Origin of the sequence: Pseudomonas sp. CF161 (assembly GCF_000416215.1) — a bacterium.
Classification (GTDB): Bacteria; Pseudomonadota; Gammaproteobacteria; order Pseudomonadales; family Pseudomonadaceae; genus Aquipseudomonas.
The window spans coordinates 1-115,152 of the sequence record NZ_ATLP01000034.1; the positions used below are offsets into that span (position 1 = coordinate 1).

Genomic DNA, 115,152 nt, shown 5'->3' on the forward strand with positions numbered 1-115,152 from the left:
GGCCAGCGTGGTCCTGACCGGTGCCGACACGGTGCTGGCCGACGGCGCACGGCTGACCGTGCGCGCCGCCGAGCTGGGGCTGGACCCGGAGCAGACGGCCCTGGCCATGAGTCGCCCACCGCTGCGGGTATTGATCGATGGCCGCCTGCGGGTGCCGCTGGATGCGCCGTTCTTCAAGGCCGGCCCGGCGCTGGTCGCCACCTGTGTCGCCGTGGAAGAACAGTACGCCAACGGTCCGGAATGCCTGATCGTGCCCGGCGTCGACGGCCAGGTCGACCTGCACCAGTTGCTGCGCCAGCTGGCCGCCCGCGGCGTCAACGAGGTGCTGGTGGAAGCCGGTCCGAGCCTGGCCGGCGCCTTTGCCCAGCAGGGCCTGGTGGATGAGTACCAGATCTTCGTCGCCGGCAAGTTTCTCGGCTCCACGGCCCGGCCGCTGCTCGACTGGCCCCTGGCGCAGATGAGCGAGGCGCCGTTGCTGCAGATCATTGACATGCGCGCTGTCGGCGATGACTGGCGAGTCACTGCCATTCCTCGGCCGGCGACGAGCGTATAATCGCCGGCTTTCGCCGAGCGGCGGACCCGTTCTCGAGGAGGACTCCATGTTTACAGGCATCATCGAATCCATCGGCAGCATCCGTGCATTGACCCCAAAAGGCGGAGATGTGCGGGTCTACGTAGAAACCGGCAAGCTTGATCTGGCCGACGTCAAACTGGGCGACAGCATCGCGGTGAACGGCGTCTGCCTGACCGCCGTGGAATTGCCCGGCAATGGGTTCCTGGCCGATGTCAGCCGCGAAACCCTCGACTGCACCGCCATGAACGACCTCAAGACCGGCAGCCCGGTCAACCTGGAAAAAGCCCTGACCCCGACCACCCGTCTCGGCGGGCACCTGGTCAGCGGCCACGTCGACGGTGTCGGCGAAGTGGTTGCCCGGACTGAAAACGCCCGGGCCGTGGAGTTTCGCATCCGCGCTCCCAAGGAGCTGGCCAAGTACATCGCGCACAAGGGCTCGATCACCGTCGACGGCACCAGCCTGACCGTGAACGCCGTGGACGGCGCCGAGTTCCTGCTGACAATCATCCCCCACACCCTGAGCGAGACCATCATGGCTTCGTACCAGCCTGGGCGTCGGGTGAACCTGGAAGTCGACCTGCTGGCCCGTTACCTGGAGCGTCTGCTGCTGGGCGACAAGGCCGCGGAGTCGAGCCTTGCTCAAGGCCAGGGCAACATTACCGAAAGCTTTCTGGCCGCCAACGGCTACCTCAAATCCTGACCCAAGGGGGTGCCGCGTGGCGCTCAACAGCATCGAAGAACTGGTTGAAGACATCCGCCAAGGCAAGATGGTCATCCTCATGGATGACGAAGACCGCGAGAACGAAGGCGACCTGATCATGGCCGCCGAGTGCTGCAAGGCCGAACACATCAACTTCATGGCCAAGCACGCCCGTGGCCTGATCTGCATGCCCATGAGCCGCGAGCGCTGCGAACTGCTCAAGCTGCCATTGATGGCGCCGCGCAACGGCTCCGGGTTCGGCACCAAGTTCACCGTCTCCATCGAGGCCACTGAAGGCGTGACCACCGGGATCTCCGCCGCCGACCGCGCGCGTACCGTGCAGGCCGCCGCCGCCAAGGATGCCAAGGCTGAAGACATCGTCAGCCCCGGCCACATCTTCCCGCTGATGGCCCAGCCCGGCGGCACCCTGGCCCGCGCCGGCCACACCGAAGCTGCCTGCGACCTGGCGCGCATGGCCGGTTTCGAGCCAAGCGGGGTGATCTGCGAAGTGATGAACGACGACGGCACCATGTCCCGTCGCACCGAACTGGAAGCCTTCGCCGCCGAGCACAACATCAAGATCGGCACCATCGCCGACCTGATTCACTACCGGATGATCCATGAACGTACCGTTCAGCGGATTGCCGAGCAGCCGCTGGACAGCGAACTGGGCCAGTTCAACCTGGTGACCTATCGTGATTCAGTGGAAGGCGACGTGCACATGGCACTGACCCTGGGCGAGATCTGCGCCGAACAACCGACCCTGGTCCGGGTGCACAACATGGACCCGCTGCGCGACCTGCTGATGGTCAAGCAGCCCGGCCGCTGGAGCCTGCGCGCGGCCATGGCCACGGTGGCCGAGGCCGGCAGCGGCGTCGTGCTGTTGCTGGGTCACCCGCTGGATGGCGACGTACTGCTGGCGCATATCCGCGAAACCGCCGAGCACATCCCGGCGAAAAAACCGACCACCTACAGCATCGTTGGTGCCGGTTCGCAGATCCTGCGGGACCTGGGCGTACGCAAAATGCGCCTGATGAGTGCACCCATGAAGTTTAATGCGATATCCGGTTTCGACCTGGAAGTTGTAGAATACGTGCCCTCCGAATAAAGGCTGGTCGTTTCCGGCTTGAAATTCGCGGTTCAAATATCACTGAAGGGCGCGCACCGAGCGCGCTCTGGCTCTTTAAGAGATTTGTCGAATGACCCTGAAGACCATCGAAGGTACCTTCATCGCCCCTAAAGGCCGCTACGCCCTGGTGGTCGGCCGCTTCAACAGCTTCGTCGTTGAAAGCCTGGTCAGCGGTGCCGTTGACGCCCTGGTTCGCCACGGTGTGAGCGAAAGCGACATCACCCTCATCCGCGCACCTGGCGCCTTCGAGATTCCACTGGTTGCGCAGAAAGTCGCGCAGCAAAGCGAATACGCGGCAATCATCGCCCTGGGCGCGGTCATTCGTGGCGGCACCCCGCACTTCGAATACGTGGCTGGCGAATGCACCAAGGGCCTGGCCCAGGTGTCCATGGAGTTCGGCGTACCGGTTGCGTTCGGCGTGCTGACCGTTGACTCCATCGAGCAAGCCATCGAGCGTTCCGGCACCAAGGCCGGCAACAAAGGTGCTGAAGCTGCCCTGTCCGCCCTGGAAATGGTCAGCCTGCTGGCGCAGTTGGAGGCCAAGTGATTAGCGACGAAAGCGATCGTTTCAACCCGCGCGATCCGAAGCCTGCGGACGCTGGCAAGCCATCCAAGAGCGCCAAGCGCCGCGAAGCCCGTCAGCTCGCGACTCAGGCGCTGTACCAATGGCACATGGCCAAGCACTCGCTGAACGAGATCGAAGCGCAGTTTCGGGTCGACAACGATTTCACCGACATCGACGGTGCCTACTTCCGCGAGATCCTTCACGGAGTTCCAGCCCACAAGGGTGAGATCGACAGCGCTCTCGTGCCTTGCCTGGACATCACCATCGACGAGTTGGACCCGGTCGAGCTGGCGGTCCTGCGCCTCTCCACCTGGGAACTGCTCAAGCGCGTCGACGTGCCATACCGCGTGGTGATCAACGAAGGTATCGAGCTGGCCAAGGTTTTCGGTTCCACCGACGGCCACAAGTTCGTCAACGGCGTGCTCGACAAACTGGCCCCACGCTTGCGTGAAGCTGAAGTGAAGGCGTTCAAGCGCTGATTCGCGCTTGCAGCTGCCATGGGCGAGTTTGAGCTGATCCGTAACTTCTTCGCTGCCGCGCCTTGTGCGCAGGGCGGCGAGGGCGTTGCACTGGGGATCGGCGACGACTGCGCCTTGCTGGCCGTGCCGTTTGGCGAGCAACTGGCAGTGTCCACCGATACCCTGGTGGCCGGCGTGCATTTTGCCGACCCCTGTGACCCCTTTCTGCTCGGCCAGCGTTCGCTGGCGGTGGCAGTCAGCGACCTGGCAGCCATGGGCGCCAGTCCCCTTGCCTTTACCCTTGCCCTGACACTGCCGACGGTCGACGCCGATTGGCTGCAACGCTATGCCCGTGGCTTGAATGCCATGGCGCAGAGCTGTGGGGTGCGCTTGGTGGGCGGCGACACCACCCGTGGTCCGCTGGCGCTGACCCTGACCGTCTTCGGCCGGGTTCCGGTCGGCCAGGCCCTGACCCGCAGCGGCGCGCAACCTGGCGACCTGCTGTGCGTCGGCGGCGAGTTGGGCAATGCCGCCGGGGCCTTGCCCCTGGTGCTGGGCCAGCGCAGCGCCGAACCGGCCATCGCCGAGGCGCTGCTGGCTCACTACTGGTCGCCGCAACCGCAGTTGGCCCTGGGCCAGGCACTGCGGGGCAAGGCCAGCGCGGCGTTGGATATTTCCGATGGGCTGCTGGCCGATTGCGGGCACATTGCCCTGGCTTCAGCTGTCGGCTTGCTGATCGAAAGTGAAAAGCTGCCGATGTCCCGGGCATTGCTGGGCTTTCTCGGTGAGAATGCCGCCCGGGTTGCCGCCCTCAGTGGCGGTGACGATTATGTGCTGGCGTTCACTCTGCCCCCCGCCGAGCTGCCGCCGTTGCTGGCTGACGGCTGGCCGGTGCACGCGGTCGGCCGGGTTGTGGCCGGGCAGGGCGTGACCCTGCTGGATGCCGCCGGCCAAGACATCACCCCGGGCGTCCGGGGTTATCAACATTTTCGGGAGACACCGTGACAGATCATCCCAAGCAGGTTCCGGCCGAGTTCGTGCCGCCATCGGTATGGCGCAACCCTTGGCACTTCCTGGCTTTCGGCTTTGGTTCGGGGACCTTGCCCAAGGCTCCCGGCACCTGGGGCTCGCTGGTTGCGCTACCGTTTATCCCGTTGTGGCAGATGCTGCCGGACTGGGGCTACTGGCTGATGCTCGGCATCACCATGCTGTTCGGCTTCTGGCTGTGTGGCAAAGTGGCCGACGATCTGCGGGTACACGACCACGAAGGCATCGTCTGGGACGAAATGGTCGGCATGTGGATCACCCTGTGGCTGGTGCCCGAAGGCTGGTACTGGCTGCTGGTGGGGTTCCTGATGTTCCGTTTCTTTGACATCCTCAAGCCCTGGCCGATTCGCTGGATCGACCGGCATGTGCACGGCGGCGTCGGCATCATGCTCGATGACGTGTTGGCAGGGGTCTTCGCCTGGCTGGCGATGCAAGGACTGGTGTGGTGCTTCACCTGAGGGATTAAGGCATGGCTTCTAGCCGCTGGCTGGTGGTTTTACTCTGTCTCTGGACCTGCGGGGTTCGGGCCGTGGAGCCGTCGCCGGTTCTCACCGAGATCCATCTGGCCAGCGAAGAGTGGAACGATTACACCGAAGCCGATGGCCGGGGCATGGCCTGGGATATCCTGCGGGAAGTGTTCCAGGCCGAAGGGGTCAAGCTCGAGATCCACAGCGTGCCGTACATGCGCTCGGTGGGGCTGGTGCAGCGGGCCGAGGTGGATGCCCAGGTCGGCTCCTACAAGGGCGAGGCGCCGGGGGTGATCTACCCCCGCTGGAATTACGACACCGATCACATCTATGCCCTGGGGCTGGCCTCCAATCCGGCACCGACCCTGGCGACCCTGGGCAGCTATCGGCTGGTCTGGGTACGTGGCTACAAGTACCAGGAGTACTTGCCGAATGTGCAGCGTTTCAACGAGATTCGCCGCCGTATCGGCATCCTGCCCATGCTCAGTTACAACCGCGCCGACTACTATATCGATGCCCTGACCGAGGTCGATTATGTCCTCAGCCAGGCCAAGGACCCGTCGTTGTTCAAGCGTTCGCACCTGGCGGAACTGCCGTTGTACCTGGGGTTCGCCAAAAGCGAGCGGGGCCGAGCCTTGAGCGAGATGTTCGATCGGCGCATGGAAGAGTTGGTCAAGAATGGCCGCCTGCGGGCGATTTTCGAGCGCTGGCAACAACCGTATCCGTTCGACGCGAACCTCGACGCTGTTGCCCGCTGATCAAACTTCTTGATCTTTATCACCGATAATTCAGCCTAAGCGTCTGCCGAACGCTGCTGTTACAATGCCGCCTCTGCGAATCTCCAGTCCCCATCCAGATCAGGAGCACAACGGTGCCCGTCGTTTTTGTCGCCGCTTCCAAGCTGCCAACCCCGTTTGCGCAATTCACCATGCACGGTTTTCTCGATGAAGCCACCGGTCGCGAGCACGTCGTGCTCAGCCTGGGCGACATTGCCGATGGCGCCCCGGTCCTCGGACGCCTGCACTCCGAATGCCTGACCGGTGATGCCCTGTTCAGCCAGCGCTGTGACTGCGGCTCGCAATTGGAAGCCGCGTTGCAGGCGATCGCTCGCGAAGGCCGTGGCGTTCTGTTGTACCTGCGTCAGGAAGGCCGCGGCATTGGCTTGCTGAACAAGATCCGTGCCTACGAGCTGCAAGACGGCGGCGCCGACACCGTTGAAGCCAACGAGCGCCTGGGTTTTGCCGCCGACCAGCGTGACTACGCCATTTGCCTGCCGATGCTCGAGCACCTGGGGGTCAAGTCCCTGCGCCTGATGACCAACAACCCCCGCAAGGTCAAAGCCTTGACCGAGATGGGCATCCAGGTGGCCGAGCGCGTACCGCTGCATACCGGGCACAACCCGCACAACAAACTGTACCTGGCGACCAAGGCCAGCAAGCTCGACCACATGATGGGCAACGAGCACCAGAGCGAGGCGGATCCGGCGTGACCCGGGGCCAAGTTCGGCGGCGCCTGGCAGTCAGTTGGTGGCAATACCTGGCCCTGGCCCTGTTGCCGTTGTTTGTGATCAACGCGGTGTTTGGCCAGAGCGAGGCGATTTTGCCGGTGCTGGCGATGCCGTTCTTTATCGCCGGCGTGGCCTCGATGTTTGTCAGCCTGCGCTTTTTCAATGGCTACAAGCATGCCTTGATCGCCACTCAGAAAGCCCTCGATACCCCTGAAGAACCGGCTGCCTGGATCACCCTGGCGGCCCGCCGCCGCGTGGCTTTCCTGGTGGCGGCGTTGCCGGCCTGGATCGGTGCCCTGGCGGTCTTTGTCGGTTTGGAGGCCGTGCCGCTGATGCTGCTGGCCCTGTCCACCGCGGTGCTGTTCTACCTCTACCGTATTCCTCGCCAGCTCGGCTGATGCGTTGCTGGCTGGCTGTCCTGTGGCTGCTGGCCAGCGGCTCGACGCTGGCGGTGGAGCGGGTCGTCAGCCTGGCGCCATCGCTCTCGGAAATTGTTGTCGAACTGGGCGCCGCCGATTTGCTGGTGGGGGTGCTGGATGCCGGCGAGCGTCCACCGGCGTTGCAGCACCTGCCGTCGGTGGGCCGTTATGGCCAGCTCGACATGGAGCGCCTGCTCAGCCTCAAGCCGGATTTGCTGCTGCTCTGGCCCGGCAGTGTCGGTCCGGCGCAGCGCGACCAGTTGGCGCGCCTGGGCATCCCCACTTATGTCGCCGAACCCCATGATTTCCAACAGCTGATTGCGCAGATCGCCGAGATCGGCGAACGCCTCGGCCGGCCCCTGGCCGGGCGCGAGCGGGCAGCACAGTTGAGTGCGCAGCTGGCCGGGTTGCGTCGGCGCTATCACCGGGAGCCGCCGCTGCCGGTGTTCTATCAGGTCTGGGACCAACCGCTGTACACCGTGGGCGGGCAGCAGATCATCAGCGACGCCCTGAGTGTGTGCGGGGCGCGCAATGTGTTTGCCGACCTGTCGCTGCCAGCGCCGCAGGTCAGCATCGAATCGGTGTTGCAACGCAATCCGCAGGCGATCCTGGCCACCACGCAGAGTCAGCTGGACAGCTGGAAGGCCTGGCCACAGATCGCCGCCGTGGCCCAGGGCCGTCTGTTGTTGGTGCTGGACAAGGGCCTGGAGCGACCCAGTGGGCAGATGCTGGCGGCGACTGGCAGGTTGTGCGAGCTGATCGCTCCGCAGCGTTGAGGGCTTTTTGTGGTGAGGGAGCTTGCTCCCGCTGGGCCGGGCTGGTGTTCCGGCGCACGGCAACCCCAAAACCTGGCCCGGTGATGTGTCCGATTTGGGAGTGCTGCGCACTCCAGCGGGAGCAAGCTCCCTCACCACAACGGCCTGCTGTGCAAGGGGTCGCTTGAGTTGTTCTAGAGCTCGGGGGTCCAGGTCACGCCAAACATCCAGGTCCGGCCTTCTTCGCGGTAGCCGTATTGGCTGCCTGAATAGCTGTAGAGCGAGCGGCTGTAGGTCTTGTCCAGCAGGTTGTCGAGTTTCAGGTCGAGCTTGATCTCGCGGCTCAGGGCCCAGCTGCTGCGCAGGCCGAGCAGGGCGTAGCCTGGGATCGGATCGTTGTTCGCCATGTCGTTGTAGCTGCCGCTGACGGCTTGCCAACTGGCGCCGAGCCCCAGGCGGTCGAATTGTCGATCCAGGTCCAGGCTCAAGGTGCGCCGGGCGCGGCGGTTCAGGGTGTGGCCGCTGTCACGGTCCCGAGGGTCGATCACCGCCAGCCCGAGGTTGCCCTGCCAGCCGAACAGTTCCTGCCTGAAGGCGGCCTCGAACCCGTTGATCCGCGCGGCGCCGATATTCTGCGGGCGATATTGGCTGTCAGGGGTGATCGCGTCCCGGATATCGGTGCGGTACAGCGAGGCTTCCAGGCTGCTGCTGTCGCTCAGTTGGCTGCGCCATTGCAGCTCATAAGTTTTCGAATGTTCGGGCTTGAGCTCGGGGTTGTCGTAGCCCGGGTAGTAGAGGTCGCTGAAGTTCGGCGCGCGAAAGCCTTCGCTGTAGGACAGCAGCAGCTCGTTGTCCGGGTTCAGCGGCAGGGTCACGCTGGCGCTCCAGGTGTTCTGGCTGCCGTACTGCTGGTTCTGGTCCCGGCGCAGGCCCAGCTCCGTCGAGAAACCCTCGCCCTGAAAGCGGTGCTGGATAAAGGCCGCGCGGTTCCAGCGGCTGTCCTCGGCGAAGGCGGTGCTGGTGTTGAGATGATCCTCGTACCAGTCCGCGCCCAGGATCAGGCTGTTCTGCTGGTCCAGGCGCAGGTCGTTCTGCCAGTTGAGCGAGTTGCGGTAGGTGTTGAACGTGCTGCGTTCGTCACTCAGCTTGTCGCCTTTGAAATCACGGTTTTCGACATGCCCAAACTCGACCCGCGAGTGCCAGTTTTCAGTAACGGCGCTGTCGAGGTAGCTGCCGAGGCTGCTGAGGTTGAAGTCGGTGTAGGGCTGCTGTTGCGGGCCGAAGGGGTTGTCGTACGCACTTTTGCCGCGGCTATCCAGAAGGTTCAGGCCCACTTCAGTCGCATCGCTCAAGGCGTGGCTGAGGGTCAGGCTCAGGGATTTGTTGCGGTAGGTATCGTGGTCGGCGTCGGCCGGGAACGAGGGGCCGGTCGAGTCGATGCCGGCAGTCTCATCCAGGCTGGCACCGAGGCTGAAGCGCGTCTGCTGGTCGCCGCCGGACAGCCCCAGGCTGCGCTCCCAGCTTTGATTGCTGCCAAACCCCAGGTGCAGGCGCGGTTGCAGCCCCGCCTCGGTGCCGCGCCGGGTAAAAATCTGGATCACCCCGCCAATCGCGTCGCTGCCATAGATCACCGAACGTGAGCCGCGCAGCACTTCCACCCGTTCGATCTGCTCGACGTTGAGAAATTGCAGGTTGCTGTCGCCGGAGCTGGAGCTGCTGATGCGCTGGCCGTCGACCAGCACCAGGCTCTGCGCGGAATTGGTGCCGCGAATCAGGATATTGGGCAGGCTGGCCCGACCGCCGCCGGGCGCCACCTGGACCCCGGGCACGCGCTGCAGCAAGTCGGTCAGGCTGGTGGGTTGCAGGCGCTCGATGTCGTCGCGGGTAAACACCGTATTGGCGGCGCTGCTGTCGTTGCGCGCCTGGACCTGGCGGTTGGCGCTGATCAGCATGTCCGGCAGTTTCAGGGCCTGGTCACGATCGGGGGTGGCGGCCAGCATGTCGGCGCCGGGCAGTAGCAGCAGGGGCAGGGCGAGGGGCGAGAGTTTCATGGCGTTGCGCCGATGGCTCCTTGAACAGAGGGTGGGGCAGCCTGCTCTCGTGACGGGGGAGCAAGCTCCCCGCCACGAGAGCGGAGCTTGATCAGTGCCGAATCACAGCCCCATCAACTGCAGGCGCTGGCGCACCGAAGCTTCGATGCCGGCTTGATCCAGGCCACATTCGGCCAGCATCTGCGCCGGTTTGGCGTGTTCGACATAGGCGTCGGGCAGGCCCAGGTGCAGCATCGACTTGAGGATGTTTTCCCGGGCCAGGAATTCACTGACCGCACCACCGGCGCCGCCCATGATGGCGTTCTCCTCGATGGTCACCAGCAGCTCGTGGCTGCCGGCGATCTCGCGGACCAGGGCTTCATCCAGGGGTTTGACGAAACGCATGTCGACCACGGTGGCGTCCAGGGTTTCGGCAACTTGCAAGGCTTCGGCCAATTGCACGCCGAACACCAGCAAGGCCACCTTGCTGCCCTGGCGGCGAATCACGCCCTTGCCGATCTCGATCGGCTCCAGGTCTTTGTCGATCGGTGCATTCGGGCCGGTGCCCCGTGGGTAGCGCACAGCCGCCGGGCCGTTGTACAGGTGGCCGGTGCTGAGCATCTTGCGCAGTTCGTTTTCGTCGCTCGGGGTCATCACCAGCATGCCGGGGATGCAGCGCAGGAACGACAGGTCGAAGCTGCCGGCGTGGGTCGGCCCGTCTTCGCCCACCAAGCCGGCGCGGTCGATGGCGAACAGCACATCGAGGTTCTGCACCGCCACATCGTGGATCAACTGGTCATAGCCGCGCTGGAGGAAGGTCGAATAAATCGCCACCACCGGCTTCGCGCCTTCGCAGGCCATGCCCGCTGCCAGGGTCACCGCGTGTTGCTCGGCAATCGCCACGTCGAAGTAGCGCAGCGGGAAACGTTCGCTGAAGGCCACCAGGTCGGAGCCTTCCTTCATCGCCGGGGTAATGCCCACCAGGCGCGGGTCGGCGGCCGCCATGTCGCATAGCCATTCGCCGAATACGCCGGAATATTTCGGGCCGGTGGATTTCTTCGGCGTAGCGGCCGGGGCATCCAGGGGTTCGAGCTTGGTGATGGCGTGGTAGCCGATCGGGTCGACTTCCGCCGGGGCGAAGCCCTTGCCCTTCTTGGTCACCACGTGCAGGAACTGCGGGCCCTTGAGATCGCGCATGTTGCGCAGGGTGGCAATCAAGGTCGGCAGGTCATGGCCGTCGATGGGGCCGATGTAGTTCCAGCCCAGTTCTTCGAACAGGGTCCCGGGAACCAGCATGCCCTTGGCATATTCTTCGGTGCGACGGGCGATTTCCCAGGCCCCGGGCAGGCGCGACAGGACCTTCTTGCTGCCCTCGCGCATGCTGGCGTAGGTGCGGCTGGAGAGGATCTTGGCCAGGTAATTGGACAGGCCGCCGACATTGCGCGAGATCGACATGTCGTTGTCGTTGAGGATTACCAGCATGTTGGCGTCGACTTCCGGCGCGTGGTTCAGCGCCTCGAAAGCCATGCCCGCAGTCAGGGCGCCGTCGCCGATCACCGCGATGGCCTTGCGATCGCTGTTCTGCAGGCGGGCGGCGATGGCCATGCCCAGCGCGGCGCTGATCGACGTGCTGGAGTGACCGACGCCAAAGGTGTCGTACTCGCTCTCGGAGCGCCGCGGGAAGGCGGCCAGGCCGTCTTTCTGGCGCAGGCTGGCCATGCGCTCGCGACGACCGGTCAGGATCTTGTGCGGATAAGCCTGGTGACCCACGTCCCACACCAGCCGGTCGTCCGGGGTGTCGAACACGTAATGCAGCGCGATGGTCAGTTCGATCACGCCCAGGCCGGCGCCGAAGTGCCCACCGGTCTGGCCGACCGTGTAGAGCAATTCCAGGCGCAACTCATCGGCCAGGGTTTCCAGCTCGGCTTCGCCTAACCGACGAAGGCCCGCCGGCGTGTCGGCACGGTCGAGCAAAGGCGTGGTCGGGCGTTTGCGGGGAATCTCATGAAACGTCGTGGGCATCAGGCGAATCGTTATAGGTATAGAAGAGGCGGCAGTTTACCTGATGCATCGCATGCTGCCCACGCAGAGCGCGGAACTTGGCTGATATGCACTCGGAACTGTCTGAGCGCCTGCTCACGATTTAGCCACTGACGCTCAGGCAGGGTAAATGCCTGGGAACACGCTATTCAGTGCCCTAAATGAGCGTTTCGACGCCATTTTTAGCGCCGCCTGGGCTCAGTGCAGCAGATCGTGAGCAGGTTCCGAGGTCGATCAGCTGCGCCGTTCGACGATGTACCGGGCCAACTCCCGCAGGGGCTCGGCTGCCGCGTCAAAGGGTCGCAGCGCATGCAGCGCCTGGTCGCGCAGTTCCAGGGCGTACTCCTTGGCCGCCTCCAACCCCAGCAGCGACGGGTAAGTCGGCTTGTCGCGGGCAATATCGGCGCCCTGGCGTTTGCCCAGGGTGGCGGTATCGCTTTCGACGTCGAGGATGTCGTCCTGCACCTGGAACGCCAGGCCGATGGCCTGGGCGTAGTTCTGCAGGGACTTGAGTTCGTCTTTCTCGGCCTTGCCGCTGGCCAGGGCGCCGAGCTTGACGCTGGCTTCGATCAGGGCGCCGGTCTTGTGCCGGTGCATGTATTCCAGGGCTTTCTGGTCCAGCTTGAGGCCGACCGAACCGAGGTCGATCGCCTGCCCGCCGACCATGCCTGCCGGGCCTGCCGCCAGGGCCAGGGCGCTGACCATCTGCAGGCGGATCTCGGCGCTCGAATCGCTCAGGCGCGGGTCGAGCAGGGCGCTGAAGGCCAGGCTCTGCAAGCCGTCGCCGGCAAGAATTGCGCAGGCTTCGTCGAAGGCCTTATGGGTGGTGGGCTGGCCGCGACGCAGGTCGTCGTCGTCCATCGCCGGCAAATCGTCGTGCACCAGGGAATAAGCGTGAATCAGTTCCACCGCACAGGCCGCGCCGTTGGCTTGCCCAGGCTGGCCGCCGAGGGCTTCACAGGCCGCGTAGGCCAGCAGCGGGCGCACGCGTTTGCCGCCATTCATCACGCTGTAGCGCATGGCTTCGTAGAGCCGCGACAACTCAGGGCTTGGTGCGACGAACAGGGTTTGCAGGGCTTCATTGACCCGGGCCTGACTGCTGGCCTGATAGGCGGCAATCATTCGGGTTGTTCCGCATCGAAAGGTTGTTCCGCCAGTTCGCCATCGCGCTCCAGCAGGATCTGGACTTTTTGTTCGGCCTGGGCCAGGGCGGCCTGGCAATCACGGGTCAGGCCGATGCCTTGTTCAAAGGCGGTCAACGAGTCTTCCAGCGACAGCTCGCCGTTCTCCAGCCGCTCGACCAGCGTTTGCAGGTCAGCGAGGGATTGTTCGAAATCTAGGGCAGCTTTTTTGCGGGCCATGGCGGCTATCTCGGTTGACGTTAAACCGGCGCGACACTAGCAGACAGAGGGGTTTCGGGCAAATCGACAGGCCCCGCCGCGACAGGTTCCAGGCCGCCGCCGGGCGGTGTAGTGCCGGCTCGATTGCTGGGAGCCGGCTGAAGGGGGCGGGGGGATCAGAAGTCGTATTTGAGGCTGGTCATGATATTGCGCGGTGCACCGTACACGCTCCAGTTGTCGGCGTAGGTGTAATAGGTGCGGTCGAACAGGTTGTTGACGTTAAGCGAGCGCCTGTACCGCGGTGAAATCCTCATCAGCGCCGTGGGCCAAATCGGCGGCATCGCTGCTGTTGCCGAGCTTTTTATTCAGCCAGGCACGGATCCAGCCGTGATGCGCCTGATAAAGCCAGCCGACATCGAGCTGAGAAGGGGGCCGGGGTATGGCATGACAACCCATGGGCGAGCGGGCAAATGCCAGAATAGGCGTGAGGTAGTGCGACTGCCGGCTGAATCGGTGATATCACCTTGAAGTCATTGCTCCGGCTCATTGACGATTACCTCGCAAAAAGCCTTTTCCCCAATTGTGTAACCGCCTGTGAGTCGATAATCTGCGGGCCTTTCCGGCGCCCTTTTTAAAGGGCCCTCTCTGACGATTCTTTGCTGCGCCGCGGATCTGGCGCCAGGGTTTTCCCATGCATGGCAGGAAGCACAACATGCGCCGGTTCTGGTCACTGCTGAGCGTCCTGCTCTGGGCGTCATGCGCGTGGTCCGAACCCTCCGCCGAACTCCAGGAACCGCTCGCCGGCTGGCGTTATTCCGGCTTGCTCGACCGCAGCGAAAACCCTCAGGTCGCTTACCCCACGCCCCCCATCGATCGCGGCATCCAGCGCAATCGGACGATGATCGAGGGCCAGATCAAGGCCATGGGGCATCTGCGTCAGCCCCACAGCCTGTCGGTCAACGGCAACCCACTGAACCTGTACACCGACGAGCAGGGCCGTTTCGGCCGGCCCTATGCCTTTGGCGCGGGCTCCAACAGCGTCGAGGTGCGCAGCTCCGAGGGCAAATCCCTCAAGCGCGTGCAGTTCTACGAGGCTAATACCAGCAAGACGCCGGCGCGGATCCGCGTGGTGCTGGGGTGGGACGACCCCAAGGCCGAGCTGGACATGCACATCGTCACCCCCGACGGCCAGCATGCGTTCTTCGGCCACCCGGGCCTGACCAATGGCGGCGGCCTCGACCCGGATGGCGTCGACGGCCCGGGCCCGGAAATGTTCACCATGACCGCGCCGCTGCATGGCACTTATCTGATTTACGTCAACTACTGGGGCAACTTCGGCAGTGGCGGCTATAACTTCGACGCGGGCAGCAATCAGAACGAAGTGATCACCTCGCAGATCAACCTGGTGCTCAACGAAAACACCGTCAACGAGAAACGCGAAACCTTTATCGTGCCCATGCGCGCGATTGGCGACCTGTTGCTGGTCAAGACTTTCAACTACTGAACATCCCGTTCCACGGATGAATTGGGCTTTGCGAATCATGAGCGAAAACACTGCTTCCCCGGCTGCTGGCGTGCCAGGCACGCAACAACCCTCCAGCAAACGGCGTTGGCCGGCCCTGGCGCTTGGCCTGTGCCTGGTGGCCGCCGCAGCCGGTGGCATGGGCTGGTTTTTCCATAAGTCCAAAGCCCCGGTGGCGGAACTGGCCGGGGAAAAGCTCGGCCTCAGCCGGCCCGATGGCCTGCTCGAAACCCACTCCCTGAGCCAACTGCCCAAGGACTTGCTGGCGGTGCCGTTCCTGCGCGAAACCCTGACCGAGGATTTCGTCTTCTATTACGAGTCCCACGCCGATCGTCTCGGCCTGATCGGCAGCCTGCGGCGAATCGTCTACGAACATGACTTGAAGCTGCAGGACAGCCTGATCGAGGAACTCTTCGACCAGCCGGCGGATGTGGCCCTGTGGCGCACCCCCGATGGCCGGCTCAAGGACTTCCTGCTGGTGATGGACCGGGGTGGCCTGGCCAAGCTGCTGGAACCCCTGGCCAAGGTGGCGCTGGATGACACGCAACTGAGCAAGATCGGCGACCTGAAAGTGGCCGGCGACGACGTGGCGCTCTATCAACTGACGTTCAATGCCGGCAGGTCCCTGGTGTTCGCCTCCCATGGCGACAAGCTGGTGGTGCTGTCCAACCCCAGCAAACTCTACGACCCGGGCAGCGGCCCGAGCGACGAGCCGGGGCATGTCTCGAGCACCTCCCTGGAAGCCCTGCTCAAGGGTGACAAGCTGTTCCCCGAAGCCTTCGGCCTGCAAGCGCGCGCGCCGGAGATCAAGCAGCGGCTGACGGTCAATGCCAGCGTGCTGGCCATGGGTTACCAGCGGTTTATTCCGAACTTCGCCGGCCTGCGCTTTGATATGGACGAGCAGGGCTGGCACAGCTTCCTGGCCATGGAAGAGCAGGAAAACCAGCCGGACTTCGACTTCAAGCCGATCTGGCAAGCCATGCCCATGGGCGCCAGTGCCTGCGTGGCCTTGCCGCTGGCAGCCGAGCAGCAGCAACCGTTGCTGGTGAAACTGGGCGCCGAGGCCTCGGTGGCCAAGGCCCTGACCGAGCACATGGCCGGTGCGGCCGGGTTGTGCTGGTATGCCGATTCGCGGTTGTACACGCCGCTGCTGGTGGCCAGCCTCAAGGACCAGGACAGCGCCAAGCTCGACGCGGAACTGGGTACGCTGTTCGGCTCGATGGTTGGCGCCAACGAGCCCAATGTGCCGGAGCGGATTTTCCCGGTGACCGAGCAGCAGAAGGGCGACAGCCACCAGTGGCTGCGCCAGGTCAGTTCCAACTTCGGGCAGTACTCGGCCCGGGACGCCAAGGACCCCCAGGCCATTTCCGGCAGGGCCTTCCTCCAGGTCAGCCTGGCGCGGCACGGTTCGACCCTGCTGTTCTCCCTTGACGACAAGCTGGTGGACAAGGCCCTGGGCACCCTCGACAAACGCTTCCCGCCCCTGGCCGATGTCGTGCCCAAGGACGTGCTGGTGCCGGTCTACCTCGGCCCGGATTCCCTGGCGCAACTGATGCAACAGGAAACCTTCGACAGCCTGCCGCAAGACATGGAGCCGGTGTTCAACAACGCCGCGCAAACCTACCTGGTGCCCAAGCTGCGCAAACTCGGCAGCTACGGCAAGTACGCCCTGACCCTGCCCGAGGGCACTGAGCCGGATGGCCATTGGCAATGGCTGCCCCTGCAATGGCGTGCGCTGTGATCGCGTTGCGCAGAAGCCTGGGCGGTTGCTGGCTGGCGCTGTGGCTGCTGGGCAGCGCGGCCCAGGCGGCCTCGGCACCGGCGCCGGCCCTGGACGCCCAGCAGTCCCAGGTGTTTCGCGCCTGGTTCGTGCGCATCGCCCAGGAACAGCTGACCCAGGGCCCGAGCCCGCGCTGGTATCAACAGGACTGTGCCGGGCTGGTGCGTTTTGCCGCCAACGAAGCGCTCAAAGTGCATGACGGCAAATGGCTGCGCAGCAATGGCATCTCCAACCGCTACCTGCCGCCCGAGCTGGAATTGAGCGAGGCGCAACGCAGCCTGGCCCAGCAATGGCAGCAGGGCGGCGGCAAGGTCGGCCCTTACGTCAATGCGATCAAGCTGATCCAGTTCAACAGCCATTTGGTTGGCCGTGACCTGGCCCAGGCGCGCCCCGGCGACCTGATGTTTTTCGATCAGGGCGACGACCAGCACCTGATGATCTGGATGGGCCGCAACATCGCCTATCACACCGGCACCACCACCCCCACCGACAACGGCATGCGCTCGGCTAGCGTGCAGCAACTGATGACATGGAAGGACACCCGATGGATACCCGACTCAGCCAACCCCAACTTCATCGGCGTCTATCGACTGAACTTCCTCACCCAATGAGCGAATCGCGTATGCCCCGTTTCCTGTTTCGCCTGAGCCTGTTGCTGGCCCTTTGCGTGCCGGTGTCCCTGGCCAATGCTGAAGACACGGTGTTGTCCAGCAACTACACGCCGGTGTCCGGCGAGAGCTTCTTCCTGCTGGCCGACAGCAGCTTTGCCAGCGACGAGCAGGCCATGGTGCGCCTCGAAGCGCCGGGCCGCGATTACCGGCGCTACCGCATGGAACCCTACGGCGGCGCGGACATCCGGGTGTACCGGATCAACCAGCCGCTGGACTTTCTCAAGCGCCAGAAAAACCTGCACCGGGTGGTCAGCGATGGCCAGTTCAAGGGCGAGGGCCTGTCCAACACCACCGCCTACCTGTGGGACAACTGGTACCGCAAGTCGCGCCGGGTGATGCAGCGCGCGTTCTCCTACGAGTCGCGCAAGCAGGTGATCGACGAAGTGCCGGAACTGCGCATGGGCAACTCGATGCTGGTGCCGACCAAGTTTGATGCGCCGCCGCAATTCGCGTTGATCAAGGGCCTGCCGCTGGTGACGCAGTTCCGCTACCCGCTGTGGGAAGCCAAGCCGATCCAGCCACCGGCCGGGGTCAACCTGGCGGGTTCCTCCAGCGAGTTCGTCAGCGTCGCGCCGGGTAACGTCTATATCCCGCTGGGCAACCTCAAGCCGGGCCTGTACCTGGTGGAAGCGCTGGTGGGCAAGTACCGGGCGACCACCATGGTCTTTGTCTCCAACACCGTGGCCGTGAGCAAGATCGCCGGCGATGAGCTGCTGGTCTGGGCCGCGCGCAAGCATGAAGGCAGCTCGGTGCCCAAGGTCAATGTGCTGTGGACCGACGGCCTGGGCGTGATGAGCAGCGGCGCCACCGATGCCGATGGCCTGCTGCGCCTGAAGCACGTCAGCCCGGAACGCTCCTACGTGATTGGCGAGGACGAAGAGGGCGGGGTGTTTGTCTCGGAAAACTTCTACTACGACAGCGAAATCTACGACACCAAGCTCTACGCCTTTACCGATCGGCCGCTGTACCGGCCGGGGGATTGGGTGTCGCTGAAAATCGTCGGCCGTGAATTCAAGAACGCCCGTGACTCGGTGCAGCCCGGTGCCTCGCCAGTCAATGTCACGGTGCTCGATGCCACAGGCACCGCCCTGCAGTCCCTGAGTTTGAACCTGGACTCCAAGGCCGGCACCCAAGGCCGCTTCCAGCTGCCGGACAATGCCGTAGCCGGCGGTTATGAACTGCGTTTCAGCTACAAGGACCAGGTCTACAGCAGCGCCTTCCGCGTGGCTGAATACATCAAGCCGCACTTTGAAATCTCCCTGGCCCTGGCCAAGCAGGACTTCAAGACCAACGAACCGATCAAGGGCAGCCTGGTGCTGCTGTACCCGGACGGCAAGCCGGTGGCCAACGCCAAGGTGCAGCTGGGCCTGCGCTCCCAGCAGCTGTCGATGGTGGACAACGAATTGCAGTACATGGGCCAGTTCCCGATCGAGCTGACCAGCACCGAACTGACCACTGACGCCAAAGGCACCGCGACCCTCGACCTGCCGGCCGCCGACAAGCCGAGTCGCTACATGCTGACCGTGTTTGCCAGCGATGGCGCGGCGTACCGGGTCAAGACCACCAAGGAAATCCTCATCGAGCGCGGCGCGGCCAGCTTCAGCCTGAGCGCGCCCCAGCGTTTCAGCGCGGTGGGCGAGAAGGTGCAATTCAGCTACGCCAGCGAAAGCAGCACCGAACAAGGCAAGAGCCTCAAGCCCAACCGCTACAGCTGGGTGCGCCTGGAAGACCAGAGCACCGGCGAAGGCAAGCTGGCCGCGGCGGACAAGGGCTTTGCCCTGAGTTTCGAGCGTCCGGGCACCTACAACCTGACCCTGAAAGACGAGCACGATCGCGTGCTGGGCGGCACCGGCCATGCGGTCACCGGCGACGGCGTCAAATCGGTGCCGGGCACCGTGGAAATCGTCCTCGACAAGCCGGAGTACAAGGCCGGCGATGAAGCGCTGGCGCTGATCACCTTCCCCGAGCCGGTCAACGATGCGTTGCTGTCCCTGGAGCGGGACAAGGTCGAGTCCACCGCGCTACTGTCCAAGGGCGGCGACTGGCTCAAGGTGGAAAAACTCAGCGCGACCCAGTACCGCGCGCGGGTCCCGGTCAAAGGCAACTTTGCGCCGAACCTGACCTTTTCCGTGCTCTACACCAAGGGTGGCGAATACAGCTTCCAGAACGCCGGGATCAAGGTCATCACGCCGCAGATCGACGTGGCAGTGGCGACGGACAAAGACAGCTACCAGCCCGGCGAAACCGTGACCGTGGACCTCAGCACCCAGTTCGCCGGCAAGCCGATTCCGGCGCACCTGACGGTCAGCGTGGTCGACGAAATGGTCTACGCGCTGCAACCGGAAGTGGCCCCGACCATCGACCAGTTCTTCTACCACCCGCGCCGCAACAACGTGCGCACCAGCGCCAGCCTGTCGTTTATCAGTTATGACGTGGCGTTGCCGGGCACCCCGGCGGCACCGGGCAAGGCCAACCGCAGCGAACGTGGGGTCAAGGTGCTGGAGCGGCCGCGCCGCGAAGATGTCGACACCGCCGCCTGGCAGCCGGAGCTGCTGACCGATGCCAGCGGCAAGGTCCGTTTCACCTTCCGCATGCCGGATTCCCTGACCCGCTGGCGGATCACCGCGCGCGCCATTGCCGATGACGGCCAGGTCGGGCAGAAGAAGCAGTTCGTGCGTTCCGACAAGGCGCTGTACCTGAAGTGGAGCGGGCCGACCCGTTTCCGCAGCGGCGACCACCCGGACCTCGGGGTCTTTGCCTTCAGCCAGGCCGAACAACCGGTCAAGGCCGAACTGGTGATCCATTACGCCGGGGAAACCCAGCGCCTGCCCCTGACCCTGAACAAGGGCATCAACTACGTGGCCCTGCCGGCCATCGCCGTGGGCAATGGCGATTGGACCGCCGAGCTGGTGCAGGGCGGCAAAGCCGTGGACACGCTGGCGGTGCGCCTGAGCAGTGACGCTGCCGGCTGGCAAGTGGCGCAGACCCAGAGCCTGGACGTGGCCAATGGCGATACCGCGCTGAACCTGCCGGCTGACGCCAGCAACCTGCGCCTGCACCTGGACGACAGCCCGCAAGCCTTGTTCCGCTCGGTGCTGGACGACCTGCTGGGCTACCCCTACGGCGGTGTCGAGCAGACCGCCAGCCAGTTGTTGCCCCTGAGCGTGGCGTACCCGGCGTTGTCCGCCAACCCGCAGGTCCGCGATCGCTTGCGCCTGATGCTGCAAAACAGCCGCTTGCGCCTGGTGCAGATGGCCGGTCCCGAAGCCACCTTCACCTGGTGGGGGGGCGACGCCGATGCCGACGCCTTCCTCACCGCCTACGCCTATTACGCCGACTGGCACGCGAGCAAGGTGCTGCAACTGAACCTGCCGCCGGAGCATTGGCAGCGGGTGCTGGAGGTCTACTCGAAAGAGGCCGGCAACACCCCGTTGCTGCAACGGGCGCTGATCCTGTCGTTCGCCCGGCAGATGCAGTTGCCGGTCAACACCCTGGTCAGCGGCCTGATGGATGACCTGGCCAAGGCCGGTGCCGGTTATGCCGACGACGAGCGCGACGGCGACGACAGCCTGGTGATGAATGATCCGGACTCGGCCCTTGGCCTGGCCGCCGCCCGGGTGCTGGCCGCCGGTCTGGCCCGTGACCTCAAGGTCACGCCACCGCCGGCGTTCGCCGCGCAGCTTGAGGAGGCGCGGCAACGCCTGGACGTCAGCTCGGCGCCATTCACCGAAGCCCTGAACCTGTCGCTGCAACCCTTCGATGCCGCTCGCGCCCAGGCCTTGCTACAACGCCTGCGCTTGCCGCAATCGACCCTGGAACGCGCCCTGGCCCTGACCTGGCTGCAACGCAGCGTCGAGCAGGCCGCTCCGGCAGTGGCGCTGAAACCTGGGCCGGGCTGGCAACAGCAGCAGGGCGCCAGCGGTGAAACCTTCTGGCAGTGGCAAGGCCCGCAAGTGCCTGGCGTGCTGTCGCTGACCGGGGCCGAGGAGCGTCCGCTGCGGGCCTCCCTGAGTTACCTGAGCAAGCAGCCGGCCGCCGCCGCACTGCCGGTGACCATCAGCCGCCGTCTGCTGCGCCTGGTGCCGGGTGACGAAAGCTTCACCTTCAAGCTGGAAGCGGTGGGCAACAAGCCGATTGCCAGTGATGGCCTGTACCTGGACGAAGTGATCATCGCCAACCAGGGCGGCAAGCCGCTGCCTTACGGCATGCTCGAAGTGCCGCTGCCACCGGGCGCCGATGTCGAGCGCACCACCTGGGGCATCAAGCTGGCAGGGCTGGCCGGTGCCGAGGCGTCGTCCCTGGAGAAGGCCCGTTTCGAACCGGGGCAGATGGCCTATGCCGTGCCCCTGGAAGTGCTGGGCGAAAAAAGCGAAGTGCGCCTGCGGCACCTGATCCGCTTCTCGCAAAAGGGTCAGTTCAATCTGCCGGCGGCGCGTTACTTCCAGGTCTATGCCCCCGAGCATCAGGCGGCGGAGCAGAAGCCGGCGCTGGGTCAGGTCACGGTCAAATAACATGACACGGCGTTTGGCCTGGCTGTGGTTGTGCTTGATCCCGGTGCTGGCAACAGCCCAGGACGAGCCGCTGCGCCTGGCCTGGAAAACCGCCCAGGGCGATGAGCTGCTGCACCTGAGCCAGGCTCAGGTGCTGTCGCGCGAGCCTTTGCCGACCAGCCTGCAGGCCCCGTTGGGCAGCCTGTGGAAGCTGTTCGTCTATGCCTGGCTGGCGGACACCGGTGCCCAGGAACCGGCTTATGCCTGCCAGGGCCAGTCCAAGGAAGAAGTTTATTGCTGCACCGCCGGCGGCGGCATTGGCCGCGACCAGGCGCTGGTGCGTTCCTGCGGTTTGTATTTCGAACCCCAGCGCTTGCAGGTGCAGGCCGATACCTGGCGCAGCTACTGGCAGGCGCGCCAGGCGCCGCCCTGGTTGCTGGACCTGAACCAGCTGCAGCCGCAGACCCGGGTGCCGGTGGCCGAGCTGTTGCAGGTGCTGGCCGTGCTGCCGGCTCAGGACCAGGCGCGGCGGGTATTGCTCGATGTGGTGCTGCACGCGGGTGACGGCCTGGTGGTCGGCGCCCTCGGCGGGCGCTTGCGGGTCAAGACCTGGAGCTGGCTCGGCGAGCAGGACACGCAATCGCGCCAGGGTGGTTTTGCCGGTTGGCTGGCAGATGGCACGCCGCTGTGGGTCGCGGGCCGTGGCACCAGCCAGCGGGTGCTCAAGGACTACGCCGAGGCCCTGGCCACTTTGTTGCCGGTCAACGAGCCGCTGGATAAGGGCCGCTGCGTGGCGGTCAATTTGTTTTCCCGCTACCCGATACACCGGCTCAGCCAGAACGGCCAGGCGATCAAGACTGGAGCCTTGCAGGGCGATTACCGGGTCGAGTTCGTCAACGGCAATCAATTGGACATCCACAGCTCCGGCGAATTGTTCTTGCAGCAGGACGCCGGCCAACCGCGCCTGGTGGCCCGCCTGGACCGTGAGGAATACGTCGCGCGGGTGCTGCAGCGCGAAGCCAGCGCGCAACCGGTCGAGGCGGCCAAGGCCCTGGCGGTGGCGATCCGCACCTACCTGCTGCAAAACGCCGACCGCAGCGGCGAGTGCCTGAGCATCGACGACAGCAGCGACCGCCAGCGCGTGGCGCCGCGTCCGGCCACCCAAGAGGCGCGGGCCGTTGCCGCCTGGACCAGCGACCTGATCCTGGCCGGGACTCAGGTCACCTACCATTCGGATCAGGCCGGCGAAGACAAACTGTCCTGGCAACAGGCGATGCAGCAGGCCCGGTCCGGCCAGCGCTACGACGCCATCCTGCTGCATGCCTACCCCAGGGCCAGCTTGAGCCGCTGGGACAACCCGGTGGCCTCCTGCGAACCCTTGCCGGCGGCCCAGGACTGGCTGCAAAACCAGCGCCGCCGCTGGCGCCAGCCCCTGGATCGGGAGATTGGCTACAACGAAGTCGAGCATTTTGCGGTGTGCCGCCTGGCCTTTGGCCGGCCGTATGTCGATCGCGAGCGCCAGCGCATTTACGTGCGCGGCGTGCTGTCGCTCCAGGACCGCCTGGACCTGACCCATGAATACCTGCACCTGGCCTTTGAAGCTCATCCCAATGGCCAGGATGAAACCTACATCGAAGGGCTTGCCCGCCACCTTTTACTGGAATAGGCCATGAAACTTCCTTATCCCCCGGTCATTCTGCTGCTCTGTGGGCTGTTCACCCTGGCGCCGGCCCTGGCCGACAGCAGCGTTCACCTCGACACCCCACGCGGCGGCTGGCGCACCGGCGCGGCCGATGGCGAACTGTTCGAGCAGACCGTCAACTACCCGGCCTCGTCGGTCAACACCCCGGCTGGCCAGTCCGACACCGCGCGCATCAGCGGCCAGATCAAGGGCGCGCCCAAGGCCAGCGGCGAGCCGGGCAAACTGATCGTCAACGGCGTTGCCATGCCCCTCAAGCTGGATGGCGAAGGGCGCTTCGATCGGCCGTTTTCCTTTACCAACGGCAGCAACAGTGTGGAAGTGCGCAGCGCCGATGGCCAACAACGCAAACGCGTGCAGTTTCTCAACAGCGGCGGCGGTGCCACGCCACCGAAGTTGCGGGTGCTGCTGTCCTGGGACAGCGACAACACCGACCTCGACCTGCACCTGATCACCCCCGACGGCGCCCATGTCTGGTACGGCGACCGCGTGGCGCCCAACGGTGCGGCCCTGGATGTGGACGTCACCACCGGCTACGGCCCGGAAATCTTCGCCATGCCGGCGCCGCTCAAAGGCCAGTACCTGGTGTACGTGAACTACTACGGCGGCGGTTATCGCAGCACCGACGATGACGACGAAAGCCCGTCCGACGCGGTGCAGCCGCTGACCACCGCCCAGGTCACGCTGATCACCGAGGAAGGCACGCCGAATGAAAAGACCGAGTCGTTTATCGTGCCCATGCGCGCTCCGGGTGAGTTGACGCTGGTCAAGCGCTTCAGCTACCCGTGATGGCGCCGCGCAAGGCCCGCGGCTGGTGCGCAGCCCTGGTTCTGGGGTGTGTGCCGGCCATGGCGGCGACGGTGGAGGTGGGCAATCAGAACGGCTGGTCTGCCTCGGCTTCGGGGCCTGCGCTGGCCTTGATGCACCTGGACGGCTGCCAATTCAGCCTGCCGCTGGCCGAGCAGCAGTCACTGACCTTTGTCACGCCCCATGCCCTGTTCATCGAGGCAAAGCGCGGCGATCAGGCGCGCAACCGGCCCTATCTGTGGCAGGCACCCACCCACTCCGGCTATGCCTGGAGCTTCAGGAAACCCGGTGCACGCCAGGACAAATGGTTCGGCCTGATGTGCGACAGCCCGGAGTATTTCAGCTTCCAGGGGCCGTACACGCCGGACCCGACGCAAGAATACAACCCGGCCATCGAGTCCCTGCGCCAGGACAGCGAACGCAAATGCCCGGCCACCCTCACCGGGCACGGCTGGGTCCCGAGTCCCCAGGCCGGTCCGGCCAGCAGCTATGTGTTCAAACCCCTGCAAGGAACCAACTGGAGTGGCTTTATCTTCGGTTTTCGCAACCCGGGCCGGGACAGCTTCGGCCGTGTCAGCTTCTGCCTGGTGCACGGCGATAACGTGCTGCTGGGCGCAGCGGAAAACGATCCACAGCCCCTGGAACTGAGCCCGCGCACCTTGGCCGAGATCACCGCCATCGTGTCCTCGATCACCTTTCCCTGAATCAGTGCGCGCGCGGGCAGGCCGCCGGCGTGATTTATTGCCGCAAGACAATACGACTCGCCCGGGCTTGCTTTGCAATGAACCACCGTTCATTGGCAAGGAGATGCACATGGGGGCTTTTCAGTCGTGGTTGAAAGTGTGTGTGGTGGCCTGCGGTTGTGCTGCCACCTCGGTGCTGGCTGGCGGCGCCGACGGGTTGCAACGGGTCAAGGTGGAGTTGGTGACACCGCCCCAGGTGCATCCCCACGAACAGGTGGTCAGCGGGCCGCCGAAAGTCATGCAGTTTCACATGCGTGTCGAAGAGAAAAAAATGGTCATCGATGACCAGGGCACCACGCTGCAAGCCATGACCTTCAACGGGTCCATGCCCGGTCCGACCCTGGTGGTGCATGAGGGCGACTACGTCGAACTGACCCTGAGCAACCCGGCCACCAACACCATGCCGCACAACATCGACTTTCATGCCGCCACCGGGGCCCTGGGCGGCGCGGCGCTGACCCAGGTGCTGCCGGGCCAGGAAGTGGTCCTGCGCTTCAAGGCCGACCGCAGCGGCACCTTTGTCTACCACTGCGCACCGGCGGGCATGGTCCCTTGGCATGTGGTCTCGGGCATGAGCGGGACCCTGATGGTGCTGCCCCGTGACGGTTTGAAAGACCCAGGCGGCAAGCCCTTGCACTATGACCGCGCCTACACCATCGGTGAGTTCGACCTGTATATCCCCAAGGATAAGGACGGGCACTACAAGGACTACCCGGACCTGGCTTCAAGCTATCAGGACACCCGCGAAGTGATGCGCACACTGACCCCGAGCCATATCGTGTTCAACGGTCGGGTCGGCGCGCTGACCGGCGCCAACGCCCTGACCGCCAAAGTCGGTGAAAGCGTGCTGTTCATCCATTCCCAGGCCAATCGTGACAGCCGTCCGCACCTGATCGGCGGCCATGGCGACTGGGTCTGGACCACCGGCAAATTCGCCAATGCCCCGCAGCGCAACCTGGAGACCTGGTTCCTTCCCGGCGGTTCGGCCCTGGCCGCGCTCTACACCTTCAAGCAACCGGGCACTTACGTGTACCTCAACCACAACCTGATCGAAGCCATGGAGCTCGGCGCCCTGGCCCAGGTCAAGGTCGAAGGGCAGTGGGACGATGACCTGATGACCCAGGTAAAAGCCCCGGGGCCGATAGCTCCGGTCAAACCGTAGAGTGAGGGGTAGGTCGCGCGGGTGATGCCCGCGCAGAGTTTGGCGCGCAGGTCGGTCGTTTCGACGACCTGCGCGCCAGCCGCAATCGGCGCTGTTGTTGGCGGGGGACGGTCAGTCAGTCGCTCTGATCGGCGGTGGACAGTACTTCGTCGATCTTCCAGCAGCCCTTGTCCTTGATCATCTGTACATCAAGGATCTGGGTGGTGTCCGGGGTGTTGCCCAGGGTGACCTGCTCCTTGGCGCTGGAGCCCTGGATCTGCGGCTCGCTGACCTTGATCTGGGTCAGCCATTCATCCATGTAGTCCTGGGCCTTGAGGAAGTAGTCTTCTTCCAGGCCGTCGGGGCTGGCCATCTGCTTCTTGATCTTGGCGATCAGCGCGTCCGAGACATACTTCTTCATCTCCGGGACGCTGTCGGTCAGCGGATCCTTGTCCTGGCTATAAGTCTGCAGATACCAGTTGTAAAACGCCTGGGTGACCGGCTTGGGCGAACTGGCGCAATCCGCCAGGGCCAGTGGCTGATGCAAGGCGACGGCAGCCAGCAGCGAGCAGAAAAGCATTCTCATGGATGACCCCTTATGGATGGCGATAGATTTTGTAGTCGGGCTTCTGCACCCGATAGGAATGCCCCGGGTAGAAACCATGCAACTGCTTGAAGTCCGACACCCAGAGTTTGCCGTTGAACATCGCCATATGCCCATGGGGATGGCCGGGAATGGGCTGGATAATCACCACGTCGCCTGCATCAGGGGCCTGGCCGGCCGGCTGCTCGACAAAACCGGCGGAGATCAGGGACGAGCCAAAGTCCTTGGCCGAGTGCTTTCGGTGCAATATCACGCCACCGCCGCCGGCCTCGATCGCCTGGCGCGTATAGGCCGCACAGCGCCCCGTACTGCCAGCGTGAGCATGCGAGTTCAAGTGATTGATAGCGGCTTGTTTATTCCACATTCCTTGTCATCCGAAAGTCCTTGAGAGCGGGGAGTTTATGCGGGCGATGGCACTGCCGGAAATACTGGCTAAGTGCCTTTTTATGGGGCTTTGGGGGATGGGTCACAGTTCATTCAAGCGCAACCCGCAAGATCAGGCACGTCGCGGCCTCAGGGGGACGGGCGCAACGGTCATCTGACTCAGCCTGAATGGGCCTCCGCTACCTCCCGCGACACCGCCTGCACCCGATTGCGCCCCAGCCCCTTGGCGCCATACAGCGCCTGATCCGCCTGCGAGAGCAGGTGCGGCAGCTCGTACCCGGCCTCCTCGCTGGTCACCACGCCGATGCTGACGCTGAGCAAGCCGGGTTCGAGCATTGTCAGCTGTGCGAAGCCGTTGCGAATGCCTTCGGCCACCTGAAGGGCGCTGGCTTGATCGGTATCTGCCAGCAGACAGGCGAATTCTTCGCCGCCAATACGGGCAAACACATCATGGGTACGCAGTTGCTGCGCCAGCACCTGGCTGAAGGCAATCAGGGCCAGGTCGCCGGTCTGGTGGCCAAAGTTGTCGTTCAAGCGCTTGAAGTGGTCCAGGTCGCACAGCAACAACGCCACCGGCACCTGACGCTGCTGACAGTCGAGCAGGGCGCGCTCGGCACCGAGCATAAACGCGCGGCGGTTGCCGATGCCGGTCAGGGCATCGCACAGGGCAGCGGCCTTGAACTTGAGTTCGACCCGCTCCTTGACCATGGCCAGGGTCACGTAGGCAATGCCGATCACATACAGCATCGACTCGAACAGCATGAACGAGAAAAACGGCACCCCTTCGCCATCGCCCGTAAGCGCCTGATCCAGTGGCAATGCCTGATCGACAACGCTGCGTACGCAATAGAAGGCGGTGTGCAGCAAGGTCAGGGTCAGCGCGGGGAGGTAAGCCACTTCCAGTTGCCGGCGGTTGCGCCAGAACTCCAGCGCGGTCAGCACGCCGTACGTCGCGGTCATGAGCGAGTAGAGGGAAACCCGCAGCTCCAGCGAGTGGTAGAAGGCCGGGATCAGGCACAGCAGAAACCAGGTGCCCGCGCCGGCGAGAATCCCCGGGACCGAGGCTTGGCGCCCGTTGAACACGCGCATGGCCGTCCAGTTCAGCGCGGCGCTCAGCAGCAGAATCATATTGCCCAGCACCACCGGCAGCGGATCGATGCCCATGCCTCGCGCGCTCACCAGCACCATGCCCACGGCGGCCAGCAACATCATGCCGCTCAGGTAGGCCAGCGGGCGCTCGCGGGTTTCCCGGCACCAGGCATGAAAGGTCAGCAACCCCATGAGGCAAAAAATGAAGATCGCGACCACGAGCAGGGTTTGGATGTGCAGCGCCATGTCCTTGGATCTCTTTCAGCGTCGTGCTGAGGTTCACCGGCAGTGGGGAGGGGCGCAAGCCGGGCCGCGCGCCGGTATCGAGCGCCACGAGTGTAGTGACACCCCATGCCCTGTGGTGCCTGGCAGCGGGTGTGCATTGAGGCCCTGCGCCGGCTTTTTAACCGGCGGCGGCGCAACTCATCAAGGAATTGCCCCACACAAGGCATTGCCCTGGTATCTGTGCATCAGCGGCGCCATAAACATGAAGGGGCCGCAGGCGTAGAACGTCGAGGTCATGCTCTGGCTGGTGTAAAGCAGCGGTTTTTCTACGCCATAGACGTTCTTGCCATAGGCAATTTCGCTGTAGGACTCACAGACCGGCAACTTGAGCGGGATCGGAATAATCACGACCAACAAGGTGGTGCCGCACCATTCGCGGGTCGAGGGCGATTTTTCCGAACGGGTAATCAGCGGTTTTTCGTTGTAAGAGGTGAGCTGATCGTGGGCGCTGGATTTGCTCGTGGTTTTACTGGTGGTGTCGACCCAGGCGCCCACACAGCCCGTCAGGCTCAAGGCAAGGAATGCTGAAACAGGAATTTTTTTCATGGCGAGCCTGGAAGAGGAAGGAGCATCAGCCCGCGGTCGTGCGTTGCGCTGAAGGGGTGGGCAATCATACGGATCCCACGCGGTTTTTCGAGCGACTTCGCATCTTCTTGGCGGCCAGCCGCGCGATGGCTGCAGGTTGGCGCCTGTGTGGCCGGGCGAGCGCAATAGCTCGGGCGCCACAGCCGGATGTGGTGTTAAATACGCGCCCGGAAATACCCCGTGGCCAGTGTCCAGTCGGCATGCTCTTGCTGTGGCGAGCGGCGTGGGGAAGGAATCTGCTCACATTCACATGGATGGAAACCCAATGCCCGCACCTGCCCCACAACCCGTGTCTTCGGGCCCATCACGCCTGCTGGTGGCCTCGTCACTGGTCGCGATTTTCGGTGTGCTGATCATGTTGCTGCGTGTCGCCCAGCAAAACTACATGCTGGCCATCGGCGCGGCCTGGGTCGCCAACGGCCTGACGATGATTTTTCACGTGCTGTACTGGATGCGCTACGGCCTGTCAGGTGCCTGCAAGGCTGCGGTTATCCTGCAAATCGTGATCACCGTGGCTCCGCTGTTTTTCGGCTCGTTCGGGCTGGCCCTGGTGTTTCTCATGACCGGTGGTGAACTGCGCTTTTGGTGAGGCAGCGGCTTTTTAAGCCGTTGGCGTGATCTCGAAGAAGTGATCGGGCAGGTGGGCGCGGCTCAGGCCCCTGTTCGAGCAAGTGGCGTGGCATTCAGGCGGATAAGGATGGCTTTCAAAAAGGCATTAAAAAGCCGGCTTGTGGTTGGCTTTTTATTGATCTATATTTTTGAAAAATAACGAATTAGATCTTCAAGAAAGCACTCTGGGCCCCCATTTGTTCCCCCACTTTTTCGTGGTTTTTGCATGACATTTGACCGGCTTTTTTGTGGTTCAACCTGCAGGCTTTTCATGAGGTTCGAATCAGAAGCATGCAGACCTTCGCTCGGCGACTTTTCGTACCAACCCTAGTTAACATCAGGGCGCCAAGTCACCTCACGCTTCCGATTTCTAAAGTTTATTTCGGAGTTTAGTTAGATCCGCTCGTTAACCCTCGGCGGATCAGATCAACAACCGTCATGACCAGGCCAGATGCGTATCGCTGGGCTAGCATTCTTTCCTCTGCGTCTTCCTCGTTCTTACCATATAGGAACTGTGCGTAGGAAACCGGCCCAGTGAGTTCAAAACCCTCTGCATCGTCGCAATCACAGAACCGGAGCTCTAATGCTTTGAGAGCGGCGTCTACCGCCGGTTGGTGTAGGCCTGTCGACGCTCTGTCGATGAATTGTGCTGCTACAGCCTCAGGAGGGCCGAAGTACTGCATCACATGAATTAGATCCCCCGCATCCTTGGGTTCAGTACGACTGTCGAAGGCAAGGGCTTTGAGAATGATAAAAGCTGTGAAATCTGCGTACCGGACCGTTTCGCGCGAGATTCCGCCGCCATCCAGTAGGCTGGCTGTGACCAGCCTCTCCTCATACCATTCATGTACGATTTCAGCATGCTCGATCGGCAACGCAGCGACATCTTCACCGTCGACGTTTCTTGCTTTGCCTGGAGGCGACTCAGCCGTGGCACCCTGTAAAAACTCTACAAGGACGTACTCGTGCTCCGATAAGCGTCGCATCCAACGCCAACCAGAGGACCAGCCATTCAGCGGGTTAACATAGCGCTCAAATCCGCGCTCCTTCAACTGTTGGCCGAGGGAAGCGTAACCCTCGCCATCAGCCATCAACTGAAGGTTCAACACCATGTCCACATCCGAAGTGCCGAAATGTGCAGGAACTTCAGGCGACTCTGGCGTGAGGTACCTGGGCACCAATCCGCCTACGAGGCGAAGCGTCGATTTAAGGGTGCCAAACGCTCCCAGAAGCGTCACAAGAACTTGTTCGCAGGCATCGGTCTTATCAGGGGAATAGCCAGCTGCAGTCTTGGGTTTTGGTTCTAATGCCATGGTTTAGACCTTCAAAATGTCCTGTCGGAACTGAGCTGCCAGCTCAGCATTTCGGCCTCGACCATCCAGCAAGTCCAGATATTGAACGAATGGACTGGCAAACCAGCCCTCATACCCCTCTAGGCGCTGTCGGAAAAGCATGCTTGAGCCGGAGCGTTCGATCAGCACTACGTTGGTCCCTTTCTCAGCAGGCTTCAGTCCAATTATGTGGGCCATCTCTTCAATGCGCCCGGGCGTGACCTGTAGCTCTGCGGTATTTGTCTGGGTAAGTAAGGGAGAGATAGCGTTTGCAGCAATTGCTCCGGTGATGGCCCATTCGATGTCATAACCGGCCGCCTCAGCTCTGTAGCTGATCTGGTTCAAAAGTTGGCCGGGTTTGGGGCAGAAAAAGTACCATTTAGTTTTGTTTTCTTTCCGCTTTTGCCAAGCCTCAACCCAAGCGTCTAGTAGATCTCCCGGTTTGGAGAGCCTTCTGCGCAGTTGGCGCCCCTTGCCTTCGGATTCCACCCACTCCAGTCGCTCAAGCTCTTGCAGGACCGTTGAAACAGTGAACGATGAGGTTTTGGACAATTCTGAAAGAGCTAATCCTGTGAGCCAGTCGCCTTTGCTCTGCAGCAATGCGTGGATCACCATCTCGCGAGAGCCGGTAAAAAGGGAAATGGTACGTTGCTTTGGAGAGGTCTTAGGTTTGCGATCAATGTTGACTAGCCATTTATCATGATGCAGGTATAGCGAGCCACTGGCATCGTAGAAGCCTATCCCTCGGCGGATTAGCTCTTCACGGGCACCGTAACTCAACTGTTCTGCTAGGAGCATTGGGACGATGGCATTGTCTGTTGGGGCGCTGCGGTATCCATCTAGAACCCATACTGCTTGGCGAACGTCGCGAGGGTATACCACTCGCTTGAGTTCTATCGGCATCTCCCATGTTCCAGAAGGTGTTGCGATCTTGAGCAGGAGATCAACGTTGCCATCATGGCATGGAACCTCATATTTTCGGTCCAGAACCTTGGCGCCCGTCGCGCGTTGAAATGACTCAACGAATGACTCGATAAGTGGGAGCTGGTCGTGCTCAGAAATCTCGTACCGCATAGCTTGATCGTCCAGATAATGTAGCAAAATAGACGTTTGTTTATGTTTTTTTATAGGTTAGCTGTACAGATAAGCAAGGGCAATGAATTTTTATTTATGTGTATTTGCTAGTTTAGCTGTACAGCTAAGGTGCCATAAAGAAAGGCTGCTTATGGTTTTTGCCGCTTGTTTAGCTGTGATTTTTTGGTCAGGGGAAACTCGTAAGCGGGGCCAGTTATTAGGGAATTCCGTCTGGAGGGTATGCCTCAGCGCCCAGTCAGAGGGGGCGGGGCCTTATTGACTCTCGAGACACGGCAAGCGTTCAGCCAACACGCCTTCCTGATACCTACGCCTCGGGCGATGGTGTCCAATTTAAGTGGACTATCTAGGAGCCAATGGGGGCCAGGGCGCTGATCCGTTAAGCCAATTGAGTTTTTGATTGCGTTCCAGCTTAACCCTATTAAATCAGGCCAAATCCGCTAAGATCCGCGATCTTGTTTTCCGTGGATCTAGTCATGACAGACCGTTGGCTTAGCGTTGAAGAGATCACTGAGCACCTCGGCGTCAGCAAAGACACCGTGTACGCCTGGATTGCGAAGCGCCACATGCCGTCCCACAAGGTCGGCCGGCTTTGGAAGTTCCAGAAAACAGAGGTGGATGCCTGGATTAAGGCCGGTGGTGCCAGTGACAGCTGCGCACGAGGCTCGTGATGATGTCTGAACGCTATCGCTTGTCTTATGCCGCGAGCGTATTGTTTGCTCGGCAGGATGAGCGGGTTGTCGGTCGCAATTTTTCATTGCACAACGCTGGGGATCTGGGGAAACCCGTCTGCGGGTACGTGAACTTCCTTGCGCACATTGTATTGAAGCGTCCGCAGACGCCCGAAGGCGAGAGCAACGCATTCATGACTGCTGGTTATCAAATCGAAGTGGAAGGAGAAACAACGCATGGATAACGTATTCAATTTCCGCGATCAATTAATAAATGAATACAGCAGCTTTTCCCGCAGCTTCTCCCGGATTCAGGCTGCCGACATCCGAGAAGAAGTCGAGCGTCAGTATGCCAGTGGTCGTTATTGGCCTGAGCCTCTTATCCAGATCAACCCAAACTATCAGCGCAAGGGGACGGTGCAGCAACTTGCTGCGGACGGTCTATTGCACAAAGCCTGTGCCGAGCTTTTTCAGGTAGGCAAAACTGAGGGGCGTCCGGAACCGCTGCACCTTTATGCCCACCAGCTACAAGCCCTGGCGAAAGGTCAGGGTCGTCAGAGCTATGTAGTCACAACTGGCACAGGGTCAGGTAAGTCTTTGTCCTTTTTTATTCCTGTGATCGATCGGATTTTAAAAGCCAAGGATCAGGATCAAAGTCCACGTACCCGTGCCATCGTCATCTATCCAATGAACGCCTTAGCCAACAGTCAGTTGGAAGAGCTAGACAAATTCTTGCATGGTTACCCAGAAGGGTTACAGCCATTCACCGTCGCTCGTTATACCGGGCAGGAGTCGCGTATCGAACGCGCGGCTATTGCTGACAATCCTCCGGACATCCTCCTCACTAACTTCATGATGTTGGAGCTTATTCTTACTCGGTTTGATGAGGATGATCGGCGGGTGGTTGAGCATTGTCATGGCCTGGAGTTCTTGATTCTTGACGAGCTACATACCTATCGTGGGCGGCAGGGGGCTGATGTTGCGTTGCTGGTGCGACGGTTGCGCGAGCGTTTACAAGCCGATGAGCTAGTTTGCATTGGCACCTCTGCGACTATGTCCAGCACAGGAAGCCAAGCCGACCGCAACAAGACGGTGGCAGAGGTAGCTAGCAAGCTTTTTGGCGCTTGCATTACTGAGCAAGACGTCATTGGCGAAACGCTGGAACGGGTAACAGATCCGCTCAAGGATGTACCGGCCATTCTGCCGAAACTGAAAATCGCGTTGAGCCGCAAGGAGTTTGCCTGGGAAGGATTCGAGTCTTTTCGCACTGACCCGATGGCAATCTGGGTAGAGCTAAATCTTGGGATCGATTTTTCGGACAACGAACCTCCACGTCGTGCCAAGCCCATGACTTTGCATGAGGCCAGCGCCAAACTTGCAAAGGAGGCCGGAATCTCTCCGGAGGACGCTCGCGTTAGTTTGCAACGCTTTTTAGTAGCTGCTCATGAAATCAGAACCCCGCAAGGCCGCCCGCCCTTTGCCTTCAAGCTGCATCAGTTCATCAGTGGTCCGGGCAAAGTTCTGGCTACTCTGGAGGCTCAGGGGACGCGCCATGTGACTCTCGACGCGCAGCGGTTTGCGCCGGGACGGCAGGACGAAGGCGTTCATTTGTATCCAGTACATTTCTGTCGCGACTGCGGCCAGGAATACCACCCGGTGTGGCTTTCCAAGCAACTGCCCACCAGCTACCAACCGCGCGAAATCGATGATATAGCCTCCGATGACAACGAAGATGTTGCCTTTGGTTTTCTCTGCCCGGTGCAATCCGGCCAGCAGTATGGGGGGCTGTTAGAGGATCTACCCGAGACTTGGTTGGACTTGAGCAAAGACGAACCCAAGCTCAAGCAGAACTACAAAAAGTTAGTGCCCTACCAAACATCAGTGAGTGTGAGAGGTGATGAGGGTTCCGGCGAGTCTTTCTGGTATATCCCCGGCAAGTTCCGTTTTTGCCTAAAGTGCGCGCAAGCGCATGAAGCCCACGGCAAAGACATAAACCGCCTCGCTAGTCTTTCGGGCGAGGGCCGTTCATCTGCCACGACAATCCTTACCTTGAGTGCGTTGCGTCAACTGTTTGCTGAGGGAGAACCAAGCCCAGGGCAAGCCGATCCCCGTAAACTGCTGGGCTTTACCGACAACCGTCAGGATGCCGCCCTACAGGCTGGGCATTTCAACGATTTTGTTTTTCTTTTGACACTGCGTTCTGGCTTGATCGGCGCTCTGCAAAATAGCCAGGGGCTCCTTACCGAAGAGCAATTGGCCGACTCGGTGTTCAAGGCGCTCGGCTTTGACCAACTGAATGACGCCACTCTCGTTGAATACCTGCGTACTCCCAAGCTCATGGGGCTGGCACGACAGGAGGCGCAACGCACGCTGCGTTTCATCATCGGATATCGCCTGCTGCGTGACCTTCGTCGAGGCTGGCGTTTCAACAATCCGAACCTCGATCAGTTGGGTCTGCTTGCCATTCGCTATCGCAGCCTGGATGAGTTCTGTGCAGACGATGCGTCCTTTGCCAAAAACTCCACACTGAGCAAATTGAATGCGCACAATCGCGCACTCCTCTGCCAGCAAGTTTTTGATGCCATGCGGCGCGGCCTGTGTTTGGAGAGCCGGTATCTAGATGCCGTGGAGCAAGATAAAGCCCGTACTAGTGCTTTCTCCTACCTCAATGATCGCTGGGCCTTTGCCGCTGACGAGCAGTTGGAAACCGCCAAGTACCTAATCCTGGACAAGCGCCCTGACTACAAGGGCAAACCGCGTACCGATCTGATGCCAGGCGGCCCACGTTCGCGCCTGTTGCGCGATATAAAAACAGCGTCTTTCTGGAAGCAAACTTCAATAGCTGGCCAAGTGGCGAGCTGGAAAGATGCTGACTGGCGCGACTTAGTGGAAGCCTTGCTGCAGGCCGCTAACCTTTATGGCTATGTGCAAAAGCACCCGATTGACCAGCGGTTGGTGGGTTGGCGTCTGAATGCTGCCGCGCTGGACTGGTGTCTGATCACCGACGATACGCAGGGTGACGATAGCCGAGCCAATGCTTTCTTCCGTACGCTTTATCTCAGTGTCGCCACAGTGCTGAGACAGAGTGGCCATTCGCTATTCGACTTTGAAGCCCATGAACATACTGCCCAAGTCGATGCAGGAAGGCGGCAATTGCTGGAGCAGCGCTTCCGCTACACCGAGAAAGACCGTAAGGATTGGGCGAGCAACCCAGCACATGAAGCGCCGCTTGAGCGTTTACCAGTCATGTTTTGTTCGCCAACCATGGAGTTGGGCGTGGATATCTCTGCGCTCAACACTGTTTACTTACGAAACGTGCCACCTACCCCAGCTAACTATGCGCAGCGTAGTGGCCGGGCAGGGCGCTCCGGACAGCAGGCGTTGGTCATCACTTACTGTGCTTCTCAGAGTCCGCACGACCAATGGTTTTTCCATCATGCCAACGAGATGGTATACGGCGTGGTGCGGGCGCCCACCCTCGATTTGGCCAACCGCGATCTCGTCCAAAGTCACCTGAACGCCGTCTGGCTGGCCTGCGCGCAAGTAGCCCTGGACTCCAGCATCGCACTTATGCTTGATTTAGATCCGCCAGAAAAACCACTGATCCAGCATTATTACGATGCCCTCAATGACCCCGCGGTTCAGGCAAGAGCACAGGCCAGCGCTTCTCGAGTCATCGCTCAGTTGCAAAACGAACTAAATGGCAGCGACTGGTTTAAACCCGACTACGTGCAGCAGGTCATTAAAGAGGCGCCACAAGAGTTCTCCAACGCACTTGAACGCTGGCGGGTCTTGTTCGATGCCACCCGCGCACAGATGAATATGGCTGACCAAATTGTAAAAAGTCATACAGCCTCCCACAGCGAAAGGCAAAACGCCCAGCGTCGCTATGGGGATGCCGCTCGCCAATACGCTGTACTGCTTAAGAGTGGCAATACGCAGAGCTCGGATTTCTATACTTATCGCTACTTGGCCAGCCAAGGCTTCCTGCCCGGCTACAACTTCCCACGCTTGCCGCTTATGGCTTGGATTCCCGCCCGTGGCGGTATTTCTAATTCCGGCAAAGACGACGAAGGCAGTATGGTAAGCCGTCCGCGTTTTCTAGGGCTCTCGGAATTTGGCCCGCGCAGCCTTATCTACCACCAAGGTCGCATGTATCGCGTGGTGCGTGCCAAACTTAACGTTGGCTCATCTGATCACATATCGGGCAACAGTCAGTTGGCTACTGTTGCCTCATTGGTCTGCAACCAGTGCGGCTATGGTCACGTGGGCGATCCTGGCTGCGGGCAGCTCGCCGTTAATACCTGTGAAAACTGCGATGCACTGTTAACCGAGCATGATTGGGTGCGTGAGCTTTATCGCGTCGAGACTGTGGAAACCGTAGCTGTCGAACGCATTTCCATTAATGATGAAGACCGACAACGTCAAGGTTTCGACTTACAAACTACCTACCGTTTCCTGCCTGGGCCTGATGGTGTCATCCAAAAGCGTAAGGCGGAAATCCAGCAGGGCGGAGACGTACTGGCCGAGCTCACCTATGCTCCCGCCGCCCGCTTGTGGAGGATAAATCGAGGCTGGCGCCGGCGTAAGAACAAGGAACATCTCGGCTTTTACATTAATCCCATAACCGGTACCTGGAGCAAGCAGGACGATCCTAGTGGCAGCGAAGACGGCGGCAATGACGAAGCCTTACTCGACAAAATACCCAACCAGCGCATCGTTCCTTTTGTCGAGGATCATCGAAATCTGCTGATTTTGGCACCGCTGCACCCGCTCTCCACCGAGGCGATGGCTACCTTGCAGGCGGCGCTTAAGCGCGGTATTGAAATGACCTTCCAGATCGAAGAATCCGAACTGGTCGCTGAGCCGTTGCCTAAAGGCGACGAACGCCGAGCGTTGATGTTTTACGAGGCGGCCGAAGGCGGTGCAGGTGTGCTAACTCGCCTAGCAAGCGAGCCTGCCAGCCTTGCGCAAGTCGCCAGCAGTGCCCTGAGTCTTATGCATTACAACGTACCGCAAGGTGAGTGGCAGTTCGACAACCTACCCGAGCTGGAACAAACCGACGTGCTGGGCAACCGTATCTGCGAAGCTGGATGCTACCAATGCTTACTTTCCTACTTCAATCAGCCCGATCACGAAAACATCAATCGCCGCAATGCTGATGCACTCAAGCTTCTGGTGGCGTTGGCCAACGCTCAAGTACAACCGAGTCAGATGCCTGTTGTTGCGGCGGCACGCAGCGGTGATGAGCTTTTGGAGCAATGGCTGCAAGTCATTAGTCGGGCAGGGCACCGCCAGCCCGATGCCATTAATGTGTCAGTCCTTAATGGGATGGCTGCTGTAGCCGGACAGTACAAATCTGTCCGCGCATTAGTATTCCTTAAGGCGGTATCCAATGAGTTGCATAGCCTACTAGTCGACAAAGGCTGGCAAGTGCTTGACTTTTCCGACCCATCACAATGGTCAGTCCAGTTCGCCCGCCATGCCGACGTGTTTGACATGCCAGAGAAACAACAATGACTACGCTCGAACACGATTTCATGCCCGGCAACTTGATTCGCGCCCGTGGGCGCGAGTGGGTAGTACAAAGCGACTCTCGACGCGACTGGCTGCGTTTGCGCCCATTGGGTGGCGCAGATGACGACACCATTGCCTTGATTCCTGAGCTGGAGTTTGAGCCCGTTGAACCTGCTACCTTCCCATGGCCACAGCCCGACCAGGCCGGCAACCATGCGGCGGCTCTGTTATTGCGCGATGCTTTGCGATTAAAGCTTCGCAACGGTGGCGGCCCGTTCCGCTGCTTTGGCAATATCGCCGTCGAGCCGCGTGGTTACCAGTTGGTGCCGTTGTTGATGGCCCTGCGCTTGACGACTGTACGTTTACTGATTGCCGATGACGTAGGTGTCGGCAAAACAATCGAAGCCGGCTTGATTGCCCGCGAGCTGATGGATCGTGGGGAGATCAGCCGTCTTGCTGTACTTTGTCCGCCGCACCTCGTCGAACAATGGCAAAGTGAGTTGGAAACCCGCTTCAATCTGCAAGCCGTGGCGCTTACCTCTAGTAGCGCTAGCCGCATTGAGCGCGACCTGCCACACGGAGTTAGCCTGTTTGACCACTACCCTGTGGTGGTAGTTAGCCTCGACTACATCAAAAGCGAACGACACCGCGAACACTTCCTTTCCATTGCTCCGGAATGTGTAATCGTCGATGAGGCACATACCTGCGTTAGGAGTGGTGCTGGCAAGCAACTGCGTTTTGAGCTGTTGCAACGCTTGGTGAAAGACGAAAGTCGCCATCTTCTGCTGCTCACTGCCACCCCGCATTCTGGCGACGAAGTCGCGTTCTACAACTTACTTTCCTTGCTTGACCCGCGCTTTGTTGCCCTGCAAGGACGTATGTCTACCACTGATCCGTTGCGCCAGGAACTCGCCCGCCATTTCGTCCAGCGTCGCCGCAAGGATATAGCCGAATGGCAAGCGGAAACCGGCGATGGCCGTGGTTTTCCGCGCCGCATGAAAACCGAAGTTACCTACCAGCTTAGTGGTGACTGGGGCCGCTTTTTCGATGCAGTACAAAGCTACTGCCGTGAGCTGGCCGAAAGCATTGAGCAGACAAAGTCTGGCAGCGTGCGTCTGATCTGGTACGCCACCCTTGCCCTGTTGCGTTGCGTTGCCTCCTCTCCGGCAGCGGCAGTTAAAGCCTTGACCACCCGAATTGAGGGCACTCTCGAATTCGACGATCTGCTGACCGACGAACGTTTGCATGACGGCGAGGCTGACGACCTGGAAAGCAGCGACTTGGAGCCACCAGCTCAACTCCAAGATGCCAGTCGCCTGCAAACCCTCATCAAAGAGGCTGAGCGCCTTTCTGGCAAAGCCGGCGACCCTAAACTCTCTAGCCTTATTCAGCACCTGCAATCCCTGATTAAGGACGGGTATCAGCCGGTGGTGTTCTGTCGCTATATCGCTACCGCGCACTATGTAGCCGAGCACCTGAAAAAAGCCTTCCCAAAGGTCATCATCGAAGCCGTTACCGGCGAATACACACCAGAAGAGCGTCGCGAACGGGTCGATGCGATGGAGGAGTGCAACCAACGTATTCTGGTCGCCACAGACTGCCTTTCTGAAGGCATTAATCTGCAGCACTTGTTCACCGCCGTGGTCCACTATGACCTGGCTTGGAATCCTACCCGTCACGAGCAACGTGAAGGCCGTGTCGACCGCTTTGGTCAGCAAGCGGCGGAAGTGCGCTGCACGATGCTCTATGGGCAGGACAACCCAGTTGATGGCTTTGTGATTAACGTCATTCTGCGCAAAGGCGAGGCCATCCAGAAAGAACTCGGCGTATTAGTGCCCATGCCCGAAGACGAGCAGCGCATCAGCCAGGCGCTGGTGAAAGCTGCCCTTATGAAGCGCGGCGGCATCACCGCTCCCTATACGCCAGATATGTTTGCTGCCGCGAATGTCGAACTGCAGCCGCTGCAAGCCCAATGGCAGGACGCATTAGAAAAAGCCAAGGCCAACCGCACGGTGTTCGCCCAGCGACGTATCCGTCCTGATGAAGTGTTACCCGAATGGCAAAAACAGCAGCAGGCTCTCGGTACCCAGGCCGATGTTCAACGCTTTGTACAAAGCGCTTGCGCCCGATTGAATGCCCCGCTGGAGCCCACGCATAAGCCGCATCACCAGCGATTGCTGCCACAGCACTTGCCCGAGGCATTGAGGATGCGTCTAGCCGATGAAGGCATCGGTAAACCGCTGATAATTGATTTCAACGAGCTGCACCGCAGCCATCCACTGGTTACCGTACTGGCTGAGTATCTGCTCGAAGATAGCCTTTCCAGTGAGCATTCCATCGCTGCCCGCAGCGCTGCCACTCTCACCGATGCGGTGGACGTGGTTACCACCATTTACCTGCTGCGCCTGCGCCACCAGCTCGGCTATGTGCGCCGCCGCGAACCCTTTCAGATGATGGCGGAAGAAACTGTGGCGCTGGCCGTCAAAGGTCGCAGTAATCCGCAGTGGTTGAGTGATGAGTCGGCTAGCAAACTGTTGCAATGCACCCCTAGTGGCAACCTACCCACTGAGACCATGCAGCGCGAAATCCGCACCGCTCTTGATTTTCTTGCCTGCAACCAGCAGCAGCTAGAAACGTTGGCTACCGAGCGCGCCAACTCGTTGTTGGACGATCATCTGCGAGTGCGCGAAGCCGCTCGAGATGTTGGTCAGTACAGCGTTAGCCCCTGTCTACCAGTGGATGTGATTGGTGTGTATGTGCTGCTACCGGATTCGCTGTAAGCGCGCCTAAGGAAAGTCAAAATGAGAAAGCTCCGCAAAACCCAGGCCGCGCTCAACCTACCTACGCTTAAGCTCGAAGGCGGTCTGTTCCTGCCTGACCAGTTGGAAAAGGCCGCCCTTGGAAGTGCCAAATGGCAAACCGAAACTGATTACCTCATCCCCAAGGGGCTTAAGCTCAAGGACGATTACAGCCGGGCCTTCCAGATTGCCAGTGCTCAGTACAAACACTTTGCTGCGCAAATCGATCGTGCAGATGTGGATGCTGCTGCGATCACTCAGCACCTAGTGCTCGAGCTGCTGCGCGATGCATTTGGCTACAGCAATCTTTCGCAAGTCAAAAGTATCACCGTGGGTGAACGGCACTACCCAGTGCAGCTACTCGCAGGCAACCTGCCCATCGTTGTCGCACCGCACACAATGGGACTGGATGATGCCGATGCACGTTTTGCTATCACCGACAGCGGTAGCCGGAAAAAGTCTGCGTTCCAGCTCGCGCAAGAACTGCTTAACGCCAGCTCCGAACACCTCTGGGCTATTGTCAGCAATGGCAAACAACTACGTCTGCTGCGAGATGCAGCCACACTCACTCGCCCCAGCTTTCTGGAAGTGGACCTGCAAGACCTACTGAGCGGTCAGCGTTATGCCGAGTTCACCAACGTCTGGCGTCTGTTGCACGCCAGCCGTGCCGGCGATGATCTGCAAAGCTGCATCTGGGAGCGCTGGCGCGAAGTTGGTCAGGAGGAGGGGACCCGTGTGCGCGACGGTCTGCGCCTGGGCGTCACCCAAGCCCTGCTCACCCTGGGCGAAGGCTTTTTGCAACACCCAAGCAACGAGGTTCTGCGCCGCGCCTTGCACTGCGGCGAGCTGAGTAAGGATGCCTATTTCCAGCAATTGCTGCGCCTTATCTATCGGCTGATCTTTCTGTTCAGCGTAGAGGAGCGCGGCCTGCTGCATCCAGCAGACGACAATAAGGGAGCTATTGCTGCCCGTCGTGTTTATGCCGAGGGGTATGCTGTAGCTCGCTTGCGCGAGCTATGCCTGAAACGTCGTGCCCGCAATCGCTTCGATGACCACTGGCAAGCTCTACGTATCGTCTTCAGGGGCTTGACCGAAGGAGAGCCTCGCTTGGCCCTACCCGCACTGGGTGGCCTGTTTGCACAAAGCCAGTGCCCGCAGCTCGATGCCGCCAGCCTGAGCAACGCTCACCTTCTGGCCGTGATGCAAAACTTGCGTTGGGCCAATCATGGCGGAACGTTGGCTCCGGTGGATTATCGCAATATGGGGCCGGAAGAACTGGGCAGCGTGTACGAGAGCCTGCTAGAACTGGTGCCGGAAATCGATCTGCCCGCCAAACAATTTGGCTTTGTCGGTTTAACCAGCGAAGGCAGCACCGCCGGCAACGCCCGTAAGCTAACCGGCAGCTATTACACGCCCGACTCACTGGTGAAGGAGCTGATTAAGTCCGCTCTCGATCCCGTGATAGAGCAACGTTTGGCGGCCAATCCGGCCAACCCCGTGGAGGCACTGCTGGCGATTCGCGTCATCGATCCCGCCTGCGGTAGTGGGCATTTTTTGCTGGCTGCCGCTCGCCGCCTGGCGGAAAAACTGGCCCAATTGCAAGCGCCTGACGACGCCATAAAGCCGCAAGACTACCGCCATGCTCTGCGCGAAGTAGTGAGTCGTTGCATTTTCGGTGTGGATCGCAACCCTATGGCGCTGGAACTGGCGCGCATGGCTTTATGGTTGGAAGGTTTTGAAGAAGGCCGCCCGCTGGGCTTTCTCGACCACCACCTGCAATGTGGTGATGCGCTACTTGGGCTGACTGACCTGAACGCGCTGGAACTGGGTATTGCTAAAGAGGCGTTTAAGCCTTTGCCTGGAGACGACAAAAATGTGTGCAAGGCTCTAGTCAAAACTAATGCCATTGGCCTTAAGCAGCTGGAGCGCGATCTGAAGGGCAAGCAAACTTCTCTGCGATTTGACGATGCCGTTGGCCTCACAGCTCTGCAATCCATCGAAGCCTTACCGCAAGACAGCACGCAACAGATTGCAAGGAAGGAAGCCGCTTACCGCGAGTTTCTGGCGCAGGCCAAAACCAGCCGGTTGGCGCACGCCGCCGATATTACGCTTGGCGCGTATATGATGCCCAAAACCAAAGAGAGCGAAGCACATATCCCCACTAGTGCCACGTTGTACCTGACCCTGCTCACCGACAGTCTAAGCGCCGAACACCAGCAACAACTCGCTACCGCGCAAGCGTCATGCCGCGAAGCCCGTGTGCTGCACTGGCCGTTGGCCTTTCCGCAGGTGTTTGCCGCCGGGGGATTTGACTGCGTGCTGGGTAATCCCCCGTGGGAAGTGTCGCAAATGGGCGAAGAGGAGTTCTTTGCGTCGCGGGCACCTCACATTGCGCAACAAGCTGGTGAAAAGCGCAAACGAGCGATTGTAGCGCTGTCGGCGGATGACCCGCGCCTCTGGAGCGAGTATGTGGTGGAGAGCCATCGCATTGCGGCTGCCAACAACTTCTACCGTGAGTTTGGGCGCTTTCCCATGACTGCGGTGGGTAAACTCAATACTTACCCGCTATTTGCGGAAACGATGAGTCAGATTACTCAGGAGCATGGCCGCGCAGGTTTTATCGTGCCTACAGGTATCGCTACCGACGATAGCACCAAGGCTTTCTTTGCCTATCTAACGCAAAACGGGCGATTGGTCAGCCTCTATGATATTGAAAATCGCGACAAGCTATTTGCCGCCGTCGATAGCCGTATGAAGTTCTGCTTGCTCACCCTCGGAGCTGCCCCCCAAGCCGAGTTCGTCTGCTTTGCCACGCAGGTAAGCCAACTGACAGACCCGCGTCGTAGCTTTGCCCTCACGCCTGCCGAGTTCTGCCTGATTAACCCCAATACGCTCACCTGTCCGGTTTTTCGCAGCGAGTACGATGCAGAGTTGACCAAAAAACTTTACCGCGCAGCACCGGTGCTGATTGAGGACGGTCAGCCCAACGGCAACCCGTGGGGCATTTCTTTCTCGCAAGGGCTGTTCAACATGACCAGCGATAGCCACCTGTTTGCGGATACGCTTGGCACTGAGTTGTTGCCGCTGTATGAAGCCAAGATGATCCACCAGTTCGACAACCGCTGGGCCACCTACACACCCGATGGAAGCAGTCGTGATGTGAGTCGGCTTGAGAAGGCCGACCAGGACTACACCGTCACTCCGCGCTATTGGGTGAGCTCAGCCGAGGTGAATGAGCGACTACAAAGTAAAGGCTGGGACAAGGGCTGGTTGATGGGGTGGCGGGACATATGCCGCGCCACGGACGAACGTACGGTGATTGCCAGTGTGGTGGGACGGGTGGGAACTGGCGATACACTGTTACTGATGTTCCCTGACGCTAAACATGGTTCGCGAGTTGCGTGTTTACTGGCAGACCAATGTTCGCTCGTGCACGATTATGCGGCTCGGCAGAAAGTTGGTGGGACACATCTGAAATATCACGTCAAGAAGCAGTTGCCGAATTTGCCCCCCGATCGCTATATCGAAACTGACCTCGCATTTATCGTCCCTCGGGTGCTGGAGCTCACCTACACTGCCCGCGATCTTGCAAGCTGGGCAAAAGACCTTGGCTACGATGGTCCACCGTTCGCCTTCGACCCTGATCGCCGTGCAGAACTGCGAGCAGAGCTCGACGCCTACTACGCCCGTCTCTATGGCCTGAGCCGTGATGAGCTGCGTTATATCCTCGATCCTTCAGAAGTTATGGGTGAGGACTACCCCAGCGAAACTTTCCGCGTGCTCAAGAACAACGAAACCAAATCGTTCGGGGAATATCGCACTCGACGTTTGGTCATGCGTGAATTCGACCGAATAACCTTGGCGGAAGCCAGCGGCGAAACCTATGTCAGTCTTCTGGTTCCTCCACCTGGACAGCAGGCACCGCCAACTTATTCGGAGCGTGGCGTTATTCGCGATGAGCTAGATGCTCGCTTGGCTGGCCTGCTGCTCACGTTGATTCAGCAAGCAGGGCGTTTACCGCGCCGTCAGCTGTACGATGCCTCGCTTATTGCAGCCCGCTCTGAATTGTTGTTGGCTTATGTAGGGGAGACGAATGCAAAAAATGTTGCGACCTTTCAAGATCAGTACGCCGGGATCTTCGAGTCCACGCGACTTGAAGGTGGTCGGATACAGGATTGGATTCGTTATTTCGAGGCCGCTGGGCTGGTGCGGGTGGAGTCCAATCAACTCGTCGCGCTAAAGGGACAAGATATCCCGGCTCATCTGATTGTCGATACCCAAGCTACCTCAGTCGCCAGCATTCTGTTGAACGCTGCGGAACAGATGCAGCTTGGTGCCGGTGACGAAGGGATTCAGCTCAGTCAACAGTCAAGCAAACAAGCCTAAGCAGGGAGCGAAACGGTGCAGGAATTGATCCAGCAATTGTCGGAAGTCAGGCACAGTCCGCGTTTATGGTTCGAGCGTCTGACCCTCTTTAGTGAAACGGGTCCTGAACACGTTCTTCGCACCGTTACTTTTAAGCGTGGCCTGAATATTGTCTGGGCTAAGGAACCGGTGGCTGGTAGCGCCTCTGGAGTACGTGCAGCAGGCCATGGAGTTGGCAAGACCTCGTTATGCCTATTATTGCGTTTGTGTCTGGGAGATACAGCCAAGGCCGTCAGTGAGGTGCGTGAGGAGTTGTTCGGTGAGTTCCCGCAGGGTGGTGTCGCGGCCGTTCTGCATGTAGAGGGCCAAGTATTCACCCTGTTCCGCCATTTCAATACCTACAAGGAAGGTATTGCTCTGGAAGGTGACGACATCAATGCTCTATGGGGCGAGGAAACCGGCGATACAGACCGCTCATTCATACAGCACCTTTCAGACACCATGATGGCTAAGGTCACGCCCCGCGCCATCCCGGAAACAGATCAGGCTATTGAGTGGCGCCACCTTTTGGCTTGGGTCAGCCGCGACCAAGGCTCGCGCTTTAAGTCTTTTTTCTCTTGGCGCGAGGGCGAGGGCACGGGTTTGCAGCGCAGTCGCCAGGATCCACCCATTATCATGCGTGCAGTGTTGGGTTTGCTGGATCAAGCGGAATCAAGCCTCATGAGTCGCTTGGCTGAGTTGGAAGCGGACCTGGAGCTTGCGAAGAAGCAAACGGCCGCGTTGTTGCTTGAGCCAGTATTGATCCGCCGGCGCATTGAGTCGGACCTACGTGCTTGGCGGAATCTACCGGATAGCTTACCGATGCACGCTGAGGATTTGTTTGCTAACTCAGTGGTAAAGGAAGTGCGTAACGCTGCAGATAAGACAGAATCTGCATTGCAGGACTGGAATGAACGCCAAGAGGAGGCCGAACAAAATCTAGCAAAGCTGCGTGCAGAAGTAACGGAACTACAGACTCAGCTCAACAGGGCGTATTTGGAGTATGACCATGTTGAGGCAGCAAGGGTGGGAGATGAGGATGCCTATAAAACAATTGGCATGAAGTTACTGAGGCTCACTCAACTTGCAGGGGACTGTCAAGAGGGAAATATTCCGTTTTCGAAATGCCAGCACATCCAAGCAGAAGTTGCGCGTTTGCAGGTAGCTAATCTAAGAGATGAGCGTGATAAGAAAGCCTTGAGTCGTGCCATGGAAGAGTCTGCATCACGGGCGGTAGTTGTACTTCAGCGTAAGAAACAGCTCGAAGTAAAACTTCAGAGTCTGGAGGTGGCCGAAGCTGATTTGGTTGGTAAACGCAATAAAATTCGTGAAGTGCGGGATAAAACGTCTCATGAAGCACGTCGTGGAGAGGAACTGCTTGTTGAGATGAATCGTTGGGAGACGTCGGCAGGCTCGTCAGTTTCCCAAGCTGCTATTGATCAGTCCTGTGCCAAGTCTGACGGCATCGGGCGCGATATAAGTAGCATCCGAACTCGGTTGGCGATAGTACAGAAAGATTTATCAACCCGAGAAAAGCGTATAGCCAGCATCATGGATCGTTTTACGAGAGAACTGCTTTCCAATGATGCGTTCGGCGCATTCGATCCTCGCGATGAAAACCGACCCTTCCGTATATCGATGCGAGGCGGTGAAGCCTACCGTGTGTTGGAGGTTCTATTGGGCGATATCGCGTGCCTTATGGAAAGCGCAGGGGATGGTAATGCGTTTCCTGGTTTGGTCATTCACGATTGTCCACGCGAAGCGGATATGAGCGCCGGGTTGTATGAGGGGTTCTTACTATTAACTGATCGTCTGCAGAAAGCTTTTGAGGTCGACGCAAACATTCCGTTTCAGTACATAGTGACCACTACCACACCTCCGCCAGCGGAGCTGATCAGTAGCGAGCAGGTGTGTCTGGTACTCGATCCGAGTTTTGACGATGGCATGCTTTTCAAACGTCGATTTTCTGAAGCGATATGAAAGCAGCGGATTTCTCTCAATGGTTCAGCCAAGTTTGTCGGTTACGGCTTAATTGTCGCATTTTCTCGATACAGGGATTTTTTGCCATGACGTTGCCTGGAAAATCCCGAAATCGTGCGCAGCTCTGTTGCCTGTTCGACCAGCATAAGCAAGCACAGATGAGGCTTCGATGAATTCTCTTCAGCGAGCCTTAATAGAAAAAAGCGGCACGGACAATGGTTTTGAGCACACACTTATTGTTGAGGTGGGTAGCGTCACCCTTGCGTCGGCTCGACATCCAACCTGTGCCACAGTAGCGGTCGTGGGCAGTGGTTTTGACATCTACTTCAAGTCTGACATGGTTTCTTTGCTTCCTGAGTTGATACGCAGCTTTCCAGCAGAACATCAGGCCGGAGGCGGATTTAGGGTAGCCGACGAAGCAGCATTGGCGGCTTTGCTGCGTCGAATTGCTAGTTTATCCAGTGCACTGCCTAGCCAAGCTGCAATTGGCTACGGTAAGGCTGTTGTCGAGGCGTTGTCGGCTCTGCCTAATGGTTTGGCGGGTACCGAAATTGAGCGTTTGGTGCGTCTACGTGTGGGCCAGCAAAAATTCCGTGAGGCATTGCTTGAGTATTGGGGGAGCTCATGTGCCGTGACGGGTGTTGCACTGCCTGAGGTGCTACGTGCCAGTCACGCCAAACCCTGGGCGGAATGTCTATCCGATGCTGAGCGGCTAGATGTTTTTAACGGCTTTCTGCTTACCGCTAATCTGGACGCCTTATTCGATCGATTTCTGATCAGCTTCGATGATCAGGGTGTTCTGCTGGTTTCTTCTCGACTTCTTGCGGTGGATCTACAACAGATAGGCATTCATCCCGGGATGCGGCTGCGCTGGTTGGCTGCGGAACATAGGAAGTACTTGTGCTTCCATCGCTCGATTTATGAGTCTTGTAGTGGTCAACTAATCCCGGACACGACGTTAAGTTTTTCTTCGGCCCGAGCTCGCGCCAGCCCACCGTTGATTTGATGGGGTCGAATCCAGTTGTAGCGATGCATCAAGAATTGACTGATGTCGCGCTGGGCTTCTTGAGCCGTTCGGTAATCCGTGGTCGGTATCCATTCCGTTTTCAAGCTGCGGAATACGCGCTCCATTGGCGCGTTGTCCCAACAATTTCCCCGGCGACTCATGCTCTGGCGCATTCGATAACGCCACAGCCGCTGGCGAAATAAACGACTCGCATACTGCGACCCTTGATCCGAGTGAAACAGCAGGCCCTGAGGCCTTCCTCGTTGCTCATAAGCCATATCCAGCGCCTTGATAACCAGATCGGCGTCCGGCTTTTCTGACAATGCCCAGCCCACCACCCGTCGCGTGCAAAGATCCAGCACGACAGCCAGGTAATGCCATTTCCCCTGGGCCCAGATGTAGGTGATGTCGCCGCACCACACCTGGTTGGGGGCCGGAACATCGAACTCGCGGTTCAAGGTATTTGGGATATCGAGTCGTTCTACCGTCGCTCTTTTGTAGGCATGTGATCCGGGTTGTTTACTGACTAAATCAAGCTCGCGCATCAGGCTGCGCACTTTGAATCGACCGAGCTGCTCACCGTCGTCACGCATCAGCGACAGGATGCTGCGGCTGCCCGCAGCACTACGACTTTGCGTGAACAACTCGCTCACCCGACTGCGCAACCGAAGCCGTTCGACATCTGGCGTGCGGTGCCGAAGGCGCTGGGCGTAGTAGCACGAACGGGTGACTTCAAACACCTTGCACAGCCAATCAACCGGCTCATGGACGCTCAGCTGATTGATCAGCGCGTACGCTCGTGATCTTCCGACATCAAGAGCGCGGTAGCCTTTTTTAATATCGATTTTTCCCGTTCAAGGCGGGCAATCCGGGCTTCTAACTCCTGAATTTTCTGCTGTTCCGGGGTCAATGCTTTGCTCTGCGGAGTGACGCCTTGGCGTTCCTGCTGAACCTGATCAACCCAGCGGCGCAGGGCTGACTCGCCGACGCCGAGTGAACGGCTGGCTTCGATGTAGCTGTAGTTTTGCTTGAGTACGAGGTCGGCAGCCTCGCGCTTGAATTCAGCAGAAAAGGAACGGCGTTGTTTGGTCATCTGACACCTCGATCTGGCGAGCATTCTCGCCTAAATGGGTGTCCGGTTTCATTAGACCACTACATCTCGCGGCGAAGGAGGAGAGGTCTAATTACAGTAGTGTGTTCGAAAATTATGAGTCGTAATCAGATCAAAGCAAAAAATCTCGACCTTCGCCTTGCACTTTGAATAGCCAGGGCTTGCCTAGGCGAATAGTAATTAACTGCACTGTCAGCAGATAGTAATAACGCGTCGACTCCGCGTGCTGGTTCAGATGTTGATTTAGAAACCAGGCGAGATGCTTTCGCTGCCAGTTCCATGGGTTATCTCGGTGCCAGCGATTAAAAATCGCCTCTTGAATGGTCTTTGCCTGGCGAAGGTGACGCTCGCGTGTGGGATGCGACCCGCTCAGCACCCCTGCCAGAAAAACCTCCATATCGAATGGCTTGCTCACTTTCGACTACCGATGTAGGCAGACGTCACGTCAATTCGACCGTGTCCCAGCTCATAGCTGATTTGTAAGCGTGCCTCTCGATCAAGGCGTGGATCGAGCCGCCTGCAACTGCCACCGTTGATGGGCGCTGGGTGATTGGTGATCTGCTCATAGCGTTCGCACGCATACGCTGCGCGTAGTTCGTGGAAGCCTTTGAGGTAGTGCGTATGGAGGATATCTCGGGCGGGGCGTACGACGCGTTGCTGGAAATTGAGGTAGCTCTCGTTTGGTGCCAGCAGGTTGCGGCTGCCATGTGGTAAGACCTGTTCGGCATATCCGAGCGCTTCGCGAATATGGTCATCCACCATGATCCAACGAGGTGCTGTTGCACCGCCGCGGCCACCTTTGGTGCCATCCTGGATGTTGATCTTGCCGTAGTGTTCGGCTTCACGTTTGAGACGCGGCATGTTGGCCAGTATGGCTTCGCGCAAGCGCATGCCGGTGGTGCGGGGCCAACTGTGCAATGGCCGCCGCGCGCGCGAGTTGGCGTTCGCAAAGTGCATCGACGATCCGCTTTATTTGTGCACGATCCTGACCTTGGGCCGCTGTTGTGCGAGTGGTGGAGCGTTGCATTCCCAATGACTTGCTCGGACTCACGACCGTCACATACTGATCACCGCGAAGCGCCGCCATGGTCCGATTCACACTAGACAACCGGTTTTGCGCGGTGGCGATGCCGATAGCGCCTTGTTCAACGTGCTGACGCAGATGTATCGCGTAGTCCAGCAAGGTCTGCCGATCAATTTGTCGCGCGTCGTTAAAACCCGGCCCATCCTCCGACCGACACCAGCGCACAAATGCCTGCCACCGATCACTGTGAGCCTTGACCGTGCCGTAATGCCCGCCGCCAAACAGGTCGCGCAGCGCTTGCGGTCCGGCATAGCTCAGTTGCCTGCCATAGCCAAAATTCCGCCCATCCCGTCTGCCTACCAATGCCATGATCAAACTCCTCTCTAAGCCAAACCTTTGAAACTTTCCCCACGTCATCCCGCCAAGAATGCTGAGTGTTATCAGGGATCAAGGCCCCTGCGACCTGTGAGGTTTGTCCACTAACGCGGGACTGACGACTCCTTACGACCGGGAGCTTGGGCATCTCATGATCTGGCCTCCTGAGCACTTCCGAGGAAGTGGGCGGGTGGAGGCTGCACTGGCTGACGAGACCGGCGCCGCGAGATCATGAGTCGGGTGAAGGCAGTGAAGCGATGACCGGGGCATGCCTGACTGTCAGTCAGATGCAGTCCATTCCGTGGGCTGCGGCACCATCATCTGCATCGCTGTTGCTGGTGACTTCGGTGTTTGTCACGCCGATTGTCACGAGGGGGGAATGCCGCAAAGCCTTGTACGAGTTGGGCTGCAGCAGCGGTAGGAGCGCCCGTCTCTTTCCGGGAGAAAGAGACGGGCGCAGGTTGGCGCAAGGAAATGGCCAAGCGGATAGGTTGCTGCAGGGCAGCTATGAAAGGGAGGAAGTTGCCGCAGTGGGCACACTGGTAAAAGTAGGCATCCATCACATCGCTGTGACCGTGCGAGCCGCCGGACGCTAATCGCACTTTGGGAGAACTACCACGGTGTGGCGTAGCCTTAAAGGTTCTGGCTACCTGGGTTGCTGTCAACGACAGCGCTTTGCCCGATCTTTTCTACGCCAGTGGATAATTCGGGTCAAGGTTCGAATTTTCGGGCTTTCTGCGGCTGTGGATGAAATTATCCACTGGTGGAAATCTATGGTTTTCCACAGACAGTTTGCGTGGGCTTTAGATTTTTTAAATGAGGTCCATCCAAGCAGGGCGGCTTTGCAGCCCTGTTTGGATGGACCCGGCTTGAAAGTCGATAACCAGAGACCTTGTGGCCTTACACCGATGTTGGTTGCGTGGTTGCGGCCTCATCAATCTCCCGAGGTTTCGCGATGAGTCTCATCAGCGCGTTCAGGTGTGGATGTAGCGTAGATGGCCCATGCGTTCATCAGCTCCCGTCGCTTATCAAAAAAATCTGATCGAGAGTATGCGCTTTCCGTTTCTCCGCGCTCGTCATGGGCCAGCGCGAGCTCGCAAATATCTCTTGGGAAAGGCGTCATTTCACCTGCCCAGTCCCGGAAGGTTGAGCGGAAGCCGTGACGAGTGATGTGCTCATAACCCAGTGCATGTAGCAGATTGCGAATGCCATTAGCGTGCATCACGCCGCTTCGGCCGTGACCGGGGAAAACGTAAGGGCTCTTGGTGTCGATTTTCGGAAGGCCTTTCAAAAGGGAGACCACTTCCGGCGCTAGCGGGATCGCGAAGGCTTGTCGCGTCTTCATGCGTTCGTCGGGCAAGGACCAGCGGCCTGAGTCCAGATCAAACTCATCCCAGCGCGCAAACCTCACCATATGCGTTCTTGCTCCGGTCAGAATCAGCAGCTGAGCCGCCACTGAGACGTGACTCGGATCCTTGCTCAAGGCCTGCATCAGCTTGGGAAGATCCTGCCACTGTAGTGCCGGATGGTGGATGCGTTTTCGTGCTTTCTTCTTCTCATGCCGGCTTAGCAGGTTTTCCAGGTGGCCGCGCCAGCGTGCTGGATTCTCTCCGGTCCTGAGGCCTCGGGCTCTGGCGGCATCGAGTATCTGTTCGATTTGCCCACGTACTTCGTCAGCCGTCCGCGTTTTGGTTGACCATAGTGGCTGGAGGGCCTTGATCAGATGTTTGGTCTCGATCTGGTCAGCTGATAGCTTCCCTATTGTAGGGAAGGCATAGAGCTCGAGTTTTCTCAGCCAGCCCTTGCGCCATTTCTCCGACCAGCTCAAGCCATGGGCATCTCGGTAGTCGGCGGCCAGTTTCTCGAAGGTAATCAGCTGTGCCATTTCTCGGCGTTCAGCTTCACGCTGAGCGGCTTGTTCAGCCTGTCGTTTTGCTAGGGGATCTGTGCCGTTGAGGATCTGGACTTTATGTTCATACGCGGCTGCGCGGGCTTTTTTCAGGTCGAGTTGAGGATAGCCACCCAACCCCATCTCTCGCCGTTTGCCGTGTAGCTGGAAGCGCAGCACCCAAAATTTTCGACCTGAGTCCTTGATGACCATGCGTAATCCATCGCCGTCTTCATAGGTTCCTGGTTCGGTCAAATTTTCGACTTGTTTCGCGGTCAGCTTGCCCATTTTTCTACCCTCAGTTCCCCCACCGGTTCCCCCACTTTGCCGTGGAAGAGGGTGGTTAAAAACGGAAGTCACAGGAACAAAAGTAGGCTGAAACCCTTGATCTAGCAAGGCTATCGCGGTTTTCAGTAGATGAGGCTGGCTTTCAAAAAGGCATTAAAAAGCCGGCTTGTGGCCGGCTTCTCGGGGACTGGCTTGGTTCATTTTTGGTAAACCGCACCAGCCTTCAAAACGTACACCCAGCTCTTGCGTCTGGCTGTGGGACTGGGCGAGAAAATCATCCGCTTCGTCGTGCGATCTGACCGCGGAAGGGCCGATGCGCAAATGTGGGGCGCAGCATACGCATATTTGCCGCAAATTCCCAGCGCGAAGGGCCAGCCAGAGGCCTTGAGAGCCAAAATAGTGCAACGGAATTTTACCTGCCCCAGGCACCGGGTTTCCGGCATGCACAAAAAAGCCCCGAATCACCGGGGCTTTTCCTTGCAGCTTACGACTGGAAGCTTACCGCTGCTTCTCAGCCTTTATAGGCTGCAACCGACTTCATGATCTCGGCACGGGCTGCGTCTGCGTTGCCCCAACCGTCGATCTTCACCCATTTGCCTTTTTCGAGGTCTTTGTAGTTCTCGAAGAAGTGCTTGATCTGTTCCAGCAGCAGTGGCGGCAGGTCGGTGTATTCCTTCACGTCGACGTACAGCTGGGACAGCTTGTCGTGTGGCACGGCGATGACTTTAGCGTCGCCGCCGCCGTCGTCGGTCATGTTCAGGATGCCCACTGGACGAGCGCGGATGACCGAGCCTGGGGTCACTGGGTACGGGGTCACGACCAGCACGTCGAGGGGGTCACCGTCGTCGGCCAGGGTGTTGGGGATAAAGCCGTAGTTGGCTGGGTAGAACATCGGGGTCGCCATGAAACGGTCAACGAACAGGCAGTCGCTGTCTTTGTCGATTTCGTACTTGATCGGCGCGTGGTTAGCCGGAATCTCGATCGCGACGTAGATGTCGTTCGGCAGGTCTTTGCCAGCCGGAATCTTGCTGTAGCTCATTGGGCGGTGCCCCCGTTAGATGACCAAATGACTTGGCCGGATTGACCAAAAAGTGGCGGCGATTATAGACACACTCCGCTATCGATGCCACGTACCAAGGGTCGTACAACCCTTAGTCGTGTGGCTGATAGACCGGATCTTCGGCCTGAAGTTGCCGCAGCCTGGCGAGCGGATTCTGCCGGTAAAACAGCTGCAACTGTTCATAGACTTTCGGATAGGCCTCGTTGAGCAGATCCGGGGCGCTGAAGAAGTATTCGCTGGTGACGGCAAAAAACTCGGCCGGGTTTTCCGCGGCGTAGGGGTCGATGGCGGTTTCGGCGTCCGGGTTCTGCTCGAGTTGGCGATCCAGGTCGTCGTAGGCTTCTTGCATCACCTGCGCCCAGTCGCTGACCCGCATATCGCTGTGCAGCGGCGGCAGGCCGTTGGCGTCGCCGTTGAGCATGTCCAGCTTGTGCGCCAGTTCGTGGATCACCAGGTTGTAGGCTTCCCAGCCGCCGCTGGCCAGGACTCCGGGCCAGGCCAGGATGATCGGCCCTTGTTGCCAGGCTTCGCCACTGTGTTCGCCGTCCCACTCGTGCTCGACACCACTGGCATCGCGATGGCGCTGGGGGCTGAGGAAGTCGTCGGGGTAAAGGACGATTTCATGGAAGCCCTGGTACCAGTTGAGGTCGCCCAGGTGCAGCAGTGGCAGTTGGGCCTGGGCCGCCAGCAGCAGGCGCTGTTCCTGGTGCAGTTCGACGCCGGGGAGGGCGGTCAGGTGTTTTTCATCGAGAAACAGCACGCTGGCTTCACGCAGCCACTGGTCTTCGGCCGGGGTGATGCCATCAAGGAAGGGCAAGTGCTGGCGCACCCGCTGCCAGGTGTCGTCGGCAATCGGGTGCTTGGCCAGGATACGCTTGCGGCGCCAGGCGCTGAGGGACCACATGCCGGTCAGCGCGGCTCGGCGTTTGACGTCGAGCGGCCAAAGCGGCTGCGGGCCACGCCGATGATCATCGGGACCAGGGACAGGAGAATGATGCCCACCACCAGCAACGACAGGTTTTTCTTGATGAAGGGCACGTTACCGAAGAAGTAACCCAGGGTGACCAGGCCGCCTACCCAGAGGATGGTACCGGCCACGCTGAAGCCGAAGAAGCGCGGGTAAGGCATCCGCGCCACACCGGCGACGAACGGCGCAAAGGTGCGGATGATCGGCAGGAAGCGCGCCAGGGTCACGGTCTTGCCGCCATGCTTGTCGTAGAAATCGTGGGTCTTTTGCAGGTAATCGCGGCGGAAGATCTTCGAGTTCGGGTTGTTGAACAGGCGTTCGCCGGCTGTTCGGCCGATGACATAGTTGGTGCTGTCGCCGAGGATCGCCGCCAGCATCAGCAGGCCGCCCAGCAGCACCGGGTCCATGCCGCCACCCGCGGCCACGGCGCCGGCAATAAACAGCAGGGAATCACCCGGCAGGAATGGCATGACCACCAGGCCGGTTTCGCAGAAGATCACCAGAAACAGAATGGCGTAGATCCATGGGCCGTAATTGGTCACCAGCAAGTCGAGGTAGACGTCGAGGTGCAGGATGAGGTCGATCGGGTTGAAATCCATGGAGGCACCTGTGGTGACGGCCCGGCTCGGCGGACCTGTGCAATGACTCGGGGTAAGGTCTTACAGCGAGGGCAGACGTTTCTTACTTGCCGAAAAGGTCAGCATTATAAAGTGTGAACTGTGAAATGCGCGTTGAGATTGTAGCGGGGCGTTTCGAGGGCCAGGCATCGTCTGGCGGCGGGCAGAGGCGGGAAATTCGGGAAATGCCACAGCGGCCCGAAGGCCGCTGTCGAGCGGATCAATCATCGCTGATGGGCAATACGTAGTTCTTGAACTCGGTGTCTTCGCGAAAGCCGATGGACTCGTAGGTTTTCTGCGCCACTTCGTTATCGCTGCTGGTGGAGACGCGCATGCGCACGGCGTGGGTTTCCTTGGCCATTTTTTTCGCGGTGCGGATCAGGTTGTCGGCCACCAGTTGGCGCCGGGCGTCTTCAGCGACGTAGATGTCGTTGAGGATCCATACACGCTTGAGGGACAGGGACGAGAAGCTGGGGTACAGCTGACAGAAGCCGAGCAGTTTGTTGTCGTCATCGGACAGCGCCAGGTAAATCACCGATTCCTTGCGGCGCAGGCGTTTTTCCAGAAATGCCCGGGACGAGTCCGGGTAAGGCAGCGCGCCGTAGAATTCGCGGTATTTGACGAACAACGGCGTCAACAGGTCCAGGTGTTCCAGGGTTGCTTGAGTAATCCGCATGGTAGGCCTCAACAGCAAGTGGATATGACGGCAAACGGTTCATTACTCGGGGCAGCCGTGTTCGGATGCTGCCTAAAGCTGAAAAAAAGCGCAATCGTCTTGAAAATCACGCGTCGGGTGGGCTCAACAGGAAGTTGCCCTTCATGTTCTCCGGTGTGTCCGACTCCAGGGTTTGCACCTGGGCTTCATCCTTGAGGTTGACCCCCGACAACTGCCGCCGGCACGCCTCGCGCATCAGGTACAGCAGGCGGTGGGCGGCCATGCCGTAGCTCAGGCCCTCCAGGCGCACGTTGGAGATGCAGTTGCGGTAGGCGTCGGTCAGCCCGACCTTGGGCTGGTAGGTGAAATACAGCCCCAGGCTGTCCGGTGAACTCAGGCCCGGGCGCTCGCCGATCAGGATCACCACCATTTTGGCGCCCAGCAGTTGGCCGATCTCATCGGCTACCGCGACCCGGCCCTGTTCCACCAGGATCACCGGCGACAGCGACCAGCCTTCGGCGTTGGTCTGCTCTTCCATCCGCGCCAGGAACGGCAAGGTATGGCGATGCACCGCCAGCGCCGAAAGCCCATCGGCCACCACCACTGCCAGGTCGACCCCGCCGGGGTGGGCGCTGGCGTAATCGCGCAGGGTGTGTGCCGATTCATCACTCAGGCGCCGCCCCAGGTCGGGGCGTTGCAGGTAGCTGTGGCGATCGACGGCGGCGCTGTGCAGCAACAGGCTGTCACGCCCGCGCTCGGCCAACTGGCTGCTGAGCCCGGCGTGGTCGAAGGGCAGGTGCACGGCATCCCGGGCCTGGGCGTGGGCGTACTGGAAGTCCAGTTGCGCGCCGGTCGGCAGGCTGGTGCCGGTGCGGCCCAGGGCGATGCGGGCCGGGGTCAGGCGGCGCAGTTCCAGCCAGGGGTTCTGGCTGTCGGTGGGGTGCTTGTCCATAAGTGTCTCGCTTATCCCAATTGCGCCAGCGCCTGGCGGAAGGCCGGTGGCAGGTTATTGCCGAAATGCACCTTGCCATCGGCTTGGGTGAAGATTCCGGTGCGCGCCAGCCATTGCTCGAACTCCGGGGCCGGCTTCAGGCCCAGGGTCTGCCGGGCGTAGAGCGCGTCGTGGAAGGAGGTGGTCTGGTAATTGAGCATGATGTCGTCGGAACCGGGGATGCCCATGATGAAGTTGATCCCGGCCACGCCCAGCAGGGTCAGCAGGGTGTCCATGTCGTCCTGGTCGGCTTCGGCGTGGTTGGTGTAGCAGATGTCGCAGCCCATGGGCACGCCCAGCAGCTTGCCGCAGAAGTGATCCTCAAGGCCGGCGCGGATGATCTGCTTGCCGTTGTACAGGTATTCCGGCCCGATAAAGCCAACCACGGTGTTGACCAGAAACGGCTTGAAATGCCGGGCCACGGCATAGGCGCGGGTTTCGCAGGTCTGCTGGTCGATGCCGAAGTGCGCGTTGGCCGACAGGGCGCTGCCCTGGCCGGTTTCGAAATACATCAGGTTTTGCCCCAGGGTGCCGCGGTTCAGGCTCAAGCCGGCGTCGTAGCCTTCCTGCAACACATTGAGGTTGATGCCGAAACTGGCGTTGGCTGCCTCGGTGCCGGCAATCGACTGGAACACCAGGTCCAGCGGCACGCCCCGGTTGATCGCCTCGATGGAGGTGGTGACGTGGGTCAGGACGCAGGCCTGGGTCGGGATTTCATAACGCTGGATGATGGCGTCGAGCATTTCCAGCATGGCGCAGATCGAGGCGATGCTGTCGGTGGCCGGGTTAATGCCGATCATGGCGTCGCCGTTGCCGTACAGCAGGCCGTCGAGCACGCTGGCGGCGATGCCCGCCGGTTCGTCGGTGGGGTGGTTGGGCTGCAGGCGGGTCGACATCCGCCCGCGCAGGCCCACGGTGTTGCGAAAGCGCGTGACCACACGGATCTTCTGCGCCACCAGAACCAGGTCCTGCACGCGCATGATCTTCGACACCGCGGCGGCCATTTCCGGGGTCAGGCCTGGGGCCAGGGCGCGCAGGCTGGTTTCGTCGGCGGCATCGCTGAGCAGCCAGTCGCGAAAACCACCCACGGTCAGGTGGCTGACCGTGGCGAAGGCCTGTTGGTCGTGGGTGTCGATGATCAGCCGGGTGACTTCATCGGACTCGTAGGGGATCAGCACTTCCTGCAGGAAGTGTTTCAAGGGGATGTCCGCCAGGGTCATCTGCGCGGCGACCCGTTCGCCGTCGTTCAGGGCCGCGACCCCGGCCAGGAAGTCTCCGGAACGCGCCGGGCTGGCCTTGGCCATGACCTCCTTGAGGCTATCGAAGCGATAGGTCTGGGGGCCGACGGTATGGGAAAAACTGGCCATCTCTGTCTCCGTTTCAACGATGAAGGTGCGTTGTCGTGGGGGTGGCAGTCGTCAGAATGCCACCTTTTTCGACCGCTGTTCCAGGCGCTTGCCGGTGCACGTGCAAGCCGATGTTTCGCGCCGGCCTCAGGCCGTGGCCTTGTGTCCGGCAGGCAGCGGGGCCTCGGGCTCGGCGTCGCCCAGGTATTCGCCTTCGGCGATGATCCCGGCGGCGCGGTCCTGGGCTTCCAGCTCCAGGGCCTTGGGCACCGATAACCAGTAAGCCAGGCCCACGGCGATGAATCCGGCGCTGATTTTGCCGATCAGCACCGCAAGGATGATGGTCGGTTGGAAGTTGGCGGTGAACGACAGGTGGTCGCCCAGCAGAAAGGCCGCGCAGACGCCAAAGGCGATGTTGATCACTTTGTCTTTGGGCGGCATAAAGCGCACCAGGCGGAACATGGCCAGGATATTGGCGATGGTCGCCAGCATGCCGGCACTGCCGACGGCGCTCAGGCCCACCTTGCTGCCGAGGTTCTCCAGGGGTTTGCCCAGGTATTTGCGCAGCAGGTAGACCATGGGGAAGGCGCCGGCCAGCATGATGCCGATGTAGCCGGCGGTTTCCAGGGCGCGGGTCTGGTCCTCGGCGTCGGCGATGATCGGGTGGAAGCCCCAGCCGCCGAATACCAGCGAGAACACCCCGGTGAAGTATTCGACGATGGAGAACACCAGCACCAGCTTGATCGCCGCGTCCATGGCCCGGCCGAAAATGATGAAGCCCTTGATCATCATGTCCGGCAAAAAGCGCAGGCCGACGGCCAGGGCCACGACGAAGATCAGGATCGGCAGCAGGTTGGCAAAAATACTGCCCATGCCCAGGGCCAGTTGGTAGCCGGCCTCGCCATTGGTGGTTACCAGGTCGCGCACCAGCGGGTTGCTGAACGCCAGGATCACGCTGGCGATCAGTACGCCGATGGGGATGGTCAGGATCCCGGACATGATCCCCAGCGCCATGTATTTATGGTCGCGCTTGTCGAGCATCGCCAGGCCCATGGGAATCGAGAAGACGATGGTGGCACCGCCCATGAAACCGGTGATCAGGGCCATCACCAGCGCTTCCTTGCTGGCCGCCAGGGCCGAAGCCAACTGATAGCCGCCCATGTCCGAGGCGATGATCATGGTCGCCGCCAGCGCCGGGTCGGCGCCCAGGGAGTTGAAGAACGGACCGAAAACGCTTTCGATCACCACCGTGAGGTAGGGGATGGAGGCCATGATCCCGGCGGCCGGTACGAAGATGTACCCGGTGGCGTGGATGCCCTCCATGAATTCTTTGCCCAGCCCTCGTTCGCTGTCGTAAATCGCGGCGAATGCCCCGAGCACGGCGCAGAACATGATGAGGTAGAGCACGTAGTTGCCGATCTGATCCATTAGGTTGTTCCTTGTTCTTATTGTTCTTTAAAAGCCGCGTGGACTTTCAGCACGACAGCCCGATGCGAGGCCAATCGGGAATTTTTGACAGCAGCATCCTTCTCGGCCAGTCGTGGACGCCGAAATGGATGGCGGATGGAGGGGCGCTTCAGGCCCGGGCGGGCCGCAACCCCCGGCGACCTGGGTCGCCGGGGGCGTGGATCAGAAGAAGCCCAGCGGGTTGATGTCGTAGCTCACCAGCAGGTTTTTGGTCTGCTGGTAGTGATCGAGCATCATCTTGTGGGTTTCACGGCCGACACCGGACTTCTTGTAACCGCCGAACGCGGCGTGCGCCGGATACAGGTGGTAGCAGTTGGTCCAGACGCGACCGGCCTTGATCGCCCGGCCCATGCGGTAGGCGCGGTTGATGTCGCGGGTCCAGAGACCGGCGCCGAGGCCGAACTCGGTGTCGTTGGCAATCGCCAGGGCTTCGGCTTCGTCCTTGAAGGTAGTGATGCTCACCACCGGGCCGAAGATTTCTTCCTGGAACACGCGCATATCGTTGGTGCCCTTGAGCAGGGTCGGCTGGATGTAATAGCCGGTTGCCAGGTCGCCGGTGAGTTTTTCCACCTTGCCGCCGGTGAGCAGTTGCGCGCCTTCCTGCTTGGCGATTTCCAGGTAGGAAAGGATTTTGTCGAACTGTTGCTCGGAGGCTTGGGCGCCGACCATGGTGTCGGTGTCCAGCGGGTCGCCGCGCTTGATCTGCTCGACCTTCTTCATCACCACTTTCATGAAGTCGTCGTAGATCGACTCTTCCACCAGGGCCCGGGATGGGCAGGTGCAGACTTCGCCCTGGTTGAAGAACGCCAGCACCAGGCCTTCAGCGGCCTTTTCAATGAACTGCGGCTCGGCCTTCATGATGTCGGCGAAGAAGATGTTCGGCGATTTGCCGCCCAGCTCCACGGTGGACGGAATGATGTTCTCGGCCGCGCATTTCATGATGTGCGAGCCCACCGGAGTGGAGCCGGTGAAGGCGATTTTGGCGATGCGCTTGCTGGTGGCCAGGGCTTCGCCCGCTTCCTTGCCGAAACCGTGCACCACGTTGAGCACGCCCGGCGGCAGCAGGTCGCCGATCAGCTCCATCAGCACACTGATGCCCAGCGGGGTTTGCTCGGCGGGCTTGAGCACCACGCAGTTGCCAGCGGCCAGGGCCGGGGCGAGTTTCCAGGCGGCCATCAGCAGCGGGAAGTTCCACGGGATGATCTGCCCGACCACGCCCAGGGGTTCATGGAAGTGGTAGGCGGCGGTGTGCTCGTTGATTTCGGCGCTGGTGCCTTCCTGGGCGCGAATGCAGCCCGCGAAGTAGCGGAAGTGATCGGCGGCCAATGGGATGTCGGCGTTGAGGGTTTCACGCACGGCCTTGCCGTTGTCCCAGGTTTCGGTGATGGCCAGCAGTTCGAGGTTCTGTTCGATGCGGTCGGCGATTTTCAGCAGGACCAGGGAGCGGTCCTGGGCCGAGGTCTTGCCCCAGGCGTCGGCGGCAGCGTGGGCAGCGTCCAGGGCCTTGTCGATGTCTTTGGCGGTGGAACGCGGGAATTCGGCGATGGCCTTGCCGTTGACGGGCGAAGTATTGGTGAAGTAGTTGCCATCGACCGGCGCGACAAACTCACCGCCGATGTAGTTGCCGTACTTGGCCTTGAACGAAACGATAGCGCCTTCAGTACCGGGGTGTGCGTAACGCATGGTGGGTATCTCCTGGCTTTTGTGCTTATAGGGGAGGACGCGCTGTTGCGCTTGTTAAGCCTAGAGCAAAGGTCGGGCCAGCGTGTTGAAAGGCCACAGAATCAAGGGTTTTGTGCTGTTTCGACAGGCACCTTGTGGCCAGCTGTGACAGATATGGCACAGCCCGGAGTGACAGTTTGTAACCTGTATGGCACAACCTGTGACTGATCGGTCGAGCCGGCATTGCAATGAATCCGCCGCAGGAGGATGCTGGTTTGCTCGTGAAAATCACGGGTTTTCAGCCATCTCGCGGCAGCGGTTAAAGGTGGTTCCGTCTGAGCGTGACAGCGCAGCAGGAGAATAATAAGAAATGCATAGCAGCAATCATCTGACCCGGCACGCCCAGCAAGTGCTGACCGTCACCCAGGGCAAGGCCCGCTTGCAGGGCCCGGGCAGCGACCCGTCGATCGCCCGCTCGTGGCTGCGTTGCCTTGAGGATTACCACCTCGACCCGGCCCAGGCCATGGCGCCGACCGTGCTCGAGCAGGCGCGGCTCCTGGAAAGTCGCGAGCGCCTGCAGCAAGTGCTGCAGATTGCCGGCAGCGAGATGGCCAGCCTGCATCAGCAATTGTCCGGTGCCGGCCATGCGGTGCTGTTGACCGATGCGCGGGGGGTGATCCTCAACTGCATCACCGCGCCCACCGAGCGCAAGATTTTCGAGCGCGCCGGCCTGTGGCTGGGCGCTGACTGGAGCGAAGCCTGCGAAGGCACCAACGGCATCGGCACCTGCCTGGTGGAGCGCCAGGCGCTGACCATCCATCAGGACGAGCATTTTCGCGGGCGTCACACGGGCCTGACCTGTTCCGCCAGCCCGGTGTTCGACCCTCACGGCGAACTGCTGGCGGTGCTCGATGTATCGTCGGCCCGCCAGGATGTCTCGCGGCAGAGCCAATTCCACACCATGGCCCTGGTCAATCTTTCGGCGAAGATGATCGAGAGCTGCTATTTCCTGCGTTATTTCGACAACCAGTGGTTGCTGCGTTTTCATTTGCAGGCCGAGTCAGTGGGGCTGTTCAGCGAAGGGCTGCTGGCGTTCGACGGCGATGGGCGGATCAGCGCGGTGAATCAGAGCGCGTTGAACCTGCTGGGGCATGTTCGTGGCGGTTTGCTGGGGAAACCGGTGGAATCGTTCTTCGATTGTTCGCTCGATGAGTTGCTGAGCCGGGCCAGCGTCAATGCCAGCGCCAGTTGGCCATTGCGCAGCCGTGATGGGCGCAATCTGTTTGCCCTGCTGCGTGGCCAGCCGCGCACGGTGCCGCAGCCGGTGGTGATGCCGACCCCTGTGCTCGAACGCCCGCGGCTGCCAGGCATATGCCTGGGCGATGCGGCGCTGCAGGACGATTTTCGCAAGGCCCTGAGGGTCTTCGAGCGCGATGTGCCCTTGCTGGTCAACGGCGAAACCGGCTCCGGCAAAGAGGCCTTTGCCAAGGCCGTGCACCATGCCAGCCAGCGCGCGGAAAAAGCCTTTGTCGCGCTCAACTGCGCGGCGATTCCGGAAAGCCTGATCGAGAGCGAGTTGTTCGGCTATCGCGGCGGCAGCTTTACCGGCGCCCGCAAGGAAGGCATGCGCGGCAAGTTGCAACAGGCCGATGGCGGCACGCTGTTTCTCGATGAGATCGGCGACATGCCCCTGGCCATGCAGACCCGACTGTTGAGAGTGCTGGAAGACCGGATGGTGGTGCCCATTGGTGGCGAGCCCCAGGCGGTGAATGTGCGGATCATCAGCGCCACCCACCGCGACCTGCTGGAGCGGGTGCACAACGGCAGTTTCCGCGAGGACTTGTACTACCGCCTCAATGGCCTGGAAATCGGCTTGCCGGCGTTGCGCCAGCGCAGTGACAAATCCCAGTTGCTGGACTTTCTCCTGGCTGAAGAGGCCGGTGAGCAGGCGGTGCTGCTGGATGCGGCGGCGCGCCAGGCGTTGCTGGACTTTCACTGGCCGGGCAACGTGCGCCAACTGCGCAATGTGCTGCGGACACTGGCGGCGCTTTGCGAGGACGGGCGGATCGTCCTCGAAGATCTGCCGGCAGTTATCCGTCACCGCCGTCCGGACCCCGTGGCGGCCACGGTCGAGGATATTTCGCAGCACCCGCTGGACGATGCCGAGCGCCTGGCGCTGCTCAACGTCCTGGAGCAACAGCGCTGGCACATGACCCACGCTGCGGAGCAATTGGGCATCAGCCGCAACACCCTGTATAGAAAGCTGCGCAAACACGGCATCGCCCGCTAGCACCACCCCGCAGGGGATACCTCGGGGAGGGCAAGCGGCTATAGCGGCGACCATAAGCGGCGGTGTTCGATTTGCTCGGCAGCTAAAGAGTGCGAATTGCAGCCCTCTACGCTAACCTGCCGCGATGTTTACGAGGTCGACTATGCACATTCATATTCTCGGTATTTGCGGCACTTTCATGGGTTCAATGGCGGTTCTGGCCAAGGAGCTGGGCCATCGTGTGACCGGTTCCGATGCCAACGTCTATCCACCCATGAGCACCCAGCTCGAGGCCCAGGGCATCGAGTTGACCCAGGGTTACGACCCGGCGCAGCTCGACCCGGCGCCGGACCTGGTGGTTATCGGCAATGCCATGTCCCGCGGTAACCCGGCGGTGGAATATGTGCTGAACAAAGGCCTGCCCTACGTCTCCGGCCCGCAATGGCTGGCCGAGCATGTACTGCGAGGTCGCTGGGTACTGGCGGTCGCTGGCACCCATGGCAAAACCACCACCAGCAGCATGCTGGCCTGGGTGCTGGAGCACGCGGGCATGAGCCCGGGTTTTCTGATCGGCGGCGTGCCGCAGAATTTCGCAGTTTCGGCACGTTTGGGTGACACGCCCTTTTTCGTGATCGAGGCCGATGAGTACGACAGCGCCTTCTTCGACAAACGCTCCAAGTTCGTCCACTACGGCCCGCGCACCGCGATCCTCAATAACCTTGAGTTCGATCATGCGGACATCTTCCCCGATCTGCCGGCCATCGAGCGGCAGTTCCACCACCTGGTGCGCACCATCCCCAGCGAAGGCCTGGTGATCCATCCGACCACCGAGCCCGCCTTGCTGCGGGTGATCGACATGGGCTGCTGGACCCCGGTGCAGACCACCGGCGCGGGTGGCCAATGGCAAGCCAGGCTCCTCAGCGAAGACGGCTCGCGCTTCGAAGTGCTGTTCGAAGGTGTGGTTCAAGGCGTGGTCGAGTGGGACATGACTGGTCAGCACAACGTCGCCAATGCCTTGGCCACCCTGGCGGCGGCACGCCATGTGGGCGTGGTGCCGTCCATGGGCATCGACGGGTTGAGTGCGTTCAAAAGCGTCAAGCGGCGCATGGAAAAGGTCGCCGAAGTACAGGGCGTCACCATCTACGACGACTTCGCCCACCACCCGACGGCCATCGCCACCACCCTGGACGGCCTGCGCAAACGCATTGGTGATGCTCCGCTGATCGCCATCATCGAGCCGCGCTCCAATTCGATGAAGCTGGGTGCCCACCGTGATGGCCTGCCGGAAAGCGTCAACCAGGCCGACCAGGTGATCTGGTACGCCCCCGCCAATCTCGGCTGGGACCTGGGCGCCACCGCCGCATTGTGCTCGGTGCCGGCCATTGTCAGCGACTCGCTGGAAGGCATCATCGAGCGCGTGAAGAGCCAGGCCAAACCCGGTACTCACGTGGTGATCATGAGCAACGGCGGTTTTGGCGGCCTGCACGGCAAACTGGCTGAGGCCCTGCAATGAACAACGGTCCGGAACGCATCACCCTGGCCATGACGGGTGCCTCGGGCGCCCAGTACGGCTTGCGCCTGCTCGATTGCCTGGTCCGTGAAGATCGGGAAGTGCACTTTCTGATTTCCAAGGCCGCGCAATTGGTCATGGCCACCGAAACCGACGTCTCGCTGCCGCCCAAGACCCAGATGATGCAAGCCTTCCTCACCGAGTACACCGGTGCGGCGGCGGGGCAGATCCGGGTCTATGGCAAGGAAGACTGGATGTCGCCCGTGGCCTCGGGCTCCGGCTCGCCGGCGGCGATGGTGGTGGTGCCGTGTTCGACCGGAACCCTGTCGGCGATTGCCACGGGGGCTTGCAACAACCTGATCGAGCGTGCGGCCGATGTGACGCTCAAGGAGCGTCGCCAGTTGATTCTGGTGCCGCGCGAGGCGCCGTACTCGAGTATTCATCTGGAGAACATGCTCAAGCTGTCGAACATGGGCGTGACCATTCTGCCGGCGTCGCCGGGCTTTTATCATCAGCCACAGACCATCGATGACCTGGTGGATTTTGTGGTGGCGCGGATTCTCAACCTGCTGAACATCCCTCAGGACATGCTGCCGCGCTGGGGCGAACACCATTTGAGCAGTGATGAGTAGGGCGTTGCTGCTGGCGTTGATCGCCCTGCAACTGGGCGGTTGTGCCACCGCGCGCACCCTCAATGCCGCCCAGCCGGGAGCACCGGTGGTGTACTCGGGAACGCGGCTGGATTTGTACGCGATGCAGGGTGGCTGTTGCGCCATGGACCGTTTTGGGGCCGAGGCGCCGAGCTACCCCGGTGTCGACCTGCCCGCCAGCGCTCTGCTCGACACGCTGCTGTTGCCGTTGTCGGTGCTGACGGTGTTGGGTGTGGGGTTCCAGGCTACCGGCGGGTTGTAGCGGCGCTTGCTGGAGCGCCGCACCAGCCCGGTTTTATTTGCCCAGCTTGCGTAACTCGTCGGACTCGACCACCCGAATCCCGTCCTGTTCTTCCAGGGCCAGGCGCCACATGGCGCGAGCCAGTTGGCAGGCTTCGATACCGCGGTACTTGCCGGGAATCAGCTTGGACAAGGGGCCGGCCAGTTGTTCCGCCAGGCGTGGCTCAAGGCGCTCGCCCAGCAGCAGCGAAGGGCGGCAGATGGTCAGTTGCGGCCAATCCTGGGCTTTGAGCGCCTGCTCCATTTCGCCCTTGACCCGGTTGTAGAAGATCGAAGACTTGGCGTCGGCCCCCACGGCGCTGATCACGATCAGGTGCCGCGCGCCCATTTCCCGCGCGCGCTTGGCAAAGGCCACCACCATATCCAGGTCCACGGCACGAAACGCCTGTTCCGAGCCGGCCTGCTTGATGGTGGTGCCCAGGCAGCAGAAGGCGATGTCGACCTGGCCAGTGAGTTGGGGCAAAAATACAGCCGGGTCGCCGACCGGGTTTTCCAGGTGCGGATGCTCGCTCAACGGGCGGCGGCTGGGTGCCAGAACGCGGGTCACGGTGGGTTCGTTGAGCAGGCGATCAAGCAGGTGTTCGCCAGTCAGGCCGGTGGCTCCAGCGAGCAGGATATGCTGAGGCGTCAAGTACATAGTGTTTCCCCCTTGATACTGTTTCAGCTTAGTTGCTCTTTGCTTCCTTGCTGTCGATTGAGACACTTTGCAGCGCTTTTCGTGCCTGCTGTTTTCGCAATTGTTGCCAGTGCGCCAAGACCCCCTTGGGCGCCCAGATCTGCGGTTCCGAGGCTTCGAAATTATCGGCCTGCTCACGTTCGGCGACGTTGGCCCGGGCCAGTTTGAAGGCTTGTTCCAGATCATCGGTCTGGTTCAGCGCCTGGGCGAACAGCGCGTCGCCAAAGTAGGTGAAATCCGCTTCTTCCGAGCAGCCGAAGGACACCCGGTCGGCCTGCGAGGCGGTCATGATCAGCGTGCGTTCGTCCTTGAGCGTCGGGATAAAGCCGCCGGAGTAACAGGCCGAGATCACGATGATCTTGTCGCGGTTCTTCAGCGGGGCCAGAGCCGTCGCCAGCTCATCGGCCGGCAGGTCGGCCAGCTCCAGGCGCGGCTGGTCGAGCACCAGTTCGTGGGCGCTGGTGCCGTGGCTGGTCAGGTAGATGAAAATAAGGTCTTCCGGGCCGCTGCGTTCGGCCAGGGTCTGGGCCGAGCGGTGCAGGCTCTCCCGGGTGGCCATGGGCCGGTCGGCCAGGTGGTCGCGGTGGTTGACCAGGCGGATCTGGCCGTAGGCGCCGAAACGGCTGGCGAGCATGTTGCTGACGTAGTCGGCTTCGCGCAGGAACACGCTTTGCTTGCCGTCACCGGCCAGGGTCAGGCTGTACAGCTCTATCGCCGGTGTCGAGGCGGGAACGTTGGCCAGTGCTTGCTCGAGCAGGCGGCCCTGGGCCAGCAAGCCGAGCTCCAGTGGGTCCGGCAGCAATTTGCCGCTGGCATCGCGCACGCGCAGGCCGTTGATCCAGTCGCCGCTTTGCACGGTGCCGTCACGCAATACCAGCACTCCGTGGCCCTGGTAGCTGTCGCTGTCGAAGCCGCCGATATAAAAGCTGCCGTCGCTGAGGTTGAGGCGGCCCTTGCCGCTGAAGCGCCAATCGCTGAATTGCCCGACATAGTGGCTGCCGTCGACGCCTATCAGTTCACCTTTGCCGCTCAGGGCGCCTTCTTTGAACTGGCCGATCCACACGTCGCCATCCGCGTTTTCGTAACGACCCTTGCCGTGCAACTGGTTCTGCTTGAAGCCGCCGACGTAGATGTCGCCCTCGGCGCTGTTGAAGGTGCCGTTGCCTTCGAGCTGGCCATTGACGAAGTGGCCGCTGAACTGATTGCCGCTGGCGTCGCTGCGCTGGCCTTCGCCATTGGGCTTGCCGTGGGCGAACTGGCCCTGGTATTGGCTGCCGTCCTCCAGCTCCAGGCGCCCCAGGCCTGAATATAGGTCGGCCTTGAACTCGCCTCGGTAGGTCATGCCGCCCTCTTTGAGGGTGCCTTCACCATCGCGGCGACCAAACTTGAAACCGCCGGTGTAGCTGCTGTCCTGGGTGGTCAAGCTGCCTTGGCCGTGGAACAGGCCTTGCTGGAACTGGCCGCGATAGACCTCGCCGTTGCTGCCATGCCATTCGCCGTTGCCATGCCATTGGCCATTTTCGAATTGCCCCGCGTACCAGCTGCCGTTGGGATAGTCGATGCGCCCCTGGCCCTGCAGCAGGCCGTTGACCACGTCGCCCCGATAGCGCCCGCCGTCGGGCAGCCGGGCGTCAGGCGGCAGCAGCGATTCGCCGTCTCCGCAGGCGGCGAGCAACAGGGTCAAAACCAGGGGTACAAGTGGGCGCATAGCGGGATCCGGGTAATTAGGGGACCGAGTATGCCGCAGCCATGTGGCTTATATATAGAGAGGCCGTGCGAAACAGCGTGAGCTGTTTCGCATCAACGGTGTTTCAGACGAAGCAGAGCGACAGTGGCTCGGCGATATAGGCGGGTTTTTCCTGGCCTTCGATTTCCAGGGTGGCAGTGGCCTTGAGCAACCACTGGCCGGGTTTCTTCTCGGTGACTTCGGTGAGGTCAACCTTGAGTCGCACCTTGGAGTTGACCTTGACCGGCTGGATGAAGCGCACGCTGTCCAGGCCGTAGTTGACCACCATCTTCAGGCCTTCGGGCAACACCAGAATGTCTTCCATCAGCTTTGGAATCAGTGACAGCGACAGGAAACCATGGGCAATGGTGCCGCCAAAGGGGGTTTGCGCAGCCTTGACCGGGTCGACGTGGATAAACTGGAAATCGCCAGTCGCCTCGGCAAACAGGTTGATGCGCTCCTGGTCGATGGTGAGCCATTCGGAACGTCCGAGTTCCTTCCCGACATAATCTTTGAGCTCTGCAACAGGAACGTAGGGCATTGAGACTCTCCTTGGTTTATCGGTTTTATAGTTTTTCACGGGGTGGGGGCGGTGCCCTGACAACCACTTTAGATCATCATGGCCAATTGCTTGGGTCAACCATCCATGCTTTTGGCGAATGCCGGTCCATAGCCCTTGCGTGCTTATAATGCGCGACGCGTTTTTGCTGGAGAGTGGGGATGTTGTTACGCGGTCTGACATGGCTGGTGCTGTTCCAATTGCTCGGCACGGCGATCAATCACCTGTTTCTGCCGATACTGCCGGGGCCTATCGTCGGCCTGCTGCTGATGCTGATCTTCCTGATTGCACGGGGCGAAGTCGGGGAGCCCCTGAGCCTCGCGGCCAGCAGCCTGCTGCGTTACCTGCCGCTGTTGCTGGTGCCGCCGGCCGTGGGCGTGATGGTCTACGCCAAGGACATCGCCGCTGATTTCTGGGCGATTGTCGGGGCGCTGGTGCTGTCCCTGGTGATTTCCATGGCCTTTGTCGGCGTGCTGATGCAGAAGCTGGTCAAGCGTCAGGCGCGGCGGGAGCAAGGGCAATGACGTTCGACTGGCAAGGCGCCTGGGCGGCCGTGATCCACCACCCGTTGTTTGGCATCGGCATTACCCTGGGGGCTTATCAACTGGTGCTGGCGGCGTTCGAGAAAACCCGCTGGATCTTTCTGCAGCCGGTGCTGGTGTCGATGCTGCTGGTCATCGGCGTGCTGCTGGGCTGTGGCCTGACGTACGCCGAGTACCGTAAGAGCACCGAAATCCTGAGTATTCTGCTGGGCCCGGCCACGGTGGCGCTGGCGGTGCCGCTTTATCTGAATCTGCGGCGGATCCGGCAGTTGTTCTGGCCGATATTTACTACGCTGGTGGTGGGTGGCGTGGTCGCAACCGGCCTTGGCGTATTGCTGGGCTGGTGGTTTGGCGCCGAACACATGATCTTGATGACCATGGCACCCAAATCGGTGACTTCACCGATTGCCATGCTGGTGGCCGAGCAGATCGGTGGCGTGGCGGCCCTGGCGGCGGTGTTCGTGCTGATCACCGGGGTTATCGGGGCCATTTTCGGCCCGAGCATTTTGAATCGCCTGGGTGTCCATAGTCCTGAGGCGCGCGGCATGGCCCTGGGCATGACGGCGCATGCCGTGGGCACCTCGGTGGCTTTGCAGGAAAACGAAGAGTGCGGTGCCTTTGCGGCGCTGGCGATGAGTCTGATGGGCGTGGCCACGGCGGTATTCCTGCCGCTGGCGGTATCGTTGGTGGTTTAAGGATTTCTCTATGAGCCTGGCGCTTTTTCCGCTGAATACCGTGCTGTTTCCGCAGTGCATCCTCGATCTGCAGATTTTCGAGGCGCGCTACCTGGACATGATCGGCCGCTGCATGAAACAGGGCAGTGGTTTTGGCGTGGTCTGCATCCTCGAAGGCGAGGAGGTCGGCAACGTGCCGGAAGGTTATGCGCTGATCGGCTGCGAAGCCTTGATTACTGATTTTCATCAGCAGGACAATGGCCTGCTGGGCATTCGGGTCAAGGGTGGACGGCGTTTTCGCGTGCTCGGCAGCGAGGTGCAGAAGGACCAACTGGTGGTTGCCCAGGTCGAGTGGCTCGATGAGGCGCCCGAGCAACCGTTGCAGGATGAGGACGCCGACCTGATCGCCTTGCTCAAGGCGCTGGCCGAGCATCCGATGGTCGAGGCCTTGAGCATGGGCACGGAGGCCACCGGTCAGCAGTCGCTGGCGAACCAGTTGGCCTACCTGCTGCCATTTTCAGAGCTGGACAAGCTGGACCTGCTGCAACTGGATGATCCGCAGCAACGCCTGGATGCGATCCAGGCGCTGCTGGATGAGTTGCAGGGCGAGCTGTTCGCCTGACCGCTCAATAGTGGTGTGCAAGGTCAGGGTGACGGCCCTTGCCGCCACCCTCTAGCTGATTTACTCAATAGGCGTAGCGCAGCAGGGCGTGGGGTAGGTGCCGCATGGACATGAATGCGCACAGCGCAATCATGCTCGGCAGCACCAGCCACCAGACCCTGGCGGGCATTGCCGGCAAAGGCGTCTGAAGCTGGCTCAGGGCCAGGCTGGCGGCACAGACGCAGGTCGCGAGCATCGCGCCGGCCAGAATATCGGTCGGCCAGTGCGCCCCAAGATAGACCCGCGACAAGGCAATCGAAGCGGCCGGCAGGCAGCCCAGCAGGAGCCAGGTCAGGCGCATCCTGGGTGGCTGGCCGCGCCCGGCAAGCACCGCCAGGGTCAGAAACAAGGCAAAGGCCCCGGAAGAGTGCCCGCTGGGCATGCTGTAGCTGGTCAGTGGGTCGGTCAGCACCTCGGGGCGGACCCGGGCGAAGAACCACTTGCTGCCGGTGTTGGCCAGGGCGGTGCACATCAGCGTGGCGCCGGCGAAGATCGCCTGTCGCCATTGGCGAGCGATCAACAGCAGCAGGGTGAGCACGCCGCTGATGATGAACATGGTGCGGAACTCGCCGATCTGCGTGACCATCACCATGATCCGGTCCAGGGATGCGCTGCGATGCTCCTGCACCAGGGCAATCAGGCCCTGGTCGAACTGGTTCAGGTAGGGGTAGCCGATAAACAGCCCAGCCAGGATCACCAGGCTCATCACGCTCATGATCAAGGTGGCATTGCGGTGTCGACGCAGGCTGCTGGTAATGCTCAGGCCCACCAGCACGGCGATGCTGCCGACCACGATCCCGGCCTCGGGCCAGAACCCCTCGGGCAGCGGCAGGCGTATCGCGGCGCCGGTGGCCCAGCCGGGCAGCAGGTAGGCAACGGTCCAGCCGGCAGCGGCCAGCAGGCTGACGGCAATAAAGCGCGGGAAGGGCATGTCGAACATGCCGGCGACCATCGGCAGCATCGGCCGCAACGGGCCGATAAAACGTCCGACCAGCAGGCTGGCGATGCCATAGCGCTGAAAGTACGCCTCGGCGCCACTGATCCATTGCGGGTGTTGGCGCAGCCCGGGCAGTCGACGAATGCTCTGATGAAAATGCCTGCCGAGCAGGTAGGAAACGACGTCGCCCAGCAGCCCGCCGAGGAAGCCCAGCAGCAGGGTTTCGCCCAGGGACAGGGCGCCGTTGCCGGCCAGCACGGCAATGGCGAACAGCAGCACCGTGCCGGGCACGATCAGGCCGGCAATCGCCAGGCACTCGACACAGGCCACAATAAATACCGCGGCGGCCAGCCACTGCGGGTTGGCCGTCAACCAGGTGGTCATGCCATCGAGCCATGGGCCCATAGAGTCAACTCCGTCATGTGCACATTGAGCGCAGAAGCGCGCCGGATCGCGATAGCGCTATCGCGGGCAGGTTCGTTGCTGCGGGATTTCAGTCGAGCAGAAAGTAATCGCGTCCTTCGACTTGGCCGCGACGCAAGGGGTTCCGTGTGCAATAGGGCGCGTAGGACGCGTCGACAAAGCGGTACATCAAATGCTCGTCTCGGCCGTGGGGAATGCCCAGGCGGGTGGTCTGGATAATCTGTCCGACCGGGGTGCCGACATCTTCGACAAACAGCAGTTCCTGATCAAAGCGCTTGGCATCCCAGGTTGGGACTTTCAAGCCCAGGGCCTTGCACAGCAGGGTCTGGCCGGCGCACAGCTTCTGCGAGGGACGGGGGCGGCCGCTGGCATCGGGGTTGTTGAGCAGCATTTGCGCCAGGCTGGCCGGGCCTGAGACGGCGTCGACCCAGGGGTAGGCCGACTTTATCAGCACCGCGTTGCCCGGGCCCTGGGCGCTGAAGTTCAGCGAGTCGCCGCCACGGGCGTAATACATGTAGATGTGGCCGCCATCCAGAAACAAAGCCTTACGCTTTTCTGTGTAGCCGAGGGAGGCGTGGCTGCCTTTTTCCTCGCAGTAATAGGCTTCGGTCTCGATAATGCGCGCCGATAACCACAGGCCGTCGACTTTATGCCGGATGATTTTGCCCAGCAGTTCGCGGGCCAGCAGTTGCGCATCACGGTCGAAGAAGCTGTCAGGCAGGGCGTTGGGCAGGTCTGCGTTGGTCAGAATGGACATGGTGGCAACGGTGAGCGACGAAAAATGTGACGCAATGATATCAACATCAGCCTTAACTCATGCTTAACGCGCGCTATTTGCCCTCCATTTTGACCATCCGCCCGTGACCGCTGTCCGTGGGCCGATGCGACAGCTATAATCTGCCGCTTTCCTCTTTGCCAAGACCACACCAGACCATGACTGAGTCCGTTCTTGACTACATGACCCGTTTGGGTCGCGCTGCCCGCGAAGCTTCGCGCGTCATCGGCCGTGCCAGCACTGCGCAGAAAAACCGTGCGCTGAATGCTGCTGCCGCTGCTTTGGACGCCGCTCGTCCAGAGTTGACCGCGGCCAACGAGCAGGACCTGGCTGCCGGCCGGGCCAATGGTCTGGAACCGGCCATGCTTGAGCGCCTGGCACTGACCCCGGCCCGTATCGACGGCATGATCGTCGGTCTGCGCCAGGTGGCGAGCCTGCCGGACCCGGTGGGCGCGATCCGCGATATGAGCTACCGGCCTTCGGGTATCCAGGTCGGCAAAATGCGCGTGCCGCTGGGTGTGGTTGGCATCATTTACGAATCACGGCCGAACGTGACCATCGATGCCGCGAGCCTGTGCCTGAAGTCGGGTAACGCGACCATCCTGCGTGGCGGCTCCGAGGCCATCCACTCCAATCGCGCCATCGCCCTGTGCATCCAGCGCGGCCTGGCCGAAGCCGGCTTGCCGGCGGCCGTGGTCCAAGTGGTCGAAGTGACCGACCGGGCGGCTGTCGGTGCCTTGATCACCATGCCGGAATACGTCGACGTGATCGTGCCGCGCGGCGGCAAGGGCCTGATCGAACGCGTCAGCCGTGACGCCCGCGTGCCGGTGATCAAGCATCTGGACGGCATCTGCCACGTTTATGTCGGTGCTCACGCGGACCTGGCCAAGGCCCAGCGCATTGCCTTCAACGCCAAGACCTACCGTTATGGCATCTGCGGCGCGATGGAAACCCTGCTGGTGGATCAAGCTGTGGCTGCCGAGTTCTTGCCGGCGATGGCCGCGCAGTTCCGCGAGAAGGGTGTCGAGTTGCGGGGTTGCGCGCGTACTCAGGCCATCATCGACGTGATGGCCGCCACCGAAGAAGACTGGAATACCGAATACCTGGCACCGATTCTGTCGATCCGCGTTGTGGACGACCTGGGCCAGGCCATCGAGCACATCAACCATTACGGCTCGCACCACACGGACTCGATCGTCACTGAACACCAGGGCGAAGCCCGGCGTTTTGTGGCTGAGGTCGACTCCAGTTCGGTGATGATCAACACCCCGACCTGCTTCGCCGATGGCTTTGAATACGGATTGGGTGCGGAGATTGGCATTTCTACTGATAAGCTGCACGCCCGCGGCCCGGTAGGTCTCGAAGGCTTGACCTGCGAGAAATACATTGTGGTCGGTGATGGCCAGTTGCGTGGACAGGAGTCGGTCTGACTTGGGCGACCTTGGCCAGCCAGCCGTCCTGCCCGTCAGCGAACCCCGGCCCAGACGCATCGGTGTACTCGGCGGGACGTTCGATCCGGTGCATATCGGCCATTTGCGCGGTGCGCTGGAAGTGGCCGAATCGCTGACTCTTGATGAATTGCGCCTGACACCCAGTGCCAGGCCGCCTCATCGCAACACGCCGCAGGTGTCGGCGTTGGACCGTCTGGCGATGGTCGAGTGCGCGGTCACGGGGGTATCACCGTTGGTGGTGGACGACCGTGAGCTGAAACGGGACAAGCCGTCCTACACCCTCGACACCCTGGAACTGATGCGGGCCGAGTTGGCCGCGGATGACCAGTTGTTTCTGCTACTGGGCTGGGACGCTTTTTGCGGCCTGCCCACCTGGCATCGCTGGGAGGAGTTACTCCAGCATTGCCACATCCTGGTGCTGCAACGCCCGGATGCCGACAGCGAACCGCCGGATGCCTTGCGCAACCTGCTGGCAGCGCGGTCGGTAAGTGACCCCTTGGCCCTGACCGGGCCGAGCGGGAATATTGCATTCGTCTGGCAGACCCCGCTTGCGGTGTCTGCCACCCAGATCCGTCAACTGCTGGCCAGCGGTAAGTCGGTACGTTTCCTGGTGCCTGACGCGGTCCTGGCCTACATCGATGCGCACGGGCTTTACCGTGCGTCGAACTGAAAAGGCGCGCTTGAAGGCACGAATAGTCGTGTATTGAAGCGCCCGAACATACGAGCAAAACGAGTTTTATATGACGAACAACGACGTAAACAAAGTTAAGCGCAAAGGCACGTTCAAGAGTGCCCCGCTGCCTGAGAAAGTCATCATCGGCGAGCCCCTCAAAGGCGATGAGCTGGTCAAGGTTGCCGTAGCGGCCCTGGAAGACGTGAAGGCCCAGGACGTGCTGGTCATCGATGTGCGTGACAAGCAAAGCATCACTGACTACATGATCATCGCCACCGGTACCTCCAACCGCCAGATCGGCGCAATGCTGGACAAGGTTCGCGAAGCCGTGAAGGCCCTGGGCGTCAAGCCACTGGGTGAAGAAGGCAAGGGCGACAGCGACTGGGTGTTGCTGGACATGGACGACGTGATCGTTCACATGATGACCTCCAACGCCCGCCAGTTCTACGACCTGGAGCGCCTGTGGAAAGGCGCCGAGCAGAGCCGTGCCGCCGATGGCAAGCACCACAGCCCGGAAGTGGGTCACGAGCATTTCAACAAGCTCAACAAAGACCAGGAATAAGGAACGGCTGTGCGCCTGCGTCTGATCGCTGTCGGTTCACGCATGCCCAAGTGGGTGGAAGAGGGCTGGCATGAGTATGCCAAGCGCTTGCCGTCCGAGCTGGCGCTGGAACTGGTGGAAATACCGCTCAATACCCGGGGCAAGAACGCCGACGTGGCACGCTTTATCCGTCAGGAAGGCGAAGCCATGTTGGCCAAGGTCGGCCCCAACGAGCGGATTGTCACCCTCGAGGTGCACGGCAAGCCCTGGAGCACCGAGCAACTGGCGGTCGAACTGGACCGCTGGCGCCTCGATTCGCGCACGGTCAATTTCATGGTCGGCGGCCCGGAAGGGCTGGCGCCGGAAGTCTGTGCACGGGCGGATCAGCGCTGGTCGCTGTCACCGCTGACCTTGCCCCACCCGCTGGTACGCATCCTCATCGGTGAACAGCTGTATCGCGCCTGGACAGTCCTGTCCGGGCACCCTTATCACAAGTAGCCCTGCGCCCTAATGTCCCAGCCGATCCGCATCAAGGACCACGAGAAAGACGCCCGTCTGGTGCGTGGCCGGGTCGTGTTCGGTGCAATTGCCGTGGTGTGCCTGATCGGGGTGCTGATCGCGCGGCTATATTTTCTGCAGGTCATCCAGTACGAGTACCACTCGACCCTGTCGGAAAACAACCGCGTCCACGTACAGCCCATTCCACCGACCCGCGGCCTGATTTTTGACCGCAACGGCGTCGTGGTGGCGGATAACCGGCCGAGTTTCAGCCTGAGCATGACCCGCGAGCGTTCCGGCGACTGGCGCCAGGTCCTCGATGTGATTGTCGAGGTGCTGGAGCTGACGCCTGAGGACCGCGTGCTCTTCGAAAAGCGCATGAGCCAGGGGCGGCGGCCATTCGAGCCGGTGCCGATTCTGTTTGAGCTCAACGAAGAGCAGATCGCCCGGATCGCGGTCAACCAGTTCCGCCTGCCGGGCGTGGAAGTGGTGGCCCAGTTGGTGCGCCATTACCCCCAAGGCGCGCACTTTGCGCACTCGGTGGGCTACATGGGGCGGATCAACGAGAAAGAGCTGAAGTCCCTGGATCCGGTCAACTACAGCGGCACTCACCATATCGGCAAGACCGGTATCGAGCGCTTCTACGAGCCGGAACTGCACGGCCAGGTGGGCTACGAAGAAGTCGAGACCAACGCCCGCGGCCGCGTGCTGCGGGTGCTCAAGCGCACCGACCCGATTCCTGGCAAAGACATTGTCCTGAGCCTCGACATCAAGCTGCAGGAAGCCGCCGAACTGGCCCTGGGCGGGCGTCGTGGCGCGGTGGTCGCGCTGGACCCCTCCACCGGTGAGGTACTGGCGATGGTCAGCCAGCCAAGCTTCGACCCGAACCTGTTCGTGACCGGCATCAGTTTCAAGGCCTATGCCGAGTTGCGCGATTCGATCGATCGTCCGCTGTTCAACCGGGTACTGCGCGGCCTTTATCCGCCGGGCTCGACCATCAAGCCGGCGGTGGCGATTGCCGGTCTTGATTCGGGCGTGGTCACGGCCTCGACCCGGGTCTTCGATCCGGGTTACTACCAATTGCCCAATTACGATCACAAGTACCGCAACTGGAACCGCACCGGTGACGGCTATGTCGACCTGGACACGGCGATCATGCGTTCCAACGACACCTACTTCTATGACCTGGCCCACAAGCTGGGGATCGATCGGTTGTCGGCCTACATGAACAAGTTCGGTATCGGGCAGAAGGTCTCCCTGGACATGTTCGAGGAATCCCCAGGGCTGATGCCGTCCCGTGAGTGGAAGCGCGCCACCCGGCGCCAGGCCTGGTTCCCGGGGGAAACCCTGATTCTCGGGATCGGCCAGGGCTATATGCAGTCGACCCCTTTGCAGCTGGCCCAGGCCACTGCGCTGGTGGCCAGCAAGGGCAAGTGGAACCGCCCGCACCTGGCCAAGACCATTGAGGGCGAAAAGCCGGTGGATGAAAATCCGATGCCGGACATCGTCCTGCGTGACCCGTCGGACTGGACCAAGGTCAATCACGGCATGCAGCAGGTGATGCACGGCGCTCGCGGTACCGCGCGCAAGGCGGCCGTCGGCGCGCAGTACCGGATTGCCGGCAAGAGTGGTACCGCCCAGGTGGTCGCCATCAAGCAGGGCGAGAAGTACGACCGCTCCAAGGTCCAGGAACGCCACCGCGACCACGCCCTGTTTGTCGGGTTTGCCCCGGCGGACAACCCCAAAATCGTGGTCTCGGTCATGGTCGAGAACGGCGAGTCGGGTTCCGGCGTCGCGGCCCCGGTAGTGCGTCAGATCATGGATGCCTGGCTGCTTGGCCAGGACGGTCAGCTCAAGCCCGAGTTCGCCAGCCCTATCAGCGCGGAGGCTACGGCCCGTGAAGAGTAATTTTGATCGCATCCTCTCCAGCGAGGATGTGATGCGGCGTCGCGCGACTCTGTTGCAGCGCATGCACATCGATGGACCGTTATTGATCCTGTTGCTGACCCTGGCGGCCGGCAGCCTGTTTGTCCTGTACTCGGCCAGTGGCAAGAGCTGGGACCTGCTGGCCAAGCAAGCCACCTCGTTCGGCATCGGCCTGGTGTCGATGATCGTGATCGCCCAGTTCGAGCCGCGTTTCATGGCGCGCTGGGTGCCGCTGGCCTATGTGTTCGGCCTGGTGCTGCTGGTGGTGGTGGATGTCATGGGGCACAACGCCATGGGCGCCACCCGCTGGATCAACATTCCGGGGGTGATTCGCTTCCAGCCGTCGGAATTCATGAAGATCATCATGCCCGCGACCATTGCCTGGTACCTGGCCAAGCGCACCTTGCCGCCACAGCTCAAGCACGTGGGGATCAGCCTGGTGCTGATTGGCCTGCCGTTTATCTTGATCGTGCGCCAGCCCGATCTGGGCACCGGGCTGCTGATCCTGGCCGGTGGCGCCTTCGTGCTGTTCATGGGCGGGCTGCGCTGGCGCTGGATCCTCAGCGTGCTGGCGGCGGCGGTGCCGGTGGCGGTGGCGATGTGGTTCTTTATCATGCACGACTACCAGAAGCAGCGGATCCTGACCTTCCTCGATCCGGAGAGCGATCCGCTCGGCACTGGCTGGAACATTATCCAGTCCAAGGCGGCCATCGGTTCCGGCGGCGTATTTGGCAAAGGCTGGTTGCTGGGCACCCAGTCGCACCTGGACTTTCTCCCGGAAAGCCACACCGACTTCATCATTGCGGTGATGGGCGAAGAATTCGGCCTGGTGGGCATCTGCGCACTGCTGCTGATCTATCTATTGTTGATCGGTCGCGGGCTGGTGATTACCGCCCAGGCGCAGACGCTGTTCGGTAAATTGCTCGCCGGCAGCCTGACCATGACGTTTTTTGTTTACGTTTTCGTCAACATCGGTATGGTCAGTGGCCTGTTGCCGGTTGTGGGGGTGCCGTTGCCGTTCATTAGCTACGGAGGAACTTCGCTGGTGACACTGCTGTCAGCGTTTGGGGTTTTGATGTCGATCCATACCCATCGTAAGTGGATCGCGCAGGTTTGAAAAAGGTGAAGAATTCAATGCAAGTAATGCGTGGCTGGGCCGCTCGGTATGCACCGTGGGTCGGTCTGGTAGGCATCCTTGGTGCAACGCAGGAAGCGTTGGCCGGCGATTACGAGGGTTCGCCGCAAGTGGCCGAGTTCGTGGGTGAAATGACCCGCGATTATGGTTTTGCAGGCGAGCAGCTGATGGGTGTGTTCCGCGAGGCTGAACGCAAGCAATCGATTCTGGACGCCATTTCAAGGCCTGCCGAGCGCGTCAAGCAGTGGAAAGACTACCGGCCAATGTTCATCACCGACGCGCGCATTGCCCGTGGGGTGGACTTCTGGCGTCAGCACGAAGCCGCGTTGGCCCGCGCCGAGCAGGAATATGGCGTGCCGGCCCAGGTGATAGTGTCGATTATCGGCGTTGAGACCTTTTTTGGTCGAAATACCGGTAATTACCGGGTGATCGATGCTTTATCCACCCTGAGTTTCGATTATCCGCCGCGTGCCGAATTCTTCCGCAAGGAGCTGCGCGAGTTTTTGCTGCTGGCCCGTGAAGAGCAGGTCGACCCCTTGACCCTCAAGGGCTCCTACGCCGGGGCTATGGGGCTGCCGCAGTTCATGCCGAGCAGTTTTCGCGCGTACGCCGTGGATTTCGACGGTGACGGCCACATTAATATCTGGACCAATCCGGACGATGCCATTGGCAGCGTCGCCAGCTACTTCAAACGCCACGGCTGGGTGGCCGGCGAGCCGGTGGTCAGCCGCGCCGATGTACGCGGCGATCAGGTCGATGAAGGCCTGACCACCGGCATCGAGCCGACGAAAACCGTCGGGGAGTTGCGGGCCCTGGGCTGGTCGAGTCATGATGCGCTGCGCGATGATTTGCCCGTCACCGCCTTCCGCCTGGAAGGCGACAATGGCCCGGAATACTGGATGGGCCTGAAGAATTTTTACGCGATCACGCGTTATAACCGCAGCGTGATGTACGCCATGGCCGTACATCAGTTGTCTGAACAGCTGGTCCAAGCACGGGGCGTCAAGTAATGCTGGCATCGCCAATTCGCAAACCCCTGAAGCTGGTGGCTTTCGCCGCATTGTCCTTGCTGGTGGTCAGTTGCTCGACGAGTCGAGCGCCGCAACAGAAATCCTCGACCGCGGTGCGTTCCGCCCCGGGCCTGGATATCAACCGTGCCCACAAGGATGGCGCGCCCTGGTGGGATGTCGACGTTTCGCGCATTCCCGATGCCACCCCGACCCTGCACACCGGGCCTTACAAGGCCAACCCTTATACGGTGCTGGGCAAGACCTATTTCCCGATGGCCGAATCCAAGCGCTATGTCGCGTCGGGCACGGCCTCCTGGTATGGCACCAAGTTTCACGGGCAGAACACCGCCAATGGCGAGGTGTATGACCTGTACGGTATGAGCGCGGCGCACAAGACACTGCCGCTGCCCAGTTACGTGCGGGTGACCAACCTGGACAACAACAAGACCGTGATTCTGCGGGTCAACGATCGTGGGCCGTTCTACTCCGACCGCATCATCGACCTGTCCTACGCTGCGGCGAAAAAGCTCGGGTATGCCGAGACCGGCACCGCGCGGGTCAAGGTTGAAGGCATCGATCCCCAGGAATGGTGGGCCCAGCGTGGTCGCCCGGCGCCGTTGATGCTCAATGAACCGCAGGTGGCGCAGAATGCGGCGCCAACGGTCACGGCCTCGACCGGCACGGTAGAGCAATGGACGCCACCGCCCCAGCAGCACGCCGCCGCGGTGGTTCCGGTGCAGCTGGAGGCCAAGAAAGCGGCTGCTTCCCCAGCCTCTGGCCAGTATCTGCAGGTGGGCGCCTTCGCCAACCCGGACGCAGCCGAGTTGTTGAGGTCGAAGTTGAGCGGCATGGTCAGCGCCCCGGTGTTCATCAGTTCGATCGTGCGTAACCAGCAGACCCTGCACCGGGTGCGCCTGGGGCCGATCGGCTCGCCGGGTGAGATCCAGCAAGTGCAGAACAGCGTGCGCCTGGCCAATCTGGGTCAGCCGAGTGTCGTGACTGCCGAGTGATTTTTTGATTCAGGGTCTGCCCGCGTGCGGGTGGCCTAGGTTGTTGGCTCTGTGAACAACAAAAACCCGGCAAGGGTCAGTGAGTGAACAACTGAACACGCGACAGCCCGTCAGAAGGCTGTCTGATTAGTTTTGCCCGAGAGGGCAAGTTTCCATTAGCTACTTCGAGAGACGGATGAACATCACCACCTTTGCCAAACGCCTGTGCCTGCTTGTCCCGCTGATCATCACGCCCGCTGCCTGGGCGGTAGAGGCGATGCCGTCGCCACCGCAACTGGCCGCCAAGTCCTATGTGCTCATGGATGCCAGCAGCGGTAACGTGCTGGTGGAGAACAATGGTGACCAGCGTCTGCCGCCAGCCAGCCTGACCAAGCTGATGACCGCCTACATCGCGACCCTGGAAATCCGTCGCGGCCAGATCGGCGAGAACGATCCGGTGACCGTCAGCGAGAACGCCTGGCGCACCGGCGGTTCGCGGATGTTCATCAAGGTCGGTTCGCAAGTGACCGTCAGCGACCTGCTGCACGGCATCATCATCCAGTCGGGTAACGACGCCAGCGTTGCGGTTTCCGAGCACATCGCCGGCAGCGAAGACGCATTCGCCGACATGATGAACAAGACAGCCGGCGACCTGGGCATGAGCAACAGCCACTTCATGAACCCGACCGGCCTGCCGAACCCCGAGCACTACTCGTCGGCCCACGACATGGCCGTGCTGGCTCGCGCGATCATCCACGAAGACCCGGCTCACTATGCGATCTACTCGCAGAAAGAGTTCTTCTGGAACGGCATCAAGCAACCCAACCGCAACCTGCTGCTGTGGCGCGACAAGACCGTCGACGGTCTGAAAACCGGCCATACCGACGAAGCCGGCTACTGCATGGTGTCCTCGGCCGTGCGTGATGGCATGCGTCTGATCGCGGTGGTCTTCGGCACCAACAGCGAGCAGGCTCGCGCCGCTGAGACCCAGAAGCTGCTGACCTACGGTTTCCGCTTCTTCGAAACCCAGACCTTCTATCAGAAAGGCACCGAGCTGGCCCAGGCACCGGTCTGGAAAGGCACCACCCACCAAGTCAAGGCCGGCCTGGCTGAAGACCTGACCATGACCATGCCCAAGGGCCAGCTGAAGAAGCTCGCCGCCAGCATGACCATGAACCCTCAGCTGGTCGCGCCTATCGCCAAGGGCGACGTGATCGGCAAGGTTGAGGTCAAACTGGACGACAAGGTCGTACACAGCGCTGACCTGATCGCTCTGGAAGCGGTCGAGGAAGGTGGTATCTTCCGCCGCATGTGGGATAGCATCCGTCTATTCTTCTTCGGCTTGTTCAACTGATTACTGTTGTCGACGGACATGGGCCCTGCTCTGAAACAGACCAGGGCCCATGTCCGTCGCCACGGCTTACGAGGCCGTTTTGCCATGACAGACACTGAAGTAAAGGCGCCAAAGATCGAATTCCCTTGCGCGGATTACCCGATCAAGGTGATTGGCGACACCGGTGTGGGTTTCAAGGACAAGATCATCGCAATCCTTGAGAAGCACGCCACCGTTGACCACAAGACCCTGGCCGAACGCCAGAGTACCAACGGCAAGTACACGACTATCCAGTTGCACATCATCGCCACCGGTCAAGAACAGCTGTACGACATCAACAGCGAGTTGCGGGCTACCGGTTTCGTACACATGGTGCTGTGATGCAGCAACCGCTCGGCTTTCGCGAGCTTGGCCGGATGGATTACGAGCCGGTCTGGCATGCCATGCAGCGTTTTACCAATGAGCGTGGCAGTGATGCCGCCGATGAAATCTGGCTGGTCGAGCATTCACCGGTGTTTACTCAAGGCCAGGCCGGCAAGGCGGAACACCTGCTGATTCCCGGGGATATCCCGGTAGTCCAGGCGGACCGAGGCGGGCAGGTGACCTATCACGGTCCCGGCCAGCTGGTGGCTTACCTGCTGCTGGATGTGCGTCGCCTCGGGTTCGGTGTGCGCGAGCTGGTCAGCCGGATGGAGCGCTGCCTGATCGAGTTGCTGGCCAGCTATGGCGTGACGGCGGCAGCCAAGCCGGATGCGCCTGGTGTGTACGTCAACGGGGCGAAAATCGCTTCTCTGGGCCTGCGGATCCGCCATGGTTGCTCCTTTCATGGCCTGGCCCTGAATGTGGATATGGATCTTCAGCCGTTTCGACGGATAAACCCCTGCGGCTATGCCGGGCTGGCGATGACCCAGCTGCGCGAGCACACAGGGACGATTGAATTTGCCGAGGTAAGTGCCCGGCTGCGCGCGCAGCTCGTCAAACACCTCGACTATGCTGAGCAGACGACCCTAACGGGCGGAATCGACTGATATGACTACTGCGCAAGACGCTGTGCAAACCATGATCCCGACGCTCGATATCACCGAGCGCCCGGCCCCGCGTGCCAAGGTTGAAGCCGGCGTCAAGCTGCGCGGCGCCGAAAAGGTTGCGCGCATCCCGGTGAAGATCATTCCGACCACCGAGCTGCCGAAGAAGCCGGACTGGATTCGCGTACGGATTCCGGTGTCCCCGGAAGTCGATCGCATCAAGGCCTTGCTGCGCAAGCACAAGCTGCACAGCGTTTGCGAAGAAGCCTCCTGCCCGAACCTGGGCGAATGCTTCTCCGGCGGCACCGCGACCTTCATGATCATGGGTGACATCTGCACCCGTCGTTGCCCGTTCTGTGACGTCGGCCACGGCCGTCCGAAACCACTGGACGTCAACGAGCCGGAAAGCCTGGCCATCGCCATTGCCGACCTGCGCCTGAAGTACGTGGTGATCACCTCGGTCGACCGTGATGACCTGCGTGACGGCGGTGCCCAGCACTTTGCCGACTGCATCCGCGAAATCCGTAAATTGTCGCCGAATGTGCTGCTCGAAACCCTGGTTCCGGATTACCGCGGCCGGATGGACGTGGCGCTGGCAATCACCGCTGCCGAGCCACCGGATGTGTTCAACCACAACCTGGAAACCGTGCCGCGCCTGTACAAGGCTGCGCGTCCGGGTTCGGACTACCAGTGGTCGTTGACCCTGCTGCAGAAATTCAAGCAAATGATGCCGCTGATCCCAACCAAGTCCGGCTTGATGCTGGGCCTGGGCGAGACCGACGATGAAGTGATCGAAGTCATGAAGCGCATGCGCGAACACGACATCGACATGCTGACCCTGGGCCAGTACCTGCAGCCGTCGCGCAGCCACTTGCCGGTCCAGCGTTTTGTGCACCCGGACACCTTCGCCTGGTTCGCCGAGGAAGGTTACAAGATGGGCTTCAAGAACGTTGCCTCGGGCCCGCTGGTGCGTTCGTCGTACCACGCCGACGAGCAGGCGAAACTGGTCAAGGCCAGCCTGGTCTCCTGATACGCGACCGGTAAAAGCGCCCGCAAGGCTTGCCTTGTGGGCGTTTTCGTTTCTGCGGTATCGACATCACCTTTCTTTGCAGACAAATCCCACGTCTTTCCAGGCACCCCGGGGCTTTTTTTGCTCAGCAATCCTGTCTACTGTGAGCCACACAATCCACGTCGGGAGAACCATGGATGACCACCCAGCCGATTGAAACATTGCTCGCCCATCTGCCGGTGCCCGCCCTGCTGCCTGAAGGGCAAATCGGCTTGATCGCGCCTGCCGGACCCGCAGCCCTGGATGTGGATAAAGCCGTGCAATGGATGCGCGCGCGGGGCTATGCATTGCGGATCTTCCCGGGCGTGAGCGAGGCTGACGGCTACCTGGCGGGCAGCGACGAGGTGCGGTTGCAGGACCTGCACGCGGCCTTTGCCGACAAGGCGATCGGCGCCATTCTCTGCCTGCGTGGGGGCTACGGCAGCCCACGGTTACTGGATCGGATCGATTACGAGCTGCTGCGGCGCAATCCTAAGCCGTTTATCGGCTACAGCGATATCACCGCCTTGCACCTGGCCATACATCGTTATGCGGGGTTCGTGACCTTTCACGGGCCGATGCTCAACGCCGACCTGCTGGGCGGCAAGCAGGCACCGACCGAGGCTTCGTTGTTCGGCATGCTGCGTGGTCAGTTCAAGGCCGGCAGCGTGCTCGCGCATCCGGTGGCCTACCCCTTGAACACCATCGAGCCCGGGATCGCCTGTGGCCAGCTGCTGGGGGGCAACCTGTCGATGATTGCGGCGACCATGGGCACGCCCTACGAGATCAATACCCAGGACGTCATTCTCTTTATCGAAGACATCAATGAGCCGCTCTACCGCATTGACCGTCTGCTGACTCACCTGCGCCTCGCGGGCAAGCTGCAGCAGTTGCGGGGGGTGTTGGTCGGGGATGTGGCGGGAGTGGACCCTGAGGCGCTTGCCCGCCTGCTCAAGCAGACCTTTGCCCCCCTGCGCATTCCGGTACTTGCCGGGTGGCGCAGCGGGCATTGCGATCCCAACCTGACCTTGCCGCTCGGGGCATTGGTCAGGCTGGATGCGGGTGAGCAGCAGCTGGTCCTGGAGCAGGACGTGGTGCTGAGGTAGCGCGATGGGCCAGGGACCTGCTCCCTGGCCATCTCTCGTCATTGATTACGCAGGCTTTCCAGCAACTTATGGGTCGGGTAGCCGTCTGCCGGCCAGCCGAATGATTGCTGCGCGCTGCGGATCGCCTTGCGGGTATTGGCGCCGATGATGCCGTCTGCAGTGCCTGCATCATAGTTGCGGGCGGTCAGCAGGTTTTGCAGCTCGATACGCTCGGAGCGGCTCAGTGGCAGGTCATCCTTGGGCCAGGCGCCGCTGATCAGGCCGGCACCGGTGAAGCGTTCGGAAAGCAGATTGACTGCCAGCGCGTAGGACGACGAGTTGTTGTACTTGAGCACGGCGCGGAAGTTATCGAGGATCAGGAACGCCGGTCCCCGGTAACCCGCCGGCAATAGCAGGGCCGCCGACAGGTGCTCCGTACCCGCCGGCAGATTGCTGCCGTTGGGTAGCTTCAGGCCCAGCTTTGCCCATTCGGCGACACTTTTACGGATGGCGCCGTCGGCCAGGGAGTAATCGAAGTTATCGGCCAATCGCACCTCGAAGCCCCAGGGTTGGCCTTTTTGCCAGCCCGAGCTTTGCAGGTAGTGGGCGGTCGAGGCCAGGGCGTCAGCCGGGCTGTTCCAGATGTCGCGACGGCCGTCGCCGTCGAAGTCCACGGCGTGGGTGTTATAGGTGGTCGGAATGAACTGGGTCTGGCCCATGGCGCCAGCCCAGGAGCCGAGCATCTTCTCCGGCTGGATGTCACCCTGCTGGAGGATCTGCAGGGCGGCAATCAGTTGGCTGTTGGCGAAGGCTGGACGCCGTCCCTCATAAGCCAGGGTTGCCAGGGAGCGAATGACCGACTTGTTGCCCTGGAAGTCGCCGAAATTGCTTTCCATGCCCCAGACAGCCACCAGTGCCTGGCGATCGACGCCGTAGCGCTGTTCGATCTTTTGCAGAGTGTCGGCGTATTGGGTGAGCAGGGCCTGGCCTTTGCGCACTCGCAGCGGTGATACCGCGCCGTCGAGGTATTCCCATACCGGCCGGCTGAATTCCGGCTGGCTACGGTCGGCCTTGATCACGCTCATGTCTGGGGTAATACCGGCGAAGGCGCGATCGAACAGCTCGGCACGGATGCCAGCATTCAAGGCTTCGACGCGGAACCCGGCCTGCCATTCAGCGAAGGTCTGGGTGGGTTGGATATCCAGATTGTCGACGGTCAGCGGGGCGATGGTCGCGGGAGCGGCCAGGGGGGCGGCTTGAAGGTTGGGCAGTGGCTGGGCGTCGGCGGCTGTAGGTTTTTCCGCGCAGGCGACAAGCAGAATAAGACTGGAGGCGGCGGCCAGTTGACGAAGGCGCCAATGACGGGAATTACGGAAGGGCATGCACAGGTCCAGGGAATACGAATCAGGTGCAGACCTTACCATGCCAAAGGGGAGCTTGCCTTCAGGCGGCCAGAAAGTAAGAAGCCTCCCAGCTTTTAGACTGGAAGGCTTCGCGGCGGTAGCTGCCTTTGCCCTTGGCGGGTTGTTCCTGACGGCTGCGGAACAGTGGCTGGGCAATGATGGATTTGGCCTTGTTGGGGCCATGCTTGGATGGCTTGCTCATGGGGATCTCTCGCTGTGCTGGTGGGTTGTACGGCGCAGATGATCGGCCAGAGTTCGGCTGTTGTCCAGCCCCTATGATGTGTAGGTGTTTTCGCAGTGATCGCTAATCGATAGCGGCTTGGTGCGGCCAATCACTCCGCCGGCAGTGCCAGGCGTTGCCCCGACATCAGCAGCGACAGGCGGCTCAAGCTGCTCCAGGGCGAGCCGGCGGCCTGGCCCTTGATCTGGGCATCGATGCGTTGGGCATCCAATAGCAGTTGTCCCCAGCGTTGCGCCGAATAGCGTTGCAGGGCTTTGCTCATCAGCGGCTTGCGTTTGTCCCAGACCGGAGGCCGGGCCTGGCTGAAGACTTTATCCAGTGGCACGCCTTGGCTGAATTGCAGCGACAGATTACCCAGCAACCGCAGTTCCCGGGACAGTGCCCAGAGAATCACCGGAGGCTCAACGCCTTCGCCGCGCAGGCCTTCGAGCATGCGCAAGGCGTGCGCGGCTTCGCCATTGAGAATGGCGTCCACCAGCCCGAACACATCGAAACGAGCGCTGTCGGCGACTGCAGCCTGCACGGTCTCGACGGTCAGTTGTCCGCCTTCGGCCATTAGCTTGAGCTTTTCGATTTCCTGGGCGGCGGCCAGCAGGTTGCCTTCGACCCGCGCGGCAATCAGTTCCACCGCGTCTTGGCTGGCAGAAAGCCCGGCCTGGGACAAGCGCTGGCGAATCCACTGTGGCAGCTGGTTGGCGTCCACTGGCCAGATCTGCACGAACTGAGTCTGCTCGCCTTCGACCAGGGCCTTGCCCCACTTGGTTTTCTGCGCGCTGCCATCGAGCTTGGGCAGGCTGATAAGCAGCAAGGTGTCTTCGGCAGGGCGTGAGCAGTACTCGATCAGCGCCGCTGCGCCCTTGTCGCCAGGCTTGCCCGACGGCAGGCGCAACTCCAGCAAGCGCTTCTCGGCGAACAGCGACATGCTCGCGCCGGCTTGCAGCAGCGTGCCCCAGTCGAAACTGGCATCGGCGCTGAACACCTGGCGCTCGTCATAGCCTTGCTGGCGTGCCGCGGTGCGGATGGCATCGGCAGCTTCCTGGCACAGCAACGGGTCGTCGCCACTGATCACATAGACCGGTGCGAGGCTGCCTTGCAGGTGTTTAGCGAGTTGGGCGGGGGCGAGTTTCATAAGGAAGGGCAAGCGGGGCGCCTGGGCGCCCCGCAAGGCTTACTGGTTCGGCAACTGCATTGGCGACTGTTGCGGAGTTTCCGCTTCAGCCTTCTGTGCCGCTTCCAGGGCGTCGGCGTCGGCCTTGGCCTTGTTTCTTGCCGTCTGCTCAAGCTGCTGCAGTTGCTCCGGGTTCAGCAGTTGCAGGCGCAGCACCATGCGCTGCACCAGGTCGCGGCGCATTTCCTTGCGCACTTCGATCGCCTCCTGGTCGGTACCCACCAGGTTGCTGCCGTCGTGGATGTACACCTTCTGTACTTGCATTTTGTCATCGAGCAGCACGAGGTTGTCGCTGCTGAGGATCTGGTAGTTCAGTACGTTGGTCATCTCATACTCGGTGGAGCGACCGGCGCCGGCGTAGCTGAGGCTGCGCTGGTTTTCCTGTTCATTGGTCAGTACCAGCTTGTATGGCGCGCCAGTGTGTATCTCGACGCCACTGTTCTGCAGTACCTGGCGCAGTAGGGTGACGGTTTCGCCATAGGCGTTGCGTGCACTCAGGTCGAGTTCCTTGAACGCCATATCGTAGTTGCCGGTGCCGCGCAGCTGGAAGCCGCAGGCGCTTAGCAGTACAGCCAGGCCCATCACCAGCAGATTGCGTTTGATCATCTTGTTGCTCCCCTTGAAACCATGTGGGCCGACTCTGCGGCCCTGGAGGTTTTATGCGGCGCCAGGTCAATGACCTGACACCTGATCCAATTAGCTAGCGACGATATTGACCAGTTTGCCGGGCACGACGATCACTTTGCGAATCGTCAGGCCTTCAGTGAAGCGCAGCACGTTCTCGTTGCTGCGAGCAGCGGCTTCGACCTCTTCGCGGCTGGCGCTGGCCGGCATTTCGATCTGCCCGCGCAACTTGCCATTCACTTGGATGACCAGTTGCAGGCTGTCCTGTACCAGGGCGCTTTCGTCCAGTACCGGCCAGCCGGCGTCGATCACCGGGTCGGCGTGACCCAGGCGATTCCACAGCTCGTGGCTGATGTGCGGGGTGATAGGCGCAAGCAGCAGGACGACCGTTTCCAGGCCTTCCTGTACCAGTGCGCGGTCCTGTTCGGTGATTTGCGGTGCTTTTTCCAGCACGTTCATCAGCGTCATCACCTGGGCGATGGCGGTGTTGAATTTGTGATTCTGGCCCACGTCCTGGCTGGCCTGGCGGATAGCCAGGTGAGTGCTGCGACGAATGATTTTTTGCTCATCGTTCAAGCCGGCCACGTCCAGTTTGCCTGGGAGACCCTGGCTGATATGGGCATGCGCCAGGCGCCAGACGCGCTTGAGGAAGCGGTGCGAACCTTCCACGCCGGAGTCGGACCATTCCGCGCTCATGTCAGGTGGCGAGGCGAACATCATGAACAGGCGGCAGGTATCGGCGCCGAACTGATCGATCATCGACTGAGGGTCGACCCCGTTGTTCTTGGACTTGGCCATCTTCTCGGTGCCGCCGATCTCTACCGGCAGACCGTCGCTGATCAGCTTGGCACTGATCACCTTGGCTTTGCCGTCACGCTCCAACTCGACGTCGGCCGGGTTGAACCAGGTGTAGGCGCCATTGGCTTCGCGGCGATAGTAAGTCTCGGCAACCACCATGCCCTGGGTCAACAGGTTCTTGAACGGTTCATCAGAGCTCACCAGGCCTTCGTCGCGCATCAGCTTGTGGAAGAAGCGCGCGTAAAGCAGGTGCAGGATCGCGTGTTCGATGCCGCCGATGTACTGATCCACCGGCAACCAGTGGTCAGCCGCGGATTTTTCCACCAGCCCGCCTTCATAGTGTGGCGAGGCATAGCGGGCGTAGTACCACGAGGACTCGACGAAGGTGTCCATGGTGTCGGTTTCACGCTTGGCCGGAGCGCCGCATTTCGGGCAGGCGCACTCGTAAAACTCGGGCATGCGCGCCAATGGCGAGCCTGCGCCGTCCGGCACCACGTCTTCGGGCAGCACGACGGGCAGTTGGTCTTCCGGGACCGGAACATCACCGCAGCTGTCGCAGTGGATGATCGGGATCGGGCAGCCCCAGTAGCGCTGGCGGCTGATGCCCCAGTCGCGCAGGCGGAACTGGGTACGCGAGGCGCCCAGGTTTTTCTTGACCAGCGCCACCTCCATGGCGTCGAAGGCGCCGGCGAAGTCGAGGCCATCGAACTCGCCGGAGTTGATCAGCGTGCCGTGCTCGCCATAGGCGTCCTGCCAGGGTGCCGGGTTGGTGTCACCGGAGCTGGTGCGCACCACCGACTTGATTGGCAGGTTGTACTTGGTGGCGAACTCGAAGTCGCGCTCATCGTGGGCTGGAACAGCCATCACCGCGCCATCGCCGTAATGCATCAGCACATAGTTGGCGACCCACACCGGAAGTTTCTCGCCGGTCAGCGGGTGCTCGACGAACAGCGAGGTCGGCAGGCCTTTCTTTTCCTGGGTGGCGACGTCGGCTTCTGCGACGCTGCCGCCTTTGCATTCGGCGATAAAAGCCTGCAGTTCAGGGTTGTTCTGGGCCGCCAGAGCCGCCAGTGGATGCTCGGCAGCCACGGCAACGTAAGTTGCGCCCATCAGGGTGTCCGGGCGGGTGGTGAAGACTTTCAATACGCCCGCTTCGCCGATGGAGTCGACGTTGTACGGGAACTGCACTTCCATGCCGCGGGACTTGCCGATCCAGTTGCGCTGCATGGTCTTGACCTGCTCGGGCCAGCCCGGCAGATCGTCGAGGCTCGACAAGAGTTCATCCGCGTAGGCGGTGATCTTGAAGTAGTACATCGGGATTTCGCGCTTTTCGATCAGCGCGCCGGAACGCCAGCCGCGCCCGTCGATCACCTGCTCGTTGGCCAGCACGGTCTGGTCGATAGGGTCCCAGTTCACGGTGCCGTTTTTACGGTAGATCACGCCTTTTTCGAACAGGCGAGTGAACAGCCATTGTTCCCAGCGGTAGTAATCCGGCTTGCAGGTGGTCACTTCACGGGACCAGTCCACGGCCAGGCCCAGGCTGCGCAGCTGGGTTTTCATGTAGGCGATGTTTTCGTAGGTCCACTTGGCGGGAGCCACGTTGTTCTTCATCGCGGCGTTTTCCGCCGGCATGCCGAAGGCGTCCCAACCCATGGGTTGCAGGACGTTCTTGCCCAGCATGCGCTGGTAGCGGGAGATGACGTCGCCGATGGTGTAGTTGCGCACATGCCCCATGTGTAGCTTGCCGCTGGGGTAAGGGAACATCGATAGGCAATAGAAAGTTTCCTTGCCTGGCTGTTCACTGACTTCAAAGGACTTTTGCTCATCCCAGAATGACTGGGCGGCGGCTTCAATTTCACGGGGCTGATAATGTTCGTGCATGGCTACTTTTGAACTGAATAGGGGTGGCCTAATCCTCTTCATTGCAACGTTGGGCGGTGATGGCGCCAGATACGGCGTTTTCGAGGCCCAGTCGAGCTGGAAGTGGAGTTACAGGAAGCGCCGTAGCATACATGACCGCGCTCTACCGAGGGAAACCCTGATTGCGCGCCCTGGGCCGTTGGTCGCGGCGCCAGGCCGCTTTCATCTGCCCGGCTAAGCTGAAATTGGGGAGCAAGACTGATCTTCAATGAGGTGAGCGGATGGCTGAGTCGCAGCAAAAAGCTACAAAACCCGAGTTGTACGAAAAGCTTATAGATCGTTTGGCATTGGCGCTGGATGCAGCAAAAACGGCGGGTCGCTTGCGCGATGAGCGTCCCCTGGAATTGGAGTTGCGAGGTCTGAGTCGCGCCGAGTTCGAGTTGGTCAAGGCGTATCTGGATCGCAGTGAGCGTATGACGCAGGCAGGCGTGCTGGAGAGTTTGAAGCAGTGCGCAGCGCCACGTTCAGCCAAAGTCATCTGGTTGAAAGACAGGCTGCCATTGAGGGAACAGGTAAAGGCTCGTTCCCTGAGGTGCAAGTAGCCCTGAGCTTCTCGTTTTGGTCTGCCTCCGGCTGCTGGCGCGGGCCTTGAGGTTTGAAATTCATCTCGCGCCTGTTGTTGCAGGGCGTCTATCCACTTAGGCTTCGGGCATCTTTGGAGATGCCCGATGCCCCTTCGTTATTTCATCAAGCAATTGCTGTTGCCGCCCGGTGTCCTATTGCTGTTGCTGGCCCTTGCCTGGTGGTTTCGCAATACGCGCCCACGCCTGGCCGGGCTGTGTTTTGCCCTTGGCCTGGGCGGTTTCTGGGTGATGAGCCTGCCGATCATGGTGGAGTGGGGGGCCAGAGCCCTGGAGCGCGAGCCGGCGCTGGCGACAGATCAGTGGGCGGCGCTGGCCGAGCGGGCGGATGCGATTGTGGTGCTGGGCTCCGGGCGCGAACGGGGTGATCCGGCCTGGGGGTATGACCAGCCGACCGGTGTGGGCCTCGAGCGGGAGCGCTATGCAGCGCGACTGGCCAAGGCCTCTGGCCTGCCGGTATTGACCAGTGGCGGCTTGCACTATGGCACGCCGCCGACCGAGGCGGCGCTGATGGCCGAGTCGTTGATGGGGGACTTTGGGGTGGCGGTGCGCTGGCAGGAGGGACGCAGCCGTACCACTTGGGAGAATGCCCAGTTCAGCGCCGAAGTGCTGCTGCCCCAGGGCATCAAGCGAGTGGTGGTTGTGACCCAGGCCTGGCACATGCCGCGTGCGGCCTGGAGCTTCGAGCGGGCAGGTTTCACCGTGGTGCCGGCGCCCGTGGGTTTTCTGGGGGTGGATAATGCGCGGCCGCTGGGCGGCTGGATGCCGGAGTTCAAGTCGATCTGGCAGAGCGGCCAGTTGTTGAACGAAGCCGTGGGGCAGGTGGGCTACAAACTGTTCTATCGCTGAGGGCCGACAAGCCAGGGCCCGCAGCCAAGGGCGCGGGAACGGCTTGCCGGCGTCGGGTCAAACGGTCTTGGCAATACGGCTGGCCAGCAACGCCCAGCCAAACAACAGGCTGCACAGGATGATCAGCGGCCAGGAGCGCCATTGCAGATAGGGCGTGAGGTTATGCATGGGCACCACTTCTCCGTAGAGAATCCCGCGCTCGAACTGCGGAATCTGCACGGTGATCTTGCCAGACGGGTTGATCAGCGCGGTCACCCCGTTGTTGGTGGCACGGATCATCCAGCGCCCGGCTTCCAGGGCGCGCATCTGGGCCATCTGCAAATGCTGCAGGGGGCCGATCGAGGTGCCGAACCAGGTGTCGTTACTGATGGTCAGCAACAAGTCGCTGCGAGCCGAGAGGCCGGCGGCGAACTCCGGGTAGACCACCTCGTAACAAATGAACGGTGCGATCTGATAACCCTTGGCCTGCAGCAGCGGCTGGTCGGCGGGGCCGCGGGCGAAGTCCGACATCGGCAGGTTGAAGAAGTCGATCAGGCCGCGCAGCAGGTCCTGCAGGGGCACGTACTCGCCAAAGGGCACCAGTTTCTGTTTCAGGTAGGTGCCATCGCCCTCGCCAACCACGGTGATGCCATTGAAGAAGCGTTTTTCGTGGCGCAGTTCCTGGCGAATCGGAACCCCGGTGATCAGCGCGGAATGCCTGTCAGCCGCAAAGTTGCCCATCATCGTCAGGTAGCCTTCAGCTGACTCCTTGAGCACAGGGACTGCGGTTTCCGGCCAGATCAGCAGGTCCACTGGCTTGGAACTGAAGCTCATGTCGCGGTACAGCGCCAGTTGCGCGTTGAGCTGGGCCGGGTCCCATTTCATGCTCTGTTCGATGTTGCCCTGAATGGCTGCAACAGACAGCGGCTTGCCCGATGGGCTGGTCCAGGCGTGGTCCTTGAGGCTGAGGCCGATCACCCAGGGTGCAGCCAGTAGCAGCAGGCCGGCGACGATAAAGCCTTTGCGCCCGACCCGGATCAAGCGCGGCAGGTTGTAGAGCAGCGCAGCGGTCAGGGCGAGGGAGAAGGAAATCAGCCACATGCCGCCCAATGGCGCGAGCCCGGCCAGGGGGCCATCGAGCTGGCTGTAGCCGGAATAGAGCCATGGGAAACCGGTCAGGAACCAGCCGCGAAAGGCCTCCTGGGCCAGCCACAGTGCAGCGAACGCCAGGGCATCGGCCAGGGGGGCTTCATTGCGTCGCAGCCAGCGTGCCCAGAGCCAGGCGGGCAGGGCGAAGAACCAGGCAATTGCGGCAATGAACGCCAGCATCAGCAGGCCGGCCAGCAGCGCTGAGGCGCCGCCGTAGGTATGGATGCTGACGTAGATCCAGCTGGTGCCGGCGCCGAACAGGCCAAAGCCGAAGCACCAGCCACGGCCCAGGGCTTGACGGGGTTTCAGCTCACGCAGGCCGGCGTAGAAAAGTCCCACCGCCAGCAGGGCCAGCGGCCAGATGTCGTACGGTGCCAGGGCCAGGGTGGTGATTGCGCCAGCCGCCACGGCCAGCAGGTTACCGGGCCAGCCGGGGCGGGTGATCCAACGCATGTCAGTCCTTAGCGGGAGATAGGGGTCAGGCGCAGCAGGTGGATCCGGCGGCTGTCGGCATTCAGGATGCGGAAGCGATAGGCGCCGATTTCGGTGATTTCATTGCGCTTGGGCAAATGCCCGAACGCGCTCATCACCAGGCCACCCACGGTGTCGAATTCATCGTCGGAGAACTCGCTGTCGAAAAACTCGTTGAAGTTCTCGATCGGCGTCAGTGCCTTGATCAGGAAGTCGCCGCTGGGCAACGGCTTGATGTAGCTGTCTTCCTCGACGTCATGTTCGTCCTCGATGTCGCCGACGATCTGTTCCAGCACGTCCTCGATGGTCACCAGACCGGCCACGCCGCCGTATTCGTCGATGACGATCGCCATGTGGTTGTGGTTGGCGCGGAACTCGCGCAGCAGCACATTAAGGCGCTTGGACTCCGGCACGAACGTCGCCGGGCGCAGCAGATCCTTGATGTTGAAGCTGTCGCCGTTCTCCTTGAGGATCAGCGGCAGCAGGTCCTTGGCCAGGAGGACGCCCATTACGTCGTCATGGCTTTCGCCGATCACCGGGTAGCGCGAGTGCGCCGAATCGATGACTGCGGGCAGGAACTCGCGCGGGGTCTGGGTCGCCTTGATGCTGATCATCTGCGAGCGCGGGACCATGATGTCCCGTACTTGCAGGTCCGCAACCTGGATGGCGCCTTCGACGATAGCCAGCGCTTCGCTGTCCAGCAGCTTGTTCTGATGGGCTTCACGCAGCAGCTCAAGCAGCTCCTGGCGGTTTTTCGGCTCATGGGCAAAAGCCTGGGTGAGCTTACCCAGCCATGACTTCTGCCCGTTGCTCGATCGATCTTCGCTCATAGCGATTACTCTAAATCCTTGGTTGTTACAGGTGGATGTAATTAAGACTCGTCGTCGGCATAAGGGTCGCGATGACCCAATTCTGCAAGCAATGTTCGTTCCAGTGCTTCCATTTCTTCGGCTTCGTCGTCATCTATATGGTCGTAACCCAGTAGATGCAAGCAGCCGTGAATGACTAGATGGGCCCAATGGGCCTCAAGTTCCTTGCCTTGTTCCGCCGCTTCGCGCTCGACCACTTCAATGCAGATCACCAGGTCGCCGAGCAGTGGAATATCCAGCAGCTCGTCCGGCACATCGGCCGGAAACGACAGCACGTTGGTGGCGTAATCCTTGTGGCGCCAGGTGTGGTTCAGCTCGCGCCCTTCAGGCTCGTCCACCAGGCGAATGGTCAGCTCGGAGTCGGCGCTGCGCTGGCGCAAGGCCAGTTCGCACCATTGGCGGAACTGGGACTCGCTGGGGGCAGGCTTGTCACTGGCCAGTTGCAGATCAAGCTCAAGCATCGTGGCGATGGCCTTTTTCTGCAGTTGGCTCTTCGGGCGCAGGGTTTTCGAAGCGGTCGTAGGCTTCGACAATGCGCTGGACCAGCGGGTGGCGCACCACATCCTTGGCCAGGAAGTGAGTGAAGCTGATGCCCGGAACGTCCTTGAGCACGGTGATGACCTGGGACAGCCCGGACTTGGTGCCTTTGGGCAGGTCGACCTGGGTGATGTCACCGGTGATCACCGCTGTCGAGCCGAAGCCGATACGGGTCAGGAACATCTTCATCTGTTCGACGGTGGTGTTCTGGCTCTCGTCGAGGATGATGAAGCTGTTGTTCAGGGTGCGGCCGCGCATGTAGGCCAGCGGGGCGATCTCGATGATTTGGCGTTCGATCAGTTTGGCCACGTATTCGAAGCCGAGCATCTCGTAGAGCGCGTCGTACAGCGGGCGCAGGTAGGGGTCGATCTTTTGCGCCAGGTCGCCGGGCAGGAAGCCGAGCTTTTCACCGGCTTCGACGGCAGGGCGTACCAGCAGGATGCGTCGCACTTGCTCGCGTTCCAGGGCGTCGACGGCACAGGCCACGGCCAGGTAGGTCTTGCCGGTGCCGGCGGGGCCGATGCCGAAGTTGATGTCGTTATTGAGGATCTCTTTGACGTAGCGCTGCTGATTCAGGCCGCGTGGACGGATCATGCCTTTCTTGGTGCGCAACGCGACGCTGGCTTCGGCCACCGGGTTGTTGGCGAGATCCTCTACGGCGGACTCCTGCAGGTACAGGTGCACGGTTTCCGGCGACAGCTCGGTCCCCTTGGTTTCCCGGTACAGGCGGCGAATGAGGTTTTCCGCGGAGGCGGTGAGTCTGGATTCACCAATGAGTTCGAACTGGTTTCCGCGATTGCGGATCTCGATGCTCAGGCGTTGTTCGATCAAGCGCAGGTGCTCGTCGAATTGTCCGCACAGGTTGGCGAAGCGGCGAGCCTCAAAAGGCTCGAGGAGGAAGCGATGTGGTTCTATGGGTGCGTTCAAGGTCGTTTTAAGCCGCCCTGGGGCAATTAAGATGAAATCAAGGATAACGCCAGTGGCGCGGGTGCGAAAGCACTTAAATAGTGGAGCCGGTCCTCGGCAACCCAGCCTGGCCAGTGTGAACACTGGTCAGGCTGTTGTGAGGTCGTCCGGCTCAGGCGAGCGGCAATCCTTCAGGCCACGGTGGCAGGCGCGCCGACTTCTCTCGCGGTGCCGCTTTGCTCGGTCACAGGCAGCAATGATCCGCGCAACGAGTGCGGCTGGGCGGCGTCGATGTGCACGTCGGCGAACTGGCCGATCAAGGTCGGGTTGTCGCAGCGGAAGTTGACGATGCGGTTGTTCTCGGTCCGGCCCTGCAGTTCGCCAGGGTCTTTCTTCGAATAGTCGGTGACCAGGATCCGCTGGATCGACCCGACCATTTGTCGGCTGATCTCGAAGCCCTGCTGATTCAAGCGGTGTTGCAGGGCATTCAGGCGTTCTTTCTTCAGTTCTTCCGGGGTGTTGTCGACCAGGTCGGCAGCCGGGGTGCCCGGACGCTGGCTGTAGACAAACGAGTAGGAAAAGTCGAAGCCGACGTCTTCGATCAGCTTCATGGTCTGTTCGAAGTCTTTTTCAGTCTCGCCCGGGAAGCCGACGATAAAGTCGGAACTGATGCAGATGCCGGGTACCGCCGCGCGCAGTTTGCGCAGCTTGGATTTGTACTCCAGGGCCGTGTGGTTGCGCTTCATGGCCGCGAGGATCCGGTCGGAGCCCGATTGCACCGGCAAATGCAGGTGTTTCACTAGTTCCGGGACTTCGGCGTGGGCCTGGATCAGGCTGTCGGAGAATTCCAGGGGGTGCGAAGTGGTGTAGCGAATACGTTCGATGCCGTCGACCGCGGCCACCACTCGAATCAGCTCGGCCAGGTCAGCCAGGCGCCCGTCATGGGTCAGGCCGCGATAGCCGTTGACGTTCTGCCCCAGCAGGGTGACTTCGCGCACACCGTTTTCCGCGAGGTGGATGATCTCGGCGATCACATCGTCAAAGGGGCGGCTGACTTCTTCGCCACGGGTGTAGGGCACGACGCAGAACGTGCAGTACTTGCTGCAGCCTTCCATGACCGACACGTAGGCGCTTGGGCCATCGATGCGCGGCTCTGGCAGGTGATCGAACTTTTCGATTTCCGGGAACGAGATGTCGACTTGCGGCAGCTTGGTGATGCGCGCCGCATCGATCATTTCCGGCAGGCGGTGCAAGGTTTGCGGGCCAAAGACCACGTCGACGTAGGGCGCGCGATCGCGGATCGCCGCGCCTTCCTGGCTGGCCACGCAACCGCCGACGGCAATCACCATGTTCGGGTTGGCCAGTTTCAGTTCGCGCCAGCGGCCGAGCTGGGAGTACACCCGGTCCTGGGCGCGTTCGCGGATCGAGCAGGTATTGAGCAGGATGACGTCGGCATCTTCAGCGCGGGCAGTGACTTCCAGGGCCTGATGTTCACCCAGCAGATCGACCATGCGCGAGCTGTCGTACTCGTTCATCTGGCAACCGTGGGTTTCGATGTAAAGCTTCTTGGCCATGGGGGATCGTCAACTGGTGGTAAAGAACCGCGCATTATAGGGGGCATGCCGATAGGTTCCTAGCACTGTGCATCGGGTGCCATGCTATAGTTCGCGCCCTCTTTTATATCCCCCGATGTGTTACCCGCCCACCATGACCAAACGTGAAGCTCCAATCTATAAGGTGATTTTCCTCAACCAGGGCCAGGTGTTCGAAATGTACGCCAAGCAGATCTATCAAAGTGATCTGTGGGGTTTCCTGGAGGTGGAAGAGTTCGTCTTTGGCGAGCGCACCCAGGTGGTCGTCGATCCGAGCGAAGAGAAGCTCAAGGCGCAGTTCGAAGGCGTGGTCCGCAGTTTTGTGCCGATGCATTCGATCGTGCGCATCGATGAAGTGGAGCGTCTGGGTACACCGAAGATCAGCGAAGCCCGTGGCATGAGCAACGTCATGCCGTTCCCGATGCCGATGCCTGAAAAGTAGTATCGGCCCACTGGCTGAGCGTGGGCGCATGCCCCGCTCGACAGCCAGGCAGGCGTAAATCTACCCGCGATTCATAAGGTAGGCGCTGTGATCGGCTCGGGTCCCTGATACCGCTCAGGGCAGGGGAGAGAAGGGCGAACGCCCGTCGGCGCTCTGCAGTTCCATCAGGTATTTGCGGAAGATCTGCCCCAGCACCTGGGTCGCTACTTCCAGTTCATCACGCTGCATATGCTCGGCGACTTCGTCGGCCGTATCCAGCGCATCTTCGGCACCATTGACCGCCGCCATCTTCAGCACGATATACGCCTGGACGTTATTGGCGGGCACGCCTTCACCGTGGAAAAACATGGTTCCGAGCTTGAACTGTGCCTGGGCGTGGCCTTGCAGTGAGGCTTTCTCGAAGTAGCTGAGGGCCAGGTTGAGGTCGCGCGGCGCGCCCTTGCCCTCGTAATAGAACTCGCCCAACTCGTACTGTGCTTGTGCATCGCCTTCATCGGACGCTTTCTGGCAGGCGGCGAGCGCCTCGGCCAGGTCCTGCGGCTGAGTATTCAGGGTGCAGCGACCCATCGCTGGGATCAACAACGAGTTGCCGCCCGCTTGTGCGTGCGCGAGCAGGGGCTGAAGGAGCAACAGGCAGCCCAATGCAAGGGCGCGGCCGGTGCGGTTCATGGGAATCGACTTACCTCTGGAGGGCACGCGGACCCATCGAGGGATCCAATAAGCGCGCATTATGAAATAAGCAGGGCCAACCTTACAAAGTCTTTACTCGTTTTTCTGCTGCGCGGGCGCTATATCCGCAGCTTTCGGCGGATTTATGGCTTTACGGGGCGCAAACAGCGAGTGACGAAGTGCAACCGCCGCCGGCAAATGCTGGCGGCGGTCGAGGCAGGCTTTACTTCAATGCGGCAAATGCGCGTTCGGCGGCGTCCAGGGTCAGTTTCAACTCGGCATCGCCGTGGGCGATCGAGGTGAAGCCGGCCTCGAAGGCGCTCGGCGCCAGGTACACGCCACCTTCGAGCATCAGGTGGAAGAAGCGCTTGAACAGGTTGGCGTCGCTGGCCATGACATCGTCAAAGGTGACGATGTCGTCGGCGCCACTGAAGTACAGGCCGAACATGCCGCCTGCCTGAGTGGTGACGAACGGTATGCCCGCGGCATCGGCACGCTGTTGCAGGCCGTCGAGCAGGCGGCTGGTGTAGTCGCTGAGTTCGGCGTGGAAGCCCGGGCGGCTGATCAGGCGCAAGGTGGTCAGGCCGGCAGCCATGGCCAGCGGGTTGCCCGACAGGGTGCCGGCCTGGTAGACCGGGCCCAGCGGGGCGATGTGGTGCATGATCTCGCGCTTGCCGCCGAAGCAGCCGACCGGCATGCCGCCGCCAATGATCTTGCCGAAGGTGCTCAGGTCCGGAGTCACGCCGTAATGGGCCTGGGCGCCGCCGAGGGCGACCCGGAAGCCGGTCATCACTTCATCGAAAATCAGCACCACGCCGTGCTGGTCGCACAGGCTGCGCAGGCCTTCGAGAAAGCCCGGCGCCGGCGGCACGCAGTTCATGTTGCCAGCCACTGGCTCGACGATGATGCAGGCCACTTCCTGGCCGACTTCGCCCAGCATCTTCTCGACCGCAGCGATATCGTTGAACGGCAGCGTCAGGGTGTGTTTGGCAAACGCCGCAGGAACGCCGGCCGAGCTTGGAACGCCCTGGGTTAGCGCGCCGGAACCGGCTTTTACCAGCAGGCTGTCGGAGTGACCGTGGTAGCAGCCTTCGAACTTGATAATGCTGTCGCGGCCGGTGAAACCCCGGGCCAGGCGGATGGCGCTCATGGTGGCTTCGGTGCCGGAGCTGACCATGCGCACCATCTCCATCGACGGCACGATGGAGCAGACCAGGTCTGCCATCTCGGTTTCCATGGCCGTCGGCGCGCCGTAGGACAGGCCGTGTTCCAACTGCTTGCGTACTGCGTCCAGCACGTCCGGGTGGCTGTGGCCGAGGATCATCGGGCCCCACGAGCCAACGTAATCGACATAACGCTTGTCATCTTCGTCAGTGACGTAGGCGCCTTCGGCGTGCTTGAAGAACAACGGGGTACCGCCAACGCTCTTGAACGCACGCACGGGCGAATTCACGCCGCCGGGGATGTGTTTCTGGGCATTGGCAAACAGCGTTTCGGAACGGGACATGATCGGGCTCTCAGCAATCAGCAATTGAATAAGGCGTTGAAGGCGCGGGCGCGGCGCGTCACGTCCTGGGTGCTCGATGCACCAAACAGGCCGTGGACCACCGCCAGCAGGTCGGCGCCATGGGCCACCAGTGGCGCGGCGTTGTCGAGGGTGATGCCGCCGATCACGCAGATCGGCAGGTGCAGGCTGGCGCGGGCCTGGTCCAGCAGTTCAAGGTTGGCGGTCGGCGCGCCGGGCTTGGTGCTGGAATTGAAAAAGCGGCCAAAGGCGACATAGCTTGCGCCCTCCTTGGCGGCCTGCTCGGCGAGTGCGAGTTGGCTGTGGCAGGTCGAGCCGATGATTGCCTTGCGCCCGAGCAGGGCCCGGGCGGGCGTCAACGGACCATCGGTCTGACCCAGGTGCACGCCGACACCAATGCGCGCCGCCAGCTCCGCGTCATCGTTGATGATCAGTTGGGTGGTGTAGCGCTCGCACAGTCGCTGCAGGGTCTCGGCCTCGCGCAGGCGACGGGCTTCGTCGTTGCTCTTGTCGCGGTATTGCAGCAGGGTCACGCCGCCATCCAGCGCGGCCTCCACGTACTGCAGAAACTTGCCGGCCAACAGTTGGCTGTCGGTGATGGCGTACAGGCCACGTAGTTTCATTGAAAGCCTCAAGGCGTTACGAGCAGAAATCCAGGGGCAGGCGGCGCGGTACGAACTGGCCTTTGCCCAGTTGTTCGGCGTCGCGCAGGGTTCGCCAGGTGTAATCCAGGGCGGTTTTCACTGCGCTGGCCAAGTGTTCCCCCTGGGCCAGGCGACCCGCCAGGGCGCTGGCCAGTGTGCAGCCGGAACCGTGATAGCTGCCGGGCAGGCGCTGGCAGGTGTAGGTTTCACGCAGGCCGTCGCGACTATAGAGACGATTATGCACCTGGTGCTCGTCGCCATGGCCGCCGGTGATCAGCAGGTGTTTGACGAACGGCAGGAGTTTTTCAGCGCACTCATCGGCGGTGCCTTCGGGCAATTCGGCCAGGATTCGTGCTTCGGGGAGGTTGGGCGTGGCAATGGTGGCCATCGGCAACAGGCGCTCGCGCATGGCATAGCCGACTTCATCCTTGCCCAGGCGCCCGCCGCCGCCGGCCCTGAGCACCGGGTCGCAGACCATCGGCAAGTGCGGATGCGCCTGGAGCAGTTCGACCACGGTGTCGACCATCTCCAGGGAGCCGAGCATGCCGAGCTTGACCGCGGCCACGGTCGAATCGTTGAGCACGGCATTGGCCTGGGCCAGTACCCACTCACGATCCAGGACCCGGAAGTCGCTGACGTTGACCGTGTCTTGCACGGTCAGCGCGGTAACAGCCGGAGCTGCATGACAACCCTGGGCGAGCAGGGCTTCGATATCTGCCTGCAAGCCGGCGCCACCACTTGGGTCGTGGCCGGAGAGACAGAGGACAACGGGGCGAGAGCTGTAGATATTCATGGTGCGCGAGCTTACCACCAAACGTTTTTTTTCGCGGCTCTCGGCGCGCCTTTGCGCCGGGTTGCAACTTCCCATGAATCGACTTGACTGAACGAACAGCTCTAGCTCAATGGATAGCGCTGAAATGCCCGTTCTAGAGCCTTTAGACTAAAACTTTCAATGGTGCTCAATGGCCATCAGCGGCTATGCTAGAGTGGATCCAAACCAATAACAGGTAATGCCGGTTTTACGTCTGCTCAAAAGGAATGGGGGCTTTTTGACACAACCGGACAGGCCACGCTGGGGCTTTATGCGCTATTTGTTGATGTTGCTGTTGTGTGTGCCGATGTTGGCTGGCGCGGTCGAGTTCGACGAGTTCACTCAGCGCCTGCCCTTGGGCCAGGTCATGCAGGTGTTCGAAGATGTGAGTGGCGAGGCGACCATCGCCGAAGTCAGTTCACAGGTTTTGGCTGGCAATTTCAAAACCCACGAAAAGCCCACCCTCAATGCCGGTTACTCGCACTCGGCATTCTGGTTGAAAGTCGACCTGGATTACCGGCCCGGCAACCCCACGGCGCAGCGCACCTGGTTGCTGGAACTGGCTTACCCACCGCTGGATCATCTCGACCTCTACCTGCCCGATGAAGGCTCCGGCTACCGCCTGGCTGGCCGGACGGGCGATGCCTTGCCCTTCGATAGCCGGCAGATCCGCCAGAACAACTACCTGTTCGACCTGAGTTTTGCGCCCAACGAGCACAAGACGGTGTTCCTGCGCCTGCAAAGCGAGGGTTCGATCCAGGCCCCGCTGACGCTCTGGTCGAGCACCGCCTACCTCGAGGCGCAGCCGATGCGCCTGTACGTGCTGGGGCTGATTTACGGCGTGCTGCTGGGGATGCTGGTCTACAACCTGTTCATCTACCTCAGCGTGCGCGACACCAGCTACCTCTACTACATCTTCTATATCGCCTCGTTCGGCCTGTACCAACTTTCGGTCAACGGCGCGGCGGTCGAGTATTTCTGGCCGAACAACCCATGGTGGGCCAACGCCGCCACGCCCTTCTTCATCGCCTCGGCCGCGCTGTTCGGCAGCCAGTTCGCCCGCAGTTTCCTGCAGACCTCAAACCACAGCCGTTGGGTTGATCGCCTGTTGTTAGTGCTGATCGCTTGTAGCGCCGTGGTGCTGGGCCTGTCGCTGATGACCAGCTACGCCCTGGCCTTGCGCCTGGCGACCGGCCTGGCACTGATCTTCACCGTGGTGATCTTCGTTTCCGGGATTGTGGTCTGGTACCGAGGCTTGCGCGTGGCGCGCTATTTCATCATCGCCTGGTCGGCGTTTTTGTTCGGCGGGGTGATCAACACCCTGATGGTGCTCGGCTACCTGCCTAACGTGTTCCTGACCATGTACGCCAGCCAGATCGGGTCGGCGATCGAGGTGGCGCTGCTGTCCCTGGCCCTGGCCGATCGGATCAATTCGATGCGCGAGCAGCAGGCGCAGACCCTGTTCGATGCCGGGCAGAAGCTTGAAGTGCTGAACCAGCAACTGGCCCACAGCAACCGGCTCAAGGACGAGTTCCTGGCCACCCTGACCCACGAATTGCGCACCCCGATGAATGGGGTGATCGGCTCCCTGGAGCTGATGCAGACCCTCGATCTGGATCCGGAGCTTGAGCAGTATCAACAAACCGCTGCCGGCTCGGCGCGGGACATGATGCGCATGGTCAACGGCATCCTCACCCTGACCGAATTGCAGGCTGGCAAGCTCAGCGCGCAACGCGAGTCGTTCAGCCTGCGTGCGATGGTTGATGGCCTGCGCCTGCAGTTTGCGGCCAATGCCTCGGGCAAGGCCCTGGGGTTCGATGTCGACCTGGCGGCCGGGGTGCCGGACCGCCTGCTGGGCGATCGCGGCAAGCTCAATCAATGCCTGGAGTGCCTGCTGGACAACGCCATCAAATTTACCCGTGTCGGTGGCGTGGTCCTGCGTATCACCGCCAAGCCGGAGGTTGATGGGCGCCAGGCGCTGAGCTTGGCCGTGATCGACACCGGGATCGGCTTCGTCAATCTGGACGAAGCGACCCTGTACCAGCGGTTTTTCCAGCTCGACAGCTCAATGACCCGGGAATATGGCGGGCTGGGGGTGGGCCTGGCCATTTGCCGGCAGTTGATTGAGCTGCTGGGTGGCCACTTGACCCACGAGTCCGAGCCGGGGCGCGGCAGTTGCTTCCGCCTGGAGGTCGAGTTCGAGGTGGACGCCAGTCCGGCTCTGCGCACTCCTTCGGTATTCCAGGCGCGCTCGGTGTGCCGGCGGGTGCCGGAGGATTGCACGATGCTGCTGGTGGATGACAACAGCATCAATCAGTTGGTGGTGCGCGGCATGTTGCTCAAGCTCGGTTATCGGGTGCTCTGCGTCGACAGCACCGCCCAGGCCCTGGAGCAACTGCGGGTGGAGAAGGTGGACGGGGTGCTGCTTGATTGCCAGATCAGCGCCCAGGACGCCACGGCGTTCAGCGCCCAGGTGCAGGCCTTGCCCGGTTGCGCCAGGTTGCCGGTGCTGGTGGCGCTGGCGTGCACCCATGCTGCCGAGCGCGAGCATTGCACGGCCTATGGCTGGATCGAGCACGTGGCCCGGCCGGTGAAATTCGAGGAGTTGCAAGTGGTGCTGTTCAAGCGTGTGCTCTGTCCTGAGCAGGGTGAAAGTGCCGATATTTAGGCGCATATGACACTTTGAACCCCGGGGGTGGGGTGCTTAACTGAGGCCAGTCACGCCTTCAGGAGCCCCGTCATGAACCTGCACCAGTTCGCTGAAACCCACGAAGTCACCAACCAGCCGCCTTCTCTGGATGGCATCAACCTGTATCGCATCGACCTGCCGCTGCAAGAGTGGACCCGGCGTTTTGGCGGCGCCTGGGCCGAGCCGCGGATCGATGCCTATGGGGCGCTGGCCGGTGGCCCGCTGATGGAGGCGGGCTTTCTGGCGAATCAGAATAAGCCGGTGTTTGTCAGCCATGATCGCTTTGGGCATCGCCTGGACCTGGTGGAGTTTCATCCGGCCTATCACCAGTTGATGCGTACCGCCGTCGAACACGGCTTGCCGTCGCTGCCCTGGACCGACGCCCAGCCCGGTGCCCACGTGGCCCGCGCCGCGATGACTTACCTGCACAGCCAGGCCGAGGCCGGCAGTGGCTGCCCCCTGACCATGACCTTTGCCTGCGTCCCGGCGCTGAAGTTGCAGCCCGACCTGGCCGAGCAATGGCTGCCCAAGGTGCTGGCCACCGAGTACGACCCGCGCAACGTCGGCATGGCGCACAAGGCCGGTGTGACCATCGGCATGGCGATGACCGAGAAGCAGGGCGGCACCGATGTGCGGGCCAACACCACCAGGGCTTATCCGGTGGGAACGGGTGGGCCCGGGCAGGCCTATGAGTTGGTAGGGCACAAGTGGTTCTGTTCGGCGCCGATGTGCGATGCCTTTCTGACCCTGGCCCAGACCGAAAAGGGCCTGACCTGTTTCCTGCTGCCTCGGCATCGCCCCGATGACAGCCGCAATCAGTTCTATATCCAGCGCCTGAAAAACAAGCTCGGCAACTGCTCCAATGCTTCCAGCGAAGTGGAGTTTCGCGGCGCCCTGGCGTGGATGGTGGGCGAGGAAGGTCGCGGGGTGCCGACCATCATCGAGATGGTGGCCATGACCCGTTTCGATTGCATGGTCGGCTCCAGCTCACTGATGCGCCAGGCGCTGACCCAGGCCAGCCATCATTGTGCCCATCGGCTGGTGGGTGGCCGGGTGCTCGCCGAGCAGCCGCTGATGCAGAACGTCCTCGCCGATCTGGCCCTGGAAAGCGAAGCGGCCCTGGCCTTGAGCCTGCGCGTGGGACGGGCCCTGGATCATCTGGATGATGGCCAGGAGGCCAAGTTCTCGCGGCTGGTGACGGCGGTGGGCAAGTATTGGATCTGCAAGCGGGCGCCGGCCATGATCAACGAAGCCGCCGAGTGCATGGGCGGCGCCGGGTACGTGGAAGAAAGCATCCTGCCGCGGCTGTACCGCGAGGCGCCGGTCAACTCGACCTGGGAAGGCTCGGGCAATGTGCAGTGCCTCGATGTGCTGCGTGCCCTGTCGAAAGAGCCCGGGGTGCTCGATGTGTTGTTCGCCGAGCTTGGCGATGGTCATGGCGACAAACGCCTGGCCGCTCATATCACCGCGCTGCAACAGGCCTTCAAGGACACCGACGATATCCAGTACCGCGCGCGGCAACTCACTGAAGACATTGCCCTCGGGTTGCAGGCCAAGCTGTTGCTGGAGGCGGGCAATGCGGCGGTCAGTGATGCCTTTATCGCCAGCCGCCTGGGCAATGCCGGGCGCGTCTATGGCACCTTGCCGCGGGGCCTGGATGTGGCGGCGATAGTGGCACGCTGCACGCCCCAGGCCTTTTGATGAACCTTTAGCACTGCGGGCGATTGGGCGGTTCCCGTGAGGCGGCGATGCAGGCAAGATGAACGCCTGCAAGATCAGAACACAGGATGCTTATCGTGACCGAAGCTTTTATTGTCGTTCAAACCGCCGAGCAAGCCGTGGATCGGCTTGCTCAACTGCATGAGCGGGCCACCACCGCCTTGAGCCAGGCGCTCAAGCGCTATCTCAAGGATCGCGTCGAACCCACCGCCGAACAACGGGCGCAGTTTCGCTACCCCGAATTACGTTTGACCTACCTCTGCCAGGGCGAAGTCCCACAAACCACCCGGGCCTATGCCAAGGTCCAGTTGCCGGGCACCTACAGTGTCACGGTCACCCATCCGGCGGCGTTTCGTAAGTACCTGCTGGAGCAACTGGTGCCGTTGATGCACGACTTCACCGTGACTGTGGAAGTGGGCGTCAGCGAGCAGAATATTCCGTACCCCTATGTGGTCGAGCAGGGCGACGAACTGGCCGGTTCCGGCGTGACCGCCGCTGTACTGGCGCGGGTCTTCCCCAGCACCGACCTGTCCGCCGCCACCGACGGCATTGCCGACGGCCTGTATGACTGGGAAAACACCGACCCCTTGCCCCTGGCGCTGTTTGACGCCGCACGGGTGGACTTTTCCCTGCGGCGCCTGGTGCATTACACCGGCAGCGACTGGCGTCACGTGCAGCCCTGGATCCTGCTGACCAACTACCACCGTTACGTCGACCAGTTCATTACCCACGGCCTGGAACAACTGCGCAGCGACCCACGCTTTGTACGCATGGTGTTGCCGGGCAACGTGGTCATCGAAAAAGCCATGGACCATGGCGAAGCCTCGGCGATTGCCGCCGGGGTGGTCTGGCACCGCTACCAGATGCCGGCCTATCACCTGCAGGCCTCCGATGGTCATGGCGTGACCCTGGTGAACATCGGCGTCGGCCCATCCAACGCCAAGAACATCACCGATCACCTGGCGGTACTGCGTCCGCATTGCTGGCTGATGATTGGCCACTGCGGTGGCCTGCGGCAGTCGCAGACCATTGGCGACTACGTGCTGGCTCACGCCTACATGCGCCGCGACGGGATTCTGGACCGGGTGGTGCCGCCCAATATTCCGATCCCGGCCCTGGCCGAAGTGCAGATGGCCTTGCAGCAAGCCGCGGCCAATGTCACCGGGGAGAAGGGCGACGACCTGAAAAAACGCCTGCGCACCGGCACCGTGCTGACCTACGACGACCGTAACTGGGAGTTGCGCTGGGCTCAGGAGCGGCCGCTGATCAACCTGTCCCGGGCTGTGGCCGTGGACATGGAAAGCGGCACCATCGCCGCCCAGGGCTATCGCCTGCGAGTGCCGTACGGCACCTTGCTCTGTGTCTCGGACAAACCGCTGCACAGCGAAATCAAACTGCCGGGTTCGGCCAACGCTTTTTATGAGCGAGCGGTCAGCCAGCACCTGAAGATTGGCATCGCGGCGGTGGACCTGCTGCGCACCGACCTCAACTCGCTGCACTCGCGCAAACTGCGCAGCTTCGACGAGCCGCCGTTCCGCTGAGTGTTTATTGAATGGTCATTTGGCGATCAGGCCACTAGCATTGTCGGTCCTGATCGCTGAATGTCCTTTTCACCATGCCCCGTCCCCCTCGTCCCGCTTCCCGCCGTCCTGGCAGCAACAGCCCGTCTTCCAGCCAGGCACCGCGGCGTGTCGCCAAGGCGCCGCCGACCGAGCCGAAACTGATTCTGTTCAACAAGCCATTCGATGTGCTGACCCAGTTCAATGATGAGCAAGGGCGAGCGACCCTCAAGGATTTCATCGCCGTACCGGGCGTCTACCCGGCCGGTCGCCTGGACCGTGACAGCGAAGGCCTGTTGCTGCTGACCAACGACGGCCAGCTTCAGGCGCGCATCGCCGACCCCAAGCACAAACTGGCCAAGACCTATTGGGTGCAAGTCGAGGGCGTGCCCAGCGCCGAGCAATTGCAGCAACTGCGCGATGGGGTGCAGTTGAATGACGGCCCGACCCTGCCCGCCGAGGCCCGAGCCCTTGATGAGCCCGAGCTGTGGCCGCGCAATCCGCCGGTGCGCTTTCGCAAGAGCGTGCCCACTAGTTGGCTGGAGTTGGTGATTCGCGAGGGGCGCAACCGCCAGGTCCGGCGCATGACCGCTGCGGTTGGCCTGCCGACCCTGCGCCTGGTGCGGGTCAGGATTGGCGACTGGACGTTGGACGGGCTGGATCAGGGGCAGTGGAAGGAAGTCCCGGCGCGCTTATAGAACCCCGGACTCGATGAGGCCGATGACCACGCTCTTGATAATGAAGGCGGCCACGCCCAGGCCCAGGACGAAGAACAGAATGAACGAGCCGAAGCGCCCGGCCTTGGACTTCTTCGCCAGATCCCAGACGATGAACGCCATGAAAATGATCAGGATGCTGACCAGGACCGTCATCATCCATTCTTCGAAAACTGCAGGATCCATCGAACATCTCCAGCGCAGGCAGGGCAAAAAAGGCCGGCCGAGTATACGCCAAGGGGTATGGGCAGGGCATTGATCTGCGTGCGTTACGTCGCCACAGGCAGGCTCGCTGGCGCGGCGTTATCAGCCGCGCAGGTGGGTCAGTGGCAGTTCGGTGCTGTTGAGTACCTGGTTGAGGACGAAGCTCGAGCGCACGCTGGTGACGCCTTCGATGCGGGTCAGGTGGCCCAGCAGCAGTTTCTGATAGTGGTCCATGTCGGGCACCACGACCTTGAGCTGGTAGTCGGCGTCCATGCCGGTCACCAGGCTGCATTCCAGGACTTGAGGCAGGTTGCGGATCGCCGCTTCAAAGTTCTCGAAGCGCTCGGGGGTGTGCCGGTCCATGCCGATCAGCACGTAGGCGGTCAGGCTCAGGCCGAGCATCTTGCGATCGAGCAGGGCGACCTGGCGCGAGATGTAGCCGTCGTCTTCCAGTTGCTTGACCCGGCGCGAGCAGGGCGAGGGTGACAGGCCAATACGCTCGGCCAGCTCCTGGTTGGAGATACGGGCGTCGCGTTGCAATTCAGCCAAAATGCTCAGGTCGTAACGGTCGAGTTTGCTCATGGAACAGGCCTTTGTCATAACTATTGCGCCAGATTATCTATCCTGAGTTAAAAATTGCGCAAGCTATGTTTATTTGAGCAATCTTCGCAATCCTGTGTCGACGCCCCAGGCCTATTCTTAACACCAGAATCACTGCCCGGACATAGAGTCCAGTGCGGCCCGCCGAATCAGGCCAGCCGCGGTCGCCACCCCCACAGGGTTGAGCCGACCCCCGGGCTACACACTGTCCAGAAGACGGAGTGAGGTGAGCCGGGGCCACAAGCGCCGAGCACGGACGAAAATCTCAAGGGGGGACCGACGGGTCCCCCTTTTTTATTGACCCTAAATAAGTCTCGTGACTGATAACCTGTCGCAGAACCGGCCTGTGCTTTTCCAGTCTTATCTATAGGCCCTAATCCGCAGTGAGGAATAGCATGAAGTCGCGCATCTGGCGTTTGGCAGGTGTTGGTTTGCTGTGTATCAGTGTCAGCGCGCAGTCGCTGGCCGACGAGCGGGATGAGGCCCAACAACGTCCTCAGCATGGCGCCGGTGGTGGCAATGGCGGCGGCCAGCGTGAACATGCGCCCGAGGCGCGTCCGGCACCCGCCCAGCCGCGTCCGGAAAACAACCAGAACCGTCCCCAGAATAATCAGCCCCGGCCGCAGAATGAGATCATTCGCGGCGATAACAGCCGCCAGTTCGAACATAACGGCCAGAACCCGGGAAGTCAGAACCCGGGCGGACAATGGCAGAACCGTCCCCAGCACGATCCAAACGGCCAGGGCCGCCCAGTGCAGCCGCCGCCCGTCCAGCCGACAACCCGACCTGAGAACAACCTGCCGATCCAGGGGCGTCCCGATACCGTGCGCCAGACCCAGGAGCCGCAGCGCGGCTACTACCAGGACACGCCGCGCCGCAATGATTACAACCAGCACTGGCAGGCGGGCGGGCCGGGCTCGCGTCCGGGCGGTGGACATGCCGACGATCATCGCTGGCCAGGGCGCCCGGATGGGCATGGCAACGGCTGGGGGCCGGGCCCGCAGTATCGCCCGGGGTATGTGATCGACCGTTTTCCGGATCGCAATTACCGCGTGCCTTATCGGGGCCAGGACTATTTCTTCTCCGGTGGCTATTGGTATCGCCCGCAGGGCCCGCGCTACGTCGTGGTGACTCCGCCCTATGGCATTCGCGTGGGGTATCTGCCGGATTACGCCCGGGAAGTCTGGATCGGCAGCGCGCTGTTCTTTCTCGCGGCGGGCGCCTACTACACCTACGAAGCCAGCACCCAGGACTACGTGGTGGTGCAGCCGCCGGTGGCCAGCCCGCCGCCGCAACAGGCGGACAATGGTTATGACGTGGTGGCTTACCCGGTCAGCGGGCAGTCGCCGCAGCAGATCGACCAGGACCGCTACGACTGCTATCGCTGGGCCGTGCAGCAGAGTGGCTTCGATCCGGCCGTGGCCACCTATCCGCCTGCGCCCGAAGTGGTGCAGACCTATCGCCAGGCCCAGGGCAGTTGCCTGAGCTCGCGCGGTTATCAGGTGACTTACTGACCCCTGGCGGCCAGCACCACTTCCTGTGGGTCGGCGTGCACCAGCACTTCGGCCCTCGGGTAGGCGGCATGGATCGCATCGGCGGCCTGGTCGCTGATGCCATGGGCCACTGACAGGCTCAAATTCCCCGGCAGTTCCAGGTGCAGTTGCACGAACCAGTGACTGCCGGAAATCCGCGTGCGCAAGTCATGAGCACCCAGCACCCCTGGAACGGCGCAGGCCAGTTCGAGCATGTGCTGGCTGACATCCGGCGGCAATTCTTCGTCCATCAGCACGGCCACGCTCTCGCGGGCTATCTGCAGCGCACTCCACAGGATGTAGACAGCGATCGCCAGGCCAAACCAGGCGTCCAATTGTTGCCAGCCGAAACTGGCGAGCACCAGGGCCACCAGGATGCTGGTGTTGAGCAGCAAGTCCGAACGGTAATGCAGGGAGTCGGCCCGTACCGCCGTGGAACCGGTTTCGCGGATGACCCGGCTCTGCAGCATCAACAAGGCCATGGTCAGGGCCAGGGACAGCAGCATCACGCCGATGCCGACCCAGGGCGCGCCCAGCGGCTCGGGGTTTTTCAGGCGTTCGATGGCCTGGATCGCGATCAGCACCGCACTGGCGGCGACGAACACCGCCTGGGCCATGCCTGACAGCGACTCGGCCTTGCCATGGCCATAACGGTGGTCGTCATCGGCCGGGCGCAGGGCGTAATGCACCGCCAGCAGATTGAGGAAGGACGCCGCACCATCGAGCAACGAATCGGTCAGGCCCGCCAGCAGGCTCACCGAGCCGCTAAGCCACCAGGCGACGGCCTTGGTCACGATCAGGATGCTGGCCACCGCCAGTGATGCGCGGGTGGCCAGGCGCAGCAGGCGCGCGTGTTCCGGACTAGTGCTCATAGGGGGCGAATTCCTTCAGTGGCCGTTTCAGGCCGCAGGCTGCAGGCCGTACAACGCCAACTGTTGCACGCTGCCTTTGTGCTGGATCAGGCGCGGATCATCCAGCGGAAAGCTGCCGCCCAGTTCGCTTTCGAGAATCGCTTGCAGTTTGCGGTTATCGACTTTGCCGTCGGCGCCTATGGCTTGCTGGAGTTTTTCCGGGGCGATCTGCGCGGTTTTGCCGGGCTCCAGGTAAATGGCGCCGGTGGCGAAGTCGACGCCGAAGGCGATCAACCCGGGGATCACGTAAAACAGCAGCCCCACGGCATCGAGCACGGCCACCAGGGGGTCGATCTTGCCTTCGATCTGGCCGCGCCGATCCGGGAAGAAAATCGAGCCGCAGGCGGTGACCTGGGTCAGCAGGGTGGCGACCAGCACACCGCCAATCAAACGGAAGGGAATACGCATGGAAATCTCCTGAGCAAAGCATGAAGCCAAAGGGGGTGAAGCGTTGTCGGTTTGAGTTCAGACCGTGATTAACGCCAGGCAGTTCGCCGTTATACTCGCGCCTCTGTTTTGGAGCCAGCATGAATTCTTTGCCAATTGATGAAGTTTTGCCTGCACTGCGCGCCGCCCTGGCGACACGCCATGAGGCGGTGCTCGAAGCGCCGCCCGGTGCCGGCAAGACCACCCGCGTGCCTTTAGCCCTGTTGAATGAAACGTGGCTGGCCGGACAGACCATCCTGATGCTCGAACCACGGCGCCTGGCAGCCCGCGCGGCGGCCGAGCGCCTGGCCAGCGAGCTGGGGGAGAAAGTCGGTGAAACCGTGGGCTACCGCATCCGCCTGGACAGCAAGGTCGGCCCCAACACCCGTATCGAAGTGGTCACCGAAGGCATCCTGACCCGCCGCCTGCAGGACGACCCGGCGCTGGATGGCGTGGGGCTGCTGATTTTCGATGAGTACCATGAGCGCAGCCTCGACGCCGACCTGGCCCTGGCCCTGAGCCTGAATGGGCGCGAGCTGTTTCGTGACGAGCAACCGCTGAAGATCCTGCTGATGTCGGCCACCCTGGAAGGCGAGCGCCTGTCGCAGCTGCTCGATGATGCGCCGATCCTGCGCAGTGAAGGGCGCATGTTCCCGGTGACCCAGCGTTGGGGCCGGCCTTATCAGCCTGGCGAGTTTATCGAGCCACGGGTGGTGCAGACCGTTCTTGAGGCTCTCAACGATGAGCCGGGCAGCCTGCTGGTGTTCCTGCCGGGGCAGGCAGAGATCCGCCGGGTGCATCAGCAACTGGCCGAGGCCCTGGGGGATCGGCGCGAGATCCTGCTGTGCCCGCTGCACGGCGAGCTGGATCTTGCAGCCCAGCGCGCGGCCATCGACCCGGCGCCGGCCGGCCAGCGCAAAGTGGTGCTGGCCACCAACATCGCCGAAACCAGCCTGACCATCGACGGTGTGCGCGTGGTGATCGATGCCGGGCTGGCACGGGTGCCGCGCTTCGACCCGGGCAGCGGCATGACCCGCCTCGATACCCAGCGCATCTCCCGCGCCAGTGCCACACAACGTGCCGGCCGTGCGGGGCGCCTGGAGCCCGGGGTGTGTTATCGCCTGTGGTCCGAGGATCAGCATGAGCAACTGGCCGCCTATGCCAGTGCGGAAATCCTCCAGGCGGATCTGGCCGGGCTGGCCCTGCAACTGGCTCGCTGGGGCGTCGCTCCGGGGCAATTGGTGTGGCTGGATGGGCCGCCCACTGCGGCCTACACCCAGGCCCGGGACCTGCTGGAACGCCTCGGCGCCCTGGAGGCCAAGGCCGGTGAAGAGCCCACGTTATCGCGCCACGGCCAGGCCATGGCGCAGTTGCCGGCCCATCCGCGCATTGCCCATTTACTGCTGCGCGGCCAGGCCCTGGGCCTGGCGGACATGGCCTGCGATGTGGCCGCGCTGCTCGGCGAACGGGACATCCTGCGCGGTGCCGGTGCCGACGTGCACAGCCGCCTGG

At 61.3% G+C, this 115,152-nt stretch carries 101 protein-coding genes and 1 pseudogene; 56 read left to right on the forward strand and 46 right to left on the reverse strand.

All coding sequences use genetic code 11. The annotated features are described in order from the left end of the window. The 11 genes from CF161_RS03665 to CF161_RS03715 all read left to right on the forward strand — a co-directional run. A partial coding sequence (locus CF161_RS03665) for a RibD family protein (RefSeq protein ID WP_020295212.1) occupies positions 1-553 on the forward strand: 553 nt, incomplete at its 5' end. A gap of 46 nt (positions 554-599) precedes the next feature. Then, complete coding sequence (locus CF161_RS03670; protein WP_020295213.1) at positions 600-1,274, forward strand: riboflavin synthase; 675 nt, start codon at positions 600-602, stop codon at positions 1,272-1,274. Positions 1,275-1,290: 16 nt separating this feature from the next. Next, positions 1,291-2,382 carry a bifunctional 3,4-dihydroxy-2-butanone-4-phosphate synthase/GTP cyclohydrolase II gene (gene ribBA / locus CF161_RS03675; RefSeq protein WP_020295214.1) on the forward strand — a complete coding sequence of 364 codons (1,092 nt, stop codon included), beginning with the start codon at positions 1,291-1,293 and terminating at the stop codon, positions 2,380-2,382. 91 nt (positions 2,383-2,473) lie between these two features. After that, the gene (ribE, locus tag CF161_RS03680) at positions 2,474-2,950 is read left to right on the forward strand and encodes a 6,7-dimethyl-8-ribityllumazine synthase (protein ID WP_020295215.1); all 477 of its coding nucleotides are present in this window, start codon (positions 2,474-2,476) and stop codon (positions 2,948-2,950) included. Next, the gene (nusB, locus tag CF161_RS03685) at positions 2,947-3,447 is read left to right on the forward strand and encodes a transcription antitermination factor NusB (RefSeq protein ID WP_020295216.1); all 501 of its coding nucleotides are present in this window, start codon (positions 2,947-2,949) and stop codon (positions 3,445-3,447) included. Before ribE ends, nusB begins: the two co-directional genes overlap by 4 nt. A gap of 18 nt (positions 3,448-3,465) precedes the next feature. After that, positions 3,466-4,431 (forward strand): thiamine-phosphate kinase, encoded by a 966-nt coding sequence (thiL, locus tag CF161_RS03690; protein ID WP_020295217.1) that lies wholly within the window; start codon positions 3,466-3,468, stop codon positions 4,429-4,431. Then, positions 4,428-4,931, forward strand: coding sequence for a phosphatidylglycerophosphatase A (locus CF161_RS03695; protein ID WP_020295218.1), 504 nt, complete (start codon positions 4,428-4,430; stop codon positions 4,929-4,931). The genes thiL and CF161_RS03695 overlap by 4 nt, the downstream gene beginning before the upstream one ends. 11 nt (positions 4,932-4,942) lie before the next feature. Beyond that, positions 4,943-5,698, forward strand: coding sequence for an ABC transporter substrate-binding protein (locus CF161_RS03700; protein WP_043228580.1), 756 nt, complete (start codon positions 4,943-4,945; stop codon positions 5,696-5,698). A gap of 113 nt (positions 5,699-5,811) precedes the next feature. Further along, positions 5,812-6,429, forward strand: a complete 618-nt coding sequence (ribA, locus tag CF161_RS03705; protein ID WP_020295220.1) for a GTP cyclohydrolase II — start codon at positions 5,812-5,814, stop codon at positions 6,427-6,429. Further along, on the forward strand, positions 6,426-6,845 hold the full coding sequence (locus tag CF161_RS03710; RefSeq protein ID WP_020295221.1) for a hypothetical protein: 420 nt from the start codon (positions 6,426-6,428) through the stop codon (positions 6,843-6,845). Before ribA ends, CF161_RS03710 begins: the two co-directional genes overlap by 4 nt. After that, a complete protein-coding gene (locus CF161_RS03715) occupies positions 6,845-7,642 on the forward strand; it encodes a cobalamin-binding protein (RefSeq protein WP_020295222.1) in 798 nt (265 codons plus the stop codon). Before CF161_RS03710 ends, CF161_RS03715 begins: the two co-directional genes overlap by 1 nt. 173 nt (positions 7,643-7,815) lie before the next feature. Here the strand turns inward: CF161_RS03715 and CF161_RS03720 are convergent, their stop codons facing one another. The 5 genes from CF161_RS03720 to CF161_RS32760 form a co-directional block, all read right to left on the reverse strand. Further along, positions 7,816-9,672, reverse strand: a complete 1,857-nt coding sequence (locus CF161_RS03720; RefSeq protein ID WP_020295223.1) for a TonB-dependent siderophore receptor — start codon at positions 9,670-9,672, stop codon at positions 7,816-7,818. 102 nt (positions 9,673-9,774) lie between these two features. Continuing rightward, the gene (gene dxs / locus CF161_RS03725; protein ID WP_020295224.1) at positions 9,775-11,673 is read right to left on the reverse strand and encodes a 1-deoxy-D-xylulose-5-phosphate synthase; all 1,899 of its coding nucleotides are present in this window, start codon (positions 11,671-11,673) and stop codon (positions 9,775-9,777) included. Between the two features lie 252 nt (positions 11,674-11,925). Further along, a complete protein-coding gene (gene ispA / locus CF161_RS03730; RefSeq protein WP_020295225.1) occupies positions 11,926-12,813 on the reverse strand; it encodes a (2E,6E)-farnesyl diphosphate synthase in 888 nt (295 codons plus the stop codon). Beyond that, a complete protein-coding gene (locus tag CF161_RS03735; RefSeq protein ID WP_011063724.1) occupies positions 12,810-13,052 on the reverse strand; it encodes an exodeoxyribonuclease VII small subunit in 243 nt (80 codons plus the stop codon). Before CF161_RS03735 ends, ispA begins: the two co-directional genes overlap by 4 nt. A gap of 155 nt (positions 13,053-13,207) precedes the next feature. Continuing rightward, positions 13,208-13,345, reverse strand: a complete 138-nt coding sequence (locus CF161_RS32760; protein WP_371106506.1) for a hypothetical protein — start codon at positions 13,343-13,345, stop codon at positions 13,208-13,210. Between the two features lie 398 nt (positions 13,346-13,743). Between CF161_RS32760 and CF161_RS03740 the strand changes: the two genes are divergently transcribed. From CF161_RS03740 to nirK, 8 genes are all read left to right on the forward strand, one after another. Next, positions 13,744-14,535 (forward strand): YfaP family protein, encoded by a 792-nt coding sequence (locus tag CF161_RS03740; protein ID WP_020295227.1) that lies wholly within the window; start codon positions 13,744-13,746, stop codon positions 14,533-14,535. Between the two features lie 37 nt (positions 14,536-14,572). Then, entirely contained in the window at positions 14,573-16,294 is a 1,722-nt protein-coding gene (locus tag CF161_RS03745) for a DUF2138 domain-containing protein (RefSeq protein ID WP_020295228.1), read from the forward strand. Continuing rightward, positions 16,279-16,944 (forward strand): DUF1175 domain-containing protein, encoded by a 666-nt coding sequence (locus tag CF161_RS03750; RefSeq protein ID WP_020295229.1) that lies wholly within the window; start codon positions 16,279-16,281, stop codon positions 16,942-16,944. Before CF161_RS03745 ends, CF161_RS03750 begins: the two co-directional genes overlap by 16 nt. Further along, positions 16,941-21,515, forward strand: coding sequence for an alpha-2-macroglobulin (locus tag CF161_RS03755; protein WP_084471644.1), 4,575 nt, complete (start codon positions 16,941-16,943; stop codon positions 21,513-21,515). The genes CF161_RS03750 and CF161_RS03755 overlap by 4 nt, the downstream gene beginning before the upstream one ends. Position 21,516: 1 nt before the next feature. Then, positions 21,517-23,160 carry a DUF2300 domain-containing protein gene (locus tag CF161_RS03760; protein WP_043228582.1) on the forward strand — a complete coding sequence of 548 codons (1,644 nt, stop codon included), beginning with the start codon at positions 21,517-21,519 and terminating at the stop codon, positions 23,158-23,160. A 3-nt stretch (positions 23,161-23,163) separates the two neighbouring features. Beyond that, positions 23,164-23,982, forward strand: a complete 819-nt coding sequence (locus CF161_RS03765; RefSeq protein ID WP_020295232.1) for a YfaP family protein — start codon at positions 23,164-23,166, stop codon at positions 23,980-23,982. Next, positions 23,982-24,704 carry a hypothetical protein gene (locus CF161_RS03770; RefSeq protein ID WP_020295233.1) on the forward strand — a complete coding sequence of 241 codons (723 nt, stop codon included), beginning with the start codon at positions 23,982-23,984 and terminating at the stop codon, positions 24,702-24,704. Before CF161_RS03765 ends, CF161_RS03770 begins: the two co-directional genes overlap by 1 nt. Before the next feature lie 109 nt (positions 24,705-24,813). Then, positions 24,814-25,905 carry a copper-containing nitrite reductase gene (gene nirK, locus CF161_RS03775; protein WP_020295234.1) on the forward strand — a complete coding sequence of 364 codons (1,092 nt, stop codon included), beginning with the start codon at positions 24,814-24,816 and terminating at the stop codon, positions 25,903-25,905. Positions 25,906-26,020: 115 nt separating this feature from the next. Here the strand turns inward: nirK and CF161_RS03780 are convergent, their stop codons facing one another. The 4 genes from CF161_RS03780 to CF161_RS03795 all read right to left on the reverse strand — a co-directional run bounded on the left by CF161_RS03780 (position 26,021) and on the right by CF161_RS03795 (position 28,792). Continuing rightward, complete coding sequence (locus tag CF161_RS03780) at positions 26,021-26,470, reverse strand: DUF3828 domain-containing protein (protein ID WP_043228586.1); 450 nt, start codon at positions 26,468-26,470, stop codon at positions 26,021-26,023. Between the two features lie 10 nt (positions 26,471-26,480). Continuing rightward, positions 26,481-26,735 carry a hypothetical protein gene (locus CF161_RS03785; RefSeq protein WP_256206339.1) on the reverse strand — a complete coding sequence of 85 codons (255 nt, stop codon included), beginning with the start codon at positions 26,733-26,735 and terminating at the stop codon, positions 26,481-26,483. 296 nt (positions 26,736-27,031) lie between these two features. Further along, positions 27,032-28,207 carry a diguanylate cyclase gene (locus CF161_RS03790; protein WP_020295237.1) on the reverse strand — a complete coding sequence of 392 codons (1,176 nt, stop codon included), beginning with the start codon at positions 28,205-28,207 and terminating at the stop codon, positions 27,032-27,034. A gap of 180 nt (positions 28,208-28,387) precedes the next feature. Next, positions 28,388-28,792 carry a hypothetical protein gene (locus CF161_RS03795; RefSeq protein ID WP_043228589.1) on the reverse strand — a complete coding sequence of 135 codons (405 nt, stop codon included), beginning with the start codon at positions 28,790-28,792 and terminating at the stop codon, positions 28,388-28,390. A gap of 304 nt (positions 28,793-29,096) precedes the next feature. On the opposite strand from CF161_RS03795, the gene CF161_RS03800 reads away from it, so the two are divergent. After that, complete coding sequence (locus CF161_RS03800; protein WP_020295239.1) at positions 29,097-29,420, forward strand: hypothetical protein; 324 nt, start codon at positions 29,097-29,099, stop codon at positions 29,418-29,420. Positions 29,421-29,829: 409 nt separating this feature from the next. On the opposite strand, the gene CF161_RS03805 is transcribed toward CF161_RS03800, so the two are convergent. Both CF161_RS03805 and CF161_RS03810 read right to left on the reverse strand, forming a co-directional pair. Then, positions 29,830-30,753 carry a hypothetical protein gene (locus tag CF161_RS03805; RefSeq protein ID WP_043228592.1) on the reverse strand — a complete coding sequence of 308 codons (924 nt, stop codon included), beginning with the start codon at positions 30,751-30,753 and terminating at the stop codon, positions 29,830-29,832. Between the two features lie 3 nt (positions 30,754-30,756). Next, positions 30,757-31,845, reverse strand: coding sequence for a type IV toxin-antitoxin system AbiEi family antitoxin (locus tag CF161_RS03810; RefSeq protein ID WP_020295241.1), 1,089 nt, complete (start codon positions 31,843-31,845; stop codon positions 30,757-30,759). A 494-nt stretch (positions 31,846-32,339) separates the two neighbouring features. Between CF161_RS03810 and CF161_RS03815 the strand changes: the two genes are divergently transcribed. The 7 genes from CF161_RS03815 to CF161_RS32035 all read left to right on the forward strand — a co-directional run bounded on the left by CF161_RS03815 (position 32,340) and on the right by CF161_RS32035 (position 48,239). Then, positions 32,340-32,534, forward strand: a complete 195-nt coding sequence (locus tag CF161_RS03815; protein ID WP_020295242.1) for a helix-turn-helix domain-containing protein — start codon at positions 32,340-32,342, stop codon at positions 32,532-32,534. Continuing rightward, entirely contained in the window at positions 32,534-32,779 is a 246-nt protein-coding gene (locus CF161_RS03820) for a hypothetical protein (RefSeq protein WP_020295243.1), read from the forward strand. Before CF161_RS03815 ends, CF161_RS03820 begins: the two co-directional genes overlap by 1 nt. Then, positions 32,772-38,054, forward strand: a complete 5,283-nt coding sequence (locus CF161_RS03825) for a DEAD/DEAH box helicase (protein WP_020295244.1) — start codon at positions 32,772-32,774, stop codon at positions 38,052-38,054. The genes CF161_RS03820 and CF161_RS03825 overlap by 8 nt, the downstream gene beginning before the upstream one ends. Then, on the forward strand, positions 38,051-40,831 hold the full coding sequence (locus CF161_RS03830; protein ID WP_043228593.1) for a helicase-related protein: 2,781 nt from the start codon (positions 38,051-38,053) through the stop codon (positions 40,829-40,831). Before CF161_RS03825 ends, CF161_RS03830 begins: the two co-directional genes overlap by 4 nt. A 21-nt stretch (positions 40,832-40,852) precedes the next feature. Next, a complete protein-coding gene (locus CF161_RS03835; RefSeq protein WP_020295247.1) occupies positions 40,853-45,235 on the forward strand; it encodes an Eco57I restriction-modification methylase domain-containing protein in 4,383 nt (1,460 codons plus the stop codon). Between the two features lie 15 nt (positions 45,236-45,250). Beyond that, positions 45,251-47,233 (forward strand): hypothetical protein, encoded by a 1,983-nt coding sequence (locus tag CF161_RS03840; protein ID WP_084471646.1) that lies wholly within the window; start codon positions 45,251-45,253, stop codon positions 47,231-47,233. A gap of 169 nt (positions 47,234-47,402) precedes the next feature. Beyond that, positions 47,403-48,239: an HNH endonuclease gene (locus CF161_RS32035; RefSeq protein WP_020295250.1), complete on the forward strand. Its 837-nt coding sequence runs from the start codon at positions 47,403-47,405 to the stop codon at positions 48,237-48,239. Here the strand turns inward: CF161_RS32035 and CF161_RS03845 are convergent. The 12 genes and pseudogenes from CF161_RS03845 to CF161_RS03905 all read right to left on the reverse strand — a co-directional run bounded on the left by CF161_RS03845 (position 48,170) and on the right by CF161_RS03905 (position 61,711). Continuing rightward, positions 48,170-49,332, reverse strand: a protein-coding gene (locus tag CF161_RS03845) for an IS3 family transposase (RefSeq protein WP_156882654.1) whose coding sequence is annotated in 2 segments (ribosomal slippage) — positions 48,170-49,077 and positions 49,077-49,332 — 1,164 coding nt in all. Because the reading frame shifts where the segments join, the coding sequence is not laid out codon by codon here. The genes CF161_RS32035 and CF161_RS03845 overlap by 70 nt on opposite strands. 130 nt (positions 49,333-49,462) lie before the next feature. After that, positions 49,463-49,765 (reverse strand): hypothetical protein, encoded by a 303-nt coding sequence (locus CF161_RS32040; RefSeq protein ID WP_084471648.1) that lies wholly within the window; start codon positions 49,763-49,765, stop codon positions 49,463-49,465. Next, a pseudogene (locus tag CF161_RS03855) lies at positions 49,762-50,743 on the reverse strand (integrase domain-containing protein). Before CF161_RS03855 ends, CF161_RS32040 begins: the two are co-directional and overlap by 4 nt. A gap of 940 nt (positions 50,744-51,683) precedes the next feature. Then, on the reverse strand, positions 51,684-52,925 hold the full coding sequence (locus CF161_RS03865) for a site-specific integrase (RefSeq protein WP_020295254.1): 1,242 nt from the start codon (positions 52,923-52,925) through the stop codon (positions 51,684-51,686). A 511-nt stretch (positions 52,926-53,436) separates the two neighbouring features. Continuing rightward, entirely contained in the window at positions 53,437-53,964 is a 528-nt protein-coding gene (gene ppa, locus CF161_RS03870; RefSeq protein WP_003176323.1) for an inorganic diphosphatase, read from the reverse strand. Positions 53,965-54,076: 112 nt separating this feature from the next. After that, positions 54,077-54,889 (reverse strand): zinc-dependent peptidase, encoded by an 813-nt coding sequence (locus CF161_RS03875; protein ID WP_020295255.1) that lies wholly within the window; start codon positions 54,887-54,889, stop codon positions 54,077-54,079. 5 nt (positions 54,890-54,894) lie between these two features. After that, positions 54,895-55,551, reverse strand: coding sequence for a DedA family protein (locus tag CF161_RS03880; protein ID WP_020295256.1), 657 nt, complete (start codon positions 55,549-55,551; stop codon positions 54,895-54,897). A gap of 238 nt (positions 55,552-55,789) precedes the next feature. Next, positions 55,790-56,245 carry an N-acetyltransferase gene (locus tag CF161_RS03885; RefSeq protein ID WP_020295257.1) on the reverse strand — a complete coding sequence of 152 codons (456 nt, stop codon included), beginning with the start codon at positions 56,243-56,245 and terminating at the stop codon, positions 55,790-55,792. Positions 56,246-56,351: 106 nt separating this feature from the next. Beyond that, complete coding sequence (eutC, locus tag CF161_RS03890; protein WP_020295258.1) at positions 56,352-57,176, reverse strand: ethanolamine ammonia-lyase subunit EutC; 825 nt, start codon at positions 57,174-57,176, stop codon at positions 56,352-56,354. A gap of 11 nt (positions 57,177-57,187) precedes the next feature. Beyond that, entirely contained in the window at positions 57,188-58,582 is a 1,395-nt protein-coding gene (locus CF161_RS03895) for an ethanolamine ammonia-lyase subunit EutB (protein WP_020295259.1), read from the reverse strand. A 126-nt stretch (positions 58,583-58,708) separates the two neighbouring features. Then, a complete protein-coding gene (eutH, locus tag CF161_RS03900; protein ID WP_020295260.1) occupies positions 58,709-59,989 on the reverse strand; it encodes an ethanolamine utilization protein EutH in 1,281 nt (426 codons plus the stop codon). 201 nt (positions 59,990-60,190) lie between these two features. After that, on the reverse strand, positions 60,191-61,711 hold the full coding sequence (locus tag CF161_RS03905; protein WP_020295261.1) for an aldehyde dehydrogenase family protein: 1,521 nt from the start codon (positions 61,709-61,711) through the stop codon (positions 60,191-60,193). 349 nt (positions 61,712-62,060) lie between these two features. Here CF161_RS03905 and CF161_RS03910 point away from each other — a divergent pair, with 349 nt between their 5' ends. The 4 genes from CF161_RS03910 (at position 62,061) to CF161_RS03925 (ending at position 66,381) form a co-directional block, all read left to right on the forward strand. Further along, positions 62,061-63,980, forward strand: a complete 1,920-nt coding sequence (locus CF161_RS03910) for a sigma-54-dependent Fis family transcriptional regulator (protein WP_020295262.1) — start codon at positions 62,061-62,063, stop codon at positions 63,978-63,980. Between the two features lie 142 nt (positions 63,981-64,122). Next, the gene (gene mpl / locus CF161_RS03915; RefSeq protein ID WP_020295263.1) at positions 64,123-65,472 is read left to right on the forward strand and encodes a UDP-N-acetylmuramate:L-alanyl-gamma-D-glutamyl-meso-diaminopimelate ligase; all 1,350 of its coding nucleotides are present in this window, start codon (positions 64,123-64,125) and stop codon (positions 65,470-65,472) included. Then, positions 65,469-66,101, forward strand: a complete 633-nt coding sequence (gene ubiX / locus CF161_RS03920) for a flavin prenyltransferase UbiX (RefSeq protein ID WP_020295264.1) — start codon at positions 65,469-65,471, stop codon at positions 66,099-66,101. The genes mpl and ubiX overlap by 4 nt, the downstream gene beginning before the upstream one ends. Beyond that, entirely contained in the window at positions 66,094-66,381 is a 288-nt protein-coding gene (locus CF161_RS03925) for a YceK/YidQ family lipoprotein (RefSeq protein ID WP_043228598.1), read from the forward strand. The genes ubiX and CF161_RS03925 overlap by 8 nt, the downstream gene beginning before the upstream one ends. Positions 66,382-66,414: 33 nt before the next feature. Here the strand turns inward: CF161_RS03925 and CF161_RS03930 are convergent, their stop codons facing one another. The 3 genes from CF161_RS03930 to CF161_RS03940 all read right to left on the reverse strand — a co-directional run bounded on the left by CF161_RS03930 (position 66,415) and on the right by CF161_RS03940 (position 69,362). Then, positions 66,415-67,056, reverse strand: a complete 642-nt coding sequence (locus CF161_RS03930; protein ID WP_020295266.1) for an oxidoreductase — start codon at positions 67,054-67,056, stop codon at positions 66,415-66,417. A gap of 28 nt (positions 67,057-67,084) precedes the next feature. Beyond that, positions 67,085-68,803, reverse strand: coding sequence for a C13 family peptidase (locus CF161_RS03935; RefSeq protein WP_020295267.1), 1,719 nt, complete (start codon positions 68,801-68,803; stop codon positions 67,085-67,087). Positions 68,804-68,906: 103 nt separating this feature from the next. Further along, the gene (locus CF161_RS03940; RefSeq protein ID WP_020295268.1) at positions 68,907-69,362 is read right to left on the reverse strand and encodes a MaoC family dehydratase; all 456 of its coding nucleotides are present in this window, start codon (positions 69,360-69,362) and stop codon (positions 68,907-68,909) included. A gap of 179 nt (positions 69,363-69,541) precedes the next feature. Between CF161_RS03940 and CF161_RS03945 the strand changes: the two genes are divergently transcribed. Genes CF161_RS03945 through CF161_RS03955 form a run of 3 tightly spaced genes read left to right on the forward strand, consistent with a single transcriptional unit; the run spans position 69,542 to position 71,218 of the window. Beyond that, positions 69,542-69,904: a CidA/LrgA family protein gene (locus tag CF161_RS03945; protein WP_020295269.1), complete on the forward strand. Its 363-nt coding sequence runs from the start codon at positions 69,542-69,544 to the stop codon at positions 69,902-69,904. Further along, positions 69,901-70,617, forward strand: a complete 717-nt coding sequence (locus CF161_RS03950; protein WP_020295270.1) for an LrgB family protein — start codon at positions 69,901-69,903, stop codon at positions 70,615-70,617. The genes CF161_RS03945 and CF161_RS03950 overlap by 4 nt, the downstream gene beginning before the upstream one ends. 10 nt (positions 70,618-70,627) lie before the next feature. Beyond that, positions 70,628-71,218: an LON peptidase substrate-binding domain-containing protein gene (locus CF161_RS03955; RefSeq protein ID WP_020295271.1), complete on the forward strand. Its 591-nt coding sequence runs from the start codon at positions 70,628-70,630 to the stop codon at positions 71,216-71,218. A gap of 64 nt (positions 71,219-71,282) precedes the next feature. Here the strand turns inward: CF161_RS03955 and CF161_RS03960 are convergent, their stop codons facing one another. Together CF161_RS03960 and CF161_RS03965 are read right to left on the reverse strand one after the other, a co-directional pair. Continuing rightward, positions 71,283-72,599, reverse strand: a complete 1,317-nt coding sequence (locus CF161_RS03960) for a bifunctional DedA family/phosphatase PAP2 family protein (RefSeq protein WP_020295272.1) — start codon at positions 72,597-72,599, stop codon at positions 71,283-71,285. Positions 72,600-72,687: 88 nt separating this feature from the next. Next, a complete protein-coding gene (locus CF161_RS03965; protein WP_020295273.1) occupies positions 72,688-73,374 on the reverse strand; it encodes a DNA-3-methyladenine glycosylase in 687 nt (228 codons plus the stop codon). A 176-nt stretch (positions 73,375-73,550) separates the two neighbouring features. Between CF161_RS03965 and CF161_RS03970 the strand changes: the two genes are divergently transcribed. From CF161_RS03970 to CF161_RS04030, 13 genes are all read left to right on the forward strand, one after another. Further along, on the forward strand, positions 73,551-74,822 hold the full coding sequence (locus CF161_RS03970) for a glutamate-5-semialdehyde dehydrogenase (RefSeq protein WP_020295274.1): 1,272 nt from the start codon (positions 73,551-73,553) through the stop codon (positions 74,820-74,822). Beyond that, on the forward strand, positions 74,791-75,513 hold the full coding sequence (gene nadD / locus CF161_RS03975; RefSeq protein ID WP_238596166.1) for a nicotinate-nucleotide adenylyltransferase: 723 nt from the start codon (positions 74,791-74,793) through the stop codon (positions 75,511-75,513). Before CF161_RS03970 ends, nadD begins: the two co-directional genes overlap by 32 nt. Positions 75,514-75,583: 70 nt before the next feature. Further along, positions 75,584-76,078 carry a ribosome silencing factor gene (gene rsfS, locus CF161_RS03980; RefSeq protein ID WP_020295276.1) on the forward strand — a complete coding sequence of 165 codons (495 nt, stop codon included), beginning with the start codon at positions 75,584-75,586 and terminating at the stop codon, positions 76,076-76,078. Positions 76,079-76,087: 9 nt separating this feature from the next. Further along, the gene (gene rlmH, locus CF161_RS03985) at positions 76,088-76,555 is read left to right on the forward strand and encodes a 23S rRNA (pseudouridine(1915)-N(3))-methyltransferase RlmH (RefSeq protein ID WP_003185785.1); all 468 of its coding nucleotides are present in this window, start codon (positions 76,088-76,090) and stop codon (positions 76,553-76,555) included. A gap of 12 nt (positions 76,556-76,567) precedes the next feature. Further along, the gene (mrdA, locus tag CF161_RS03990) at positions 76,568-78,463 is read left to right on the forward strand and encodes a penicillin-binding protein 2 (RefSeq protein WP_020295277.1); all 1,896 of its coding nucleotides are present in this window, start codon (positions 76,568-76,570) and stop codon (positions 78,461-78,463) included. A gap of 31 nt (positions 78,464-78,494) precedes the next feature. Further along, positions 78,495-79,598, forward strand: coding sequence for a rod shape-determining protein RodA (gene rodA / locus CF161_RS03995; protein WP_020295278.1), 1,104 nt, complete (start codon positions 78,495-78,497; stop codon positions 79,596-79,598). A 5-nt stretch (positions 79,599-79,603) separates the two neighbouring features. After that, a complete protein-coding gene (mltB, locus tag CF161_RS04000) occupies positions 79,604-80,626 on the forward strand; it encodes a lytic murein transglycosylase B (RefSeq protein WP_371106507.1) in 1,023 nt (340 codons plus the stop codon). Further along, a complete protein-coding gene (locus CF161_RS04005) occupies positions 80,626-81,636 on the forward strand; it encodes a septal ring lytic transglycosylase RlpA family protein (RefSeq protein ID WP_020295280.1) in 1,011 nt (336 codons plus the stop codon). Before mltB ends, CF161_RS04005 begins: the two co-directional genes overlap by 1 nt. 175 nt (positions 81,637-81,811) lie before the next feature. Next, positions 81,812-82,969 (forward strand): D-alanyl-D-alanine carboxypeptidase family protein, encoded by a 1,158-nt coding sequence (locus CF161_RS04010; RefSeq protein WP_020295281.1) that lies wholly within the window; start codon positions 81,812-81,814, stop codon positions 82,967-82,969. Positions 82,970-83,053: 84 nt separating this feature from the next. Further along, positions 83,054-83,329, forward strand: a complete 276-nt coding sequence (locus tag CF161_RS04015; protein ID WP_008152827.1) for a DUF493 domain-containing protein — start codon at positions 83,054-83,056, stop codon at positions 83,327-83,329. Continuing rightward, positions 83,329-83,976, forward strand: a complete 648-nt coding sequence (gene lipB, locus CF161_RS04020) for a lipoyl(octanoyl) transferase LipB (RefSeq protein WP_020295282.1) — start codon at positions 83,329-83,331, stop codon at positions 83,974-83,976. The genes CF161_RS04015 and lipB overlap by 1 nt, the downstream gene beginning before the upstream one ends. Positions 83,977-84,007: 31 nt before the next feature. After that, on the forward strand, positions 84,008-85,003 hold the full coding sequence (gene lipA / locus CF161_RS04025) for a lipoyl synthase (protein ID WP_161955756.1): 996 nt from the start codon (positions 84,008-84,010) through the stop codon (positions 85,001-85,003). Positions 85,004-85,179: 176 nt separating this feature from the next. Next, positions 85,180-86,127 carry an LD-carboxypeptidase gene (locus CF161_RS04030; protein WP_020295284.1) on the forward strand — a complete coding sequence of 316 codons (948 nt, stop codon included), beginning with the start codon at positions 85,180-85,182 and terminating at the stop codon, positions 86,125-86,127. Between the two features lie 38 nt (positions 86,128-86,165). Here the strand turns inward: CF161_RS04030 and CF161_RS04035 are convergent, their stop codons facing one another. The 5 genes from CF161_RS04035 to leuS all read right to left on the reverse strand — a co-directional run bounded on the left by CF161_RS04035 (position 86,166) and on the right by leuS (position 92,221). Continuing rightward, entirely contained in the window at positions 86,166-87,488 is a 1,323-nt protein-coding gene (locus CF161_RS04035) for a lytic murein transglycosylase (protein ID WP_020295285.1), read from the reverse strand. Positions 87,489-87,549: 61 nt separating this feature from the next. After that, the gene (gene arfA, locus CF161_RS04040; protein ID WP_020295286.1) at positions 87,550-87,711 is read right to left on the reverse strand and encodes an alternative ribosome rescue factor ArfA; all 162 of its coding nucleotides are present in this window, start codon (positions 87,709-87,711) and stop codon (positions 87,550-87,552) included. Between the two features lie 130 nt (positions 87,712-87,841). Then, entirely contained in the window at positions 87,842-88,879 is a 1,038-nt protein-coding gene (gene holA / locus CF161_RS04045) for a DNA polymerase III subunit delta (RefSeq protein ID WP_020295287.1), read from the reverse strand. Between the two features lie 39 nt (positions 88,880-88,918). After that, a complete protein-coding gene (gene lptE, locus CF161_RS04050; RefSeq protein ID WP_020295288.1) occupies positions 88,919-89,524 on the reverse strand; it encodes an LPS assembly lipoprotein LptE in 606 nt (201 codons plus the stop codon). 90 nt (positions 89,525-89,614) lie between these two features. Further along, on the reverse strand, positions 89,615-92,221 hold the full coding sequence (gene leuS / locus CF161_RS04055) for a leucine--tRNA ligase (protein ID WP_020295289.1): 2,607 nt from the start codon (positions 92,219-92,221) through the stop codon (positions 89,615-89,617). Positions 92,222-92,481: 260 nt separating this feature from the next. Here leuS and CF161_RS04060 point away from each other — a divergent pair, with 260 nt between their 5' ends. Both CF161_RS04060 and CF161_RS04065 read left to right on the forward strand, forming a co-directional pair. Continuing rightward, complete coding sequence (locus CF161_RS04060; RefSeq protein ID WP_020295290.1) at positions 92,482-92,802, forward strand: hypothetical protein; 321 nt, start codon at positions 92,482-92,484, stop codon at positions 92,800-92,802. 126 nt (positions 92,803-92,928) lie between these two features. After that, positions 92,929-93,690, forward strand: a complete 762-nt coding sequence (locus CF161_RS04065) for a YdcF family protein (RefSeq protein WP_020295291.1) — start codon at positions 92,929-92,931, stop codon at positions 93,688-93,690. Positions 93,691-93,747: 57 nt separating this feature from the next. On the opposite strand, the gene lnt is transcribed toward CF161_RS04065, so the two are convergent. From lnt to miaB, 5 genes are all read right to left on the reverse strand, one after another. Continuing rightward, positions 93,748-95,271, reverse strand: coding sequence for an apolipoprotein N-acyltransferase (gene lnt, locus CF161_RS04070; RefSeq protein ID WP_020295292.1), 1,524 nt, complete (start codon positions 95,269-95,271; stop codon positions 93,748-93,750). 8 nt (positions 95,272-95,279) lie between these two features. After that, entirely contained in the window at positions 95,280-96,119 is an 840-nt protein-coding gene (locus CF161_RS04075; RefSeq protein WP_020295293.1) for an HlyC/CorC family transporter, read from the reverse strand. 41 nt (positions 96,120-96,160) lie between these two features. Beyond that, entirely contained in the window at positions 96,161-96,619 is a 459-nt protein-coding gene (ybeY, locus tag CF161_RS04080; protein WP_020295294.1) for an rRNA maturation RNase YbeY, read from the reverse strand. Further along, entirely contained in the window at positions 96,612-97,622 is a 1,011-nt protein-coding gene (locus CF161_RS04085; protein WP_020295295.1) for a PhoH family protein, read from the reverse strand. The genes ybeY and CF161_RS04085 overlap by 8 nt, the downstream gene beginning before the upstream one ends. A gap of 170 nt (positions 97,623-97,792) precedes the next feature. Beyond that, the gene (gene miaB / locus CF161_RS04090) at positions 97,793-99,175 is read right to left on the reverse strand and encodes a tRNA (N6-isopentenyl adenosine(37)-C2)-methylthiotransferase MiaB (RefSeq protein ID WP_020295296.1); all 1,383 of its coding nucleotides are present in this window, start codon (positions 99,173-99,175) and stop codon (positions 97,793-97,795) included. Between the two features lie 133 nt (positions 99,176-99,308). Here miaB and CF161_RS04095 point away from each other — a divergent pair, with 133 nt between their 5' ends. Further along, on the forward strand, positions 99,309-99,635 hold the full coding sequence (locus CF161_RS04095; protein ID WP_020295297.1) for a DUF1820 family protein: 327 nt from the start codon (positions 99,309-99,311) through the stop codon (positions 99,633-99,635). Between the two features lie 114 nt (positions 99,636-99,749). On the opposite strand, the gene CF161_RS04100 is transcribed toward CF161_RS04095, so the two are convergent. The 4 genes from CF161_RS04100 to CF161_RS04115 all read right to left on the reverse strand — a co-directional run bounded on the left by CF161_RS04100 (position 99,750) and on the right by CF161_RS04115 (position 103,266). Next, complete coding sequence (locus tag CF161_RS04100) at positions 99,750-100,304, reverse strand: tetratricopeptide repeat protein (RefSeq protein WP_020295298.1); 555 nt, start codon at positions 100,302-100,304, stop codon at positions 99,750-99,752. Positions 100,305-100,527: 223 nt separating this feature from the next. Next, positions 100,528-101,811: a glutamate-1-semialdehyde 2,1-aminomutase gene (gene hemL / locus CF161_RS04105; protein WP_020295299.1), complete on the reverse strand. Its 1,284-nt coding sequence runs from the start codon at positions 101,809-101,811 to the stop codon at positions 100,528-100,530. Positions 101,812-101,828: 17 nt separating this feature from the next. Next, the gene (thiE, locus tag CF161_RS04110) at positions 101,829-102,452 is read right to left on the reverse strand and encodes a thiamine phosphate synthase (RefSeq protein ID WP_020295300.1); all 624 of its coding nucleotides are present in this window, start codon (positions 102,450-102,452) and stop codon (positions 101,829-101,831) included. Positions 102,453-102,468: 16 nt separating this feature from the next. Beyond that, complete coding sequence (locus CF161_RS04115) at positions 102,469-103,266, reverse strand: hydroxymethylpyrimidine/phosphomethylpyrimidine kinase (protein WP_020295301.1); 798 nt, start codon at positions 103,264-103,266, stop codon at positions 102,469-102,471. 289 nt (positions 103,267-103,555) lie between these two features. On the opposite strand from CF161_RS04115, the gene CF161_RS04120 reads away from it, so the two are divergent. From CF161_RS04120 to CF161_RS04135, 4 genes are all read left to right on the forward strand, one after another. Beyond that, complete coding sequence (locus CF161_RS04120) at positions 103,556-105,952, forward strand: hybrid sensor histidine kinase/response regulator (protein WP_020295302.1); 2,397 nt, start codon at positions 103,556-103,558, stop codon at positions 105,950-105,952. A 72-nt stretch (positions 105,953-106,024) separates the two neighbouring features. Further along, the gene (locus tag CF161_RS04125; protein ID WP_020295303.1) at positions 106,025-107,674 is read left to right on the forward strand and encodes an acyl-CoA dehydrogenase family protein; all 1,650 of its coding nucleotides are present in this window, start codon (positions 106,025-106,027) and stop codon (positions 107,672-107,674) included. Between the two features lie 86 nt (positions 107,675-107,760). Next, positions 107,761-109,233, forward strand: coding sequence for an AMP nucleosidase (amn, locus tag CF161_RS04130; protein WP_177326751.1), 1,473 nt, complete (start codon positions 107,761-107,763; stop codon positions 109,231-109,233). Positions 109,234-109,307: 74 nt separating this feature from the next. Beyond that, positions 109,308-109,949, forward strand: coding sequence for a pseudouridine synthase (locus CF161_RS04135; RefSeq protein ID WP_020295305.1), 642 nt, complete (start codon positions 109,308-109,310; stop codon positions 109,947-109,949). Here CF161_RS04135 and CF161_RS04140 read toward each other — a convergent pair. Next, the gene (locus CF161_RS04140) at positions 109,944-110,153 is read right to left on the reverse strand and encodes a DUF2788 domain-containing protein (protein ID WP_020295306.1); all 210 of its coding nucleotides are present in this window, start codon (positions 110,151-110,153) and stop codon (positions 109,944-109,946) included. The genes CF161_RS04135 and CF161_RS04140 overlap by 6 nt on opposite strands. 120 nt (positions 110,154-110,273) lie before the next feature. Next, the gene (locus tag CF161_RS04145) at positions 110,274-110,753 is read right to left on the reverse strand and encodes an Lrp/AsnC family transcriptional regulator (RefSeq protein WP_020295307.1); all 480 of its coding nucleotides are present in this window, start codon (positions 110,751-110,753) and stop codon (positions 110,274-110,276) included. 413 nt (positions 110,754-111,166) lie between these two features. On the opposite strand from CF161_RS04145, the gene CF161_RS04150 reads away from it, so the two are divergent. Next, complete coding sequence (locus CF161_RS04150; protein ID WP_020295308.1) at positions 111,167-112,285, forward strand: DUF6515 family protein; 1,119 nt, start codon at positions 111,167-111,169, stop codon at positions 112,283-112,285. On the opposite strand, the gene CF161_RS04155 is transcribed toward CF161_RS04150, so the two are convergent. Together CF161_RS04155 and CF161_RS04160 are read right to left on the reverse strand one after the other, a co-directional pair. Continuing rightward, positions 112,279-113,175: a cation diffusion facilitator family transporter gene (locus CF161_RS04155; RefSeq protein ID WP_020295309.1), complete on the reverse strand. Its 897-nt coding sequence runs from the start codon at positions 113,173-113,175 to the stop codon at positions 112,279-112,281. The two genes, CF161_RS04150 and CF161_RS04155, sit on opposite strands and share 7 nt — an antisense overlap. 27 nt (positions 113,176-113,202) lie before the next feature. Beyond that, positions 113,203-113,622 carry a hypothetical protein gene (locus tag CF161_RS04160; RefSeq protein WP_020295310.1) on the reverse strand — a complete coding sequence of 140 codons (420 nt, stop codon included), beginning with the start codon at positions 113,620-113,622 and terminating at the stop codon, positions 113,203-113,205. Positions 113,623-113,741: 119 nt separating this feature from the next. Between CF161_RS04160 and hrpB the strand changes: the two genes are divergently transcribed. Continuing rightward, a partial coding sequence (gene hrpB, locus CF161_RS04165; protein WP_020295311.1) for an ATP-dependent helicase HrpB occupies positions 113,742-115,152 on the forward strand: 1,411 nt, incomplete at its 3' end.

Excerpts from the sequence above, each read along its gene's own strand:
- CF161_RS03670 (WP_020295213.1), top strand. The coding sequence starts at position 600 with ATGTTTACAGGCATCATCGAATCCATCGGCAGCATCCGTGCATTGACC.
- ribE (WP_020295215.1), top strand. The coding sequence starts at position 2,474 with ATGACCCTGAAGACCATCGAAGGTACCTTCATCGCCCCTAAAGGCCGC.
- thiL (WP_020295217.1), top strand. The coding sequence starts at position 3,466 with ATGGGCGAGTTTGAGCTGATCCGTAACTTCTTCGCTGCCGCGCCTTGT.
- CF161_RS03700 (WP_043228580.1), top strand. The coding sequence starts at position 4,943 with ATGGCTTCTAGCCGCTGGCTGGTGGTTTTACTCTGTCTCTGGACCTGC.
- CF161_RS03715 (WP_020295222.1), top strand. The coding sequence starts at position 6,845 with ATGCGTTGCTGGCTGGCTGTCCTGTGGCTGCTGGCCAGCGGCTCGACG.
- CF161_RS03720 (WP_020295223.1), bottom strand. The coding sequence starts at position 9,672 with ATGAAACTCTCGCCCCTCGCCCTGCCCCTGCTGCTACTGCCCGGCGCC.
- dxs (WP_020295224.1), bottom strand. The coding sequence starts at position 11,673 with ATGCCCACGACGTTTCATGAGATTCCCCGCAAACGCCCGACCACGCCT.
- ispA (WP_020295225.1), bottom strand. The coding sequence starts at position 12,813 with ATGATTGCCGCCTATCAGGCCAGCAGTCAGGCCCGGGTCAATGAAGCC.
- CF161_RS03735 (WP_011063724.1), bottom strand. The coding sequence starts at position 13,052 with ATGGCCCGCAAAAAAGCTGCCCTAGATTTCGAACAATCCCTCGCTGAC.
- CF161_RS32760 (WP_371106506.1), bottom strand. The coding sequence starts at position 13,345 with ATGAGGATTTCACCGCGGTACAGGCGCTCGCTTAACGTCAACAACCTG.
- CF161_RS03740 (WP_020295227.1), top strand. The coding sequence starts at position 13,744 with ATGCGCCGGTTCTGGTCACTGCTGAGCGTCCTGCTCTGGGCGTCATGC.
- CF161_RS03745 (WP_020295228.1), top strand. The coding sequence starts at position 14,573 with ATGAGCGAAAACACTGCTTCCCCGGCTGCTGGCGTGCCAGGCACGCAA.
- CF161_RS03750 (WP_020295229.1), top strand. The coding sequence starts at position 16,279 with ATGGCGTGCGCTGTGATCGCGTTGCGCAGAAGCCTGGGCGGTTGCTGG.
- CF161_RS03755 (WP_084471644.1), top strand. The coding sequence starts at position 16,941 with ATGAGCGAATCGCGTATGCCCCGTTTCCTGTTTCGCCTGAGCCTGTTG.
- CF161_RS03760 (WP_043228582.1), top strand. The coding sequence starts at position 21,517 with ATGACACGGCGTTTGGCCTGGCTGTGGTTGTGCTTGATCCCGGTGCTG.
- CF161_RS03765 (WP_020295232.1), top strand. The coding sequence starts at position 23,164 with ATGAAACTTCCTTATCCCCCGGTCATTCTGCTGCTCTGTGGGCTGTTC.
- CF161_RS03770 (WP_020295233.1), top strand. The coding sequence starts at position 23,982 with ATGGCGCCGCGCAAGGCCCGCGGCTGGTGCGCAGCCCTGGTTCTGGGG.
- nirK (WP_020295234.1), top strand. The coding sequence starts at position 24,814 with ATGGGGGCTTTTCAGTCGTGGTTGAAAGTGTGTGTGGTGGCCTGCGGT.
- CF161_RS03780 (WP_043228586.1), bottom strand. The coding sequence starts at position 26,470 with ATGAGAATGCTTTTCTGCTCGCTGCTGGCTGCCGTCGCCTTGCATCAG.
- CF161_RS03790 (WP_020295237.1), bottom strand. The coding sequence starts at position 28,207 with ATGGCGCTGCACATCCAAACCCTGCTCGTGGTCGCGATCTTCATTTTT.
- CF161_RS03795 (WP_043228589.1), bottom strand. The coding sequence starts at position 28,792 with ATGAAAAAAATTCCTGTTTCAGCATTCCTTGCCTTGAGCCTGACGGGC.
- CF161_RS03800 (WP_020295239.1), top strand. The coding sequence starts at position 29,097 with ATGCCCGCACCTGCCCCACAACCCGTGTCTTCGGGCCCATCACGCCTG.
- CF161_RS03805 (WP_043228592.1), bottom strand. The coding sequence starts at position 30,753 with ATGGCATTAGAACCAAAACCCAAGACTGCAGCTGGCTATTCCCCTGAT.
- CF161_RS03810 (WP_020295241.1), bottom strand. The coding sequence starts at position 31,845 with ATGCGGTACGAGATTTCTGAGCACGACCAGCTCCCACTTATCGAGTCA.
- CF161_RS03815 (WP_020295242.1), top strand. The coding sequence starts at position 32,340 with ATGACAGACCGTTGGCTTAGCGTTGAAGAGATCACTGAGCACCTCGGC.
- CF161_RS03820 (WP_020295243.1), top strand. The coding sequence starts at position 32,534 with ATGATGTCTGAACGCTATCGCTTGTCTTATGCCGCGAGCGTATTGTTT.
- CF161_RS03825 (WP_020295244.1), top strand. The coding sequence starts at position 32,772 with ATGGATAACGTATTCAATTTCCGCGATCAATTAATAAATGAATACAGC.
- CF161_RS03830 (WP_043228593.1), top strand. The coding sequence starts at position 38,051 with ATGACTACGCTCGAACACGATTTCATGCCCGGCAACTTGATTCGCGCC.
- CF161_RS03835 (WP_020295247.1), top strand. The coding sequence starts at position 40,853 with ATGAGAAAGCTCCGCAAAACCCAGGCCGCGCTCAACCTACCTACGCTT.
- CF161_RS32035 (WP_020295250.1), top strand. The coding sequence starts at position 47,403 with ATGAATTCTCTTCAGCGAGCCTTAATAGAAAAAAGCGGCACGGACAAT.
- CF161_RS03865 (WP_020295254.1), bottom strand. The coding sequence starts at position 52,925 with ATGGGCAAGCTGACCGCGAAACAAGTCGAAAATTTGACCGAACCAGGA.
- ppa (WP_003176323.1), bottom strand. The coding sequence starts at position 53,964 with ATGAGCTACAGCAAGATTCCGGCTGGCAAAGACCTGCCGAACGACATC.
- CF161_RS03875 (WP_020295255.1), bottom strand. The coding sequence starts at position 54,889 with ATGTGGTCCCTCAGCGCCTGGCGCCGCAAGCGTATCCTGGCCAAGCAC.
- CF161_RS03880 (WP_020295256.1), bottom strand. The coding sequence starts at position 55,551 with ATGGATTTCAACCCGATCGACCTCATCCTGCACCTCGACGTCTACCTC.
- CF161_RS03885 (WP_020295257.1), bottom strand. The coding sequence starts at position 56,245 with ATGCGGATTACTCAAGCAACCCTGGAACACCTGGACCTGTTGACGCCG.
- eutC (WP_020295258.1), bottom strand. The coding sequence starts at position 57,176 with ATGGACAAGCACCCCACCGACAGCCAGAACCCCTGGCTGGAACTGCGC.
- CF161_RS03895 (WP_020295259.1), bottom strand. The coding sequence starts at position 58,582 with ATGGCCAGTTTTTCCCATACCGTCGGCCCCCAGACCTATCGCTTCGAT.
- eutH (WP_020295260.1), bottom strand. The coding sequence starts at position 59,989 with ATGGATCAGATCGGCAACTACGTGCTCTACCTCATCATGTTCTGCGCC.
- CF161_RS03905 (WP_020295261.1), bottom strand. The coding sequence starts at position 61,711 with ATGCGTTACGCACACCCCGGTACTGAAGGCGCTATCGTTTCGTTCAAG.
- CF161_RS03910 (WP_020295262.1), top strand. The coding sequence starts at position 62,061 with ATGCATAGCAGCAATCATCTGACCCGGCACGCCCAGCAAGTGCTGACC.
- mpl (WP_020295263.1), top strand. The coding sequence starts at position 64,123 with ATGCACATTCATATTCTCGGTATTTGCGGCACTTTCATGGGTTCAATG.
- ubiX (WP_020295264.1), top strand. The coding sequence starts at position 65,469 with ATGAACAACGGTCCGGAACGCATCACCCTGGCCATGACGGGTGCCTCG.
- CF161_RS03925 (WP_043228598.1), top strand. The coding sequence starts at position 66,094 with ATGAGTAGGGCGTTGCTGCTGGCGTTGATCGCCCTGCAACTGGGCGGT.
- CF161_RS03930 (WP_020295266.1), bottom strand. The coding sequence starts at position 67,056 with ATGTACTTGACGCCTCAGCATATCCTGCTCGCTGGAGCCACCGGCCTG.
- CF161_RS03935 (WP_020295267.1), bottom strand. The coding sequence starts at position 68,803 with ATGCGCCCACTTGTACCCCTGGTTTTGACCCTGTTGCTCGCCGCCTGC.
- CF161_RS03940 (WP_020295268.1), bottom strand. The coding sequence starts at position 69,362 with ATGCCCTACGTTCCTGTTGCAGAGCTCAAAGATTATGTCGGGAAGGAA.
- CF161_RS03945 (WP_020295269.1), top strand. The coding sequence starts at position 69,542 with ATGTTGTTACGCGGTCTGACATGGCTGGTGCTGTTCCAATTGCTCGGC.
- CF161_RS03950 (WP_020295270.1), top strand. The coding sequence starts at position 69,901 with ATGACGTTCGACTGGCAAGGCGCCTGGGCGGCCGTGATCCACCACCCG.
- CF161_RS03955 (WP_020295271.1), top strand. The coding sequence starts at position 70,628 with ATGAGCCTGGCGCTTTTTCCGCTGAATACCGTGCTGTTTCCGCAGTGC.
- CF161_RS03960 (WP_020295272.1), bottom strand. The coding sequence starts at position 72,599 with ATGGGCCCATGGCTCGATGGCATGACCACCTGGTTGACGGCCAACCCG.
- CF161_RS03965 (WP_020295273.1), bottom strand. The coding sequence starts at position 73,374 with ATGTCCATTCTGACCAACGCAGACCTGCCCAACGCCCTGCCTGACAGC.
- CF161_RS03970 (WP_020295274.1), top strand. The coding sequence starts at position 73,551 with ATGACTGAGTCCGTTCTTGACTACATGACCCGTTTGGGTCGCGCTGCC.
- nadD (WP_238596166.1), top strand. The coding sequence starts at position 74,791 with ATGGCCAGTTGCGTGGACAGGAGTCGGTCTGACTTGGGCGACCTTGGC.
- rsfS (WP_020295276.1), top strand. The coding sequence starts at position 75,584 with ATGACGAACAACGACGTAAACAAAGTTAAGCGCAAAGGCACGTTCAAG.
- mrdA (WP_020295277.1), top strand. The coding sequence starts at position 76,568 with ATGTCCCAGCCGATCCGCATCAAGGACCACGAGAAAGACGCCCGTCTG.
- rodA (WP_020295278.1), top strand. The coding sequence starts at position 78,495 with ATGCGGCGTCGCGCGACTCTGTTGCAGCGCATGCACATCGATGGACCG.
- CF161_RS04005 (WP_020295280.1), top strand. The coding sequence starts at position 80,626 with ATGCTGGCATCGCCAATTCGCAAACCCCTGAAGCTGGTGGCTTTCGCC.
- CF161_RS04010 (WP_020295281.1), top strand. The coding sequence starts at position 81,812 with ATGAACATCACCACCTTTGCCAAACGCCTGTGCCTGCTTGTCCCGCTG.
- CF161_RS04015 (WP_008152827.1), top strand. The coding sequence starts at position 83,054 with ATGACAGACACTGAAGTAAAGGCGCCAAAGATCGAATTCCCTTGCGCG.
- lipB (WP_020295282.1), top strand. The coding sequence starts at position 83,329 with ATGCAGCAACCGCTCGGCTTTCGCGAGCTTGGCCGGATGGATTACGAG.
- lipA (WP_161955756.1), top strand. The coding sequence starts at position 84,008 with ATGATCCCGACGCTCGATATCACCGAGCGCCCGGCCCCGCGTGCCAAG.
- CF161_RS04030 (WP_020295284.1), top strand. The coding sequence starts at position 85,180 with ATGACCACCCAGCCGATTGAAACATTGCTCGCCCATCTGCCGGTGCCC.
- CF161_RS04035 (WP_020295285.1), bottom strand. The coding sequence starts at position 87,488 with ATGCCCTTCCGTAATTCCCGTCATTGGCGCCTTCGTCAACTGGCCGCC.
- arfA (WP_020295286.1), bottom strand. The coding sequence starts at position 87,711 with ATGAGCAAGCCATCCAAGCATGGCCCCAACAAGGCCAAATCCATCATT.
- holA (WP_020295287.1), bottom strand. The coding sequence starts at position 88,879 with ATGAAACTCGCCCCCGCCCAACTCGCTAAACACCTGCAAGGCAGCCTC.
- lptE (WP_020295288.1), bottom strand. The coding sequence starts at position 89,524 with ATGATCAAACGCAATCTGCTGGTGATGGGCCTGGCTGTACTGCTAAGC.
- leuS (WP_020295289.1), bottom strand. The coding sequence starts at position 92,221 with ATGCACGAACATTATCAGCCCCGTGAAATTGAAGCCGCCGCCCAGTCA.
- CF161_RS04060 (WP_020295290.1), top strand. The coding sequence starts at position 92,482 with ATGGCTGAGTCGCAGCAAAAAGCTACAAAACCCGAGTTGTACGAAAAG.
- CF161_RS04065 (WP_020295291.1), top strand. The coding sequence starts at position 92,929 with ATGCCCCTTCGTTATTTCATCAAGCAATTGCTGTTGCCGCCCGGTGTC.
- lnt (WP_020295292.1), bottom strand. The coding sequence starts at position 95,271 with ATGCGTTGGATCACCCGCCCCGGCTGGCCCGGTAACCTGCTGGCCGTG.
- CF161_RS04075 (WP_020295293.1), bottom strand. The coding sequence starts at position 96,119 with ATGAGCGAAGATCGATCGAGCAACGGGCAGAAGTCATGGCTGGGTAAG.
- ybeY (WP_020295294.1), bottom strand. The coding sequence starts at position 96,619 with ATGCTTGAGCTTGATCTGCAACTGGCCAGTGACAAGCCTGCCCCCAGC.
- miaB (WP_020295296.1), bottom strand. The coding sequence starts at position 99,175 with ATGGCCAAGAAGCTTTACATCGAAACCCACGGTTGCCAGATGAACGAG.
- CF161_RS04095 (WP_020295297.1), top strand. The coding sequence starts at position 99,309 with ATGACCAAACGTGAAGCTCCAATCTATAAGGTGATTTTCCTCAACCAG.
- CF161_RS04100 (WP_020295298.1), bottom strand. The coding sequence starts at position 100,304 with ATGAACCGCACCGGCCGCGCCCTTGCATTGGGCTGCCTGTTGCTCCTT.
- hemL (WP_020295299.1), bottom strand. The coding sequence starts at position 101,811 with ATGTCCCGTTCCGAAACGCTGTTTGCCAATGCCCAGAAACACATCCCC.
- thiE (WP_020295300.1), bottom strand. The coding sequence starts at position 102,452 with ATGAAACTACGTGGCCTGTACGCCATCACCGACAGCCAACTGTTGGCC.
- CF161_RS04115 (WP_020295301.1), bottom strand. The coding sequence starts at position 103,266 with ATGAATATCTACAGCTCTCGCCCCGTTGTCCTCTGTCTCTCCGGCCAC.
- CF161_RS04120 (WP_020295302.1), top strand. The coding sequence starts at position 103,556 with ATGCGCTATTTGTTGATGTTGCTGTTGTGTGTGCCGATGTTGGCTGGC.
- CF161_RS04125 (WP_020295303.1), top strand. The coding sequence starts at position 106,025 with ATGAACCTGCACCAGTTCGCTGAAACCCACGAAGTCACCAACCAGCCG.
- amn (WP_177326751.1), top strand. The coding sequence starts at position 107,761 with ATGCTTATCGTGACCGAAGCTTTTATTGTCGTTCAAACCGCCGAGCAA.
- CF161_RS04135 (WP_020295305.1), top strand. The coding sequence starts at position 109,308 with ATGCCCCGTCCCCCTCGTCCCGCTTCCCGCCGTCCTGGCAGCAACAGC.
- CF161_RS04140 (WP_020295306.1), bottom strand. The coding sequence starts at position 110,153 with ATGGATCCTGCAGTTTTCGAAGAATGGATGATGACGGTCCTGGTCAGC.
- CF161_RS04145 (WP_020295307.1), bottom strand. The coding sequence starts at position 110,753 with ATGAGCAAACTCGACCGTTACGACCTGAGCATTTTGGCTGAATTGCAA.
- CF161_RS04150 (WP_020295308.1), top strand. The coding sequence starts at position 111,167 with ATGAAGTCGCGCATCTGGCGTTTGGCAGGTGTTGGTTTGCTGTGTATC.
- CF161_RS04155 (WP_020295309.1), bottom strand. The coding sequence starts at position 113,175 with ATGAGCACTAGTCCGGAACACGCGCGCCTGCTGCGCCTGGCCACCCGC.
- CF161_RS04160 (WP_020295310.1), bottom strand. The coding sequence starts at position 113,622 with ATGCGTATTCCCTTCCGTTTGATTGGCGGTGTGCTGGTCGCCACCCTG.